Origin of the sequence: Lysinibacillus sp. NPDC056959, assembly GCF_042674095.1 — a bacterium.
GTDB classification, from domain to species: Bacteria; Bacillota; Bacilli; order Bacillales_A; family Planococcaceae; genus Lysinibacillus; species Lysinibacillus zambalensis.
In genome coordinates this window covers 173,015-268,959 of sequence record NZ_JBHURE010000005.1, presented here as the reverse complement: position 1 = coordinate 268,959, position 95,945 = coordinate 173,015, and the positions used below count along the sequence as shown (strand labels likewise).

The following is a 95,945-nucleotide window of genomic DNA, read 5'->3' as shown; positions in this document are numbered from 1 at the left end:
CGCTGTTCGTCAGACTTCATGGAACCGCCGTATACGGATCCGTAAGTACGGTGGTGTGAGAGGTCGGGAGTTAACCACTCCCTCCTACTCGATTTTGCTTAGTTAGTTCGTCTTAAGTAAATCGAAATCAGTCCTGTTTTTTTGATCAACAAAGTTAATAAGCAACTCTTCACCTGCAAGTTCCGTTAATATACATTTAATCAAATGCATATAGTGATTCTCAAGCCAGTCTCGAGCAAACGAATTTGGCGCAGAAATCGTCACAGTTGAGTCACTACTATTGTAGGACAGTAATTTTGTAGACTTTATCCACGTTTCGAAGCTTGGTTTAGAAATTTCTTGTCCAACCCGAATCAGGACATCTTTCCAAAATTCTTCTAAATGTTCTAAGCTGCCAGTCTCTTGTACGGAGTTCTTTAAGATTTCATCTGGCATTTGTCCATTTAATTCAAGTTTTTGCTTTGCAGAATTCGAACGGTGTGGGGGTGTACAGCATGTTACCGATCGGTTTAAACTTCTTACGGAGCGGAAGCAAGAGAGTTACCATGAGAGAGAGCTTGCCAAAAAGAGGATTGATTGGATATTATGTAAACTAATTGGAGGAATAATTAAAACCAAAAACCCCCTTTAGAAATTTACTTCAATAATCGACATGTTGATGCACTTATTGCAAAACTTTGTAAATTAATAGTGCATGTTGTTATTATCTTGTGAATATAATAGACCAAATGCCACGTGAAATTAAGCTTTTAATTGATTTATTAAGGAATTAGGATGAAACGAAGGAGTGTAAAATTGTCGATTTCAAATCCTCAATACGCATTTTTAGAGGTTGATTTTCTTAATCCTAATTTAACTCAAGCAGAACTGAAGGTTGAGAATATTTCTGAAGGGGTACGAAAAAATAATGAACTCGTAGGAAATACAAAAATATCATTGAAAATAATACCACCTAATGTATATATAAAATTAAACTGGATGATAGGATGGCTCTTATGGATACCAGTAGACATTTATTGTGCAGCGTCTTTGGTAGTAGATAAATTCATATCATAAAAAAGGTGAAACTACCATTCTATTGAAAGGAATTGTCAAGTAGAATAAAATCTCATACTTAGTTAGAAAGATTAACTCCTTTTTGATCAATCTCTAGTTCCAAAATGGAGTTTTTGCATTTGCTGATAAATAAAGGTTGACGGAAATATTTAAATCAATCTTTATTCTAAAGCCACAGCACAAGCTGCGAATATACCCAATCAATTAAAAAAAACTTCGTAACAGGCATAACATTGGGGACCAAAAGAACATATTGATTTTTTTCAAAAAAGCGTATAAAAAATAATAATTAATCTATACTATTAAAGATTTTCACTTCAACCAATATGACTGGGAGGGTTAACCCGATGAGTACGATTGATCGTTTACTCTGAATAACCATCAACTGAAAGCTAAAGCACGGTTGTCTTAGGTTATTCTTAAGATCGAATGCGAAAAGCGAGACAGTGTGTGTCATGGAGGAAAAGTAAGTGGTAATTAGCCCGGAATTATTTCCGGGTTTTTTTATTTTAAGAAATCGAAAGAGATGGATCAAAGTCGATGTTTACAGAAAAAAAGCCCCAATACACACCTTTTTCTAAGGTGAATATTGGGAGTTGAAATTTATTAACGTTTATTTTCATTTTGAATACTACTGAAATCTACTTCTTCAGCGAACTCTTCTCTGTTTTCATTTTTACGTTCTCTGTTAGCATTTTGATTTTGATTCTGCTGTTTTTTGTTGTCTTGAGTTTTATTATTCTTATGTTTATTATTACCCATGATCATCTCACCTCCACTATTAGTGTGAGAGAAAGATGATTTTTTATCCGCATAACTTACAATTAAATAATGAAATATATGTGATGAAACAAAAGGTATGGATATAGTAACATTTTCATCTCCACTTTCTGAGAACGCAGCCGGTAATGTTAATTCACTAAACCTTTATATATCAAGGTTTATGGGCTTTCTCCGGTTATTGAGACAACGATAGAAAACGATAAGAATTGAATTCATTTTACTCCTTCGTATAATAATCCTTTCAAAATTCAATTTCTACTAATCAGTAAGGCTTCACAATGTTCAAGGCATTGCAAATGCCATTTAGTGCAATTTTGGAAATTACGCTTGTCCGCCACTTTACGCTTGATAGCCAATAGATATAAAACTATCCCTACAAGAAAAAGTATTTTCCTATTTAGGAGTATTTTTCTAAAGCACTTCTCTATGGGTTTATTGCTAACGTTACATTATTCTATGGAAAGGAATTGCTAAGAGCTGTTAATGCACTAGAATGGGCTATCATTGCAGTTTCAGCAATAGAAGGAACAGGGAACTATATTAATTATGTAAAAGAATCAAAAAGGAGAAAACTAGAAAAAAGAAAGACTAGAGGTAATCAAACTTAGATACATAATGGAAAATAATTCTTCAACTTACTAGAGTCGCTTATCAAAAAGGGATTGCCTATTAGAGAAGGTGGTTGTGCTGCTGCTGCGACCTTTTATTACTGTTTAATATCATGATGTTTTAAGTAGTAGCGTAGAAGGAAATGTATATGCTCAATAAAACTGAATATAATTTTAGAGGTGCCTTACTTATAGCTGGTAATATAAGTAGGGCATTTTTTGTGTATTAATAGACTACTTAATTAGAAGTTTGTTTTTCTGAGAAGTTTTTTACTATGTGTTAGATGATTTTTTTCTATAGGACAAAAATTTTTAAAAAAATTGCGTGTGGGTATCCCTCCTTCTTCGAACAATTGTTTACGGCGTTAGTCGCCCCCGGGATCATGAATCCACTATGATTTGGGTAACGCTAAATACGGTAGCTCAAAATATCCTAAAGGGGGGGATGCCGTGCAAACTCAGCGAAAAAATCAAAATTATCGCTGGGGTAATTTATGAATTATATTGTGAATCGTGAACGTTAAGAAGGGAACGGTTTATAGGTGATGAAAAATCAAGAGGTGAATAATTAAATGCTTATACAATTGTTGATGTATTGTTGTATTTATTGTAAATAGTTATTGTTTAAAGTGTTTTGAATGTCATTTTTTTGTGGTTGAGCGCAATAAATCTTATAAAATATAGTAGATTTTTAAGTTGACATATAAAAAACGCAATAATATAATTATTTCAAATAATCAAATAATTCACACTTTTCTAATAATGGTGTAGAGGCGCGGCGGTTAACAGTACCTAATGGAGTCCGAGAAGATGAAGAAGTTTGGTAGAAGGAAGTGTCGCCGAAGCATGTGATGAGTTCTCGCCATCATATACTGGGGCTGTAGCGAATAGTTGCAGGACTGCCTTCGTAAACATACGTGTTTATGAAGTTGTGCTATCTCTGTTTAGACAAACAGTGGGAATTTTAAATGGTCGATTCATTTTAAGTTTCTAGAAATGAGTAGGTCATTTTTGTGTTAGACAGATTCTTTTGCACAAAGAGTCTATATTTTATTTGTCTATACATTTTAGAATTAGAGGTATTTTGGGGGGATTTTATGGATAATACATCAACATTATACTATGAATTTTTACCGACTGACGGTCAAAAAATAAACGTGAACCCTGATAAAACAGCATTACTAATAGTAGACATGCAACATCAGTTTATTAGCCGAGACGGATTAGACGCGCAGGTTGCAAGAGAAAAGGGCATGTTTGATCAGTGGGAATACTTTTTTGATCGTATCGACAATTTAACGATCCCGAACAATAAAAAGCTTTTAGATTTTTTCCGTACTAATAAATTAGAAGTAACATTTGGTCGCATTGCTTGCCATCATAAAGATGGAAGAGATCGTTCTCCTGTACAACGCCGGACAGGATGGAACAATATTTTATTGCCAATCGGTGACCCAGGAGCGGAGATGGTGGATGAATTAAAGCCTCTTGATGACGAAATTGTTGTAAATAAAACGACAGATAGCGTATTAAGTGGTACGAATTATGAATTTTTACTGCGTAATATGGGCATTGAAACAGTAGTTTGTACAGGTGTTGTAACAGATCAATGTGTTGCTTCAACAGTTCGAAGTTTAGCTGACGCAGGATTTGAAGTTATTTTAGTTGAAGATGCATGTGCAGCTGCAACGCAACAGCTTCATGATGCAGAAATTATGATTATGAATCAAATTTATTGCCAAGTGATGAGTACAGATGAAGTAATTGATTTAGTAACGGAAGAACTATCAAAACACGAACCAATGAATCTGTGAGAGGAAATGGACTATGAGTCAAACACCAAATGATCATACACCACAGTTAAAGCGTGTTTTAACATTAAAAGATTTAGTCATTTATGGTATTGCTTTTATGACACCGATTGCGCCAGCTTATATTTATGGCTTTGCAGCAGAGTCTACAGGTGGGATGTTGCCATTAGCCTACTTGATTGCGATGGTTGCAATGATGTTTTCTGCATATAGTTACGGTCGCATGGCTGCTGTTTTTCCGAATGGAGGGTCAACTTACACATATACCCAGCGTGCAATTAATCCACATTTAGGTTTTTTTGCGGGTTGGGCAATGTTTATGGATTATGTCTTAGTGCCACTCATTGTATTCATGGTAGGTGCTTCATATGCGAATGCATTAATACCATCTGTTCCGTATTGGGTATGGGTGTTATTAATTGCAGGTATTATAACTACAGTCAATATTCTAGGTATTGGCATCGCAGCAAAAACAAATCAAATCCTCGTTATGTTTATGGGAATTGTAGTCGTTATTTTTGTGATTTTTTGTGTAAAGACAATTGTCGGTGCGCAAAGTGATACGTCGCTCTTTACTGTTGTCCCGTTTTTCAACGATGAAAAATTCGTTATGTCTGCAATTATTTCTGGTGCAGCAATGGCCTGCTTCTCATTTTTAGGGTTCGATTCGATTACAACACTATCTGAAGAGGCAGTCAATCCAAAAGAGGATATTTGGAAGGCAGCTATTTTAGCTTGTTTAATCGGAGGACTTATTTTTATTGTGCAAGCATATGTAGCTCAGCTCGTATGGCCTGATGTTACAAACTTTAGTTCAGCTGATACGGCTTTATTTGATGTAGCGGAAAAAGCAGGTGGTGCAGTTCTTGCAACTCTTTATACAGTTGCGATTATTGTATCAACAGTGACAGCTGGTTTAACAGGACAAGCAAGTGCATCCCGTTTAATGTTTAGTATGGGGCGTGATGAGGTACTTTCGAAAAAGTTTTTCACACATTTACATCCAAAATATCAAACACCGGTATACAATATTTTATTGATGTGTGTGATTAGTGTTTTAGGAGCGCTGTTTTTATCAGCAAATTTTGTAGCAGAATTAATGAACTTTGGAGGCCTGACAGGATTTATGTTTGTCAATTTGTCAGTGATCGTGTATTACTTCTTCCGTAAAAAAGAAATGAAAATAATTCGATACTTATTAATTCCAGGGCTAGGATTTGGTATTTGTTTCTACTTATTTATTAATTTATCACCGATGACATTGAAGGTAGGTTTTATCTGGCTTGCAATCGGTTTTATCTATGCTTTCATTACGACGAAAGGCTTCAAAAAGAAACCACCAACATTTACGGATTTATAAAATACCGAAAGAGCTTAGGGTAAATTTCTAAGATAAGTCAGTTGTCTAGTATTGGTAATGTTTATCGATGTTAGGTAGCTGATTTATTTTTATACAGGAATATCTTATACGAAAGTAAAATACTCGCAGTATAAAATATCTTTACTTACTGGTATAGGTGTATTACTTGAATTTTTAGCTTGTTGTTTCTATATGTAGCTAAATAGTACCGAGGAGCTCAATTCATGGCAATTTAAAACTTTAACATATAAATGTAGGTGTGTTATGCATAAAAGTAATAAAATTAAAACTGGCCTTGAGGAATTCCTTATAAATATTCAGAATAATATAGCTAGTACTGTATATCAAAGGATTTGAGGCGGATGAGATAGCTAACAGGTTATCTAAAGATATAATAAAAACATTTGGGTTCGACAAGGTCGTTAGCTGAAGTAAAAAATTGTTTGAAGATAAATAAAAAGGCTAGGTTCTACTATGGTAGTACCTAGCCAATTACTTAAACCCACCAGCATCCATGTTTTGCCACATACACTCCACACATGTAGGGTGTGTATCGCAACTCATATTAAAAGAAGGCAACTAACCATAGTTAGTTGCCTTGCTATAAAGTGTTTCGATTTACCACAAACCTCCCTTAACAATCCCCCACGTCCTTCTTCGATGAGCTGTGTTTAGAGAATCAACTCCACAATTCATAAGCCAGTTTGCTGCATTATCTCTCTGAGCTTTTGTTAGGTACTCCACAGCATTCAGATAGACGATCAACAAGGAGATATGCTGTAAGAGGAGAACAAAAAAATCACCCATGTCATGAAGAGTGATTTTTGAAAATCTATTAAAGGTATAGGTTCATAACAATTTGCTCGCCAATACGTCCCATTCTTCTTTCCAGGTTATCGACAAAGCCAGCTTTTAAATACAAATTTTGAGCCGGAATATTTTTATGATTAACGACTAAAATGACTTCATTACAATCTTTAAATTTTCTTTTAATAAATTCAGGTAGTGCAAGCATCCCTTTTTTGGCATAGCCTTTTCCTTGTTGTTTATGGTCAATAGATAATGCAGTAAGCAGCATAGCTTTTGGATTAGTAGAGTATTCTTTTACTCTATCAGTTGCATGCAAGACAAAAAATCCTACAGGTACATTGTCACTCAAAATAACAATCGGATACTGACCAACCATTTCTATAGAAATCTCTTTTGGAAGGGCAGTAAATTGACTTTGTTCGTCCGGAAGCTCAAAGTCATTCAAACTATCCACATATTCTTCAGAGAAATGTACTAATTCGATGGTGTTCGTTTTTTGCATAAAATTTCCTCCTTCTTTATCATTTCAATACAAGAGCAAATGTTCGTTAATGGGCTTGATTTATAAATGGCGTATAATCATCTTTAATTTGATGATTAAATATAGTTAATCAACACTAAAAGAATTAAAAAATTAGGGGGGGATGGAAAATGGTTTTACTTAAGTATGATGTAGAGGAAACTGAGCTAACAATGTTTAAAGAAGTTTATCAATCTGTAGGATGGATAAAACATGATGAACGTATAATAAAAAAAGTTTTCAATGCAAGTACACATCAAGTTTTCGCAGTAAAAGATAAAAAAATTATAGGTTTCGCAAGAGCTCTTTCAGATGGTTTAACTTCTTTCAGCAAAAATCCCCCAATTCTGTAGGGTTAGATGAAAGAGGATTGAAGTTATTTTTCAGAGGATGTCCAAACATCAGCTGAAAGAAGTTAAAGCCTCCGGCGGATGTCATAGAATCGGTGAGGAGTTCTTTGTGCAAGCACAAAGCCGATTGTAGACGCAATTATGCCGAGGCATAATTGATTTGCTGCAGCTATTTATGATGTTGTCGTACATAGAGATTATCAAGGAAGAGGGATTGCCAGAACTCTTATAGATGACATCATTCAGCAATTAGGGGATGTTTCTTGTATTCAGTTAATTGCAACAACAGGAAATGAATCTTTTTATGAAAAGGTTGGCTTTAAAAAGTTGAAAACTGGTATGGCTATATACAAAAATCCTCAACTAGCCGAGGAGTATTTGGAAACAAATAAACCTTGAGGAGGAGAATAATTTTAGTGAGTCTTTATTCATGACAAAAAAGCTGTAGCGTACGGCATCGCTACAGCTTAATATTGTCTTGCTTAGGTTAGTCAGTAAATGAATTATATCATACAATACGGAAAACTAAAAATAACAACAGCTATTTATTACATATAAATTATTTAATGAATTTGTCCTTGAATCTCTAGTAGCGTCACCTTTTATGATGAATTTAGTTACTCAATTCAAAAGGTAACAATCAAAAAAGCTATTGGAGGAACGGCACAATGAAAAAAGAGAGTTTATTAAATAGAGGATTGGCAAGTTTAATGCACCTGTTCTCACTATTATTAACCTTTATTTTACCAATTTTGGTATACTTAGTATCGAGGGATAAGAATAAATATTTTGCTGACCATGCAAAAGAAGGGATGAACCTTCACTTTACTTTCTTCCCGATTTTTTTGTTATTAACTTTTATTTCTAAAAAATGGAGCGCGGTTTCAATGATTTCTTTTGCACTTATTATTCTTGAAACAATACTAATAGTAGTTGCTGCAATTTATACTTTAAATGGAAAAAAGTTTTCTTATCCCGTTATACGATACTTTAAAGTCAATCATTAAGGAGAGAATAATTTGTGGGGAAAGGTATATTTACGATAGGTGAGCTTGTGCAAAAGTCTGGTGTTAGTATTAGAACACTACGCTATTATGACAGTATAGACCTACTGAAACCAAGTGATTACACAGAGGGGGGACATAGACTATATTCGACAGAGGACCTATCTACTTTACAAAACATTAAGTCATTACAGTTTCTAGGCTTGCCGCTAAAGGAAATTAAAGATATGCTGCAAAAAAACAAGATTAAAGGTGAAAGTATCTTAAAATCTTTAAACGATCAAAAACAGTTGTTTGAAGCTGAAAAACTTGAAATCATAAATATATTATCCGATTTAAACCATCTTATTGAAACAGTGAAAGACGAAGAAATTATCAATATCGAGATATTTTGTTCTATGCTACAAAAATTAATGTTTGCTGAAAACACCGAAACATGGTTTAAAGAACACTTTTCAAAAGATATAACTGATGAATTATTTAGTATAAATAAATCTGAGGAAATCGATTTAGATAGAAAATGGACTAAAGTTTTATCAGAAATTAAACATTTAACGTTTACAGACGCTATACCTTCTTCAAAAGAAGCTCAAGAAACTGTTAGAACACTTCTACAGCTTATGAATGTAACCTTGAAAGGGAATTTAGATTTAGTTGAAAAAAAGCTACCATTTACAGAAACATTCAAATTTCCAAATCCTTTTACAGAACAGGAGCAGCTATTTTTAAAAGAAGCAATAAGTATATATCAAAATAATTGTCAGGAAACGGTGAAGAATTAAAGTATAATCAAGCATGAAAACGCAAATTGAAAAAATAGATAGCATGGAAATTATGCCCCACTTGTGACTAACAATTGGGGTACAGACCATTATTAGTTATCTGCTTCACTCCTTCTTTAGTTATCTAATAAACAATTAGCTCTCAAACTTTCATCACACCCTTCTACAATCACATTTCCTCTCGTACATACATATACCCAAGTACTCAGTGACACACATAAGAATACGATTCAAAACATATAAATAAAGGTGGTTTAAAAAACTCTAAAAGCATTTACGAAAAATTAAGAAAATATTCAGTTTTTACTAAGAAAAAATATAGTATCATAATATATACTTATAAAAACAGGAAATTAATGAAACCGATTGAATATTTAAAACGTATTGGTAGTAGGAAAGAATATTGAAGTAGGTGAGAAAATGGCACACACCATTTACATAGTATTAACAAAAACAGGTACATTATTATCAAAAGCTATAGGTATGTATACTGGAAAAGAGATGAATCATGCATCCATTGCTTTTGATGAGGAGCTCTTTGAAATGTATAGCTTTGGACGTCGACAATTAAACAATCCTTTAAGTGGGGGGTTTTTACGAGAAGATGCAGTCAGAGGGCTATTTGAAACAGCTGATTGTGTCATTTATCGTTGTAAAATATCCCATTTTCAATACTTAGAGATGATGAAGATCGTACATTATATGTATTGGAATCGCGATCGTTATAAATATAATTTTATTGGGCTCTTTGGCGTTATGATGCAAAGGGAGGTTCGAAGAGAGCGCGCCTATTTTTGTTCGCAATTTGTGGCGATGCTTTTAAAGGTTGGAGGGCTGAATGTTTATCAAAACCCAGCATTAATGACCCCTCATTGCATTTCACAATTACCTTATTTAGAAAAAGTATACGCAGGGAAGCTTGCAGACTATTTACAAAGTGTGCGTTCACCTGCAATGTTATACGGTTAAGGACAAACCTCGAATCATTTTAATTATTTTTTACCTTCGCTATTGATAACGCCTCGGCATATTTAGATATCGTCGAGGCTTCACTTGATGGTCACTCTAGGCCAAGGTCGATACAGATTGTCATTGGATATAATTCTTAAGTCCCGATAATTTACTCGACATCCTTCGTCGATTAATGAACATAAAACTATTCTGTTATAAAATTAAAGGTAAACAAGTTGGGTATTATTCTCTTTGGAGTATATTATATACTTTAAAGTAGAATCTGAAGTGATTATATTAGTAACGAAAGTGAAACGTCAGTTTTAGAAGTCTTCCATCTCAATAGTTGGGAGATGAATAGAGTTTAAGTTACTTTTCAGCGGGTGTCCAAACATCCACTAAAAGGAAGTTGAAAAATACATAAAGGGGCGTTATGGATGAGTGAAGAATTAAATACATCTGGCTGGGATGCAATTGATGAGGAATTATTAAAAATTTATGGGGAGCAAGAGCCGAAGCATTATGGAACCGTTATTCCCTATTTATTAGGGGGCGAAGATCCGCTTGAAGGAATCAGTGCCTATAAGAGTGATACACCAGTTCCACACTGGCATTTTGTCACTTATGGATTTTCCGAGTTATATGAGAAAGAATCAGAAAATGCTGGATACAGCGGATATGGATTTGAGTTAACATTTCGTCTTGACCGAAAAGAAGATGAGGTGGAGCCACCAGCATGGGCGTTGAATTTGCTACAAAACATGGGAAGATATGTGTTTAACAGTGGCAATGTTTTCAGATCAGGTGATTACTTGGATGCTAATGGTCCAATCTGCCAAGGGGCAGACACGCTTTTAACGGCACTTGCCTTTACGATAGATCCCGAGTTGCCTGCTATTGATACACCGAATGGACAAGTAGAGTTTATTCAAATGGTCGGTATTACAGGTGATGAGCTTGAGGCGATGCAAACGTGGAATACAATGGGTGTGCTAAATGCAGGTCTTGAGTATATCCCGAGCTATGTTACTGATTTATCTCGTGCATCTCTTTTACAGATTCTATCCATTGCAGGAGCGGTAGAAAAAGGAATGGAGGAAGATGGCTCTAGTACCGGCTTTTTATTCGTAGACCAACTAGCTTGGGAACAGGGCAAAAAGGGATTGTTCAGCAAACAAGCTAATAAGTTAACGCTAGGGGCAAAGCAAGCGGGAATAATCGGCAAGCTATTACGCGGACGGATTTTAAAAGAGAAAAGCCTAACCTTAGTTAGTCAAGAATTCCGTGTTGTATTTGAGCCGGGTGAAAAATGTGGGTATAACGTGGAGGAAACGGATGTTACCATTACTTTAAATGACAAGGCAGTTATGGAACTCCATCAAAGCTTGATGCCGCAAGAACAAGAGTTTGAAGTATCCTCTATACCGGGGCTTTCCATCCAAATTGCAAAAACATATATTAAAGATCAGCAAGGAAACGTTGTGGAAACAATCGGATGATAAAAAATAGTCTCCCACTAAAACGAACTGAAATCCAAATGATGTGCTTTGGATTCGTAGTGGGAGACTTTTGTCTATGTTTCTAGTTTCTCTCATAGTTATTAGCGGCGCGAAGGATAAGAAATTTGTAGGGATTGTTATATTTAAAATATGAAGGAGTTTTAATATAGGAGCATGGGGATATAAGCCATTAGAAAGCGATGAAGGCTTGGATGTAGTTGATTTTTTAGAGGACTATATCCAAAATAATGCAGAATCAAATCATATAGAGCTATCAGAGGTTATCAATGCGATGAAACTAGAGGGTTTTTTGGGGAAAAGCTTCGATGAAATTGATTTCCTTTTCGATATAAGTGCGATGGCGCTTGCAGAGCTTTATGTAATGTATCTTGATACAGGGAAATTATATGATGCAGAAGACGAATTTGAAAAAATACACTCAATAAATGTGGATGAGGAATCATTGAAGTTTATATTAAGATATTTAAATGATAGTAGAGCAGAAGTTCCAGATGCTGATGGTATTAGGGAAATCGTTGTATTATGGCGTGAATCAGAATGCTGGATTGAATGGAAATCTAACTTAGAATTTTTATACAATAGAGTTGAAAAGGAAATTATCCATTCTCTAAAATAACATTGGTATAGGGTACTTGGCGTTTAGAGCTAATTTTCCCTCCCTTGAAATCATGTAGTTATCAAGGGGGAAGCTCTTTACTTTTAGGAAATGGGAACAGAACTGAGCAATAGCATATTTAACATTCATTGTAAAAGGAGAGATTCATTTTGAAATATGAATTTTGGATAATGGCATCCATTGGAGAATTAGTTTATTATCCTGACGAATGGAAAGATGAATACATACCTCACCCGAACTTCCAAGCGATTATAAATGCTATTGGTATTCGTGCACCAATCGAGGATATTTACGAACGTTATTATAAACAGCCTGTACATACCGGTCATGTACTAGTGTTTTCCAATAAACAAAAACTAGATATGTGTATTGTTTTTGACACGTATCGAGACGCAATGGATCAGAGCGATATGATTAGATTCGGATGGAGAATCAGTGGAAAAGAAACTATAGAATCAGTAAAACAATTATCACGGCAACTTTATGATGAATGCGAGGATCCCACCGTATTTTACAAGGAAGGCCAATCTGTTCTCTACGAGGTACTAAAAGAACAAAGCTATCCACGTAAAATTTATGATAAAAAGGTATTTAAGCAGCAAATCAAAAGATACATAGTTTGAGATAACTCTGTCCTATTATCGCAAACCACACTACATGCATGTGTATACCCATTTCTTTATTTACCGGTAATCCAAATTCCGAAAACCTTTTTCTGCTATAATTAATGACAGTTGAGATAGGTGATAAAGATGCAGATCGTTAAATTACAATTGAAGGCGTTCCATATGAGTGGTTGAAGCGATTACAGGAATCATGCACATGTATTTATTGGAGCGAATTTACCATTAGAAAAACTTGAAAGTAAAGAAGGGCTCATTAGTTTAGTAGCAGTAGAAAATGAGAATATCATAGGCTTTAAACTAGGCTACACACATCCGGATGGAGTTTTTATAGCTGGTTGGTGTCCATGAAAAGAAACGTGGTCAAGGAATTGTCAATTAATGAGGCTGCAACATGGACACTTACAGGCACTTGATTTTAACTTCTTTCAGCAGAACTCTCCCATCTCTATAGGTGGTGAGATGAATGCGGATTTAAGCTGCTTTTCAGTGGATATCAAAACGCTCGCTGAAATAGAGGAACTTAGTCTAAGAGCGCCACGTCCTGTGGCATTACCGAAATGACCGACATCGTGTCGGCCCTCGTGCAGGCCTAAGCACAAAGCCGATTCCGGACGCAATTATGCCTCGGCATAATTGATAAAAGTTCGTACATATGGTAGAAATGAGCGAAAAGCAATGCTCATCACAAATATTAAACACGGATTTGATATTGTCTCAACTTTTGTGGATAAAAAAGATCAACATAAAATAGTGTTTGAAAAAATATTGGAATAGGAGTTTTAACATGAAGGCATACTTAGCAAATGGATTATTTTCTTTAGGAGATCGTTTAGTTAACGAACAGCTCGCTGCGGCAATTAGAGAGGCAGTACCCGGTATTGAATTATATGTACCACAGGAAAATGATGCGATAAACGATAAAACGGCCTATGCGGATAGTTTGGCGATTGCACAAGCAGATTTAGAAATGCTGCAAAATAGCGATGTATTAGTAGCTGTTTTAGATGGTGTTGAGATTGATTCAGGTGTAGCAGCAGAAATAGGTGCATTTGCGATGCTGGATCGTCCAATCGTAGGTGTCTTTACAGATGTTCGTCAACAAGGTCGGGACAATATGATGAAAATAGAGGCACTTGTGCGGGACGGAATTGAAAATCAGTTTGTTTATCGTAATTTATTTGTTATTGGTTTAATTAAGCGCACGGGAGTAATTACGACTTCCATCGCAGAAGCTGTTCAAGCTGTTCAAAAATATAAAAAATAGAAGGAGACCTGTATGCTATTATCAACAACAGATACTTTGGCGGGGAAAGAAATTGTAGAAACGATAGGTTTAGTAAAAGGTAATTCAGTACAATCAAGAAATGTTGGTCGTGATATGATAGCTGGACTTCGCAATATTGTCGGAGGAGAGATGAAGGAGTATGCAGAAATGCTCGTTCGATCCAGAGAAATTGCCACGCAAGCTATGGAGGAAGAAGCAAGACGACTAGGGGCAAATGCCATTGTTGGCGTAAGATTTTCCACATCATCTGTGATGGATGGCACATCAGAGGTATTAGCATACGGAACAGCAGTAAGAGTAAAAGAATAACGGGTAAGGGCTTCAATCAACGAGGTTGAAGCTCTTTTTTATTTGCCACTACGGAATTAGTTGGTAAAAATAAAGTTAATTATAACAAAAGTATAGTATGTTTAGTCTGTATAATGGTTATTGTTTCTAATTAGTATACACCAATTATACCAAAGTTATAGAAAAAACATAGTTAAAAGGACTAATAGTGTCCAACTAATTTTGTATAATAGAGTTGTAACTATGAAGAAAGAGTGGGATATACGGTGGATTCACAACAAAACAAAGGCTATCGTGTCATTTCGATGTTTGACAGATTGATAGATGGTCAAGGAATTAACAAAAAACAAGAAGCATTTACACATAATGTTGGGGAAAAAACAATACAACGGGATTTGAATGAAATTCGAGCGTATTTGGAAAAAGCTAAATTGGATAGTCATTTAGAATATGTTCGGACCGAAAATGTGTACAGGCTGACAAATACAGGGGAAAGTAATTTATCGAAGGAGCAAGTTTTAGCGATTGTAAAAATTCTGATCGAATCAAGAGCGCTGCTAAAATCAGAAATGAGCGATATTATAGATAAGCTTATTTCGATTGTTGCAGCCGATAAGCAGGAGTTTATTCGCAATATTATTTTAAATGAAAAGCATTTGTATGTAGATTTACATCATAAAAAGTCTCTATTGTGTTTAATTTGGGCTCTGTCAGAGGCAATTCAAAAAAAGAAAATCATTAAAATTGATTATTTACGTGAAGGTGAAGCAATTCCGACAGAAAAGATTTTAAAACCACTCGCCGTTATTTTCTCAGAATACTACTTTTATTTAATTGCTTACGATAATAAGGTCGAAAAGGATTTGCCCATTGTCTATAGAGTCGACCGTATACAACATTTACAAGAACTCGAACAAAAATTTCAAATACCCTATACCGAACGTTTTCAAGAAGGAGAGTTCCGTAAGCGTATTCAGTTTATGCATGCTGGCGAGCTGTTACGTATGAAATTTATCTTTAAAGGAACATCCCCGCAAGCGGTTTTAGATCGCTTACCAACAGCAAACATAGTATCTAAAAAAGATGAGCATTATTTATTTGAAGCAGAAGTTTTTGGACATGGTATTAAAATGTGGCTGCTGAGCCAAGGGGCAAACATTGAAGTGCTAGAGCCAATTGAGCTTAGAGAAGAGATCATTGAAACGATTCAATCGATGCAGGAAAACTACCGCTATATATAATAAACAAAAGCAATCCACAAATAAACGATAAAAATCCGCGTAGAATCTAACCGAAGCGGATTTTTACCGTTTAAGAATGAAAATATCTAAAAAAGATCCTCAAAAAAGGTCATATTAAATTGATCTAAAAGCTTGTAATCTTTCATATAGTTTTCCTCATACAAATAAACGAATAAATGCTTTGAGTTATCTAATCGTATGCCTATTTCTAGGTTATCACTATTACGTAATGTTAGCCAATAAGCCTCGTCATAATCTGAATTGGAAAAATAGACTTTTCGAAGTGACTGATCTTCAAATTGCTGCATTATTTGATTGATTGTAGCTACATCTGTAATAGTGATTGTTTTGTTATCAGAGGAACGGATCAATTCAATTTCATTAATTTGTTCAATATCAAATCGTTCAATTACCTCCTTATCAAATGTTGAATCGCGCGTTAAAAATATGGTTGAAGCATATAAGATGAGAAGAGGTAATAGGATGCCGATTAATATTTTGTATCGTTTTTTCATGTTAAACTCCTTAAATTCTGAAAATTTGTATATATGTATTCTTTCCCACGCTATAATTGAGCATATACTGAATGGATAAAGGATGGCAACCAAATGACGCATAATCATGAAGAAAAAGAGATATTGTATCCAGATGGTACATTAATGTATCGTGGCGGTGTGAAGAAAAATGACTTTGGTCATGACATTTATGATGGAAAGGGTACGCTATTTGACCAAGAAGGTGAGCTTTTATTCGAGGGAGAATTCATCAACCATATGAAGCAAGGTAACGGCATCATGTATTTAAAAGGCCAAATAATATACCAGGGCGAATTTATTCAAAATAAAAAACAAGGTAATGGTATTTTATATAAGAGCGGTCACGTATATTACGAGGGGCAATTTCGTAATGATTTAATGGAAGGTTATGGGGTTTTATATTATGAGGAAGATGGTATTGCCCCATTTAAAGAGCTTCGTGAACTGTATCCGCATTTAAATCAACCACAATATGAGGGTGATTTTGTTCATGGCATGAAGAAAGGCAAGGGAAAGCAATACTATCCAAGTGGTTTTTTACAATATGAAGGTGATTTCATATGGAATCATATGCAAGGGGCAGGAAAGCTGTATTATGCACCAGAATCGCCAAGTGCTGAGGAGCTTGCAAAGGGTGTAACATCCCTTCTGTACGATGGCTATTTCTTTGAGGATATGAAGCATGGAAAAGGTAAGAACTATTCCAGACAAGGTGTACTTGAATCGGAGGGCCAATTTAAAGAGGATGCTATGACAGGACAGGGTACTCTTTATTATGCTAATGGACAGGCTACTTATATTGGGGAACTTGTAAATGGAACAAAGCACGGCCGAGGAGATTATTTTAATAAAGAAGGAAAAATTATTTATAGTGGTGAATTCATTAACGATGAACGTTTACGAATAACGCCAGAAATAGAACGAGAGATTGAAAAATTACAGAAGCAGCTTGATGGGCTTGTAGGACTTCCTAATGCTAAGAAGGAGTTACATAATTTAATCAATTTCATAAAAATTCAAAGCTTGCGTGTCGACCATGGTTTAACAAGCTTCCCAATCACCTATCATCTTGTGTTCTCCGGAAATCCAGGTACAGGAAAAACAACAGTGGCGCGCATTATAGGCCAAATATATAAGCATCTTGGTGTACTCTCTAGCGGTCATTTTGTGGAAACGGATCGTGCCGGCTTAGTAGCAGGGTATGTTGGTCAGACGGCTTTGAAGGTCCAGGAAGTTGTGAATAAAGCAAAGGGCGGCGTGCTCTTTATAGATGAAGCTTATTCACTAATTCATGATAAACAGGACGCATTTGGTAAAGAAGCAATTGATAGCCTATTAAAGGCAATGGAGGATTTACGTGATGATTTAGTTGTGATCGTTGCTGGTTATACAGAGCTCATGGAGGAATTTTTGCTCGCTAATCCAGGATTTAAGTCGCGCTTTAATCACTTTGTGCAGTTTGATAACTTTAGCACAAATGAGCTTTATGATATTTTTGCCATGCTATGTAAAAATAATGATTACCAGTATCGGGACGTATTTGCGCACCATATGAAGGAGCAATTACATCAAATTCCAGTCGAATCCATTCCAAACTTTTCGAACGGTCGTTACATACGAAACTTATTTGAAAAGCTCGTGACTATTCAGTCAAACCGCTTAATTCAAAAGAAAGAAATTACAAGAGAAGAATTAATGGAATTTACAGAGCAAGATATTTTGCTTGGTATAGCAGAAAATCTATTTGCTAACACATTTTAACTTATTTCAGCGGGTGTCCAAACGCTCGCTGAAATAAAGGAACTCAGGCTAAGTGGCATCTACTGAGTGATCAACGTCGTGTTGTTGCTGACGCTTCGCTTTCGCACAGACAAAACGTGTTGCTGACGCTTCGCTTTCGCACAGACAAAACGTGTTGCTGACGCTTCGCTTTCGCACAGACAAAACGTGTTGCTGACGCTTCGCTTTCGCACAGACAAAACCTGTTGCTGCCGCTGCGTTAGCACTACGCTTTCGCACAAAAAACATCTGTTGGCCCAAGCCTCCGGCGAATGTCACGGAGAATCGGAAAGGAGTTCTTTGCAAGCATAAAGCCGATTCTGGACGCATTTTGCCGAGGCATGATTCATAAGTTATCGTTGAGGCCAGGAATAAATTAAAATTTAGCCTCAGCTATTTACAAAAGAATAAATATGATCAATAAAATGAAAAAAGGAGAGAAAGATGAAAAAACTTTTAGCTTTTATATTAATATGCGCTTGTATTTTACCAAGGGTTATGAACATAAATATTACGATCAACAATAACATTAAAGTACATAAACAGAATGAATAATTGACAAAAAATGAAAGTAGTAGTAATCTAACTAAAAAACATACGCAACCGTATCTTATTGGAGAGATAACATGCAATTAACGAGGGAAGATTGGATAAAAGCAGGATTACAACAATTAGCTGATGAAGGAATTCATAAAGTTCGCATAGAAGCACTTGCTCGATTGCTAAAAATAAGTAAAGGGAGCTTTTATCACTATTTTCGTGACCACCAAGAGCTGTTAGATTCTATGCTCGACTATTGGGAAGTGCATGCAACAAAGCTCATTGTTCAAAGTATGGAGCAACCGGATGCCTCATTAGAACAGCTATTACAAATTAGTTTTAATCGAGATAAAAAGATGGAGATTGGCATTTATACTTGGGCAAAATATGATCCTGGTGTTGCAGAACGCTTAGTTAATATTGAAGAACAAAGAATTTCGTGTGTTGCGAAATTGTATCAAAAAATAGGCTTAGAAGAAACTGAATCAATGAATCGAGCGAGACTTGCCTATTTAACGTATGTAGGATGGATGACAAGGTTTGAAGAAAATCCTAATTTTGATATTGATAAAATGGTTGAACTTTTAACTTCTTTCAGCGGTTGACAAAATATCTGTTTTTGCTGTCACTACGCTTTTGCACAAAATTTCATGACCGAATCCGGCCGCAATTATGCCGGGAATAATTGAATACACGATTTTAAATGTCCCTAATATAGTTATAGAACTTGAAGGGACAAATTTAACCGCATAACATACGATGGCGTATGTTATGGAGTAACGACATTGGAGGCAACTATATGCAATCAATTTTACCGTTAATAGCTGTGGGGTTTCTGTGGTTTATCAGTTTTTTGCATGTGTATTGGGCTTTTGGAGGGCGATGGGGTTCTGGTGCTGTAATCCCAGTAAGAAAGGGAGAGCATAAACCTGCATTTACTCCGAGAAAATGGGGCACATTATTCGTAGCCATTTTTATTCTATTTGCTAGTATCATTATCGTTGTGCAAGGTGATTATTTACTGGGCTTCAAAGCAAATAGCCTTTCAAAAATCGGAAGTATTGTCTGTGCTATCGTTTTTACTATTCGGGCGATTGGTGATTTTAATTACGTTGGATTTTTCAAAAAAATAAAACATTCACAGTTTGCTAAATACGATACTTGGATCTACAGTCCATTATGTTTGTTCTTTGGAATTGTCTATATCTTACTAGTATTTTAAAATGAGAGACAGATAGGGAGAATTTATAGGGGGAAACAATATTGAATCAAACGATTTACTTACTCCGTCATGGGGAAACGGAATTTAATACACAAGGACGATACCAAGGAGAGCTCGATACTTCATTAACAGAAATGGGTGTACAACAAGTACAACAGAACGCACAAATGCTGAAAAGTTTAATTGGAAATCCTGATGAATGGAAAATTGTGTCGAGTCCATTAGGAAGAGCGATGCAAAGTACTGAAATCATTTGTGAAACAATAGGATATGATGTGAAAAAGGTTGAAAAAGATGAACGATTAACTGAGGTTGCTGTGGGACAATGGGCAGGGTTAACAACGAAAGAAATTGAAAGTTCTTGGCCAAACCTTTTACAAAATACAGATGTGTATAACTGGTATTTTAATGCGCCTAATGGAGAAGCTTATGACTCGGTAGTGAGCAGACTAAGTACTTGGTTAAAAGACATTCAACATGTACCAAATGTGATTGCTATTTCCCATGGTCTAACAAGTCGTATTTTACGAGGAATTTATGCAGATTTAAAAAAGGAAGACGCACTGAAGCTAGAAGTGTCTCAAGATGTATTTTTTAAATTAACGGATAACACGATCACTAGAATATGCTCAGATTTTGATGATGTTTATCTTCATTTATAATGTTTTTTCACGAAAGAGTAGCGACAGGTACAGAAGACTCCTGCCTTTGAAGGTGGAGATGAATGAAGATAAAGTCTCCTGACGCAATTACACCAAGGCGAAATTAATTAAAAAACCTTAAGAATTTCTTCATAAATTTCCTACAGGAATAATCATAAATGCCTCCTATTATAATGAGTGGGGGGCGTTTTTTTATGAAGAAATTTGTCGTATTTTGTTTTATATGTGCGGTTGCATTCTTTTTTTATTATACAAATAACTCAACGGAACAAACCGAAATAGAGCTACCTTCGTTGCATAGTAAAAATGCGTTGTTGCTGAATGCAAAAGGAGATATATTATTCGAAAAAAATGCAGATGCCATTATTTATCCTGCATCATTAACGAAAATTATGACAGCGATTGTTGCCATTGAAATGACTACTGATCTGCAGAAGCAAACAATCGTTGAACCACAAACGATTTCTAAATTTACTGCTCAAAATGCGTCCATGGCAGGCTTTAAGGCAGGAGATTTTGTGACGATAGAGGATTTATTATATGGTACATTGCTTGCTTCTGGGGCAGATGCTACAGGAACACTTGCGGATGCGGTTGCAGGAAGTGAAGAATCATTTGTGACATTAATGAATAATAAAGCACATGAATTAGGGTTGAATGATACTCATTTTGTGAATACCAGCGGATTACATGATCCTGCTCATGTCTCAAGTGTACGAGATATTAGCAAGCTGTTTCGTTATGCTATCGAGAATCCTATCTTTTATCAAATTTTGACTTCAAAAAGCTATAGTACTCATGTGCCTAATGCATTAACGATAACAAGCTCACTTTTGACGAAAATACCAGGCGGAGAAGGTGCAATATTGGGAGGGAAAACGGGCTATACACCTGAAGCGGGTCTTTGCTTAGCGTCAATAATCGAAAAAGATGATAAACGATATATATTCGTGACGACGAATGCGGATGGGCAGGCCTGGACACCACCATTCCATATTGAAGATGCTCTGACAGCGTACGATTCGCTGTAGGGAAAAATATGAAAAAATAACAACTTTTTAATCGTTTCAACCGTCTTCTTAATAGGGAGCACACATAAACACTTGAAAAAAGGCGTCTTGGGAGCCTTTTTTCGAAATATATGGGATAGCTATCACGGTAGTAAGCTAGGGAATACAATCGATCAGTTTTTGATGTAAGAGGGGAGGTGTTATGTGATCATTGAAATTTTTTTAGAAAAAAATAAGCAAACAATTCAACAATATGCCGTATGTATTACTTGATTGGAGTAGATTGGGCGACTCTAGGAAAGCGCCCAGCCCGAAACGGAAATCAATCCTACGTTATAGTGTGTTCCATTTTTATTCACAATAACTAGTTAATTCCTACTATTTCCTGGTACAATCTATTAATCTATAATTAGAGTCGAATTCTATACTTTAATAGAAAAAGCACATGAGAAAAGACATCTGTGATGAAAAGGGCGGTGTAGAACAATGAAAAAACTTTTACCCTTTGCAATTATTTTGACATTTTTAATTAGTTTTGTGTTTGTAGATAATGAAGCTGCAAATGCTGGGGGTACATCTGTTATTCAATCAGTAGCTAAAGACACAGTAATTTATGAAGAACCTTCCGTAGAAAGTACCGAAATTGGTCAAATAACGAAAGGTAGTTATGTAACAGCTACACCTGTAAGTAAGAAATGGACTCAAATTAAAGTGCAACAGCTAGAGGGATATGTTGAAACGGCAGAATTAGTAAGCACTACACCTGAAATTTATTTAGTGACGCAAAAAGGCGGAACATCTTTATTTACATATCCTAGTCCCAATGCACAAAAAACGGGACTGCTTAATGAAAACAGTATTATCTTTGTATATGGATCAGCACCTGGAGGTTGGTCATTTGTTCAATATGGCCATCAAACAGGCTATGTTGCAACAAATTCTTTAAAGAAACCTGTTGCGACAACAAAACGAGTAAATGCTGCTAATGGCGCTGTGCTTCGTTTAACTGCTAGCCCAAATGGCGAGATTCTTGGTACGATTGCTAATAAAACAGTCGTTCAACAGTACACAACGCTAGTTGGTTGGGCCTATGTAGAAGCAGGTGAACAAAAGGGCTATGTGAAAGCTTCAGAGCTGGCAAATATCCAAATACCTGGTAATAAAATATATAACAAAGGTGTACCAGTAGCGAAAGGGGAAAAGAAACGTGTGGCTTTAACATTCGATGATGGGCCAGATGCAAAAGTTACCCCACAAATTTTAGCGACTTTAAATAAATATAATGCAAAAGCAACATTTTTTATGGTTGGGCCAAACGCCTCTAAAAACTCAGCAATCGTAAAGAAAGTTTATGAGGCAGGTCATGAAATAGGTAATCATACATGGAACCATCCAAAGTTAACAGGCTTATCGCCAGCAAATGTTAAACAAGAGGTTGATCGAACTAGCAATGCTATTTATGCATCCATCGGTCAATATCCAACGGTTTTCCGTCCACCATATGGTGCAGTGAATGATAAAGTTCGTTCTGTCATTACAATGCCTTCTATTCTATGGTCAATCGATACATTAGATTGGAAGCATCGCAATGCTGATAAAATATTAGCGTCTGTGAAAGCATCAGTGAAAGATGGCAGCATTGTTTTAATGCATGATATTCATCAAACGACAGCAAATGGTTTGGAAAATGTAATTCTTTACTTGCAAAAGCAAGGCTATGAATTTGTAACTGTTAGTGAAATATTACAATAATCTATAGGCAATAAAATAAGGCCGTGTAACTGTCTAACTAAGACAATTGCACGGCCTTATTGATTATTTAAATAGATTAATAGTCGTAATAATAATTGGAATACCGAATACGTCGATTAAAAACGCTCCTACAATTGGTACGACAAGAAATGCTTTTTTCGATGGACCGAAGCGTTGGACAACTGCTGACATATTAGCCATCGCATTTGGCGTTGCCCCCAAGCCGTGTCCGGCAAAACCGGCAACCATAACTGCAGCATCGTAGTTTTTACCAAGAATCTTAAATAATACAAAGATACTAAATACGACAATGAAGAATACTTGTGCGAAAACAATAATGAATAATGGAAGTGCTAAATCAGCAATTTCCCATAATTTAATACTCATTAGTGCCATAGAAAGGAAGATCCCTAATGTTACATCGCCGATTAAAGAAATGCTTTTCATGTTAATCGCTTCAGGGTTAATTTTATCCATAATATTGCGCACTAGGACAGCTACAAACATTGCACCAACATAGCCCGGTAGTACGAAGCCAGTAGCTTCTGAGAATAATGTTCCAACATATGTACCTATTGCCATACAGAACGTGATGAATAATACTTGTGTAAAGAATGAATCAGATGTAATTTGTTCATTTTTATTTTCAAAATCAACTTCTTCAGTTTCTTGTTCATCTGGCGTTAAATTGTATTTACCAACTAAGTACTTAACAATAGGACCACCGATTAAGCCACCAGCTACTAAACCACATGTAGCTGCCGCCGCACCGATTGTCATGGCTGAAGAAATACCTAAGTCTTCTAATGTTTGTCCGAATGCTGCAGCGGCACCATGACCGCCTTCCATAGAAACAGCGCCAGCCATCATACCGATTAATGGATGAATCCCCATTAGTGAAGCAAGTGACACACCAATAACATTTTGCATTAAAGCTAAGAAACCACAAGCTAACCAATAAATAACTAATAATTTTCCACCAAGCTTCACAAGTTTAAAGCTAGCCCCTAAACCAATTGTTGTGAAGAAAGTAATCATAAATAAGCTTTGTAACGACGTATCAAGCGAAATTTCTATGACGTCTGTTGTCTTTAGAATAGTTGCTAATGCGGCGAATAGTAAGCCACCAACAACAGGCGCTGGTATACAAAACCTTTTTAAAAAACCGATTTTATTAATAAGCCAGCTGCCCAATGCGAATAGGGCAACCGCTAGAAATACTGTTGTAATTTGATTAAATTCGATCATGAACCATGTCTCCTAAGTAAGTGATTTAGTGCTTCATAAACAAAATAAGCACCTAATTTAACTGTGTGTCCGTTCTCATCCAGTGAAGGATTTACCTCACAAATATCAAAAGAATGTGTATTTGGGTGCGAAGTTACTGTTTGAAGTATTGTGCGAACAGTTTTTGGATCAAGTCCAAACGGTGATGGAGCACTGACTCCTGGTGCAAATGCAGCGTTTAGCACATCCATACATAACGTTAAAAGGATATAATCATGATTATCCATAAATTGCTGAAGATCATGTAAGATTTGCGCCATATTTTCTGACGTCAGGTTATCTTCTAACACATAATTTACATTCAACTCATCTGCTTTATCAAATAGCTCTTTTGTATTACCGTAACGTTGTATGCCTAGGACAAAGTAATCGGCATGTGGATCCTGCTCTAAAATCTGACGGAACATTGTGCCAGACGATGGTTGTTCATCATATGGTCGTAAATCGAAATGAGCGTCGATATTGACGATCCCAATTTCAGCATCTTTAGGTAACGCTGAGCGAACACCTAAGTAATGTCCGTATAGTGTTTCGTGTCCTCCGCCAAGCACGACACATTGTAATTTTTTACTTAGCAATGTTTTGACAATTTCACCGAGCTCACGCTGTGCTTCTTCTAATGCATGATTTAGACAAATAACGTTACCGACATCTATAATTTGCTGTTCATCATCAAATGTCCAAGGTAGGCTAGATAATGCCTCTCGCAGAGCATTAGGTGCACTTGCTGCGCCTATACGTCCTTGATTACGACGTACACCTTCATCACAAATAAAGCCAATAATCCCGGCATGGTGATTATCTGAGGCACTGACATCATTAATAGGAATTCTTTTTACTTTTTGATGTAAACGAAAACTACTCGTATTAGTAATTGAATCTATACGACCTTTCCATTGTTTTTGATCTGTCACTGTATACATATCAGTATCAACTCCGTTTCCAATATTATTGTAGTGAAAATATTGTTATGAATAAATTATATATTCGCATAATTATAATATCTAATATATAATTATTATTAATCTATAGCTTTAAACTATAAATGGGGAGGGGTGTTGTTGTGGATATTAAACAATTGCAATATTTTATAGCAGTTGCGGGGCAAATGAATTTCTCGAAGGCTGCTGAAAAACTGCATATTTCTCAGCCTTCTCTAAGTAATGCTATCAAAAAATTAGAGCAAGAAATTGGTTCACCTTTACTTGAAAGGAATACTAGAAACCTTCAATTAACAGAAGCAGGCGAGCTTTTATATGAACGAGCAAAAGTTATATTGAAAAACATGGAAGTTTTAAAAATAGAAATGGATGAGGTCATCGTACGTGGCACGAGCGAAATAACGATCGGCATTATGGAGTCGATTAAGCATTGGCTCCCAAAAGTCATTACAGAGTATAAAAAAGAGTATCCCCAAATGATGATTCATCTAGTAGATATTTTAGGAAGTAAACGTGTGGAAAAATCGCTTAAAAGCTATAAAACACATTTAATTATTACAAATCAAATCATGGAAGATGAGGATCTCGAAGTTAAATGCTTATATGAAGAGCGACTTGTAGCCGTTTTACCATTAAATCACCCTTTAGCAGAAAAGGGAAGGTTGACGATCGCCGATTTAAGTGAGGAGCCATTTATTATAAGTACAGAGGGCTTTCAAACGAGACAAGATATTTTAGATGCATTCGCAAGGGCTGACAAAAACATTAATATACAATTTGAAATTGAACGTTTTGAAACGGCTGTATCTCTAGTACGTGAAAATTTAGGGATTACCATTCTACCTGAAAATTATTTAAAAGGTCCTACAGCTAAAACGATTGTACAAAAAGAAATAGATTGTCCTAATTTGCGACGAAATGTGTATGTAGTGTATTTAAAAAACCGTCATCTACCTTTAGCTATTCGTCAATTGCTTACTGATGTTATGACAGTAGGCAAAACGCTTTAAAATGTTAAAGACAGATATAATTGAAGAGTAACTTCTTTGAATGAGAAGTTACTCTTTTTATCTTACTTTTCGCTTACCAATTTTAAAAAGAAGAGGCTCACTGGACGACCTAGGAAAATCAACCCCACGCTATGGTAATGAGCCATACAAGGGAATTTCTTATAAGTTTTAGTCCTTCATCAGAAGTTTGAGATGTCATTTTGAAATGCATGTCATGTGAATATGTTGATTGTAGTGGAGGCTGGCGACTCCTTGGGGATCAGCAATAGAGGAACGAAGGCTAAAACCATCACGTCCTGTGATAACGCCTTCGTGACCAAAATCGTGCTGTTGCTGTCGCTGCGCTTTCGCACAAACAAAACCAAAACCTGCTGCTGCCGCTACGTTGCACTCACGCTTTCGCGCAAAAGACATCTGTTGGCCCGAGACCCTGCAGCGCAGCGGATGTTTTCTGTGCGAAAGCGTAGTGCTAACGTAGCGGCAGCAAATGTTTTAAATGTGCGAAAGCGAAGGAGCGACAGCAACACCAAAAGCGGCTCATCGGATGCCCCCAGGAAGCTCTGCTCTGCGCGAAAGCGAAGCGACAGCAACAAAGCGTTCAGCCGGAACGGAAATCAACCCCATGCTATGATGATGAGCTAAAGTAAAAAAAGCGACTATGAAAATACCAAATCATAAAATTTTTAATCAAAAGAAGCTATTTCGATTTTAATATACATATTATGTCAAAATAATTTTTGGCTTGAGTTTTATTATCATAATGTGATGCCTTATTTGGTTAAAATGTTGTCTTAAGTATGAATTTTCTCTATAATTCAAATTTTTGATTAATAGACATTGATTTACAAGAAATATAGCGGTAACATTTAATGTAAGAATAAAAATGAATATTCATTCATTTGTCATTTTGATGTTCAAACAAAGGGGGCTTTTTTATGAACTTTTCTTATACCGAAAAAGTAGTAGAACTGCAAGAGAAGCTGACAAATTTTATGGAGCAATACATTTATCCGAACGAGGCAGTGTTTGCTGCACAGGTAGAGGCAATGGAGGATCGTTGGGGAGCGATTCCACCAATTATGGAGGAATTAAAGCAAAAAGCAAAAGAAGCGGGCTTATGGAATTTATTTTTACCAGATAGCGAATATGGAGCAGGTTTGACGAATTTAGAATATGCACCTTTATGTGAAATAATGGGACGCTCTTTACTTGCACCAGAAGTTTTTAATTGTAATGCACCAGATACGGGAAATATGGAGGTACTTGTGCGTTACGGCTCAGAACAGCAGAAAAAACAATGGCTAGAGCCGTTATTACGTGGGGAAATACGTTCCTGCTTTGCAATGACTGAGCCAGCAGTTGCCTCTAGTGATGCAACAAATATCGAGGCAAGCATTGAACGTGATGGCGATTATTATATTTTAAATGGACATAAGTGGTGGACAACAGGAGCTGGGGATCCACGCTGTAAAATCGCCATTTTTATGGGGAAACATAAAGATACTACAGCACCTATCCATGAGCAACAGTCGATGATCTTAGTGCCGATGGATACTCCTGGAGTGAAAATTGAGCGTATGCTTACTGCATTTGGCTATGATCACGCACCAGAAGGACACGGTGAGGTGACGTTTACGAACGTTCGAGTGCCTGTTGAAAATATATTGTGGGGAGAAGGAAAAGGCTTTGCGATTGCACAAGGTCGTTTAGGGCCAGGTCGTATCCATCACTGTATGCGTCTTATTGGAGCCGCTGAACGTGCATTTGAGGAAATGTGTGTGCGTGTAAGTGAGCGACACGCTTTCCATCGAGCACTCGCAGACCAAGGTGTGATGCGCGAGCGTATTGCGGAGTCCCGTATTGATATTGAGCAGGCAAGGCTCTTAACGTTAAAAGCGGCGTATATGATGGACACAGTAGGGAATAAAGAGGCGAAAGCAGAAATTGCCATGATTAAAGTAGTGGCGCCAAATATGGCATTAAGAGTGATTGACCGAGCGATTCAAGCATTCGGTGCTGCTGGAGTAGGACCTGATACGACGCTTGCTGCACAATGGGCAAACTCCCGTACATTACGATTAGCAGATGGACCGGATGAAGTGCATCGTAACACAGTTGCTAAGCTGGAGCTAAAGAAGCATGTCAAAAAACAAGAGGAGCTGGTTAAATGACGGTACTAGATTTATTTAGCTTAAAAGGGAAAACGGCCATCGTAACAGGCGGAGGTCGTGGTCTTGGAGCTCAAATCGCACAAGGCTTTGCAGAAGCAGGTGCCAACGTTGTACTTTGCTCAAGAAAGGTTGAGGCATGCGAAGAGGTAGCGGCAGAATTAGCTGATTTAGGTGTACAAACATTAGCGCTTGCCTGTGATGTAACAAAGCCAGAAGATATAGCGAATGTAGTGTCAAAAACGCTTGAAACATTCGGTCAAATTGATATTTTAGTCAATAACAGTGGGGCGTCTTGGGGTACTCCTGCTGTTGAAATGCCATATGAAGCTTGGCAAAAAGTCTTCGCTGTTAACGTCAATGGTACATTTTTAATGAGCCAAGCTGTTGGCAAAATAATGCTAGAACAAAAGAGTGGAAAAATCATCAATATCGCTTCGGTTGCAGGGCTTGGTGGTACATTACCTGAATTCATGGATACAATTGGTTATAACGCAAGTAAAGGCGCGGTCATTACGCTAACGAAAGATTTAGCCGTAAAATGGGGACCATATGGCGTTAATGTAAATGCGATTGCTCCAGGATTTTTCCCAACAAAAATGTCAAAGGTTTTAATTGAGCGCGGACAAGATTATTTAATGGGCGTGACGCCGTTAAAACGATTAGGAACTGAAAATGACCTAAAAGGTGTTGCATTATTTTTAGCCGCAGCTGCCTCAGATTACATTACGGGGGATGTTTTAGTTGTGGATGGCGGTATGAGCTCAATCATTTAACTTCTTTCAGCAATTATTTTCTGTAGCGAAAGTGAAGCGACAGGTACAGAAGTCTCCCACCTCAATAGTGGTGAGATGAATGCAAATTTAAGTTGCTTTTCATCGGGTGTCCAAACACCGCTGAAATAAGTTAAAGCCTCCGGCGGATGTCACAGAATCGGTAAGGAGTTCTTTGTGCAAGCACAAAGCCAATTCTGGACGCAATTATGCCGAGGCATAATTGATAGGAGGGGTACAATGGATACGATACAAGTTAGGGCAAGTGAACGTATAGATGAAGTGAAATTATACTCATTTTTAAAGAGTCAATTTCCGGAATTACCAGAGGGGAAACTAGAAATTTCACAGTTTAGTGCTGGACATTCAAATTTGACTTATTGCCTAAAAGTAGGCGAATTTGAAGTGGTTCTTCGACGGCCTCCACATGGTCCAGTTGCCAAAAAAGCGCATGATATGAAACGTGAGTTTACGATTATATCGGCATTACATCCATTTTTATCTGCAGTACCTAAACCGTATGTGTACGTTGACGATCGAGATATAATCGGCAGTGATTTCTTTCTAATGGAACGCAAAAAGGGTATCGTACTAGATACTCATTTCCCATCTGGCACTGATAATACGGAGGAATTAGGACGTCTCGTTTCGGAAAAGATGGTTGATTCACTTGTAGCTCTTCATGCAATACCATATAAGGAAACGCAATTAAAAGATATGGTGAAGCCAGAAGGATTTATGGAACGGCAAGTACATGGGTGGATTGAGCGCTATGAAAAAGCGAAAACGGCAGAACATGCTGAAGTAGCAGCGTTGACTAATTGGTTAGAAGACCATGTACCTTCTAATGGTGAAGCTACTATTATTCATTATGATTACAAGCTTAATAACGCTATGTTTTCCGGCGATTACTCTGAAATGATTGGTCTTTTTGATTTGGAGATGACAACTGTAGGGGACCCATTAGCAGATTTAGGGGTAGCTATGAGCTATTGGATGCATGCCGATGATCCAAAAATGTTGCTATACGCATTTGGAGAACCACCAATAACGACTTTACCAGGGTTTTACACACGTCAGGAATTCATAAACCGCTATGCTGAGAAAAGCGGACGTGATGTTTCGACCATCGATTATTATATTACATTTGCCTACTTTAAATTAGCTGTAATTTGTCAGCAAATCTATTATCGATACGTCAACGGTCAAACAAAAGACGATCGTTTTGCACAAATGGATAAAATGGTAGCTGCTCTAATTCATCAGGCTTCCAAAGCACTATAAATATAAAGAATAACGGTTGCTTGTCCGAGCAGCCGTTTTATTTTTGTTAAAACAACAGATTATCCGACATTAGTTTTTATATTATTAAGATATATCCTCGCACCCAATTTATTATTATAACAAAATATTCCCGTGAAGAAAACCAAGGGAGTGGGAATATATGTTCTTATTTTATCATATTTCACTAATTTAACAAGCATTTTGGCTAAAAAGGGGAAGGATATGTAGTTACAATAATTATTTATTGTTTAACGATAAATAATTATTGACTTAGAATGAATGACAAGATAATATGTCATTAGCAAGTTATGAATCAAAGAAAAGTATCAAGATGGGTAAAATTGATAATTGTATTTTGTGCTTTAGTTGTATTATTGTTCTTTAATTATGTAGGGCCACAAACATGCAAGGATGTTTTACTAGACTTAGTAAGAAAAGCAAGATAATGATCTAACATTTGGGGTGTGTAAACGATGGTTATCATAGAAAATCTCGATGCCATGCTGGCCCAAAGAAAAATGGTGTGTTACAGAATTATTAGAAAAACTAGGCAATACAATAGCGAATGTTTCTATCTTGAAAAATGAAAGGCAAAAGCCGCTAAATTTTCTACATTAGAAAAAATTATGCGAAGTTTTAGACTGTTAACAAGGTGACATTTTGGAATATAGAAAAAATGAGGATAATGAATAATAGGAGAAGAACGATGAAAAAATATATACTTGCAACTTTACCGATTTTAATAGGAGTTTTATGTTTATTTACGAAGGGATTTATCGGGGATGAAATACTGCCAGATGGAACCCTCATAGAAAGAAACTTCTTTTTAATTCCTTTAAGTTATTTATTTTTCTTTAGCGGTATAATTTCAATATTATTTGTTGCAATTATTTCTACCGATAAAAAAACAAATATTGTGAAGTAATATGAAAAGATCAGGTTATCAAATAGGAGCCTGATCTTTTCTGCGTTTATTTGTTATTCCCACGTTTGATCAAGTTTATCACTGTAAAACTTTATAGCTTTACGATAGTCTTTTATACCTTCATTATTAGTAGTGTCGGCTACAGTATTTAATAAAATTTCCATTGCCTTTGAATGTTCGTTGAGATTATAGAGAGTCATAGCATAGAATACCTTTACATGTTCGGCTTCTGGAAACTCACTTAAAGCTTGTTCAAAAATACGTTTTGCCTGTTCATATTGCCCTAACGTACGATAAGTGCTTCCTAACCCTACATAAGCATCTAGTAAGATTTCTGGTTTGAGCCCTAGTTTTATCGCTTTTTCATAGTGGGGGATAGCATCATTTTCTTTTCCTAATGAATCATATGTCCATGCACATTGGAATTGGTAATATCCATTTTCAGGCTGTTCTTTAACTAGTGCTACCATTAATTGATTTGCTTCTTCCAATCGACCATTCTCCCGCAAGGTTATGATGTGTTGTAATTGTTTATCCATTTTCTTGTACCCTCTAACTTTCTATATTTTTCTAATATTTAATAATTTTAAACTGTTAAATTCATATTGTATACTTGGTTCATGTTTTAAAAATTTTACTTTTCTATATTATCAGGCATTTTGATAGGGGAAATATAATATATTATTGTTCAATAAAAGGCTTTTTAAATAACATACAAAATAATAATGAGAGGTGAGGTAGGATGCTGAAGCGTTCTATGGAGAAAACACGGGAACGTAAAATAGAAAGGGAGTGATAAAAAGAAGAGCATTAAATGATAGCTCTTCGATATAAAAAGAAAAGAGGACGATTATAATGAATAGTTATCAAAGCATTTTAAATGAAGGATTTGAATTAAAATATTATGTGAAGGGACAAGGTAAGCCGATATTGGTAGTGGGTAGCAGTGTATATTATCCACGCTTGTTCTCGGAAAATTTATATAAACAATTTCGATTTATCTTTTTGGATCATAGAGGGTTTGTGAAGCCACCACGTGCTTTAAAGAAAGAAGATTATACTTTGGATAAAATTATCGAGGATATCGAAGCAGCAAGACAATTATTAAAGCTTGAGGATTTTATCATTTTAGGACATTCTGGACATGCATTTATGGCCTTGGCGTATGCCGAAAAATATCCTCAATATGTTCAGAAGGTCATTTTATTAAATTCAGCACCAACAAACAGTCAGGAGAGACAGCAACAAAGTTTTTCATTTTTTAACGAGACGGCTAGTGTTGAAAGAACAAAACAATTTGAGCTAGATATTGCTTTGTTAGAGAATGATATTCACAATGATCCAGAGAGAAGATTTGTGCATATGTGTATTCGTATGGGAGCGCATAGTTTTTATGATTATACGTTCGATGCTGCTTATATGTGGGATGGCGTCTATACAAATATGGATGTTATTGATTATCTTTGGGGTGTAGCTTTTGCTGAACGAAATCTAATTCAATCTATGGCTCACTTAGATAAACCTATTTTTGTAGGGTTAGGAAGGTATGATTATTTAGTCGCTCCTGTTTCACTGTGGGATGTAATTGATGACACATTTGAACATGTGAAGAAGGTTATTTTTGAAAAAAGCGGTCATAACCCCATGTTTGAAGAACCGGATATTTTTGATAAAGAATTCATCAAATGGATTAATGAATAGATGATGACCATTCTTCATATTGGTTTGTAATAAAGATTGCTCATTTAAAATATGGTTCATTAATATAACCCTAAATATAAAATCGCTAGAGACTTAATATAATTCTCTAGCGATTTTCCATGTAACTTCGAAGCGTGAACTTAATTGCCGTCGTATCCAATACAATAGCAATTATGATTCCTGCTGTATATCGAACCAAATCCTCTACAAGAAAACCTTTGCCAAGTATCAAAGCCCCGAGCGTAGTCCCACGAATCTGATTAATCCAATCTTCCTGATATAACTGGCTGAATTCAATGCCGAAGCTAAACAAAAAACTAAGCAAGATAGCTGTGAGGGCGCTTTTTCGCACTAGCAACAATCGAAATCCGAAATAGACCATCATAGCCCATAGTATGTCCCCTGCGTTCTGCGCTACAAATGATGGGAGTAGGGTACTCCAATTTCTTGAAGCTAAGCCGAGTGAAATGGTGATAGCAATAGCTATCAAATAAATTATTCGCATTTTACCGTATTGCAAGTTGATAGGTTTATGCCCATTAGTCAATAGAATCACTCTTTTTCGCGGATTGATTTAGTATTCATCAATTTTCATTATATCTCATAAATGGTGTCAGCAAGAATTATATGTTTATAAGCCTTTGAGGAAATGATCGATTTGTACTATAAGGTGAAACTAGGGAAAGGCTTTAATGCAATGAGAAGGGAGAATAAGTCAAAAAGGCATCTTTAAAGATCAATTTGATATTACAGATAAATATATGAATTATACAGAAGTCGAGCTTCATGAGAAAATTACTTCTTATTGGGGTGTAACATACTCACGATATGAATGGTTATTAGAGATCCTAGCTCATGTTTATCATCACAGAGGGCAATTAAACTCTATGCTTGTTCATTGTTATGGGATAGAACCAAACGTTCCATTGTTTGAATAGAAATTAACTACTTAACAAACAGGGGGCTTTTAGCCAAAATTACTATCACAATAACCAGAAATATCTCTAAAGATCATTTCAAAAAATCCATCACCTGAAAAACTAAAGTTTTAAACCGTAGTAGAAAATATATCATCTTGTTCTCTCAAAGCATACATATATGGACCAAATAATAAACAGTCGATAAGTGCAAATGTAGCGGATTCCTCTTGTAGCTACAACTTTAGATTATATACTTATATGCCAAAGCTCCAAATTACAAGTAATACTTATGATAAATAAGGATAATTTAAGTAAATTGGAAAAATGTTGTTTCTGTCTTGTTTATTAACGTGGTGCGATTGTTCAATTAGTGCGATCGCTTCTTGTGCTAACGAAGCAGTTGAGTTGATCTAGAAGGAGTAGAAAGTTACTTTAAACAGAAATATCAAAATGAAACTGTAAATTTCATAACTATATTGAATGAATATCTGAAAGAAAATATGCAGTAATCAACGAATAAAAAAACTGACAACTAATGTTGTCAGTAAAAAGAATGAATTACCTACCTTTATGTTTATTTTTAGACTTTTGAACTTTGATATTCCTAATATATTCTTTATGTTCTTCTTTTAGTCGTTTGCAGGTAACAGATTTTTCTTTTTTTCTAAGTTCCAATTCTGCTTTAAGCGCTTCTTCAACCTTAGTAGAAATACAAGGATTTTTTAGTTCTTTCGCTACTTTCCTTTGAAGTCTTTTAGGATTGATTTTTTTTACTTTCTTCTGCTGGATAGGTATTCCGCTATGTTTATCATTATGTTTGATAAAATCCAACAAATTCGTATTTACAAAATCATAGACTTCTTGATCTTTAGGTTCTTTTCCAAAAATATACCGGTATGCTTTGTATTTGTTTTCGGAAATGTTTTCTATTAGCCCTATATAAAATTGTCCATCATAACAAATGGTTAGTTTCATAGTAGGTCCCTCCTTAAAATTAAACTCGAATGATGGACATCCCAAGGAGGGGAAGGTTATTGACATCAAAATTATGATGCATCCGGACTACCAACCGAATCGTAGTTTTTCATTCAAGTATGTATTATAAACGATATAGTGATTTTTGTAATAAAAAATTTGGATATTAATTATTAGTTAACTAGAAATTGATACAAAATAGAAAATCTCATAAAGTAGAAATTTAATTACTGAACAATATGAGTAAGTTAATAAATATGATGCAATCTGCTTTTTTGTAAATATGCAAAAAACAGTTAAACAAACGGAGGCTGTAGTAATAGTTCAATTCTCGAAATAACAAAACAAAAAATCATATTGATTAAATATATCTTTTAGTTTTAATAGTAACAATCTTTGGGTATCTAGCCGAAATTTAAGACTTAAACACAAGCTTTATGAACCTCACCCAATTATTTATCTATGATGTATTCTTCTTTAAGCAAACCGTATATTTCTAAATCTACAACACCTTTACCAGACCACACTTTGGCTTGTCTCAAAAGTCCTTCTTTTAGAAAACCATTTTTCTGGAGAACCTTTTTAGATGCTTCATTTAACGGCATTACTTCGGCCTGTATTCGATTTATATTAACTTCCTCAAATAAAAATTTGACAAGTATGTTAACCGCATCAGATGCAAGACCTTTACCCCAATAGTCCTCTGCTAAATAGTAACCAATCGTCACCATATTCACTTTTTGATTAAATTCCATTGCTTCTATAATACCTACTAATTGATCGCTATGAGATTTTTGAAAAATGCCCCATTTAACTATGGTTTCCTTCTTGTAATCTCTATCAAAATGACCAATCATTTTACTCACTGTTTGGATATTATGTTTAGGGATTATCCCGCAGTATTCAAATACTTTTTCATTATCATAAATCGCAAATAGTTCCTGTAAATGTGCATCTTCAATTTTTTTTAGTACTAGCTTTTCGGAGTTTAATAATGGGAACTCTGCAAACACTTTTTCTTTATTCATAGCATTCTCTCCTTATTTTTTAATGAGAACAAGAGCAGCAGTAAGGTTCTTCTGACCATTCTTCAGCTTATTTAGGAATTTAAAAACTATTTGTAAAATTTAGATTAATTATGTATAATTTTACTATATTCTTTACGAAAGTGAGTGATTAATTATGAAAGTCAGCTCTATTTTTTCATCAAACATAAATAAGGTGTGGAAGAACTAAGTATAATAGATTCTTCTGCAAAAAAATCGGAGGAATTACTTTGTATAGTTATTACGGTCCATTATGTACAGAACTTTATGATTTGACAAAACCAGTAGGATATTCTATTGGTGGGGATATTGAATATTATCTAGAACGACTAAAGGGAACAAAGGGGAAAGTGCTTGAAGCAGGGGTTGGTTCGGGACGCTTCTTAATTCCTTTACTTGAAAAGGGATATAATGTTGAGGGAATTGACTACTCACCTGACATGTTAGATTTATGCAGAAAACGTTGTGAAGAAAGAGGATTCATGCCAAATCTATATGAAGGTAACTTGAGCAATTTTTCAATAGACTCAAAATATGAAGCGATTGTTATGCCTACAGGTTCTTTATGCTTAATAGAGAATTCAAAAGATGCAATGGATGCATTAAAATGTATGTATAATCATTTGATCCCTGGAGGACGCTTAATTGTAGACTTGCTTTTACCTACAGACTGGCGAACAGGGGAAACTTCTTCATCTTACTATGAAATTTCGAAAGAGGAAGGAATTGCATTAGAAAGAAAAGCCGTTGAAATGAACTGGATCGATCAATATACTTTAACCGTTTTGAAATATGAAAAATGGAGAAATGGTAAATTAATAGATTCAGAATTGCAAAGATTTTCGTTGCGATGGTACGGAATAGAAGAATTCCAGCACATATTAACAAGCTTAGGTTTTTCTGATATTACTTGTTCAGCTGAATATATTTATGACAAAAAGCCTTCAAAAGAGCATTCATTAATTACATTTGAAGCTGTTCGTAAATAAGTAAACCTGCTAGATTTTAGCTAAGAAAGTAGCTAAATATCTAGCAGGTTTTTGTTTTAATTATCATTCATTTCTTTGTACTCTAAATAGAATACTCTCTTAGACCTTGTCCAATGTTAAGTTTTAGACTTTTTGTACCGCTGATCGATTAATACTAAATTCATTCCAAATCGAACCATCTACTTTTAGCAATTCTTTTCCACTCCAAATGATGTCGTAAATGTCACCCTCGTAAGCAATGGCACGACCAAATGCAAATGAAATAAAGTAGTCATTCCATGATTGGAAGAAATGGCTGCCGGCATCAGCTGCTCTTGCAATATAGCCCCATGCCTGTTCTTCGGATAAATAACCAACTATGTAGCTCCATCTTGCAATATTTACAGCTCGGTCAAAATCCCATGCGGCAATAGTGTCCACACGGTCATAGTCTGATTTTGCAAAGGAAAGCTGCTTCATCATTACTTCTTGCGCAGATTCATAGCATTTCTGCGATTTGCCCACTTCTTCCTCTGTAAAAGTCTGGCCAGCTTTCAACGCCATAAATAATTCGTCATATCTTGCACGATGTCCTTCCATAAGAAGCCATTCTAGGGTTGCTACAGCTTCTTCTGGATTACTAACGTCCCAGAATGAAGAAAGACCTTCTTTCAAAGTCTCGTGATCTACCTTCACCGGCAGTATCCGAGGCGACTCAGACCGGTAAAGAGCTATATTTGCACCGTAGGCAAGCAAATGCTGTTTCTCCTTCGGTAATGGGTTAGCCGCTTCCATTTCTAACTGTGATTTTTTTGCGTTTTTCACAATTCGTTTGCTCGCAATAATTAAACCAACAATAAGTAAAACCACAACAGCTATAATAATTCCTACAATCTTCAAACTACTACATTCCTTTCCGTGTTTTTATTTGGCGAAGTTTAAACAAGAATCATTTACTTCGATCAAAATACAGTAAAATTATACATTTATAGGTAGTAATATACAATGAAACTATTTTATTACTTATCGATGAAAGTGAGGATGATATTTGTAGGTGTAAGGACTATGGTACGAGTGATTGAAAGGCACTAAAGAAAGGGACATGAAGCGGAAGTTAGCTCTTGACGTTTTTTTAACAGGTGATATGGATGCAGATTCAAGCTACTTTTCAGCGATCAAGTACTCAAACACATGCTGAAAGAAATTAATGCTTTAGGAAAATATAAAACCCATTTTTTTCTTGCTATATCTTTACAGTATAAAGGAAAAATATGATTGTCTACAATTCAATGAGGAAGAAGGGATTTTCATGCATGAAAAAATGAACTATGGTAGCGACTTTAAATATATTCCCGCGACATCAATTTGGAGTGGTGATGGTGTAGAAGTTTTGCCTGATTTATACCAACATACGATTCAAATTGTTAATATTGTACTCTACGGTGAACCTCATAAGAGAGAGTTCGTATTAATTGATGCAGGCATGCCAAAAAGTGCAAAGGAAATTATTTCGATAGCCGAGGAGAGATTTGGATCAAATAGTCGACCTAAAGCGCTAATTTTGACGCACGGTCACTTTGATCATGTTGGGGCGATAATTGATTTAATTGAACACTGGGGTATGCCGGTTTATGCACATTCTTTAGAATTACCTTATTTAACGAATATAAAAAATTACCCAAAACCTGATCCTAGTGTAAATGGTGGCTTACTAGCAAAAGTTTCATCCATTTATCCGAATGAAGCGATTAACTTAGGAAACAGCATTGAGGCACTTCCTTCCGATGGTAGTATTCCATTTATGGATGGTTTTCGTTGGATTCATACACCGGGTCATACGCCAGGGCATATATCTTTATTTCGCGAAGAGGATCGAGCATTAATTGTTGGTGATGCATTTGTTACGGTTAAACAAGAATCACTCTACAAAGTATTGCTACAAAAAAAGGAAATTAGCGGGCCACCGCGATATTTCACGACGGATTGGCAGGCAGCTTGGGATTCTGTAAAAAAATTAGAGGTGCTAAAACCTTCAGTTGCTATTACAGGACATGGATTACCAATGAAGGGAGAAGAGCTTACTAGAAATTTGCATAAGCTAGCTACTGAATTCGAGCAGATTGCTTTACCTAATCACAGCAAATTTCTGAATTAACATAGTAAAAGGGTCACTTTTAATGATAGAAGAAAACATAAGGATTTCATGATGATGAAGAAATTTTCCATGAAAATGCTTTTCCTCTTTTCCTCATAAAAAAACTGCATCTCCAATAGTTAGATGTGTTTAACTTTGGAATGCAGCTTACATTAAGTTTGTGTGAAATTGAAACTTTCTATAAATGTTTACTTGTAAATTGTCGTATCTTTTTTGCTCACCTCAATGTTATTTTCGGGAATAATAAGCGTGAAAGCTATAATAACGACGAGTCCAGTAATTAAACCATAAATAATCGGAAGTGTAGAAGTAATGCCAAAAATAATAAATGAAATAAAGATAACTAGTGAACTAGCAATAATAGAATAGAAAGCAGCTTTACTTGTTACACGCTTCCAATAAAGACCGATGATGAGAGGTACAAAGATAGCACCTGATAAAATTGCATAGGCCATGTCCAATGCTACCAGTATATTTTGGATCCATACTGAAAAAATGATGGCTAATCCACCTAAGCCGAGTATGACGATTCGCGATGTATTGATGATGTCTCTATCAGTCATTTCTTTTTTTACGTATACTTTAATAATATCATTCGTAATTAGGGTTGCAGAGGCAAAAATAGCTCCTGAAGCATTTGACATAAGTGCAGAACAAACACTAGCAAGAACAAGTCCCAATAGTGTACACGCTATCAAAAGTGTGCGAGACCATATGGCAGATATCGCCATTATAGCGAATGAGTGTAATGATATCGATATTAGTAAAACTTTTTTAGAAGAGGAAAAGGCTTTTTTAGTTGCTTCTTCTGAAATTTGCAAAGAAAGAAGTTTTCATGAAATTTTAAGAGAAGCTACCTTTATCTCCTATGACTATCATTGTAGTTTCAGCAATATCATAGAACAATACTTCAAAAAAGCCGATTATCAACCTCAGTCCACTATTATGGTTGGTGGAAGTGATGAGATGATAAAGCGTGCCGTGCTGAACGGAACTGGCTATGCGATTTTAGGTCAAAATGCTATTGAGAATGAAATAAATGACGGTTCGATCACGATTCTCCAACATATTTCAGCATCAATAATAACATCAGCCATTAATTTAAAAGTACGTTCAGATGAACCGAATATACTAACGTTTCATGAATTTTTACAAAACGCCTGGCCAGCAAGCAATAATCTTAGTGAATCATTAGGTTAAATTGCAAAATGGGAATTAGATAATAGGTATAAAATATTGAAAAAAAAGAGCTGTAGCAAATAAATTTGCAACAGCTTGAATTGGTACATGCCCCTTTGATGGCGCAATATAAAGTATTTTATCATAAAATACTTTATTATAGAGAATTTAGATTTTTACAACATTTCAAAAATAATTATAAAGACAATTGACAAAAAAATCGAAAAACGGTATATTCAACTTATTCAACGTTGAATATAAAAAGGTGATTATTATGACAAGGCTATTAGTTCTTGCTATGTTGGGGCTAAAACCAATGACTGGCTATGATATTAAAGTAATGCTTGAATTAAATGACGCAGAACGATGGGGTGGTGTGCTAATCGGCTCGATCTATAATGCTTTAAAAAAGCTTGAAAAAGATGGCTATATAGAGGTAGCTAGTATAGAATCCACAGGTCATAGACAAAAAGCAATTTACCAAATTACTGAAAAGGGCAGGGAGCATGAGCAAGAATTAATTATTGAGGCGCTTGAAAAATCCTCGGTAGTTTATCCTACAACTTTGTATTCTGGTGTCTCCTTTGCATTCAAACTGCCAAAAGCTAAAGCTGTGGAAGCATTAGAAAAGCAGAAAAAAATTTTAGAGCAAGAAGAGCAGGCTATCAATGCTGGTTATGAGGCGAAATTGATTGCCATGCAAGGAGAACTACCGGAATTAACACAACTAGCATTTGATAATATGCTAGAAATTGTGAAAGTGCAGTCAAAATTTGTACATCAAGCTATTGATATTATGAAAAAAAATAACTCCCTGGAATGAGGGAGTTAAAAAATAGCCATATGTTCAACATTGAATATACAACGATAAATAAAGGGGAGAAAATATGAAAAAGTTAATTAACGCTAGTCAATTAATGAAAAGTTATAAAACTAGATGTGTCGTTGATCATATAGATGTTGAAATTAATGAGGGGGAGATAGTAGCTTTAGTGGGCACAAATGGTGCTGGTAAAACAACAACTATCGGTATGCTTCTTGGCATTATTCCTCAGGACAGTGGAACAATTAAATACTGGACATCTGATTACAAAAAGGAAATAGGTACGCAACTTCAAACAACACCTTTTTTCGAAGGCTATTCTGTAGAGGATAATCTGAAATTATTTGCTGCATTTTATGGAGTTTCGCTAACAAAAATGCTGATAGATGAAAAACTTGCAGCTTTTGATCTATTGCAGGTGAAAAAAATGTCTGCAATTAAACTGTCATTAGGACAGCAAAAGCGCCTGGCAATTATCGTGACAACTTTGCATAATCCTAAACTTGTGATTTTGGATGAACCTTCCGCAGGATTAGATCCAAGAGGACAGCGAGAAATTCAACAAATCATTAAACGTTTAAAAGATAGCGGGGTTGCCGTCTTATTTTCTTCCCACGATATGTTGGAGGTAATGAACGTGGCTGACAGAGTGTTGATGATGCATCATGGAAAAATAATTGCAAATGGTTCACCTGATAGTTTAATGGAGCACTACCAAACTCAAAATTTAGAAGAATTATTTTTTGAATTAACAATGTGAGGAGCGAGAAAATGAAGGCTGTTTTCGTATTAAATTTGAAATCGAGTATAAAAGATATGTATTTACTATTTTGGTCAATATTAATGCCATTTGCTGCGATAATTGCGCTAAGGTTATTTGTACCGAACTATGCAGCAAATTATGTAGAAGGAATCATTGCCGTGAGTGTATTTTTTTATTCGTTTATGACCACTGCTTTTATAGCGTTATCGCAAAGAAAAAGAGGTGTTTATAATTTACTTCACGCTACGCCTATGCCTTTATGGAAATATATCATTAGTATTTCAAGTTCGTGGGCAATAGTTGCCATTATCTTATCTTATATAGTGCTTTTATTTTCTATCGTTATCAATCGTCTAAATGTATCTTTTAATATCTTCTTATATATGACACCGATTATTCTAATAGCCTCATTAGGTTTTGTTTTTTTAAGCTTTTTAATATCAAGTCTCGTGAAAAACGAGGGACATTTAAGTATGACTGCCAATGTACTGATGATACCAATGTTACTTTGTAGCAATGCATTTTTTACAATGGAAAAGGCGCCAAGCTTTATAAAATATATTAGTCTGATAAATCCATTTGAATGGTTTTTAAATGGGATTAAAGCTGCATTTATAAATAATTTTAGTACATGGGGAGAATCTTTACTCCTTTTAATAGGATGCTTAGCATTGACACTTATTATTTCATTAAAAACTTTCAAGTATAGTGACCAATAATTGTTCAAAGCAAAGTATAGTTAAATGTAAAAAAAAGAAGGGCCAGAACTTGAGGTGGAGTCTGGTCCTTTTGGTAATTTGCTTAAGCATGCTCAACAACTTGGTGGTGAAAGTCCACTACAGGCAGGTTACTTCATTACGTTTTTTGCTTAATAGGGGCGCTCTTTTAAAAGTCAATTTTATTTACAATTTTTTCTGTAGCATGTTATTTGTTATATTTCTGAAGGAATGTCTTGAGCTTCTCGTACGTAATTTGGGTATTCAAACTACCTAGTACTCCATCATAAACATGTTCAGCTTTCGGAAGATAATAGATCTCATGATGAACATGATTCATGGAAAGTTCCTTGCCCAATATTTTAGCTTGTTCTGTTGGGACAAGACTGTCGCTCGTGCCTAAAAACATAATGGTAGGTGGTGTGTGCTCTCCAATATAATTGATAGGAGAAAGCTTTTGATAACGATCAGGAAATTGTGAAGGTGTGCCCCTTATATACTCTTTCATAACATTTTGCACATAGCCTGGACTAGGATTATTCTCATAAAATTTTGTCATATCTGACGGTCCATAAAAGTTTATCACAGTATTAATAGGTACTGATGGTACATTGGTGGACGGTGGTAAAGTTGTGTCTCCCATACTATAAGCAGCGAGCATAGCTAGATTTCCACCTGCTGAATCACCCATTAAGTTTATTTTTTTAGGATCAATTTTATAAGTATCCGCATGTTCTACTACCCACCCTATTGCTGATTTCACATCAGCTACCTCATCTTTCCATCCTGCTTGGGGAGGCATGCGATAGTCTATATCAAAAACAGTAAATCCTAATTCACTTATCCATTGATTTAAATATGGGGCACTCGCTTTACTGCCCTCAACCCATCCACCACCATGTACCTTTATAACAGCTGGGGTACGTGTGTTTTCCAATTTTTCATTAGCTGGCCACACATCAAGCTTTAACTCAACGCCATCTGTAGTTTTTCCAAATATAATATCTTTTGTAAACTTTGATGATATTTCTGTTTTGTAAAAAAAGTGAGAGTAAAGTGAAACGTGAACATTTTCTTTTTTAGCATAGTTCTTCATTTCTATAATTGGCTCCACAGTTAGAAATACATTTATTATCAATAGCGAAATTAACATGAATTGAGCGATTTTAGCTTTCTTCCATAAAGCAAGTATTAATAGTACTATGATAAAAAATGTTAATATTAATAAAAACCATGGAGTGTACAATGCAAGCGTTCCAAGGAAACCAATTACACTAAGAATATTAGTTGTATGAAAAATGGCATACGTTATCATGGCGGTAAGAAGTGTTAGTATTACTGAAATGCCTGTTAATAGCCACTGCAAAAAACCTTTAGGGCGCCATAAGGTTATTTTTTTTTGTTCCATATTTCAAAATTCCTCCAAAAGAATATATTTTATCTCCGACAGCACACATCTTTCTATGGATCAAATACACTTGGATATTAAAGTGCCTTATATAATTCTCTCTCTATATAATATATATAGAATCAATTTTTTATTTGTAAAGTTAATCTACAGAAGAGGGAATAATCATTCGAGTCAATGTATGGGGAGAATCTTTACTGTTTTTATTAGGTTCCCTAGCTTTGACACTTATCATTTCATAATGACCAGAACTCGAAATTGAGTCTGGCCGTTTTAGGCTGTAATCCAAATTTAGCATTTTGTGAGGACGAAATTGTAACAAGGGATATAAAGGCAGAGCATAAAATATTTTACTTGAGACATTGGAGAGGGTGAGTAGATGTGTGAAAAGTTAATTAGAATAGGAACTACATATATTCCAGTCAGCAATGTAGAACGATCATGTGAATGGTATGTAAGTAAATTGGGTGCAGAACGCTGTTACCAGGATAATGATAAGGCGATTGTTAATTTTGCCAATCAAAGTTTTTTTCTTGTTAAATCCATGAACAATCAAAGCTCTAATTTCATTGATGGCTATGGGGAAGAACATTTTTCAATAACCTTTGAGGTGGATGGATTAAGTGCATTGGAGACTATTCGAAAAGGTTTTATCGATAAAGGAATTAAAGTTGGAAAAGTTGAGAATAGGGGCCATATGGGAAGAAATTTTGTTTTTTATGATGTAGACGGAAATAAGTTTGATGTGTGGAGTGAACTGAGCCCTATTTTTAAAGAAAATTACAAGAAGGGAAAATATAAGTAAACCTATATTAAAAGGTGTAGAAGCGATATTTATTCCAATTAAGAACCCCGACCTATCTGCAAAATGGTATGAGGAGAAACTTGGGTTTTCACTTCTGTATTTAGAAGAAGGCGCTGCAGTAATGAAAATTGATGCAGAATCTCAAACTGTTGTTTGTTTAGTAAAAGCAAAAAATCATATACCACTAAATTTCCCAGATAATTATTTTGGGGTAGGGAAGTTCTTTAATTTTATTACGCATAACATTGAAGAAACATACCGATCATTAATTGAAAAGAATGTTAAAGTTAATGAAATAGATGGAGAAGGTGAGACGAAATTTTTTACCTTTTATGATCCAGACGGAAATCCATTGGGAGTTTATCAATAAACTATAGAGAAACACTATTAATAGAATAGTAAATTTATAGAGGGTCACCTATAATAATAAGTGACCCTTAGTAACAAAGCTTGGGAGGTGTAAGACTAAACCATCTTACATTACTAAAATATGATACGATGTTATTCTTGCATAGTTAATTGCCTGAGAAATATTCGGAAAATACCGATAATTACTTTTGTAGGCATAAACGCTGCGGGATTTAAGTGTTCAGATTCTATCACGATGCCAGTTAATCTTCTTTATGTCTTTGTTTCACGCCTTTCCCTCTTACCTTTAAGGATGGATTGCACAATATTGCACCGTTCATGTCTTACATATCGTTACCTTCTAAAATAAAAACAGCAAGGAAACCGCTGCCTGATGGTGCAATAACACTGTTTTCTTTAGAAAATCGATTAAATTGCATTTGATTCTTCCGAAATTTTACTTATTTTTTCACAGTGTGAATGTATTGAATTGTTTCAAAGGCTGTTAAATAATCTTCTCGATTGTTAAAATAAAGTTCATTAATTGTATTTGGAGATAAATGCTCATAAATTAGCAAACCTGAGTTTTCTAATATTTTTTCTATTTCTTTATAAGTAAAACATGATTTCATTGGTTCACCACTAGCTGCAGCCATTTTCACCATATTATCTACTCGATTTGAAATTCCTTTTTCAGTAAATAATTTTTCATCTGCATAATTAGCTTCCCATCTGTGATGATTTCAAGAGGGATAAAAGCCGGAGCTGAAGGATAGATTTTTAAATCAGTCTTTTGGGTGCTTTGAAATTCAGGCTTTTTCAAAATACTAAGCATGCCATTTGGTTCTAAAATAGCATAGTCAATTTCTGTAATAGAGAAAACTTGATACTGTCTAATCATCATCGTAAGGTCATCAATATTTATTTTTGTGCTTGCTAAAGCTGCTCTATCTATTTTTCCTTTTTTAATAACAATTGTCGGTTGTCCATCAAGTATTACTCTTGCTTTTCCGGATTTTAGAGCGATGTAACTAATTAAACTAGTAAGCGCGCACCAAACAATTAAGCTTACTAAAAATTTTGTGAATAGAATTGTTTTTAAAATTACCATATTTGCTGCAATAGAACCAATTGTAATACCAGTTACGTAGTTAAAGAAGGTTAAGTAACTTAGTTGTTTTTTACCTAAAAACCTCGTAAGTGTAAGCAGGACAAAAAAAGTAATAATCGTTTGAACAACTATTTGTAAATAACTTGAAAACAAATTTTCCCACCCCTTATCTAATCATTAGAATACCAATGAATTTTTAAATGATACTCCATATTGGCTCTTTACAAAACGTAGGGGTGATTTCCGTTTCGACAGCATGTTTTTCTATGGACGTCCAGTAGGAGCGAAGATCAAACGGGCAAAGTTTGAAAAAATTTCATCTCTGATAATCACTTTATTATCACTAATTGTAAATCAGGTAGTCGTTTTGGTAATATAAGTATTATTTGATGAAAAGGAGAGTTTTTATGGATTCTAGAATTCCTATTCCGGTTCAAACAGTTATAAATGAATATTTGACCCTATTTCAAAATAAAATGCCGAATATAATGGAAGGGTTCTATTTACAAGGTTCAATTGCTCTTAACGCTTACATAAACGGATCTAGTGATATCGATTTTATTACAGTTATAAACAGAACCTTAACTGAAGAAGATGCGAAAGTAATATCCGACCTTCACAAAGAATTAAATCGCAAATATAAGGAAATAGGGATGGATGGAAGTTATATTCTATTTGGGGATGTCGGAAAGAAACAGAGTGAGGTAAAAGGCTGTCTAAAGGTAAATGAAGGCAAAACAAATTGGACTAATGATGATATTAACCCAATTACTTGGTGGGTTTTAAAAAATAAAGGGATTACCGTTTTAGGGCCGGATATAGCAACCTATAACTTCAGTGTAGATGAAAGTGTGCTGGTTGATTATGTTTTGCAAAACATGAACAGTTATTGGGCGCATAGATTGGAAACGATGGAAAAATATAAAACTATGGCATTTATGATACCAAATAAATTAGTTGATGAAGAAGTAGAATGGTCCATTACTGGGATGTTACGACAATTTTACACATTAACAGAAAATGAAATTGTTTCAAAAGTAGAAGCTTGTAAATTTGCGATACATCATTTACCTGAAGAGTTTCATAAAATTATTAACGAAGCCATTAGTATTCGAGAAGGTTCAAATATACGTTATTATAATTCGAAAAAACAACGCATTGATGATACGGTTCAATGTATGACATACATACTTAATCATTGTAATAGTATGAAGATTTAGTGAGATGGGGCTCATGATCAAAGTTGAAGGATGACATATGTTAAAACTGAAATATCCAAAGTGGAAACATCCTTTTTGAATCAGATGAAACCGAGGAGCTTTTACAAACGAAAATTCACGATAAAATTAAAGATGATTTTGGGGTATCTAGCGTTGTTGTCATTAGGACAGCAGAGGAAATACAACAAATTATTAGTCAAACTCCTTTTTCAAATCAGGAGATTTCAGAAGCGAATCTCTCATGTAAAGGGAATCTTTGCATGTTGCATTGCTGCCGACAGCTCCTTCAAAAGTCAATAGTGACAAGTTTTTATCCTATGCAAACGAAAGAGAACTCAGTGTCATAAATGGAAGGGATATGTATCTCTTATTTTATGACAGCATTCGAAATTCCAAAGTAGGCAATAATCTAAAAAAGCTTGAGATTCAAGCAACTGTCCGTAATTGGAAAACGCTCATGAAGCTTTCGAGTATGGCCGAAGAAGTCAAACATATGAAGAGAAAATAAAAAAACCTCTTTAGTAAACATTCGTATATTAGGATTTATAAATTTGCATAAAATTAAAAAAGACTAGGTATTCAATTATTTTTTGAATTGACTCGAAAAGTTGGTTGTTGCATTCATCAAGTCTGTTCCTAGTAAAAAAATCGTCAATCTTACAAACCCTGGATTTACGTTTCCTAATCCTCAATCAAAAAATTATAATAAAGAATTATTAGATCAGTTTGACGATGGTCAAAAACATCTCATGTTTCCAAGGACTTTATAAATAATATCAATTTACAATTTGGGCTTTAGTACTTTTATCATTTGGATTAATGTATTATTCTGCGTTTACAGGAAACTCACAGATAGTTAGTATCGTTTGTATTGGTATATTATTGATGATATTCAGATTGGTTTTACAATTAGCACGCAACCAACCAACCTGAAAGAAAGTGGTGATGTTTAGGAAGTCGCCTTTTGGAATTACTTTGGTTACATATCATAAATTAAAAGATTCGACATTAATAAGAATAATATGGTAAACTAGTAATGTCATGGTTAACAAATGAACACGCATAAAGAAAGCTAGGTATTCACAATTTTTTTGTGAGCCTAGCTTTTTTGTGTTGATGAATTGTAACGATAAAAACCGATAAGCAACTGAATGACATTGTGAATCTCGATATTTATTAGAAAAGATTTTTGCAGGATTTTAACGACTCGTACATTTTGAATGATAAGATAAAATTATGTAATTGTATAAAAGAACATAATTTTCTTTTATGTACTATATTTGATAAAGTATAAGAAAGGGGGCGGTAAGATGAAAATTTTTGATGCACACTTTCACATTATTGATTTTGATTTTCCGATTACTGAAAATCAGGGGTATGTACCACCTAGTTATGTTGTAGGAGATTATCAAAAAGAAACAGCGACTTATCCTATTGTAGGTGGGGCAATTGTATCCGGTTCTTTTCAAGGTTTTGATCAAGCGTATTTAGTGAATGCTTTAGAGAAAATGGGATCTGCATTTTGTGGTGTTACACAGCTTCCATTTTCGGTGACAGATGATGAGATTATGGATTTACATAAAAAAGGTGTGCGCGCACTCCGATTCAATGTGAAACGTGGCGGCTCCGAAGATTTAACGAAGCTCGATTACTTTGCGAGACGTGTATATGATTTAGCTGGTTGGCATAGTGAATTATATATTGACGCAAAAAATTTGCCTGAAATTGCACCAACGATTGAAAAATTACCGGCGATTTCAATTGATCATTTAGGACTCTCTGAGGAAGGCTTACCTCATTTATTGCGACTTGTAGAAAAAGGTGTACGTGTAAAGGCGACAGGTTTTGGTCGTGTAGAGCTCGATGTGGAACATGCGTTGAAATCTATTTTTACTGTCAATCCCGAAGCGTTAATGTTCGGTACAGACTTGCCGTCCACACGAGCAAAAAGACCTTTTGCTTATGCAGATATTGAACTGATTCAAGAATTGTTTGATCCAATTTCAGCGGAAAAAATTCTTTATCTAAACGCGGTAAATTTTTATTTTAAGTGAGATATTTATATAGTAAACTGTTTTCTCTAGTCACTAGGATAGATTAAAAAGCGAATATTGGTTCTTTACAGATTTTTGTGAAACAAATGGATGCCTTTAATATATAATAAAAAAACTATGGGGGTGCACCACATGAAACTTTTAGAAAGTAATTTCTTTATTTTTATTTTGGCTTTTGTAGTTGCTATAGCGTTTGTTAACCCGCCTGTAATAAGTGATTTTAAAAGCATAATGTATGTTTCAACTTATTTTATTATTTTAGTTTCAGCGGGATTTGTGACAATAAAGCTTTTATTTAAAATGTATGATTTAGCTGTTTTGAAATTAAGTAAAAACTGAATAATCAACTAAAAAAGTCAACTCAACATTTTTTTAAGAGTTGACTTTTTGTTATGCTAAATCCATTTATTTGAACAAGATGATAAAGTAAACACGTCAGTTAGTTTACACTTTGAGCGTTCTTAGTTTCTATTAAAATACCTTCTTTCTTTACGTTAGCAATAAATACACCTATTAAAGTAATTAAGCCGCCTGTTATGGAAGAAAAATGTGGAACCTCGCCTAGCCAAATCCAAGCGATAAGAAATGCAAAAACGGAGGTTAAATAAAGTGTGCTTGTTGCTTCAGCTGCTCCTGTTCGTGATGTAACATAGGCTAGCATAAAATAGGGAATGATTGTTGGGAAAATGCCGAGATACAAAGTGACGAATGTTGCATTTAACGGGGCGTCCATAATGGCTTCACCTAGGCCAGGCGAGAATAGCAACATAAAGATAGTACCTGACCAAATTGCGTACATCGTGAATGGAAGAGACCCGTATTTTTTTACATAACGACGTTGAAAAACAAAGTATATACTTTCTGAAAGAGAGGCTACTAAAACTAGAATGATCCCCGTATTAAAAGCAAAGTCTCCGGTTGAACCTCCTACAGAAATAAATGCTACACCACAAAAACCAACAAGTGAACCAAGCCATCCCCATAACCCAAGCTTCTCACGAAAAAAGAATACAGCTAACAAGGCGGTGAATATAGGGGTTGTTGAAACAAGTAAACTTGCAACGCCAGCACTAATCGTTTGCTCCCCATAATTAAGTGCTACTTGATATACAGTGAATCCTAAAAAGCCAAGCAATAAAATAATTGGGATATCTTTTAGTGCAGGTAAAGGCGTTTTAGTAATAACTGCGATGATGATTAATACGAATGAGCCGACTAATAATCGTAATAGTGATATATGTTCGGGTGAATAAGCCGTCAATGCGACTCGGATTGCTGGAAAAGCTGATGCCCACAAAATGATTGTTATGAAATGAGCAGAAATAATCTTTAAATCTAATCTTTTTAACATGATTACACCTCGTTTTACTTTCTCAATCCAACCAATTAAATTCTTATTTTCAATATTAATAGGATTTTGGTAAAATTTCTCCAACAGGTTAAAATAAAAAAAACCAACCAGTTCAGATAAGGGAGTACATATGAAAAAGCCAAAATATCAATTGATTATTGATTTTATAAAAGAAAAAATTGCGAAAGGGGAGTGGCCGATTGGCAGTCCTATACCAAGTCAACGTAATCTGGCCAAACAGTTTGAAGTTAATCGGAGTACAGTTATAACAGCTTTAGAGGAACTAATGGCAGAAGGACTAATTGAAGGCAAAGCAGGGAAGGAAACGTTGGTCACCAATAATACTTGGACTTTGATGGGAGGGAAATTCTCGGCGAACTGGAATGAAAATGTCACTTTAGGAACGCATAAACCAAGCGTTTCCATGGTGCAGGAAATTAACGAAGCGGAATCGAATGCGAATCTTATTCAATTGAGTAAGGGGAGTTATCACCAGAGATGTTCCCTTTAGAAGAGATGAAAGCCGTTGTTCAAAAGGTTTCGAATCAATTGACCACTTTTGGCTATGAAGAGCCGAAAGGAAATATAAAGTTACGCCAAGCTATTAGTGATTATTTAAAAGTAAGAGGAATCGAAGCATCTCCGTCGTCCATCCTTGTCGTTTCTGGTGCGCTCCAAGCTTTACATCTAATTTCAATTGGACTCCTGAAAAGAGGTTCATCGGTATTGTTAGAAATGCCGTCCTACCTTTACTCATTGACTGTTTTTGAGTCTGCCGGGATGGAGTTGCAAGGCTTAACGAAGGACAATGAGGGGATTATTATAGATTCCATTTATCCGACTAATGAAAAAGGTAAGAATATTTTATATACGATTCCAACCTTCCACAATCCAACAGGCGCATTAATGAAAGAAGAGAGACGACAGAAATTAATGGCATATTGTGAAAGAGAGCAACTGCCAGTTATAGAAGATGATGTGTATCGTGATTTATGGATTGACAATCCACCACCTAAACCACTGAAAGCAATGGACCATTACGGGAATGTATTGTATGTTGGAAGTTTATCCAAAACCCTTAGTCCAGGATTACGGATTGGGTGGGTAGTCGGTTCGGAGTCAGTCATTAATCGATTAGCAGATTTAAAAATGCAATCCGATTATGGATCAAGTACTCTTTCCCAGCTCGTGGCAGCAGAGTGGCTATCAAGTAATTTATATGAGGATCATCTTGATAAAGTAAGAGAACAACTTAACATTCGTAGAAAAATTGCTTTAGATGCACTGGATAAATATTTGAGTCCTTACGCTACGTGGGACATCCCAAAAGGTGGATTGTTCATATGGGTTAAAATAAAACCAGAATATAAAGTAAAAAGGCTGTTTGAGAAGTCGTTATCCAACAATATTCTTCTAAATCCTGGTAGTATTTATGCCGAAAAATCAGGATTATTTATACGAATTTCCTACGGGTATGCTTCACTCGAAGACATTAAAGAAGGCATTTTCCAATTAAGTGAGATTATTAAAAATCAATAGATTGTAATGGAGGGGTAAAATGAAATTACTAAACAAATTACCGCAAAGTGACCCAAATTCACATGTAGAATTAATTGATAATGGCTGGATTCCTATGCAAGAACCTAAAAATTTAAGAAGTGCTATATTGTTATCGATCCCTTTAATGATGATCGCTTCAATGATTTCTATTGGGGTAATAAATATTTTCTCCAGTATTTCTTTGAATGATTTTGGATTTTCAGAGGGTGCAATAATTATAACAATTAACTTTAGTATTATTTTGTGGATAGTCTTACTAATGATTATTCATGAATTACTTCATTTGATGTTCATTCCTAATTTTATGAAATCCAAAAAAACTTTTGTGGGGCTTACTCTGTTTGGGGCTTTTGTTATTACGGAAGAAGAGATTTTAAAATCAAGATATATCTTCATTACAGTTGCTCCTTTTATAATACTGTCAATAATTTTGCCACTAATTTTAAGTGTAATTGGACTCTTGACAACGACATTAAAGTTCTTGGTCATACTAAACGCAATGGGATCGTCAGTTGATTTATTGAATCTTCTTCTTATAATGAAACAGGTACCGAATAACGCAACATTAACATGTAATGGACCAAATACTTATTGGAAAAAAGATCAGACTGAACAAATAGGGTAAAGATTTCGTAAGTCATCTTAATAGGAATAATACCGATATAGAATACATATGAAAGAGGAGGGTGCAATGAAATCAGCCCGAATGTTTAGTATTTTAAATTTATTAGTTCATCACGAGAAAATCACGGCACAACAATTGGCAGAAAAACTTGAAGTGTCGAAACGAACTATTTATCGGGATATTGAATCCAGTTTCGGCTATTTAAACTGAATCGTATTTTGTCTTATCAAATGTTGTGCTGCAATATGAGAAGGAAGATGAAGCTTTTTTAATGGATAAGATCGGGGTACAAAAATTTCAATTTTATTCAAACAGTTCAACAATAACATATAAAACATTTGATTTAGCATGGGTTATTGATTTTATCATTCAATTAAGAGACAAAGTGAAAGTGCTTGAACCTCCATTTCTTGTGGAGGATGTAAAAAACACAATTAAAAAAATAAGTAAGCTCTATGAAAGTTGACAGGTTTATGTCAACTTTCTTTTGTTAATCTTTTGGAAAAGGGGGATCATTTAAGATGACAAGAGAAATAACAGTATTTATATCCGATGGTTATGCAGACTGGGAATTAGGGTTTATTTGTCCAGAGTTAAATAGTTCAGAGGGGAATTTTAACATTGTTACGATAGCCTTAACGAAGGAAATAGTATGCTCAATGGGAGGGCTAAAAACTATTCCAGACTATTCCATCGAGGATTACCTAAAGAGAAAAAATAATAATCTTACTATGCTTTTATTATGTGGAGGGACGATATGGAAAGAGAATAACTATGAATTATTTGAAGTGAAAAAATTAGTTGATTACTGCCAACGTAATACTGTATTAATTTCAGCAATATGTGATGCAACTACATTTTTAGCTTACAATGGTTATATGAATAAAGTAGAGCATACTGGCAACTCTCATGACTTTATTGTAAACAGTTGTCCAAATTATAGTGGAAATAAATTTTATATAGAAAAGCAATGTGTCAACGCTGATCATTTCATAACAGCAAACGGGACTGCTACATTGGAATTTGCAAAAGAAATTATGAATCATTTGCAAGTACATTCAGAAGAGAAGATTCAAAAATGGTATGATTTCAATAAAAATGGTTTTTACGAAAAATAATTTATAGTTGTTCTTTTGACATACAGCTGACACACTTCATCGATATAGTGTAGATACAGCTTAGTTAAATCTAAGCTTAGGGACAAAAATCCCGTTACACTAATTCAAGGAGTGAATAAAAATGAAAATAAGAAGTAAGATTTCGATTTATGCTATGACAGGAGCTTTATCATTAGGAATATTTGGCGGTGCAACGATTCCAACTCTCGCAGCTACAACTCAAAAGGAAACAGTTAAAGTAGAAAAATTCACAAATTTAGATACTGAAACTCAACAAAAAGTTGATGAAATTTTAAACAACCTAAGGAATGAACTAGCTAACTTAGGGGTGTCATTACCTTCGAAACATTCTGAAAATGGCGATAAGTTCGCGAATTTAGATGATGAAACAAAAAAACAAGTGCAAGATATTATGAAACAGCTTAAAGACGGTTCCTTGACTCAGGAGGAAGCGAATACAAAATTGAAAGACCTTGGAGTATCAATTCCCTCTCATAATGAAAAAGGTGGTAAATTCGCGAAATTAGATGATGGAACGAAAACACAGGTACAAGAAATTATGAAACAAGTTAAAGAGGGTGCCTTAACTCAAGAGGAAGCGAACAAACAACTGAAAGACCTTGGTGTATCGATTCCGACCCATAATGGGAAAGGAGATAAATTCGCGAAATTAGATGATGAAACAAAAACAAAAGTACAAGAAATTATGAAACAAGTTAAAGAGGGTTCAATAACTCAAGAGGAAGCAAACAAACAACTGAAAGACCTTGGTGTATCAATTCCGACTCATAATGAAAAGGGCGGAAGATTCACGAATTTAGATGATGAAACAAAAGAAGAGGCTACCAAATTAATTGAGAAAGCAAAAAAACAAATGGCGGAACTAGGAGTTGAGTTCCCTACAGAAAAGTTTAATCAATTAATGGATTAACAATTTTTACGTGCAATAAAAAGGTCCTAAAACTTCTGTTTTACAGGGGTTTTAGGACACTTTTTTATTCCGATTTAGGCTAGACCTTTAATATATTTCGTAACATTTCCTAAACAACAACTTCCTTGAGGATTGTTTACCTCACAGCCACAACGATTCTCTTTTATATTTTCACGAATATGTTCTAACGGATTTGGAGTAAGTTTATTTTCGACATTGTGTTTAATTTTCTCTTTAGTCCAATCAAAACAATAACAAACCGGTGTACTTAATGAGTCATCCTTTTGATGCACAGATATCTTTATAGCAGAAAGAGTGTACTCCTTATTTCTCGTATCAAAATAAACGACATGACAATCTTTAGTAGAACAAAAATAGTGATTTTCCATCGCATTTATAAATTCTAATACAGATGGTTTAAGCATTGATTTAATTGTTATTAGCTGTATGTTTTTAGCTTTATTTTTGCAAGACGGACAAATAATAGTGTTTGCATTACTATTTTTTTTAGGGCTACTACAACAATTTCCCATCTTTGATTCACCTCGAACAGTTTATTTTCTACAGCTAATGTTTCAGTAGTAGAACATTGGTTTGGACTCATAATTCATCTTCTTTAAAGTATAAACCATGTACTTAGGAAAAGAAGGAAGGAATTGTTTCATTTTCAACAAGACAGTGAACATTCAAAAAAGATTAGGGCCAACAGCTTTTTTGAAAATTATTAATCATTATATTAAAATGGAACTAATACCAAAGAATACGAGAACTTTTTTAGGCACTCATAATTAAACTGCATCCCAATTGTAATTTCGTACTAACTGGGATGCAGTTCAAATTGTCGTTTTGGTCTTATGAAAGAAAATACTAAAAGGTGATAATTTTATGCTAGGATTTGAATGGTTCCCTAAAAGATGGGGGAAAAGAAAAGTTTCGGAACGTTTTCTTCAAGCGAAATTTACTGAAAAAGGTAAAGGGATTACGATTATTACATACGCTGTAGATTTATATGTACTATCTATTCCTTTAGAAGTGAAAAAATATAATTCATTGTAATTTATGAGTGTCAACAAATCTTGTTGACATTTTTTTATTTGAAATACACGTATTCAAATAGGTTGTTTTTGACTTAAAATGTGAAAATAAATAACATCCTAAAATAACAATCAATCCTCCAATCCCTTGAGTCCAAGAGATGCTTTCTCCTAAAAATAAAAACGCTAAAATTGCCGTGAAAATCGGATTGAAATTAAGGAAAACACCGGATGTTGTAGCCCCTAATTGTTGAATACCAATACTCCAAAGTACCATACAAACAACAGTGGAGATAAGACCTGTATATAAAAGAGAAAGAATAAAAGAATGATTTACATTGGAAATGGTAAAATCCTTAAGGTTAAACGGTAATAGGACAAGAAGTCCAAATATTCCTGAATACAAAGTGGACATTAGTGGCGAGGTAGTCTTCATTGCCCATTTACTACAGACGGAATAAATTCCCCATACACATACAGCTGCTACCATCCATAAATCACCCAAATTAAAATGAAAAGACAATAAAAAATCGATATTCCCCTTTGAAAGTACGAGAAGCACACCAAACAACGAAAATAACATCGAAAATGCTTGAAGTTTATTCATTTTTTCTTTTAGAAAAACAAATGAAAAAAACGCAATAGAAATTGTATTTAATGTTGAAATGAGACCTACATTCGTCGAAGTAGTTCTTTCTAATGCTAAAAATTGGAATATATTGAACAATACCACACCTGTAATGCCCATTAAAAATAAAGGGAGAAGGGCAGCTCGAGAGGGAAGCAGTTTTTTCTCTTTCCACCATACCATTGGAAGAAGGGCCACTATAGCAATGAGCCACCTTAAGCTCGTCAGTGTTAACGGAGAGGCATGGTCAACAAGAGATTTGGCCACTACAAAATTGCCACCCCAAAGTAAACTAGTTAAAAGCATTAATAAAACATAGACATTCTTCAAATCATTATCTCTCCTTTGAGTGTCTTATGTACAATCAAGTTACATTTAATAAAAGAATCATAACACTTTTGCTAATTTGGCAGTATAATATTTTGTAAGAATAATGAAAATCAAAACAATGGAAAGAAAAATAAAGTTTTACAGAATAAAATTAATAATAGCTGTCGAAAGTGACTATAATTTCGAATAAAAAAAGGAGAAAAAAATCATGAGAGATGTGGAAAGAAAATTACTAGATCGTATTGATACTCAAATACTAGATATTTTGCAGAGAGAGGTTCAGATAAGTAATGCTGAGATAGCGAGACGGGTGAATTTGTCTCCGCCGGCAACCCACACAAGGATAAAACGTTTAGAAAGTGAAGGATTTATTGACAAACAAGTTGCCATTTTAAATCCTGAGAAACTTGGATTCGATTTACTGTGCTATGTTTTCATGAGTACTAATATTCATCAAGCTAAGGAATTAGAAGCTTTGGAAAATACCTTAAAAACAATGACCGAAATATTAGAATGTCATTGTTTAACAGGAGAGTATGATTATCTTTTAAAAGTCATTGTTAGAGATCGAAAAGAATTAGATAGCTTTATTAGAAAATTAAATAGGATGGGCATATCCCGTATTCAAACTAACTTATCATTAAGAGAAATTAAATATTCTACAGTCTTACCGATATCAGAAGATTAACAGTAGAAGTTCTTCAGTGCAATATGGATTTTAGCTTCACACAAAAAGGGTTTAGGTCAAAACTAAATTTTAGGAGACATTATGAAAACAATCATATATATGGTGCGACATGGAGATTCACCAAAAGACGGAAATGAGAGAACGAGAGAATTGACTGAAAAGGGTAGGTTAGATGCTCAACGAATAACTGATATATTACAAAAAGAAGGCATTGATACTGTTATTTCAAGCCCGTATAGTCGTTCAATCCAAACTGTTCAGGAAGTAGCTAATCAAATAGAAAAAGAGGTAATTATATTTGAAGATCTAAAAGAGCAACTATTTATTGCTGGAGATAAGCGAATCGCTGACGAGGAATTATTCCCTTTTTTACAAAAGTCATTTTCTGACCCAACCTATGCTTTAGAGGGAGGCGAGTCAAATGCTGACTGCCAGAAACGTGCTATAAAAGTTTTGGGAAAAATAGTAAACACATATTCAGGTCAGAAAGTAGTAATTGGCACACATGGGGCTGTAATGACTTTAATGATGGGTTTTTATGATAGTAGATACGATTTGAACTTTTTATTACAGACAACGAAGCCAGACATTTACAGAATGGAATTCAATGGGCAAGAATTGGCCGATGTAAAAAGGTTATGGGAGATTTAGGGAGAGGTTTTTGAAGCAATTCACCTAATAGAGTTAGGAAATCAGTAGGTGTAGCTTTGGTATTTAGAGATAATGTTCATTACACTAAAAGAGAAGAATGATTAAATAACTGAAGACAAAACAATGTTTGTAGGGGTGAAAATTAAATGGAGGACAAACTAAATCAGAAGTATGAAATAAAAAATTATATGAATAAACAAATTAATAAAAATCGATATATTTTAGGTGTTGCAGCAGGTTCTGGAATGACAGCTAAATATGCAGAACAAGGTGGCGCTGATTTTATCCTTGCGCTAAATTCAGGACGGTTTAGATTAATGGGGGTAAGCTCATTAGCAGGCTTTTTACCGTATGCGAATAGTAATGATGTTGTTATGGGTTTTGCATGCAAAGAGATCATTCCTACGATTAAAAAAATTCCAGTTTGTTTTGGTTTATGTGCAACAGATCCAACAATTGAATTAGATAGCTATATCGATTTGATTCAGAAAAAGGGATTTGCAGGTATTAATAATTATCCAAGTATTGGCCTGATAGATGGGCTTTTTAGAGAAGCTCTAGAAGAACAAGGGATTACATATGAAAAAGAGATAGAAGCTATTCGTATCGCTAGTGAAAAAGGTTTGTTTACAGTAGCTTTTGTATTTAATGAGGAGCAAGCTATAAGTATGGTAGAAGCGGGTGCAGATATTATTTGTGTTCACTTAGGTTTAACGAATGGGGGATCACTAGGCGCTAAAAAGATTTTATCTTTACATGCTGCCAAAAGGATGGCTGTAACTATTTTTAATAGATGTAATGAACTGAATCCAAACATTATTAACATGATTTATGGTGGTCCGGTTAATAAACCTATAGATGTTCAGTATATGTACGATGATACTACTATTATGGGATACATCGGGGGTTCCGTTTTTGAAAGGATTCCAAATGAACAAGCACTTATACATATTACGAAATCATTTAAGCAGACGAACGATTTTCAGTTGGATGAATTAATCAGTAAAATTACTGATGGTTTAGAAAGTCAAGATGATTATATTAATTTTACAAAGAAGTATATCAGCCTACATTATATGGACGAAATTTCGTTGAATGAAGTCGCCGAAATATTAAGTTTGTCTCGCTCTTATTTAAGCACTTTATTTAAAAAAGAGATGGGTATTTCATTTACTGAATATCTTATTAATTTTCGGCTTAATCGCGCTATCGAAATACTGAAATTTGAAAAAATACCGCTAAATAATATCGCTGAAATGGTAGGTTATCCGGATTACACTCAATTTAGTAAAATATTCAAAAAATATAAAGGTGTGTCACCTAAAAACTATTTAACTTCTATCAGCAGGTGTTTGGACACCCACTGAAATAGAGGAACTCAGTCTAAGAACGCCACGAGCTGTGGCAACGCTTGATTGACCAACATCATGTTACTGCCGCTGCGCTTTCGCACAGACAAAACCAGTTGTTACTGCCGCTGCGCTTTCGCACAAAAAACATCTGCAGGCCTAAATACAAAGCCGTGTCCAGACGCAATAATGCCAAGGCATAATTGATAATATAACAAAGAGACAATTTTATAGAACAAAAACACATTAACTCTCCCAAAAGAAAACGTTATTATGGAATGGAGTAATAAATGTAATCGCTTTCTTGTATGATTATTTTGACGATTTTAAGATCTAGAAGGGAGAGAGATGATATGAAAACAATTGCTTTGGCTGGAACATTTGATTCAAAAGGAAAAGAATATTTGTATGTAAAAGAGTTGATTGAATCGTTAGGTTTCAATACTTTTACGATTCATACTGGTGTTTTTAATCCAGCATTTGAGCCTGACGTATCAAATGCTGAAGTAGCAGCTGCAGCTGGAGAAGATATACAGGACATTGCGACAAAGAGAGATCGAGCAAATGCAACCGCAGCTCTTGCAAAAGGGATGGAAGTCCTTTTGCCGAAACTGTATGAAGAAGGTAAATTTGACGGTGTACTTTCCTTTGGAGGTACTGGAGGGTCATCTATCGTAACAACTGGTATGAGAGCACTACCAATAGGTGTTCCAAAAGTGATGGTTTCTACAGTTGCTTCTGGTAATACGGAGCCATATGTAGGAACTAGTGACATCATTATGATTCCATCGGTAGTAGACGTTGCTGGTTTAAATGTAATTTCGACTAAAATATTTACGAATGCAGTATTTGCGATTGCAGGTATGCTGAACTTTGACAATATAACGATCGTAAAAAAGAAACCACTTATTGCTGCAACAATGTTCGGACTAACAACACCTTGTATTAATCAGGCTAAAGATTTTTTAGAAGCTAAAGGATATGAAGTATTAATATTCCATGCAACAGGTGTTGGTGGTCGTACAATGGAGAATTTAATAGCTAATGGATTTATAGATGGAGTCCTTGACATAACGACCACTGAATGGGCTGATGAGTTAATTGGCGGTGTCTTGAAAGCTGGACCGAATCGTTTAGAAGCAGCTTCTAGAAAACAAATTCCTCAAGTTGTATCGGTGGGTGCAATAGATATGGTTAACTTTGGTCCATTTAACTCTGTCCCTGATAAATTTAAAGGTCGAAAATTTTATAAGCATAATCCAACAGTTACTTTGATGCGTACATCCGTTGAAGAGAATAGACAAATAGGTGAAGTAATTGCAGAAAAATTAGCTTTAGCGACAGGGTACACAGCTTTATTTTTACCGTTAGAAGGGCTCTCTGGTCTAGATGTTGAAGGGCAACCTTTTTATGGTTTAGAAGAAGATAGAATGTTATTTGATACATTAAGAAAAAATGTTGACCAAAGCAAAGTGGAAATGATTGAAATCAATGCGGATATTAATAGTGAAGAGTTTGCACTAGCAGCAGCGAGAAAATTGATTGAATTAATAGAAAATAAAGAAAGGGATAGCAATCATGTTAAAGAGACAAGAAATATTGAATCGTTTTAAAGAAGAAATTAAGAAAGGTAATATTCTGTTAGGTGTTGGAGCTGGTACAGGAATTACAGCTAAAAGTAGTGAAGCCGGTGGAGCTGACATGTTAATTGTCTATAATTCTGGCCGTTATAGAATGGCTGGTCGTGGTTCCCTAGCTGGATTATTATCTTATGGTGATGCCAATCAAATTGTTGTAGAGATGGGTAATGAAGTATTACCAGTTGTAAAGGATACTCCAGTACTAGCTGGTGTTAATGGAACAGATCCTTTTAAAGTAATGGAAGTTTTCTTAAAGCAGTTGAAAGTACAAGGGTTTAGTGGGGTTCAAAACTTCCCTACAGTTGGTTTAATTGACGGTGTATTTCGTCAAAATCTAGAGGAAACAGGGATGGGCTATGATTTAGAAGTAGATATGATTAGAAAGGCAAATGAATTAGACCTACTAACTACACCTTATGTCTTCGATGAAGAGCAAGCAAAGAAAATGGCTGAAGCGGGTGCGGATATTTTAGTGGCCCATATGGGATTAACAACAAAAGGAACGATTGGTGCACAAACTGCATTAACTCTAGATGACTGTGTCGATCGAATTCAAAAAATTATTAATGCTGGTAAGTCTATAAATCCTGAAATATTAGCAATTTGCCATGGAGGTCCAATTGCAGAACCAGAAGATGCTGCTTATATTATTGAAAGAGTAGATGGGATTGTTGGATTCTTTGGTGCTTCTAGTATTGAGAGATTTGCTGCAGAAAAAGGAATCAAGGAGCAAACTGAAGCTTTCAAAGGTTTATAATTGAAAGTGTATTCTTATCAGAAGAAAATACAAAGTGCCGGTTGTAACATTGAATTAAAGTTAGATTTAAATAATCTAAATAAATAAGACGAATCCATTTGAAAAAAGATTGTTCAAATTGGATTCGTCTTTTGATCTCTTTTTATTTGAAATTTATTGTTTTTTTGTATCTTTGTTGCGCTTTAGCTTAGCTTAGTCTGCTTCAATTCGGATAGCTTGAATATCTTGACAGTCAACAATAATTGTTGAACCAGGTTCTGTCGTTGGATCATTGAAGAAAGCACAACAATTTTTTGGATCAAAGGTAATAAAAACAACGTCTTCTATAACCTGACCTCCTAATAAGAAGAGATCAACTTCAGTCTGAGTTTGTAAACGTCTTAATTGATCACAAACACAACCTTTACAGCGATGGCTGGAACCTTTTTCATGTTTTCCACAGGAATCAGAACTAGTTCTAATATTTATAATATCACCCATTATCAATCAATACCTCCATTTCAATTTTAGTAAGGTAACAATAACGTTACTTTATTAATATATGATTAGACAAAGAAATTTGAATGGCAATTTGTCTATTAAGTAATGACTTTGTTTTACAAAAATAGAAAATGGTTAATAGACCATTTTTAGATTTCCAAACAGTATATATGTCACAATGAAAATGTTTAGAGAAGAATAAAATTCATGAGCAATCGAAAAAACACAGCATAACTTCGTTTAGATGTAACGTTACTTGAAATAGAACGTACTGATAAACCGAATCGTTTTCGAGCATTAAAAGATACCTATTGAGAGGATTGGGGGTATGTGCGTAAAGGAGTGAATACAATGTTACTGGATACAGCCCTTTCCATGATGTAAGTGATGGACTGAGTTCTGATCAATCTGAAATTATTTAGTGATGAATCAATCGAAAGATAATGTACAGGTAGTGATTCATCATAAAAATGTAGACTCAAAGATATATGGTAAGCAAAATAAAGCACGTAGTAGCTCCACAATATCGGAAATACTACGTGATATTAGTAATCTGTATTAATTTTTAACTGTTTTGTCGCGATTAATAATTATTGTCAGTGTATTTAATAGAATTGTACTGATTAATAAGATGGATACAGCAAATACGGAACTACTAGTTATATCCATAAGAGCAGACCAATCTTCAACCTTAACAAGGTGGTTATTATAAAATAATTGGAAACTTATCGATATAGCACAAGCACTGAAACTTAAAGTGCAAAAGATTAATCTATAATTGTGGACTTTCTTTTTAGTACTCAAAAGACTACAAATTGGTAACAGTATTGCTATTACACCAAGTACTAGGCTTCCCAGGTTAAGAAAACCGATCATAGAACATCTCCCCCTTATTATTAAAGGACGAAAGTGATTGGAAATTGTTTCTTGTTTATGATGAATGAATTATAAAGTTTGTTAGATTGTTTTTTAATATTGAGCAATACGAAGAATAATCTTTTTGAAAGAAGGTCTGCAAAAGTCAGCATTCTAGATGTGACTCTTGCAGCAATGATTAATGTTCGCATTTTAATGTAATCCGTCTTTTAACACAAAGTCTATAACAGATTTTTGTTGAGAAAGTTTGTAATAAGCATCAAAAATTTCTGTAAGTGCTTTGGCTAAATTTTCATTTTTTACATCATGTTTCTCTAGTATTTGATTAATTAGAAATTCCATTGGTTCTAACATTAATACCACCTACCTTTCTAATAGTAGGGTAACATTTAGGTATAAACAATTTCTGAACAAAATAGAAAATGCCGCAGCGCCGTCACAAGTTACAGCTTAGAAATTAAGCCAAGGGATAATTGGTCGGTTTGCAATTAATACATTATTTCAAGCACCATACATATTGAGGCGAAAAATAAACTCGAGTGACCAGCAGATTTTTTTGAATATACTATTTGAGACTAAAACAATTAAGGAGATGGTGTAGTGAACGAAATAGATAAACGAAATAGATAAACGAAACAGATTAAGCGAAGAACCATTTGCTTATCAAATAACGAAAAAAGGAACGGTAGTAATAGAATACGAGGGTAAACAGATAAAAATTGTAAAGGATAGGGAGGCCGAGCGACTTATCGCAAAAATCAAAGAAGTTGAAGACAATCTAACAACAGTACAGCTATTGTTAGCTAAAATGACAGGTAATTTTAAACGTGGTAACGAGAAAATTGGAAAAAGTAAAAGAAAGTAGCCTAAGACTTCGTAGTTTCACATTTTCTCTTACCAGTTTCAACACCTACTTCATAAATAAAGAGGATCATAATAAAGAAAAGAATAATTTCTTGAGTAGAGCTAGCTGACCAAAAGCCTAAATAATACATGAACACAAGAAAGATAGCTAAAAGGGTTTTAATAATCTTTAGTGTCATCCTAGATACCTCCTAATAGTTGGATAGATGATCATATAGTCAGGAAGTCTTGCTGAATAATCCGTTAAATATGATGAATAATTATTTTACTAATCCAAACTGCAAAGATAACCCAAATGATAATGAAAAGAATACCAACAAACCAATTCTTTGGTTTTCCAGATTGTTTTAACTTTTCCGCAGCTTCTTTATGATCGTCAATCACATGTGGTGGAATTAATTTTAAAGCGAAGATTATTCCAAAAGGAACAATTATCAAATCATCAAGATACCCTAGAATAGGAATAAAATCTGGAATTAAATCTATTGGGCTAAAAGCATAAGCAACTATAAGCATAGCCACAAGTTTTGCATACCATGGGGTTCTTGGACTTTATAAGACAAGTATAGTACAAATAAATTTTGTTTTAATTTATTAGCAAAGGCTTTGAACTTTGATAGTAAATTTTTACTTATTGAAAAATCTTCCCCCATTCCTAGAAAGTATATATCATTAAAATACATCGGGGAAGAGAAATACTTACTGTACATCCAATGATAATATAGAGTTAGATTTTAGTATTTATATATTCCATTAGCAAAGCACTTTCATTATTAATTGTTTTAACTTTTGTAAACCCGCATTTTTCGTAACATCTAATAGCTCTTTCGTTAGAAACTTCAGGGTCTACTATTATAATTTCAGCGTCTGTAATTTTAATTATGAGTTCAATAAATTTACAAACCATAATTGTTCCATAGCCTTTATTAAATAGATTAGGATTACCGATAAATTGATCAATTCCAAAAACCACTTCATTATTTAAATAGCCTAATTCTTTTAATTCTTCCGCTTGAAGTTTATAGTATTGCATAAATCCTATTGGAGAACTGTCTAACTCAACAATGAAGGGGAGAACTAGAATTTCACCACGAACGCGTGGTTCATATTTTTTCCTTACTTGTTCTATTGAAAATGGTGAATTAATATCCCCGTAAAATTCTAAAACTTCTCTCGTACTCAACCATTTAGCCATTAAACCATAATCATTATCAGTCATTTTTCTGATTTGTATTTTGTTGATATCCAAAATATGTACCCCTTTCAAAAATACTGGTATTGAAAAAAATTATTCCCTACCTATTTTAACATCTTTCAGCGGGTGTCCAAACATCCGCTGAAAGGATTTTAAGCATCCTGCCGATTCCGGACCAATTATGTCGAGGCATAATTGATATTTAGAACAACCACTTTATCTGTGGTTGGGAAGTTTCTGGATGATATTAGACCGACGACAGACCTTCCCGGCCAAGATTTCTTTGTAGTACTCGTATTCGCATGAATTATTTACCAATAGTTAATAATGGATAAAATACGTATAATAAGGATGCTATTAATATCAATTAATAGAATAATAATGAAAGATTGGAATGAAGTATGGGTAAAATGAAAAGGTTAGTAGTTTGTTGTTTAATAGTAGTTATAGCAACATTCCATTTCGGTACAGGGAATAGTACTGTATATGCAAGTGTAACTGAAAATTACATTTATAATGGTAAAGTGGTAAACGGAAGACTTTACGCACCTATTCGAGCTGTAAGCGAAAAGATAAAGGCGCAAGTAAACTGGAATGGGGCAACGAAAACAGCCACTTTAATCAAAGACAAGAAAGTGATCAAAATGACACTTGGCTCCAAGATACTAAAAGTTAATAATGAGGAAATCCAAATGGATGTATCGTTACTTTTAGATAATGGAAGCATTTTTTTACCGATTAGATTTATCGGTGATGCATTAGAGTACAAAACTAATTGGAATAAAAATAACCGGATTGGCAGTTTATATTCAGAGCAGGAGCAGTCTAGTACCGCAGTTTTTGCTCAACCACTGTACTATGAGGATGGCTATAAGCTGCTTGATGAAGCCATTGCAAAAGTAAAAAATGTTTCAACTGTCGCTCAAAAAAGACAGTATTTAAAGCCCTACTTCACGGATGAAATGATTAATTTAATTATTATGAGAAACTTAACCTTTACGGATAAGTCCAAAGAAAGAGATTATTATTCGTATTCTTATCCAAAAGAAACGAATATGAGCATCAGACGCCAGGTTGTTCCTGTATCTGGAAAGTTTGGATATTCGGTGCAAATAGCTTTACTTACAAAGAGAAATAATCAATGGGTAGTAGGCTCTCTTGAAGAAATATTTGTTCCATACATGCCATAGAATTTTGTTTACAAACTAAGTTTTCAACTTAGGGCACTGACTGCGGTTTTTGAGACAGTAAGAAAATAACTTTTTACAGCCTGTTGTCGCTATTTAGCAGGCGACTGGTTGTTTAGTTTCGTTTGAAAACGGATAATTTGTTAGTGTTCGAGCAAATGATGAGGAAATTGAAAAGGGGCTTAATTGCCCCTTTTTATACATCGATGGTTTCGATATAAAACTCAGTTATCTCAGTTTTTTCAGCATTTGTTTTAGCTTCGCAAAAAAGTACTATTGGGCTTTCTTCATCGTCAAACCATAAGAACCTTATTTCTGTACCAAAACCACTATTATCATTATATTCGTATACATCTATGTCCATTTCTTCATCACTAGGCGGTAAAGTAAGAATACCTTGCATTTGAATAACTTCTTTTAAAAGCTCCTCAGTTTTATCGTTAATTTTATTCTCTTCTTTAAGTTTATTGTAACGAAGGTTTACTAGATCAACGAGTGTTTCTTTAGTTAATTCCACTATTTTTTCTTCTAACGTCATTGAAAATAGTCTCCTAAACTATGAAATATTTAACTAATCTCATTTTATCATTAATGATCTATATATTACTATAATTGCCATACTTTCAACATTAGGTGATATGGAAGTATGAGATATAAACTAATGAGGAAGTGCGGGTGAAAACGGACAACTCCATTTTTATAAGTGGAGATTTGGAAAAAAACCTGTTTTTGTTCAGTTAATATTCTATTAACATTGGGGAGGAGCTTGAGCAGATTAGTAAATTGCGTTGGTGGGAGAAGTGACGATTTGAAAGAAAAATGTGCAGTAATAGAATTAATTTTAATTAAGAAACAGTCCCTTCATATTTGAAAGGACTGTTCATTAGGGGGGGCATTGTTTTATTTTACAAGTTTAAAGGGGAGCTTTAGTTTGAAGCAGCTTTAACCCCATACAAATAAATATTATTCCTGTTATCTTATTCGAGACTAATCCTACCTTTTGGTTTCCTCTTAGTTTTTTAGTAACGTAAGAAGAGCAATGAGCAACAAATAAACACCACAGAAGTCCAGTTGCAGTAAAAGTAAGTCCTAATATTAAAAAAGGAATAGGTCCTGATGCTTTAACATCTATAAACTGCGGAAGAAAAGCAATGAAAAATAAGGAAACCTTGGGATTCGTTAGACTTGTTAAAAGTCTTTGTATATAAATTTTTCTTAAGTTTAATTTATTTGATGACGCTTCAAAAACTAAGTTTGATTTATCAAGTATCATTTTAATTCCTAGATAAACTAGATAAATAACACCAATAATTTTTATTGTATTAAATAATACAATAGACTTTGTAAGTATAATTGATAAGCCAAAAGAAACTAATAACGTATGAACCAAGGAGCCGGTAATAATACCGAATACAGAATAAACACCAGCTCTTTTACCTTGTGAAATACTTCTACCAACTATATACATAGTGTCGGCACCAGGGATTAGATTTAATAAAATCCCGGTTAATAAAAACATTTCATAATTAATAATACCGTACATTTTAGCACCTCTATCTCTTTTTGGGGTGCCCTTATCGATATTAAAGTAAATGAAAGAAAAATAAAAGATTTTTTTGATGATCAGCGCAAAAGAAAATTTCAAAGGAAGGTGAGTGCTCTACTTAAATGAATATCTATTAAATAATCGATTGACCGACACTTATCTATCTTGAGTGTCTTTTTTTTATAATCCAAAACAAATGATGAAGGTGGTGGTGTATGAAATATGGGTGGAGCAAGAGATCCAAATGTAACGAAGTCTACGAACTGAATAAAGTTGGAGATATTCAAAGAACCTCGTAGGAACTACTGAAACTAGACATAATACTTATAAATTACATGGGAATTATTCAATTCACCAATTCTTCTATGGAGTATCCGATTTGGGTCCACAAGGTGAGATCATTATTTTAGGTGATGGAAATGAGTTATTTAACAGTGGAGAATTAGAAAGTCAAGAGGATCCAATATATGCGGAAGTTGATGTTAAAGGTGTTAAACTTTAACGATTGAGTTTGTTAAGTATACAGGATTAGGCAATTCAACACTTTCTCCGAAATGATGATTTAGTTAAATATATAACTAAGATACAACAGATAAAACGGCTATAAAAAGAGCCCAGGTATTCTTTTAATTTTGAGCATGAGCTGTTATTGTTTATTCATCAAAACGGTATTGTATTTAGCCTGTATTTCTTTTGCTATTTCTTTTCTTGCTTCAACATCTTCACGTAAAAATAGCCTAACTCTTGGTAGTTCTTTGATAGGCGTTAATTTTCCACGTTTCACAAGTGAACTTAATGATTGCCTAGAAACTTTCAGTTCCTCCAACACTTCTGATGATGTTAAAATTTCTGATTGAACTAATTTAATAAAATCTTCTTTTGAGTTTTTTTTATATTTCACAGTATACTAACCTCTTTTTTAGAACAATATTTACTACTACAAAAATTAAAAGTTAATGTGTAAATTACATTCATGAAGTGATCAAAAACTTCGGTTAAAGCTATTACATAAATACTATGTTTATTTCCACTATATCCTCTAATCAATTATCTCGACACAAATATGAATCAATATTGGTAGAGAGCGGCTTGAAAGAGACACCTACGATAAGATTCATAATAAAGAACTTCATTTTTTTTTTGAACGTTAGTTAAATCAATAAATGGAACAACAATTGGTATTTCCTCCTTTTTCACTTTTTTCCGCATATGTTAATAACATATCATTTGCTATAACAGTTTCAAAATCAAGTTTTGTCATTAATTGAACAAAACTTGATAATATTCAAAAATACCTATCACCAAAAGTGAAAAATAGCGATCTGTTTCTAAACGTAAACGAAGGAATAAACGGTTTTAATTAGCCAAAACAACGTTCTTTTGATGAGGTGAATTTTACTATACGTGCAGTTTACTTGCTATGCTCAAACCTCTATACATTTTGAATGAAGTAATAGAACAATTAATAATAGCTTATAAAATGAAAGTCTAGTCATGAATGAATCATCGTTTTTTAGTGCTTTACTTGTAGATTCTTTCATTGATTGTGGAAATTGTGAATTTAAAACTGAATTAGATTCTATCAATAAAAATTTAACTATTAAAGTTCCATTAGTTCTTGAAGGTGAAGTTACATTTACAGATAATTTACTATCAGGTTGCGTTACAACGGGTATTCATTTAGGCTAAAGTGGAATTGGAAAATTATTTTGATTATTACTGCATGTTCTTAAAGTAACGAGTGCATTAGTTTGATAAAAGGACTGTCTATCGACAGTCTTTTTTCATTCCATAAAGTGTCATATCCTTTAATTTCGGTGAAACAGACACATATAAAGATTCAATGAATGTTACGCATCCTCACAAATAAGAGGAAATGGAACCTTGGAAGTAAAGATATCGCCTGAATTTAAGGAGATGTCAATAACGCCTAATTTTTGATTAAATTTTGTGAGTATTTCGCATGTAAATCTCCTCTTTAATTATTAGTGCCGTTAAGAATTGGTTGTATCAATATGTAGTTTTTGATGGTTATTATCATTACGGTAAGAGCACCTAGGTTATGGGGTATTGCATCAATGGACATTCAATGTCGTTGCCATACGATTTACATTGTGAATGGTAAACTGCCAGAGTATAGGCGAGGCAGAGACTACATGACGTACCAAAAAAAATTGGCTGTACGTATTGATGCCTATATGAAGATATGGGGCTGACATATAAACAAGCATTCGCCAAAGCGTACAAAGAGGTTAAGCCTCCAAGTATTGTAGTACCATTTGAGTTACGAAGAATGGAGACAACAATTTAGCGGTGGAGGGTAAGTGAGTTGAATTGGATATAAAATTTATTAAAAATTACCTAGCTAGTTTTTCCTTGTGGTAATTTGACCGTTGGATATTTATGTTAAAATTGATTTTGAAGATTAACTCTCAATAACCTAAAAATCGTAAAGACCTGGGAGAATGCAAAGCTCGAAGTAACAGAAACACAGTAAATATTAAGCATATTCTTTTTGAACAAGATGTAACCTTTTAGCTTAGGAATGGATGTGAGATATATGGATGAAAGAAACACAAAAATGGAAACATACTTTAATACAAAGGATATTGCCAAACGTAATGCATTATTAAAGCAATTAGTATTTGACTTGCCAGAGAACGGAAAGGACTTTTTTCTAAAAGTTTATAAAAAAGAGCGATATTTGGATATGCGGCTTACTGCCATTAGAGGGTATGCTGCATTTGCTAGCGAAGAAGAAGTTGCCATTTTAATGAGTAAGATGTTGGAAATCTTAAAAAAGCGTCCCGATAGTACACCATCTAATTATCATGAATATGAAATTTTAAGGTCATCTTTTCTGATACCTTACTTACTGGAAAAATATCCATATGACTGTTTCGAAAAATTTAATGAACAGTTAAATAAACAGTACGATGCCATGCCTGAAGTTTTCAAAGGAATTTTTACATGTGACGATAATGGTGAACATATCCAATTAATTCCCCCAGCAATAGTACGGAAAAAGATTGAGAATTTCCTGCATGGCTGAACGGCGGTACGTATTGGTATTGCGCCGAAATGATTTAGCTCCACTATCAATGATTTAGCCATTCATTTTGAATGGTTTTTTATTTTGTCATTACTCTCGCAGACGTTATAAAGAACGAGAAAAAATACACTTTCGAACAGTTTAGGAATTCTTACGGATAACTAAATTGGGCAAGGAGGAAAACATGAAATACAATCCATTCAATCTTAAAAACCTTTTTACCTTTAGATATTCACATGCTTGCAGTTAAGTGGGGTACAACGGGTGAAAACGAAAAGTAACATTTATCACCAAATGTTTTTCTTAATTGAACTTTTGAACTTTACTTAAAATAGATTTTTTACTTTTCCTAAATCAAAAATGCAAAAACCCCGCCAAATCAATATTTTTACGCTATAATGTAGGACGAGGTGAAGAAAATGTTTGTAAGTGAGAAACAAATTGAAATTCGATATGCTGAGACCGACCAAATGGGCGTGGTGTATCATGCGAACTATATCATTTGGATGGAAATAGGTCGTTCACAATTAGTCAATGATGCAGGCTTTGAGTATGCAGAGTTAGAAAAAGATGGTTATGTATCGCCAGTGATGGATTTATCCATTTCTTATAAGGCAGCAATGCATTATGGCCAAGTGGCAACGGTCCGTACATGGGTGGAAAAGCACGATCGTCTACGTACAACTTATGGCTATGAAATTTTACATGAAGATGGCAAGATTGCAGCGACTGCTCAGTCCGTACATATTCTAGCGCAAAAAGATACGTTACGTCCGGTGTCCTTAAGTAAAATTGATCCGGCATGGGATGCGAAATACAAAGAAATCGCACGCGAGAAGAAATAGGAGAAACATATATGGAGCTATTATTAGCGATAGGTGCAATTATGGCATGTCTGGGTGTCGTGTTAGGCGCTTTTGGAGCACATGCATTAAAAGATAAATTTGCGTCACCACACTACGCAGCCATTTGGGTAACTAAACTGTTACGATAAATTAATTCAGACAAACCTATACAAACCTGTATAGAAGCATAGATTTATAACAGAATACCCTTCGTATCAAGCGATTGGTGCGAACTCCACGTTAATTGCTTTTAACTCCTAAAGCCTTGTGACCAAAGCGGAGCTGGAAACGGCAGACGTAACGGTGCGAAAGCAGAAAAAACAACAAGGATGGCATAAGCTGAAAAAAATCACTCAGTGTCCGTAAAGGATCGTCGTGACAACGGAAAACGGTGGCGCTAAGTGCTTTGACAATGGATGTTTAGCAGCGAAACTCCTAAATCTTTCATGAGACAAGGAAGACGTTCAACGACTATCTCCTTGAGGGAGAGTAAAACCGCAAGCGAATGGCGGAAGAAAAATGTGGCTCTTATTAGAAGATAAGAAGAAGATATAGTCTGCGCTTATGTGAAAGCATAAGAGGTCTACTCGTGAGAGAAAGACTGCATGAAGGGTTGCGCCTTCGTGTGAACAAGAAAAATATATACAAATATAAAAATGTTAACAACCTCTCTAAATAGGGTAATGTGATTTTATCCTAGTGAAAGAGAGGTGATACGCATGGAATTAATGTCCATTGGGGAATTTGCTAAACATGTTGGCGTAAATGTTGTAACGCTAGCGACAAAGATAAAACTAAAGCCAACTAAAGAACAAGAGATTTTGTTTTGGAAGTCTGCGGGGACTGCGAGATGGGCTTACAATTATTTCTTGGCTGAAAGTGAACGTATTTATAACGACGAGAAGCGTACAGTCAAAGAGGGCGAAGTTCGTAAAAAAATCAATAACGAACTGAAACCAACAACGCATAAATGGCTAAAGGAAGTTGGAAGCAATGTGATGAAACAGGCGGTGAAAGATGCTGACATCGCTAGAAAGCGCTGGTTCGTAGGAATTGCTGAAAAGCCAAGGTTCAAAAGCAGACGAAGAAGTAAAGTTAGTTTTTTTGTAAATTACGAAAGTTTAAAACGAACAAATGAAGGTTTTAGAGGTGAAAAGATTGGCAGTGTAAAAACTTGCAATGCGCTTCCTAAGCTTGAAAAAGGTCATAAATATTCGAATCCACGCATTTCATTTGATGGACGAAATTGGTTCTTATCAATTGGATTGAGCAAGAATTTGAGCAATTTGATTTGACAGGCGAAAGTTTAGGAATTGATGTAGGGATTAATAAATTGGCGGTTTGTTCTGATGGCGAGTTCAAAAAGAACATCAACAAAACCAAAGAAGTCAAACGATTAGAGCGAAAGTTGAAACGAGAACAACGAAAACAAGCTCGTAAGCTTGAGGCCAACACGAAAGCGTATACTAAAAACCGAAAGCCAATCTATAAAATACCTTTAAAGAATATGAAAAATATTCAAAAACAAAACAGTGAAATCCGTAATTTATATAAGCGACTTAACGATATCCGAACAAATCATTTACATCAGTGTTCTAATGAGATTGTGAAAACCAAGCCATCTCGTATTGTAATGGAACATTTACATGTAAAAGGGTTGATGAAAAATAAACATCTGGCGAAGGCGGTAGCCGGGCAAAAGCTATATGAATTCAAACGGCAAATTCAATACAAATGTCAAAAATACGGAATTGAATTTGTTGAAGCCGACAGATGGTTTCCATCATCAAAAACTTGTTCTAGTTGTGGACAAATCAAATCTGATTTGAAACTGAAAGACAGATTATTTAGCTGCTCTTGCGGATTAAAGTTGGATAGAGATTTGAATGCAAGCATTAACTTAGCAAATTATTCAATCTAAGGAGCTTAACTAAAAACTAACCCTTAGGTGTGTACGCAACGATACTGCGGAATTTAAGCCTTTGGAGAGTCATACAAAATGGCAGTAGCTTTTTGCGAAACCAGACTCGGAGAATAAGGAAGACACAAAACGAAATTCGAAAGAAATAAGTTGTGTCACAGTAGAGATGTTTACATTTTTTAAGAAATGTATATGTTTTTCGTATCGGAAACTGCAGTGCAATATCATATGTACCATTCATTAGGTTTACTGGGGCTTGGTATTTTATCGAGTGATGCTCTTTTAGGAGCTTCTAGTATGCTTTCTTGGGCAGGTTATTTAATGTTTGCAGGTATAGTGTTTTTCTCGGGTAGTTTATATGTATTAGCGGTTACAGGTGTGAAAAAGCTTGGAGCGATTACCCCAATCGGTGGTCTGTTATTTATCATTGCCTGGGTGCTAGTGGCTATTTCCGCATTTTCTTAGAATATCCACTATTAATCGAGTGAGGTAGTTCCTATGGAGCTATCTCATTTTTTATAAAGAAGTAAAAAAATGAAACAAATTGGTCTATTTGTGCGTACTACATAATGATTAGATTATTTTAGCATTTTAGCTTATTTCAACGGTTGCTCAAACATCCTCTGAAATACAGGAATTCAGGTTAAGCACTTCATGTCTGAGAATATGCCTGAGTGACCAAGGTCGTGTGGGTATAAAGCCTGCAGACGCAATTGTTTCGAGATATATTTGATATGGTAAAATAAGTCTTAAGTATATAAATTGAAGGTGGGAATAAATATGGGTTTATTAAAAGCAGGAGTTGGCGCATTAGCAGGTGTTTTAGAAGATCAATGGCGTGAATATTTCTATTGTGAATCACTGTCCGCTGATGTTCTTGTGGCAAAAGGTTTTAAACGTACTTCTAAACGAGGGTCAAATAAAGGTAATGACAATATTATTAGTAATGGCTCTATTATTGCTATAAATGAAGGGCAATGTATGATGATTGTCGAGCAAGGGAAAGTAGTGGAGTTTTCTGCTGAGTCTGGGGAGTATGTTTATGATACATCAACAGAGCCTTCGATTATGTATGGCAGTGATTTGTCTGAAGGTATTATGGAAACATTCAAGCAGATTGGTAAACGGTTCACTTTTGGAGGAGAACCTGCAAAGGATCAGCGTGTGTACTATTTCAATAAAAAAGAAATCGTAGGTAATAAATATGGGACACCAGCACCGGTTCCTTTCCGCGTGATCGACCGTAATATCGGCCTAGATATTGATATTGCTATTCGATGTCATGGCGAATATTCATATAAAATTGTCGATCCATTATTATTCTATACAAATGTTTGTGGAAACGTAGAACGTGAATTTATAAGAGATGCCATCGATAGTCAATTAAAAACGGAGCTGATGACTGCGTTACAGCCGGCTTTCGCTCATATTTCAGCAAGCGGGGTTCGCTATAGCGAAATTCCGGCACATACTGTTGCTCTAGCAGATGCCCTAAACAAAGTGTTATCAGAGAAATGGCTAGCAACTCGTGGTTTAGCAGTTGTATCCTTTGGCATCAGTTCTTTAAAAGCATCTGAAGAAGATGAAGCAATGATTAAACAACTACAACGAAATGCAGTGATGCGTGATCCAGGTATGGCTGCGGCTCATTTAACTGGTGCTCAGGCGGAAGCAATGATTGCAGCATCCAAAAATGATGGTGGTGCAATGGCAGGATTTATGGGCATGAATATGGCAGCTCAAGCAGGCGGTGTTAATGCAGGACAGCTTTACCAAATGAATGAGCAAAATAAACAGGTGGCCCAGCAACAACAAACAGCACCGAATTCAGGTACATGGAAATGTGCATGTGGCAACGAAAACACTGGTAAATTCTGCTCGAATTGTGGGACACCAAAACCTCCAGAAGAAGGATGGACTTGTACTTGTGGTGCTGTTAACAAAGGCAAATTCTGTGGCGATTGTGGTGCTAAAAAACCTTCAGGAGCATTACAATACGTTTGTGATAAATGTGGATGGCAGCCAGAAGATCCTACGAACCCACCAAAGTTCTGTCCTGAGTGTGGCGATGTGTTTGATGAGAATGATGTTAAGTAAGGAGATGACTATTGATGCAAACGCAAGATGCTGAAAACTTTAAACAAGTAAAGCTTGATTTTGACGCTGAGTGTCCATCATGTAGTGCATCTATTGAATTTAACCCCGCAACTGGCAAACTTACGTGTCCATATTGTGGCTATGAGACTGAAATTGCAGCCCCAGAAAAGCAAGAGGAAAAAGTTGCCCAGGAAATGGATTTTGCAATGGCTGAAGAACGTGGGAATTTTAACTGGGGTGTTGAGAAAAAAACAGTCATTTGTAAATCCTGTGCGGCAGAAACAATTTATGATGCATTACAGGTAGCCGATAGTTGCCCGTATTGTGGTTCTAATCAAGTTATGGAGGCAAGTGCTAAAAATACACTAGCTCCGAACGGGGTATGTGCATTTGAAATAACAGATAAGCAAGCAGGAGAGAACTTTCAAAGTTGGATTAAGGGAAAATGGTTCACACCAAAAGCAGCAAAAGAAAGTGCAAAGCCTGATTCATTTAAAGGTGTTTATCTTCCATATTGGACTTTTGATACTAAAACAAGCTCAAGGTATTCTGCAAGTTACGGTAGACATCGAACAGTTACAGATAAAGAGGGGAATACCCGAACTGAAACAGATTGGTATTCCACAAGTGGTTTTTATCAGGAATTTATTGATGATCATTTAATTAGTGCAACAGCCCGTTATGATCGAAATATGATGAGAAAAATAGAACCTTTTAATTTACTCAACAATAAAGCCTATAAACCAGAATATGTATCAGGCTTTTTATCAGAACGCTACAGTATTGGTTTACAGGACGGATGGAGTCAAGCGAAGAGGGAAATTTCAGATCATCTGGAGGCACAAATTACTTCGAAAATACGTTGGGAACATAATGCGGACGTAGTATCTAGTTTACATTTCTCAACAACGCATGATGATATTACATATAAATATCTAATGTTACCAATTTGGCTTTCTTCATTCCGCTACAAAGAAAAGGTTTATCGATTTATGGTGAATGGACAGACAGGTCGAGTAGGTGGAGATGCCCCGATTTCACCACTTCGTGTAACAATTGCAGTAATCTTATCATTAATTACGATTGCGATTATTTGGTATTTCTTTATGTCAGAATAGTAAGGAGCAGTATTCCTGTGGGTTAATCCATACGTTGGAATGCTGCTTTTTATCTACTTTCTGGCAATAATTGATTTAGTAGTAAATGCGTCAGCACAAAAAATAAATGGGTGAACGGCTGAATCTTTGTGGAAATAGGATGAAAACTTCTAGTTATCACGGCTTTCACTTCAGATAGTTGCATAAATTATAATAGGAAGAAATTCTAAGGGGTTTTACACATTACTACATGAAAAGGCGAATCCATGTGTTCGTGTGGCGCTAAATAAAAATATTTGTACTTAAGCAACCTATTTTGTGGGAAAGTCGTTATGAAAGATGAAATGTCAGAAAAACGCACGATATAGAGTACGTCTGTGGTATGAAAAAGAAATTTTATTTCGTCAAAGTAATGGTATTTCTTATGACCTTTATTGTTAAGAAGTGATGAACATAAAGCGTGTGAAAAAAATGATTAGGCACTAATTCGTTTTATTAATACATCATCTTGGTAGGATCTTGTTAAACTTCAGGACAATTTATTCCATAAAATAATGTCATGTGAAGTTGCCAATTTACTTTAAACAAATTATTATACATTCAGAGAGCTTTTTTTCATGAAATGAGCTGTGAATGTAATGTTATTCTTGGATAACATCATGTATGGAGGTTTCGACAATGGATGCAATTGAAGTGTTAACAAATTTAGATCAAATACATGGGTATTTTCAACCTATATTTAGCGCAGATGCGCATACGGTGATTGCCTACGAAATTTCCGGACAGTTACAAATTGAAGGTCAACAAATTAATTTAAAAGACTTTGTGAATAACGAAGATATTCCAGAAGAATATCGTATCGATATGGAACATAAAATTTTACACGCTGCATTAGCAAAAGTAAATGAAATCGGACAGGATATTGATATTTATATTCCAAGTAACCCGAACTTACTGATGCAGGATTTCGGTGAAAGTAATTTTAATATTATTCAACAATACATCAGTGAAGAGGATTTACATCGTATTGTATTAGTTGTTTCTGAGCATCGTTTTTTAGGTGACATTAATAAGTTGCACCATGCAGTACGATACTTTACGACTTTTGGTGTCAAAATTGCTATTCAGGAAGTAGGAGCGGAGAGTCATCTAGAGCACATTGCTTTATTATCACCACAAATCTTAAAGGTCAATATTCGTGACCTAAATTATGATTCTTGGTCCGCACAGTCAGATATGATATCAGCAATAGGTAGCCTAGCTTATAAAATTGGTGCAAATCTTTTATTTGAAGGAATCGAAACAGTTTATCAATTACAATTTGCCTGGAAAAATGGAGGCCGATTTTATCAGGGCCGATACTTGGCAAATTCTGCATTAACATTCGTAGAGAAGGATATTTTAAAAGAGCGTTTTAAAGAAGAATGCCAACAATTTATTACCTCTGAAAAGAAAATTTTGGAGGCACAATATTTTGAGTTGAAAAAGTTGAGGGAGGAGCTAGAAGCGATCGTCCATCGTGTTAAGCCTTCTAGTGACAACATCACACATTTAGAGCATCTAGCGCAGTTGTTGGATAGTTATTCGTTCCGAGTATATATTTGCAATGAAGATGGTTTCCAACTATCCCCAAACGTCATGCGTATAGACGGTCAGTGGGAATTGCAGCCTAGGGCGATCAATAAAAACTGGAGTTGGCGACCATACTTCCTACAAACCATCATTAAAATGCGCAACGACCAAAGCGGAGAAATTTCAGAGCTTTATCGAGATATCGAGACAGGTGAAATTACAAGAACATTTTCGATTGCAATAAACGAGCATGAGTACTTGTTCGTCGATCTTTCGTATGATTATCTTTATGAGCATAACATCTTTAGATAGTGCTACAAATGCTTATATATCAAGGTTTCTGGGGTACAAGAATAACTTGTACCCCTAATTTGTGTAAAGATGATTACTTGAATTTTATTGGATAAAAGAATTGTTTTTTTGCAACGGCGTAACAGTAGCTTCAGCAAATCAATTTATGGGCAGGAAATCTTTTGATTGAATGCTTATTTTTTATGGTAAAAAACGCTGTAACTCTACCAATGCATTAAAAGCATTGCTGTTAAGAGACTTAGAAAAAAGCTAAATGTAGGGGAAATCAAAGGAAAGAGATGAAAATAGATATGGTAAATCTCCATCTGTTTATGTATATTTATGAAAAAGGTAGTTTAAACTATGAAAAAATTATTTTTAGTACCACTCACATTGTTACTAGTTATTTTGTTAGTAGCGTGTAACAAAGAAAGCGACAGTGGTAAGAAAACCGATAATGCTGATCAAACAGCAGAGGAAACACCATTAAAGTCGATAAAGGACTTTTAAACGTTGAAGTTACAATACCAGCTTCGTTTTTGGAAGGTCAGGACATCGAAACTGCGATTACTGCTGCGAAAGAAGAAGGGGTTAATGAAGTCATTAAAAATAGTGATGGCTCTTTAACATACAAAATGCCTAAATCAGTTCATAAAAAAATGTTGAAAGAGCTGGAAGAAAGTGTTTTAGAAACGGTAGAAGAAATTAAAACTAGTGATGATTTTACTTCTATTAAAGATGTAACTTATAATAAGTCCTTTACGGAGTTTACACTAACTGTAAATAAGGAACAGTTTGACAACGGATTTGATGGTATGTCATCTATGGGACTTGCTATAGTGGGTATGTATTATCAACTTTTTAATGGAATGGATCCGGAGAAGTTTAAAGTTACTGTTAACTTTAAAGATGAGGCAAATGGAGATGTATTTAACTCAGTTGTTTATCCTGATGATTTGAATGATAAATAAACTGGAGAACACTTAGTATGGAATGATCCTCTTTAAATTGGGCATATAAAAATGACTATATAATTCTAGTCAATTACATGTCCTTTTGAAGGGGATATTTTTATAAGGTACGCAATATTTGAGTGAAAAAAATTTTAGTAGCTAAATAAAAAGCCAAAAAGGTCAATCTATGTGGGAAAGCCACCGAAAAAGTCGATTAATACCAAAATTTTCGGTATTAATCGACTTTTAATACTTAATATAATTGAAAAACTTAATCAGTTATAATATCCAATTATTTAAATTGGATTGAGAAGGTTTGTGTTTTTATTGTTCTTTTCCCTGAATTTCTTCATTGAAAAAATGGATACCTGTATGTCCTCCACCTTCAGCAACCATTTCGTTTGATGCTATTTTTGTAGGAGATGTTCCAGCTCGTGTCGCTGCTTGAGCAGTTATCCGCTCTGATATGTTTTCGTCCATTTCCGCAGTAGTTAAATAGGATCCTAATTTAGTTTTTGCATTATTGAGCATACTTAATGCTTTATCACGGTTTTCTTTTTTACTTAAATAAGTTGCTATTAAAGCTAATCCTGTAATTACAACACCTGTTCTTCGTTTCGCCATTATTAACCCCTCCCAAAAATATTGTACCTGGTTCTATATTTTTTCTTTTCCCTATTTTAAGAGGACTAAACATAGTGAATAGAGTACAACAGCAAATCTCGCCGTGAATTTGAAACGAATCATTACAATTTTAGAAGAAAAAGATAGTAAAGGAGAATAAAGAAGACCAATTCTTGTTCAAGTTCATGAGCAAGAATTGGTCTTTTAGCATTAAAAACTGGATGTTTTTCAGTCCCTTGTAATATACAGACAGCCAGCATCTTTAAAAGACAATATTAAAAAGTTTTAAACATTATTGATATTGCGATTTAAGAACTGTGTTGTCATTACATTCTACCTGAATTAAATGAAGAATCCAAAAAGGATAATGATATTATGAAATTTATTAACGATGCACCAAAAGTAGTGATATGAGAATATCTCACTAACATCCCCTGAAAAGTCTAAGAACGCCACGTCCTGTGGCAATTTATTTGTGCGAAAGCGAAGCGTCAACAACAACAACAACAACAACAACAACAACACACGACTGAGTGGCCAACATCACGTTGATCCAAAGCCTCCGCGGAAGTCACAGAAATCGAAAGGGAGTTCGCAAATAATGTTAGCCTAAAATCATCGCATAATTGATGTAAATTATTTTAACGGAATTCCAAGTCCTAATGTAGAAGCGATCGAGACAATAGAGCTAATAACACCTAGTATACTAGTTAATTTCTCTAATGGTTTTTTAGCTTTCTCATTATCTCCATTTTCAATATGAGTTTTAAGGAGTTCAAGATGAGCTTCTGCAATTTCTCGTTGTTCATCTGCTAGGTGCTGAATGTCTTTTTGAAGCTGTTGTAAAGCATTGATAATGTCACTTGGTGGGCTAGCTATCCCTTGACTGAGTGTACCATTGTTTTCAATAGTTATATTACCTTTGTTTTCTCCAAAAGTTAGACCACCATATTTACTAGATTCACCCATATAACCATCTCCTAATATAATAGTAACTTTCCCAAGTTTTGATACTTTATCCAATACTTGATCAGAATTTTCTTTTGTTAAAATATCGATAATTTCTCTTAAACTCTCAGGTTTATTGTGTTTAGTTAACCCGACATTTTCCTTTTTATTAGTAATTTTTTTTTTGAAAAACTTTGTCTGAAATCCTCACTAAATTCAATGATTGGAATAGCGTTTAAAGGATCAAAACAGTTCTCTGTACCACAATATTTGCATGTAACGGAATCGATATTTTCAAGCTCGGATTTACTAGCAGTTAAAATACTTCTACTACATTCCTCACATTGAAATTCTAATTTTATAATGAGCGCTTCTTGTTTTTCTAATTCAGATAATTGATCAATAACTAATCCAAGAGGCAAGTTAGTTATTTTTGCAATATAACTATGGTAAAATTTATCAATTTTACTAATAGCGATTACCTCAAGTGCATTATCTATTTTTTGAGAAATTTCCCATGGCTTTAAATTGCTCAATACTTTTACCTCGCAGAATAAATTTGGTAAATCAATTTTTCTCTAATATAATCCAATACAGGTTCAGACGCAAATACATTGAACTTAAATGTCTTTGTATTTACACCGATTCGAACAGAATATTCTTGTTTAACCCCATCAACACTATGTTCAAATAGTATAGATCCTTTCTGTTTGGAAAGATAAGGCTCTAAATAATTGTATAAGGGTAAACCTCTTAGTTCTCTAATACTACCTAATCCGATCGTTTCAAGACCACTTAACAGTAACAAAGTAAAAGGTGTTGTTTCTAAAATACCGGTGATATGTTCGCAATTTAAATTTTGCTCTAGAACTGATAATTCACCATTAGTATAGTATTCATCAATTGCAGAAAGTATACTCACAATGGATTGACCCTGCGTTTCTTCAAATGTATTGACTAATCCTGCTGGTCTTCCTGTAGCATCAATCAGCCTTCCTTGAAGGGAATCCGCTAAAGTCGCAAGATTACCACCGTAATTATCCAATAAATCATACTGTTTGAATTCGTATTGTTCATCAACTACTTTAGTTAACCAGGCAATTATTTTTTTTGCAACGGCAGAACTTGCTCGTACTTCAATTATTCCCTTAACTTCATCAATGTAAACGGTTGTAATTTCGTGTTTAATGTATTCTCTACGGTTTGCTAAAAAGTAATCAACATTAACACCTGTTCTATGAATGAATCGTAAATAATATATTTGTGAACCTTCGATATCAGCACCAGCAATAATGGTAGGATCAATAGGGACATTTTCGCTATTTGGTGTAACTACTGTTTCGAAAGGATTAAATGGCATTTTATTAATAATACTTTGTTTAAAACCTGTTAAATCAGTTTTATTTGTCGCCTGGTACCAAGCTAAGGAAACCGCTCCAGAGAAAATATTATCGCTGATTATTTTAAGAACATCGCCATCAATATGCTCAAAAACATCCCAAACTCTGCTAGCTAATTCATTTACATTGCCATTGGTATCTAAAGTCATTTTATTACAAATCTCTTTAAGTAGAGTTTTGCTTAATCTATGCAAGTCTTGGGGGAAAATTAAAGATTTAATAGTGTTCATTTAACACCCTCCAGAATTATATTCTGTGTTCAATGAAAGTATGCATTTTACTTAATAAATATAATAGTATATGTATGGAAAACCCAAAAAATGACAAAATAATGTTGGTTGACAAGAAAAGATGGACATATATAGACCAAGGTAGATAAAATTAGGAACAAAAATGTTAAAAAGTGGATTTTTATATAAAACGTCAATTCAGTACTACACCCAAAATTAAAAAGTCACTCCTTAAAAAATGAGTGATTTTTCTTAATTATTCGGCAAAATAAAATTAGGGTACATAGGAGAAGCTGGTTCTCAAATGTACCCCACTTGATTTTCCTTTAAATACTTTAAACGATGAATGTTAGTAAAGTTTTGTTCCTACTATTAATGAATCTCTGTTAATTCTGAATTCAGAACCCTTTGAGCCGTAATAATAACACCCGAAGCTGTTCTACCATAAACGCTGTATAATCCGCCATTTTGATCAGGAACGATTTCAACTTCATATTGAGCCGAACCTATTACACTTCGAGTTATAAAAGTAGAAGCATTGGCATTTACAGCAAATGCAGTAGTTGATAGTAATCGTCTTGTACCGTTAAGTCTAAAAACTCTTACTACTCCAGTTAGTGTACCTCCAGTTAGGTTGAGAATTTTTATACGAACGCTAGCTGCATTAGCTGGTTGATTTCCTGTATTTTCAATTGGTCCAGTAGTTAAAGGCAATTTAAATTCACCTCCTTCTATAAAATAGATTTATAATCTGCAGATTACATTCTCATTGTATGCAGTATCTATAGTAATGCTCTAAACGTATTCATCAATTTTCTATAAAAATGTAGAAATTGATATGTAAATCTTTCTTCATTAGCTATCTATTGTGCTATGACTTTCTACCATTTTGAGGGTGTCACCTAATTCTTTCTTTTGCACGTATTGTGGATATTTGGCGTTATATGAATAACTCAGATGAGTAACAGTACATATTACGGCTTCACGCTAGGGCGGACTGTGGAAACAGTTCAACGTTCTTCCTATTGATAGGTGTTCCTATTCTGGTATAATTAATTGCGAGAGAGGATGATCAGTATGAGTAAAAATATCGTTGTTATAACAGGGGCAGGCAGTGGTTTAGGTGCAGCACTTGCTAAAAAGTATTCGACTTTAGGCTATCACATTTGTTTGCTTGGTAGAACAAAATCAAAGCTTGAGAACACGGCTAAAATGTTAACTAATGGCTATTCTATTTATGAGGTGGATGTTTCTTCAAAACAAACGGTTACTCAAATAATTCATTCTATACAGGATGAGTTTGGGTCCATTCCATTGCTAATTAATAATGCAGGTGTTGGCTATTTTGATATTGCTGAAAACTTGAATGAGGATTCAGTTCATCAAATGATTGATATTAACTTAAAAGGAACAATTTTTTGTTCACAAGCAGTATTAAAAGGTATGAAAGAACGTAATGAAGGAACAATCATCAATATTGTTTCAACAGCTGGTCTAGAAGGAAAAGTTACGGAATCTGTTTATTGTGCTAGTAAATTTGGTGTACGCGGATTTACCGAGAGTTTAGCATTAGAATTAAGCGAAACAGCGATTAATGTATGTGCTGTATACATGGGTGGTATGAGAACAGAGTTTTGGGACGGGATTTTCACTGAGGAAAAAACTAAAACATTAATGGATCCTAATGACATCGCGGATATTATTATGGATAATATAAAACCAAGAAAAGCGTTAGCTGTAACTGAGGTTGTAATTAAAAATCGACGATAACACAATGATCTGAAAAGAAAATGACCAGGCACTGCATTTAATGTTGTGCCTGGTCATTTTCTATTCCATTTAATATTTCATCAAATGTTTAGCATTCTAGCCGGCTATATGTCAAACATTATCTTTTTAGCCATGCCAATAAGGGGCGAGTAGCATCGCTTAAAGAATCTTTTTTTGTCATTGCAACTGCATCTTAGTATACTGGTAGCCCATTATTTTAAAAGCTTCAACGGCTGGCTGCTTTTATAACTTCATGAAAATGCCTTTGGTTTGCTAGTATTTGATGGAAAAAATACTCTGCTTTTGGATAACTATTTAACCCTAAAAAACCTTACTTAACTTGATAAACCATTAATCAATCATGTGAAAAACCGAAAATGCAATTCATATTTCGATGAAAATTGAAATATTTCTCTTGTACTATAAAAATTGAAAGTACGGATAGGAGGAGAAAAAATGACTCAAATTGCTAAAACAGAAATTATTCATCCAAAAATTTTATACTACGGGACACCTGTGATTTTATTAACTACACTGAATGAAGATGATACCGTAAATATTAGCCCTCTTTCGTCATCATGGGCGTTAGGGGATTGTATAATATTAGGGATTGGGCATGGAGGAAAAGCAATTGAAAATTTAGAACGACATCCAGAATGTGTAATTAATGTCCCAGGCCCTTCATTATGGGAGAACGTAGAAAAATTAGCTCCTTTTTCAGGGAAAAATCCCGTTCCTGAATTTAAGAGAGTGAATGGATTTTCATTTGAAAAAGAAAAATATGAAATTAGCAACTTAACACCAACCGAGTCTAAATCAGTAAAGCCTTCAAGAATTGCAGAGTGTCCAATTCAACTGGAGGCAAGGGTAAAACATATTCGAAGCCCTGAATATGCCTCTTTTTTTGCCGTTGTTGAGACACAAGTTTTACATGTCCATGCCCATAAGGAAATTATTGTTGAAGAAAATTATATTGATCCAAATAAATGGAGCCCACTAATTTATAATTTCCGACATTATTTTGGACTTGGTCATCAGTTAGGTAAAGCCTTTAGAGCAGAAATTTAACTATTATTAGATATCGTAGAAAAGATCAGCACTCATTTTTTATGAGCGACTGGTCTTTTAGTGACTTTTTTTAAAGGACAGTAAGTTACAAAACTGTCATATTGTGATTTCTTTAGTCATGTAAAACGATTGTTGTGGTCCGAAATGCTTGGTATAGTTAACGATGCTGTTATGATAATTTATAACCCTATACCCAGCATTGATTGCTTAAAGGAGAAATGAAAATGAAAGCACTATTAAAAATCTATTTGTCTATAATCGTTACGATTGTGTCCTTTTATAGTTTTACGCCTACAATCGTAAACGCAGATGCAAATGAAAAAACTCAAAAGATTGATCAATTTATTCAAGAGCAAAAGGCAATTAGTAAAATTCCAGGGATATCGCTAGTAATTGTTGAGAAGGGGAAAATGGTTTATGAAAAAGGTTTTGGATACGCCGATGTTCAGTCAAAAACACCAGTTACCTCCAATACATTATTTGAACTAGGATCTACATCGAAAGCCTTCACTGGATTTGCCATTTTAAAATTGGAAAAGGAAGGGTACCTAAATCGCTCTGATGATGTCCGAAAGTATATCCCGTGGTTGGAGTTGGAATATAATGGGGAACCTCAGGCGATTACTATTAATCAGTTACTGTATCATACAAGTGGTATAGCTACGAACACAATATCAAATATTCCTAAAAGTAACGAAGAGAACGCACTTGAATTGACTGTAAAAAAATTGCTTGGTCAGCCATTAAATAGACAGCCTGGTAGCTCATTTGAATACGCAACAATCAATTATGATGTTTTAGGACTCGTTATTGAAAAGGTTGCAAAACAACCTTTTGATATGTATATCAAACAGCAAATATTAGAGCCAATCAATATGAAAGATTCATTTGTTGGACTTCATCAAGTTAAATCTAATGAGATGGCGTCAGGATATAAAATAGGACTGATGAGAGAACAGGAATACACACCACCTATCTATCGTGGAAATATACCTGCTGGATATATTATTAGTAACACTAACGATATAGCAAACTGGTTAATGCTCCAGTTAGGAAATAGTCAAATTAATTCGTTTGAGAACAAAATTATTCAAGAATCGCATATCCCAGATCAATCTGTAAAGCCATTCGATAAGGATACATACTACGCAAGTGGGTGGGGAATTATAGGAAAAGAAGATAAACAATATATATTCCATGCTGGTGCAAACCCTACATTTTCATCTTATTTCATCATGCAGCCCGATGAACAAATAGGAGTAGCCGTATTATCCAATATGAACTCGAGCTATACAACTGAGATAGGGCAAGGTGTGATGGATTTATGGGAAGGGAAAACGGTAAATACTATTCATGCTGACAACTTTCAAAATTTGGATAAAACACTGTCACTTATATGCGTTATTGTTGTAGGCTTTGGGATGTTTTTAAGCGTTTTATTGCTACATTCCTTGAAAAAGGTTATTAAAAAACAACGAATTATAGTAGCTATAAATATGAAAAGGGCTATATTATTAGTTATTCATTCTTTAAGTGTTGCAATAATTATTGGACTAATCATAATGTTCCCGAAAGTATTACCTGGGGGATCAAATTGGGAATTTATCCAAGTATGGGGTCCGACATCAATTACTGTATTATTTTATAGTGTAATAGTGTCAAGTGTGATTTACTATTTAGTAGGTTTGGTGAAAATCTTTACGAAAAAGGAAAAGAATTAGAAATGTAGAGATTTGATTGTTCAAGAAAATTATGGTAATGTGAAAATGACTTTAGGTGAAGGGGGAGAATCCAAATGAAAAAAAGGTCAATACGTTTTTTATCTATGGGTATCGGATTCTCAACTGCTGTTTTTTTCTAAAATGGAGTTTTTAGGGACGAGTCTGCCCTTTTTTAGAAAAATAAAAACCTAAGGAGATTAACATGAATACTAAAATAACACGCAAAAATCCAATCCAAGTACCTAGCCCTGTTGGCAACTATAGCCACCTCACAATAATTCCTAAGGATTCAACAATGTATGCATTATCTGGACAGATTGGAGTAGGAGCTAGCGGTGAATTGCCATCGACACTAACAGAGCAGGTTAAAAATACATTAAAAAATATTCAATTAATATTAGAGGCAGAGGGACTTAACGCAGACAATGTGGTGAAGGCCAATATTTGGGCAACAGAAGAAATAGATTGGGATGACTTCTATCAACAATGGGAGACGATGTTTGGAAATCCTTATCCATCTATGACGATAGCTTATATTACTGCTTTAGGACTTCCTGACATTAAAATAGAAATTGATATTTGGGCTGCTAAATAAGCAAAGTACCGACAAAATCTTGAATGATTTTGTCGGTTTTTTTATCAAAAATAAATTTAGGGTAAATGATATGAAAAAAGGCCACTTTTCCTAAGCGGAAAGTGACCAAAGAAAGATTTAATAATAATGGGGGTGTGTTTCTTGCCCAAGGTATGAGCAAGTTGGAAGCAAATTAGGTACACTACCATTTTATGAAAAAGAAAAGATGGCTGTTAGGTCTTTGCCTAAATCAATTACTTTTTTTAGGTATGTTTTTAGAATTAGTAGAAGTTTTAAGCAAGGAAGGTACTGTCCAATACGTTCCCATGCGCCATAACCACTCAAATGGACCAAATGTAAAGTATTTTAACCAAATCTTACTGAATAGCAATTGGAAAATGTAAATGCCTATACAAATCCATAGAGATTGGATGAAACGAATATTGTCAATAAGGTGAAAAGCATTACCAATTATTATAATCAGCGCGGTTTGTCCTAAATAATTTGTTAATGCCATTCGACCATAGTCTTTTAAAGGTGAAAGCAAAACTTGACATAAAGGACGTTGCAGTAAAAGCATTAATAATCCTACATAAAATGCTGATACAAATGGGCTAAATTGAAGCCCGATAAGTGTAAACTTTTCAATGTTTGTCACATGTACCTTAAGCTCATCTTCTGTCATTTGATCAAAGTTCACCATTGCCTCTGGGACATAATGCCATTGATACAGCAATCCCCCTACGCTAATAAAGGACATAATAACTGTCAAGATAACTATTCTTTTACGATTGTCATGGATCTTTTCAAAAATTCGATACTGCCCAGCAGCTAATCCTAGTAAAATTAGAGGGAACGGCATAGCAATTTTGAAACCAAAATAAGCGGTTACCGCTAATAAAATAAGCCCTATAGTTAGGTTTATTTCTTTACGAACTTTGTAAAAAGGTAACGCTATTAGCCCGAATATTGCATAGATGGTTAATGCTTCTCCAGGTTGGAAATAAAAGTGTACAAGCCCGATTAACAATAAAATAATAATTCTTCTAACAAATAAAAAGTAGGCATTTTCATTTTTAGCCATTGCACGGGAAATGAAAATATAAAAGCCTACACCAAATAAAAATGAAAAAATGGTGAAAAACTTACCTTCCACAAAAAGTGTTAAAAACCTATTGTATGCAACATCTACAGATGTGTCTGGTAGATTAATCCACATTAATCCTGGAATATTGACTAAAATAATTCCTAATAAAGCAAAGCCCCTTAAATAATCTAGTGTATCAATTCGTTTGTTTAATTCAATTGGTTGCATGTTTCTCACTCCTCATTGACAAAGTATACGGAAGTTATCCATAAAGTAGTAACGATGAATGTTACGCCAATCTTACAAAATCGTCATAAAACTTTAATCATTTTCTAGATACATAGATAAAATGTCTTTTGCCTGCTGCCGTAAAATATCGACTAATTCTTTCGGTTCTACAATTTGTGCATGCATGCCAAGCCGATAGAAAAGGGGGCTAATAAAATTCAGCTCACCTTTGTCTATAATGGCATTAATATAACCGGTGCCATTTTCATTGATCACGACCAATTCTTCTAGGTTTGGTTCGCTTTTGCATTGTCTCACACCTTCTCTTGATAATAGAACATGTAAACGGATAGGTTGTTTATTTTCAAAATTGCTACTAAACCACTCCTTCAAATTTACAAATATCTCTTTGTTTTCTTCACTTTCTATAATGGAAACAATTCGGTCTACACGAAACAGTAATATTTTTTGTTTTGTGAAATCAAAGGCAGGCATATACCACAGCCCATCATGAGCATACACACCAATTGGATGAATACGTTTCGTCGTTGTACCTGATTTTGATTCATAGTGAATATGTAGATTTTTGTTTTCAATAGCTGCCTCTAAAACGTCTTTCAATAAAGGGGTTTCAATCGCCCGTTTAGGATTCCAAAACGCGATGTAAGATTGAAGTTGATCTACTTTCCGCTTTGCCTCTTCCTGAAGCGAGCTATAAAGCTTATGAGAAGCGGATTGTATTTCCGTATTAAAGGGTAAATCACGGTAATAATGAAGTGATTGGAACGCAAAGAAAATCGAAACTGCCTCATCTTCTGTAAATAAAATGGGTGGAAGAAGTCTGCTCGATAGGACAGTATAGCCACCGTTTCGTCCTTGTTCTGCGTAAATAGGTAAGCCCATATCACTTAAATCTAAAATATATCGATGGACCGTGCGAATCGATATATTGAACTCATCTGAAATTTCCTGCGCAGTAAATTTCTTTTTTGCACTTACAAACAGAAGGATATCTAATAGTCGTTTTGCTTTTGACATTTTCTCACCTTTTTTCATTTAATCATGTCAGTAGTTGTCATGTTTTTTGTTTAGTATAGATCTTGTTCAGGAGTTTTTCAAAAATTTAAAGGAGATGATGTTATGTCACGAGAAATTATTTTATATATTGCAACTAGTTTGGATGGATATATTGCGAAAGAGAATGATGATTTACGATGGCTAGAAGAAGCAGAGGGGGAAGGGGATGCTGGATATTCAGATATGTATCAATCCATTGATACTGTTATTATGGGTAAAAGAACGTATGATTGGGTTGTAGACCACATTGAGTCTTTTCCATATCCTGATAAGAAATGTTATGTATTCACAACTTCACTAAGTGGTCAAAACGAACATGTTGAGTTTGTAAACGAAGATATTGTAGCGTTTACTAAAAAGTTAAGGGAACAGGAAGGCTCTAAAATTTGGATGGTTGGTGGAGCGGGAATTCTCGATCCTTTTATAAAGGAACAGTTAATAGATGAAATAATTATTACGATTACACCTCATCTATTAGGTTCTGGCATTCCATTGTTTAAGGATAGTAATCCATTTCAAGACCTGGAGTTAGTAAATACACAACGCTTTGGGCAAATGGTGCAAATGCATTATAAGGTGAAGAAAAAGGTTAGATAATCTGCCTCAAAGGTTGATTTTCACTCCGAGTTGGCGCTTTTCCGCGGGCTTGGCTTCAATCTCCTCGTCACTACGTTCCTGCGGGGCTTTCCGCGCAAGCTCATCCCTCAGCAGTCGCCACTCTCCGCAGTTTCTCATCAGTTAAGCTGAAACCAAAATAATAGGGCTGATGATACTTTACCTGAAAAAAGAGGCTATTTGATAAGCCTCTTTTTAATAGGAGGAAAGCGAACGGTAGATTTCCCCCATGATTCCCTTCATTTGATGCATACCTGTGTCAGTATTGCTCATCATAACAATCGCTTGTTCAATATATGGATAGGTGACTAACATACATTGAAATCCAACACCCCAGCCAAGAGAGGTAAACTCGAGTTTGTCGTCCGTGCCATCTAGAAATACACCGAGACCTGTCCATTCTTTACATCCCTGTGTGCGGAATAGTTCTTTTACTTGTTTGGACGTAATGCCAATTTTACTTTGTCCTTTGACAGCATTCATAATATCCAATAATAATTTTGTTAAATCGCTTGGGGTAGTCCATATACCACAAGCTGCAATATAAGGATAAATAGAATATTTCCCTGGAATTACAGCTCCATTTTGATCATGGCCACATGCAAAATTATCTAAAGTCGATGTTGAAAGAGAGGTAGAACATGTACTGTTTGTCATGCTTAGTGGTTTAAATATAAAAGTGTCCATGAGATAAGAAAAAGGTTTTTGAGTTATATCTTCTAGTAATAGTTGAATAAGACAAAAGCCTGCATCAGAATAGTGAAATTCACTTTCAGGTTCATATGTCACTTCAATGGTAGTAGGGCAATAAGAGGTTGTACCATTCAATATTTCTACCATGGACGGTATTTCGTTGAAAGATTCTAGTTCCATAAAACTGCCCTCAGGGTCCACAATACCAGATTGATGACAAAGTAAGTTGCGTAATGTAACTTTTTTATGCTTCGTCAAAGGATTGTCAGGAACCTTCCATGAAACTAGTTTTTTATTAACATCTTCATCTAAATCTACAATTCCTTGTTCTACGAATTTCATTACTAAAATGCTTGTTAGAAACTTACTGATCGAACAAGCGTTGAAAATGGAGTGCTCATTAACTATTTTATCGGTACCTGCTTCTAGAACACCAAAATGCTCTTGCTTACTGATTTTTCCCTTTTCGATAGCTACAATACTTAAACCTGTTATATGGTAATGCTCCATGCGTCCACGAATGTTTATCATCTATTGAGCTCCTAGTTTTTTTTCATTATAACAGAAAGAGGGGAACTGGTGTTTGTGGAATGAGTATTTATTTTTTCAATTGTGCATGTACAATCATACAATTACTATCTTTTGTAAAGTCACTTTTGTTCCATGACCCAAATAGATGTAACAAGTCGAATCCATTTTGTTCTAATAGCCTCTTTAATTCCATTGGATACGTATAGCGAATTCGAATTAAATCTTCGAAAGTTGAATGTTCTAGCTTATTGATAGAACGACCAGTTAAGATCTGTGTGATAGGGTCATATTCTTCATGATGTTGAATGGTTAGTTTTTCTCCTTTGCTAGTAACCAAGCTTTCTTCGTATTCATCTACAATAGAAAGCTCGCTTAGAATTGGGTTTCGCGTATCGAATACAAATTCTCCTCCAGGATGTAAGTGTTGTTTAACGGATTGGAATAAAGCATTTTGACTATCATTACTTAAAAAATGTTGAAATGAATTACCTGTCATATAAATAAAATTGGATGTGATTGGTAAATGAAGTTGTGTGCAGTCTTGCACAGTGAAATGTACATCAACATTCTCTTTTTTCGCTTTTTCAATGGCTTGCTGAATCATCCCTTCATGAATATCAATTGCATAAACCTCATATCCTTGCTTGGCAAGGGGAATAGCTAATCGACCTGTCCCACAAGCTAATTCAATAATCGTATCGTTCTTTGTTTTTAGGTGATTTTCAATATAATGTAAATCTACTTTATAATTTTCATAGAGTGCATCATATTCAATTGGGTTATTATATTTCTCTAGATTTCCACTAAACTCATTTTGAAACATATAATTTGGCTCCTTCGACTTTTTCTTTAATTGTAAGAATATTGTATAATATATCCAATATTCATGCAAATTGGGTTTTTATTGAAATGTATAGTTGGTGCTTATAAACAAATGCCTTATATATAAGTTGATTGGAATGGAGGCTGGGCGACACCTTCGTGAACAACATCCTGTTGGCCCGAGACCCTGGAGCGAGCATCGCGAGTGAAGCGGCTCATCGGAAGCTCCCAGGAAGCTTTGCTCTGTGCGAAAGCGAAGCGTCAGCAACAAAGCGCCCAGCCGGAACGGAAATCAACCCCACGCTATGGTGGTGAGCCACAAATAATCAAATTGAAAAATGAATAGGAGTGTTCATTTGAGTACTAAATTTCCTCAAAAAATACATATCATTGGCTCTGTTGGGAGCGGGAAAACTACTTTAGCGAAAGAATTATCCGAGAAATTAAATAATCCTTATTATGAATTAGATAATGTTGTTTGGATCAGACAAAATTCAGGGGATATTAGAAGGGCCGATCGACAAAAAGTGAATTATTTGCAAAATATTATTCTTACAAAAGCTTGGATTATTGAGGGAGTTCATAATGAGGAGTGGGTAGCGCAAAGTTTTTCGAATGCCGACTTAATTATTTTCTTAAATACGAATTATTACATCAGAAGTTATCGAATAATAAAGAGATTTACGTTACAAAAACTCGGTTTGGAAAAGTCCAATTACAAACCGAGCTTCTCAATATTTATAAAAATGTTTAAATGGAATCGTCATTTTGAGGAGATTGGCAAGCCTAATTTTTATCACAAATATGGAATGTATAGAGACAAGCTAATTGTCGTATCAAGTAAAAGGGAGATTCTTTAAAAAAAGCATATCCAATAAATAAAGGATACGCTTCTTATATGTGTATTTTAAGCATTTTTCTTCGTTTTCGTTGTTCGTTTTCTTGTTGCGGGCTTTTTCGTTTTCTCTAAAGAGGCTTGGAGCGCTGTCATTAAGTCCGTGACATTATCTGGGACAGGGCGTTTATCGTTAGCTGAAATTGTACTCGTAGCTTTTTTCTCCTCTATAAGCTCCATTAATTCATTGCGGTAATCATCTGTATATTTTTCAGGATTAAATTCGGTCGTTAATTGATCAACGAGCATCAGTGCAGTTTCTAGCTCTTTTGGAACTATATTTTGTTCGCTTGGCACATTTGGAACATCACCAACACTTCTTACTTCATCAGGGTAATGAATCGTTTCCATCACTAAAGCGTTTTGATAAACGCGTACGATTGCTAATTGCTCTTTTGAACGGATAATAATTTTAGCAACGCCTATTTTTCCTGATTGCTCTAAAGTTTGACGTAGAAGGGAATAAGCCTTTCCGCCAGTCGAATCAGGGGACAAAAAATATGTGCGCTCAAAATAAATAGGGTCGATTTCTGTTAATTTCACAAAATCAATGATTTCAACGGCCTTATCTTCATTTTCCTTCCGCAAGCTCTCTAATTCTTCTTGATCTAATACGACAAACTTATTTTTGGCATATTCATACGCCTTTACGATATCCTCATCTTTTACTTCTTGGTTACAGCCTTCACAAACCTTTTTATAGCTAATAGGGGTATGACATTCTTTATGGAGCTGTCGTAATTTAATGTCTTTATTTTCAGTAGCGGCATGAAGTTTTACCGGTATATTGACAAGACCAAATGAGATACTGCCTTTCCAAACTGTATGCATTTGAATCACCTCGTTTTTCTTACTATGATATATTTTGCTTATTTTTATGTATCTTAAAGTGAAATCGTCAAAAACTGAAGGTAAAAAGAAAAGTAGGTATTCTTATGAAACCAATGCTTTTAACGGAAGTGCTTGAAACGCCTATTGGCGAAGAATGGATGTACGAAACAAAATATGATGGATTTAGATGTATGTTAGTGTGGGACGAACAGCCAATGTTAATAAGTAGAAATGGCAATAACTTAAATCACTTGTTTCCTGAGATACTCGATTTTTGTAAAAGTATATTTAATAAAGTTAAAAAGTATTTACCATTTACATTTGATGGTGAATTAGTTTGTTTAACGAATAACTTTAATAGTGATTTTTCGCTTGTCCAACAAAGAGGAAGGATGCAAAACAAAGATGTTATTGTTACACATGCTAAAACTTTCCCTTGTCACTATATAGCTTTTGATTTACTGAGCTTAAAAGGGGAGTCGCTAACAAGTAAGTATTTAA

At 34.7% G+C, this 95,945-nt stretch carries 102 protein-coding genes, 6 pseudogenes and 1 riboswitch (1 of these 109 cut by a window edge); of the genes and pseudogenes, 71 read left to right on the top strand and 37 right to left on the bottom strand.

All coding sequences use genetic code 11. The features are described 5' to 3' along the window. Positions 1–117 precede the first annotated feature (117 nt). Positions 118–435: pseudogene (locus tag ACFTQ7_RS09170) on the bottom strand (DnaA N-terminal domain-containing protein); the annotation flags it as partial. 360 nt (positions 436–795) lie between these two features. Here ACFTQ7_RS09170 and ACFTQ7_RS09165 point away from each other — a divergent pair. Beyond that, complete coding sequence (locus ACFTQ7_RS09165; protein WP_386828239.1) at positions 796–1,056, top strand: hypothetical protein; 261 nt, start codon at positions 796–798, stop codon at positions 1,054–1,056. A 606-nt stretch (positions 1,057–1,662) separates the two neighbouring features. Here the strand turns inward: ACFTQ7_RS09165 and ACFTQ7_RS09160 are convergent. After that, a complete protein-coding gene (locus ACFTQ7_RS09160; RefSeq protein ID WP_170938954.1) occupies positions 1,663–1,818 on the bottom strand; it encodes a hypothetical protein in 156 nt (51 codons plus the stop codon). A 1,389-nt stretch (positions 1,819–3,207) separates the two neighbouring features. After that, positions 3,208–3,392, top strand: a riboswitch (Lysine riboswitch). 152 nt (positions 3,393–3,544) lie between these two features. On the opposite strand from ACFTQ7_RS09160, the gene ACFTQ7_RS09155 reads away from it, so the two are divergent. Beyond that, entirely contained in the window at positions 3,545–4,261 is a 717-nt protein-coding gene (locus ACFTQ7_RS09155; RefSeq protein ID WP_386828238.1) for a cysteine hydrolase family protein, read from the top strand. Positions 4,262–4,274: 13 nt separating this feature from the next. Beyond that, positions 4,275–5,618, top strand: coding sequence for an APC family permease (locus ACFTQ7_RS09150; RefSeq protein ID WP_386828237.1), 1,344 nt, complete (start codon positions 4,275–4,277; stop codon positions 5,616–5,618). A gap of 835 nt (positions 5,619–6,453) precedes the next feature. Here ACFTQ7_RS09150 and ACFTQ7_RS09145 read toward each other — a convergent pair. Continuing rightward, positions 6,454–6,930: a GNAT family N-acetyltransferase gene (locus ACFTQ7_RS09145; protein ID WP_386828236.1), complete on the bottom strand. Its 477-nt coding sequence runs from the start codon at positions 6,928–6,930 to the stop codon at positions 6,454–6,456. Between the two features lie 149 nt (positions 6,931–7,079). On the opposite strand from ACFTQ7_RS09145, the gene ACFTQ7_RS09140 reads away from it, so the two are divergent. The 12 genes from ACFTQ7_RS09140 (at position 7,080) to ACFTQ7_RS09085 (ending at position 15,611) form a co-directional block, all read left to right on the top strand. Then, on the top strand, positions 7,080–7,301 hold the full coding sequence (locus ACFTQ7_RS09140; protein WP_386828235.1) for a hypothetical protein: 222 nt from the start codon (positions 7,080–7,082) through the stop codon (positions 7,299–7,301). Between the two features lie 168 nt (positions 7,302–7,469). Beyond that, complete coding sequence (locus ACFTQ7_RS09135; RefSeq protein ID WP_386828252.1) at positions 7,470–7,697, top strand: GNAT family N-acetyltransferase; 228 nt, start codon at positions 7,470–7,472, stop codon at positions 7,695–7,697. 269 nt (positions 7,698–7,966) lie between these two features. After that, the gene (locus tag ACFTQ7_RS09130; protein WP_349658200.1) at positions 7,967–8,305 is read left to right on the top strand and encodes a magnetosome magnetite crystal formation protein family; all 339 of its coding nucleotides are present in this window, start codon (positions 7,967–7,969) and stop codon (positions 8,303–8,305) included. Positions 8,306–8,319: 14 nt separating this feature from the next. After that, entirely contained in the window at positions 8,320–9,084 is a 765-nt protein-coding gene (locus ACFTQ7_RS09125; RefSeq protein ID WP_386828234.1) for a MerR family transcriptional regulator, read from the top strand. A 420-nt stretch (positions 9,085–9,504) separates the two neighbouring features. Next, a complete protein-coding gene (locus ACFTQ7_RS09120) occupies positions 9,505–10,053 on the top strand; it encodes a hypothetical protein (protein WP_386828233.1) in 549 nt (182 codons plus the stop codon). 419 nt (positions 10,054–10,472) lie between these two features. Further along, a complete protein-coding gene (locus tag ACFTQ7_RS09115; RefSeq protein WP_386828232.1) occupies positions 10,473–11,534 on the top strand; it encodes a suppressor of fused domain protein in 1,062 nt (353 codons plus the stop codon). Positions 11,535–11,700: 166 nt separating this feature from the next. Then, positions 11,701–12,171, top strand: a complete 471-nt coding sequence (locus tag ACFTQ7_RS09110) for a DUF4259 domain-containing protein (RefSeq protein WP_386828251.1) — start codon at positions 11,701–11,703, stop codon at positions 12,169–12,171. Between the two features lie 149 nt (positions 12,172–12,320). After that, the gene (locus ACFTQ7_RS09105; protein ID WP_386828231.1) at positions 12,321–12,794 is read left to right on the top strand and encodes a hypothetical protein; all 474 of its coding nucleotides are present in this window, start codon (positions 12,321–12,323) and stop codon (positions 12,792–12,794) included. A gap of 381 nt (positions 12,795–13,175) precedes the next feature. Beyond that, a complete protein-coding gene (locus ACFTQ7_RS09100; protein ID WP_386828230.1) occupies positions 13,176–13,358 on the top strand; it encodes a hypothetical protein in 183 nt (60 codons plus the stop codon). Positions 13,359–13,581: 223 nt separating this feature from the next. Continuing rightward, a complete protein-coding gene (locus tag ACFTQ7_RS09095; protein WP_323645644.1) occupies positions 13,582–14,061 on the top strand; it encodes a nucleoside 2-deoxyribosyltransferase in 480 nt (159 codons plus the stop codon). 12 nt (positions 14,062–14,073) lie between these two features. Then, entirely contained in the window at positions 14,074–14,391 is a 318-nt protein-coding gene (locus ACFTQ7_RS09090; protein WP_386828229.1) for a YbjQ family protein, read from the top strand. 245 nt (positions 14,392–14,636) lie between these two features. Beyond that, positions 14,637–15,611 carry a helix-turn-helix transcriptional regulator gene (locus ACFTQ7_RS09085; protein ID WP_386828228.1) on the top strand — a complete coding sequence of 325 codons (975 nt, stop codon included), beginning with the start codon at positions 14,637–14,639 and terminating at the stop codon, positions 15,609–15,611. A gap of 86 nt (positions 15,612–15,697) precedes the next feature. Here ACFTQ7_RS09085 and ACFTQ7_RS09080 read toward each other — a convergent pair whose 3' ends face one another. Continuing rightward, positions 15,698–16,126, bottom strand: a complete 429-nt coding sequence (locus ACFTQ7_RS09080; RefSeq protein ID WP_349658189.1) for a hypothetical protein — start codon at positions 16,124–16,126, stop codon at positions 15,698–15,700. A gap of 93 nt (positions 16,127–16,219) precedes the next feature. On the opposite strand from ACFTQ7_RS09080, the gene ACFTQ7_RS09075 reads away from it, so the two are divergent. Beyond that, complete coding sequence (locus ACFTQ7_RS09075; RefSeq protein WP_386828227.1) at positions 16,220–17,908, top strand: AAA family ATPase; 1,689 nt, start codon at positions 16,220–16,222, stop codon at positions 17,906–17,908. 48 nt (positions 17,909–17,956) lie between these two features. On the opposite strand, the gene ACFTQ7_RS09070 is transcribed toward ACFTQ7_RS09075, so the two are convergent. Continuing rightward, positions 17,957–18,166, bottom strand: coding sequence for a hypothetical protein (locus ACFTQ7_RS09070; protein WP_386828226.1), 210 nt, complete (start codon positions 18,164–18,166; stop codon positions 17,957–17,959). A gap of 386 nt (positions 18,167–18,552) precedes the next feature. On the opposite strand from ACFTQ7_RS09070, the gene ACFTQ7_RS09065 reads away from it, so the two are divergent. The 5 genes from ACFTQ7_RS09065 (at position 18,553) to ACFTQ7_RS09045 (ending at position 23,112) form a co-directional block, all read left to right on the top strand. After that, positions 18,553–19,071: a TetR/AcrR family transcriptional regulator gene (locus ACFTQ7_RS09065; RefSeq protein ID WP_386828225.1), complete on the top strand. Its 519-nt coding sequence runs from the start codon at positions 18,553–18,555 to the stop codon at positions 19,069–19,071. A gap of 194 nt (positions 19,072–19,265) precedes the next feature. Next, positions 19,266–19,688, top strand: a complete 423-nt coding sequence (locus ACFTQ7_RS09060; protein ID WP_386828224.1) for a DUF3995 domain-containing protein — start codon at positions 19,266–19,268, stop codon at positions 19,686–19,688. A 41-nt stretch (positions 19,689–19,729) separates the two neighbouring features. After that, entirely contained in the window at positions 19,730–20,350 is a 621-nt protein-coding gene (locus tag ACFTQ7_RS09055; RefSeq protein WP_386828223.1) for a histidine phosphatase family protein, read from the top strand. Between the two features lie 194 nt (positions 20,351–20,544). Continuing rightward, entirely contained in the window at positions 20,545–21,381 is an 837-nt protein-coding gene (locus tag ACFTQ7_RS09050) for a D-alanyl-D-alanine carboxypeptidase family protein (RefSeq protein WP_386828222.1), read from the top strand. Between the two features lie 465 nt (positions 21,382–21,846). Then, entirely contained in the window at positions 21,847–23,112 is a 1,266-nt protein-coding gene (locus ACFTQ7_RS09045) for a polysaccharide deacetylase family protein (protein ID WP_386828221.1), read from the top strand. A gap of 63 nt (positions 23,113–23,175) precedes the next feature. On the opposite strand, the gene gltS is transcribed toward ACFTQ7_RS09045, so the two are convergent. Both gltS and hutG read right to left on the bottom strand, forming a co-directional pair. Next, the gene (gene gltS, locus ACFTQ7_RS09040; RefSeq protein ID WP_349658182.1) at positions 23,176–24,360 is read right to left on the bottom strand and encodes a sodium/glutamate symporter; all 1,185 of its coding nucleotides are present in this window, start codon (positions 24,358–24,360) and stop codon (positions 23,176–23,178) included. Beyond that, positions 24,357–25,322 (bottom strand): formimidoylglutamase, encoded by a 966-nt coding sequence (gene hutG / locus ACFTQ7_RS09035; RefSeq protein WP_386828220.1) that lies wholly within the window; start codon positions 25,320–25,322, stop codon positions 24,357–24,359. The genes gltS and hutG overlap by 4 nt, the downstream gene beginning before the upstream one ends. Before the next feature lie 140 nt (positions 25,323–25,462). Here hutG and ACFTQ7_RS09030 point away from each other — a divergent pair, with 140 nt between their 5' ends. From ACFTQ7_RS09030 to ACFTQ7_RS09010, 5 genes are all read left to right on the top strand, one after another. Next, positions 25,463–26,350, top strand: a complete 888-nt coding sequence (locus tag ACFTQ7_RS09030) for a LysR family transcriptional regulator (RefSeq protein WP_386828219.1) — start codon at positions 25,463–25,465, stop codon at positions 26,348–26,350. A 935-nt stretch (positions 26,351–27,285) separates the two neighbouring features. Beyond that, the gene (locus ACFTQ7_RS09025) at positions 27,286–28,521 is read left to right on the top strand and encodes an acyl-CoA dehydrogenase family protein (RefSeq protein WP_386828218.1); all 1,236 of its coding nucleotides are present in this window, start codon (positions 27,286–27,288) and stop codon (positions 28,519–28,521) included. Further along, positions 28,518–29,294 (top strand): SDR family oxidoreductase, encoded by a 777-nt coding sequence (locus ACFTQ7_RS09020; protein ID WP_386828217.1) that lies wholly within the window; start codon positions 28,518–28,520, stop codon positions 29,292–29,294. The genes ACFTQ7_RS09025 and ACFTQ7_RS09020 overlap by 4 nt, the downstream gene beginning before the upstream one ends. 237 nt (positions 29,295–29,531) lie before the next feature. Then, positions 29,532–30,575 (top strand): phosphotransferase family protein, encoded by a 1,044-nt coding sequence (locus ACFTQ7_RS09015; protein ID WP_386828216.1) that lies wholly within the window; start codon positions 29,532–29,534, stop codon positions 30,573–30,575. 706 nt (positions 30,576–31,281) lie between these two features. After that, positions 31,282–31,500, top strand: a complete 219-nt coding sequence (locus ACFTQ7_RS09010; RefSeq protein WP_386828215.1) for a DUF3955 domain-containing protein — start codon at positions 31,282–31,284, stop codon at positions 31,498–31,500. 53 nt (positions 31,501–31,553) lie between these two features. Here ACFTQ7_RS09010 and ACFTQ7_RS09005 read toward each other — a convergent pair whose 3' ends face one another. Then, on the bottom strand, positions 31,554–32,039 hold the full coding sequence (locus ACFTQ7_RS09005) for a tetratricopeptide repeat protein (RefSeq protein ID WP_386828214.1): 486 nt from the start codon (positions 32,037–32,039) through the stop codon (positions 31,554–31,556). A gap of 316 nt (positions 32,040–32,355) precedes the next feature. Between ACFTQ7_RS09005 and ACFTQ7_RS09000 the strand changes: the two genes are divergently transcribed. Further along, the gene (locus ACFTQ7_RS09000; protein ID WP_386828213.1) at positions 32,356–33,201 is read left to right on the top strand and encodes an alpha/beta hydrolase; all 846 of its coding nucleotides are present in this window, start codon (positions 32,356–32,358) and stop codon (positions 33,199–33,201) included. A gap of 106 nt (positions 33,202–33,307) precedes the next feature. Here ACFTQ7_RS09000 and ACFTQ7_RS08995 read toward each other — a convergent pair whose 3' ends face one another. The 3 genes from ACFTQ7_RS08995 to ACFTQ7_RS08985 all read right to left on the bottom strand — a co-directional run bounded on the left by ACFTQ7_RS08995 (position 33,308) and on the right by ACFTQ7_RS08985 (position 36,124). After that, positions 33,308–33,757, bottom strand: a complete 450-nt coding sequence (locus tag ACFTQ7_RS08995) for a ribosomal maturation YjgA family protein (protein ID WP_386828212.1) — start codon at positions 33,755–33,757, stop codon at positions 33,308–33,310. A gap of 922 nt (positions 33,758–34,679) precedes the next feature. Then, a complete protein-coding gene (locus tag ACFTQ7_RS08990; protein WP_386828211.1) occupies positions 34,680–35,096 on the bottom strand; it encodes a YjdF family protein in 417 nt (138 codons plus the stop codon). A gap of 452 nt (positions 35,097–35,548) precedes the next feature. Beyond that, positions 35,549–36,124, bottom strand: coding sequence for a GNAT family N-acetyltransferase (locus tag ACFTQ7_RS08985; protein WP_386828210.1), 576 nt, complete (start codon positions 36,122–36,124; stop codon positions 35,549–35,551). A gap of 248 nt (positions 36,125–36,372) precedes the next feature. Here ACFTQ7_RS08985 and ACFTQ7_RS08980 point away from each other — a divergent pair, with 248 nt between their 5' ends. Continuing rightward, positions 36,373–37,131: a class I SAM-dependent methyltransferase gene (locus ACFTQ7_RS08980; RefSeq protein ID WP_386828209.1), complete on the top strand. Its 759-nt coding sequence runs from the start codon at positions 36,373–36,375 to the stop codon at positions 37,129–37,131. 123 nt (positions 37,132–37,254) lie between these two features. Here the strand turns inward: ACFTQ7_RS08980 and ACFTQ7_RS08975 are convergent, their stop codons facing one another. Then, positions 37,255–38,010: a DUF1266 domain-containing protein gene (locus ACFTQ7_RS08975; RefSeq protein ID WP_386828208.1), complete on the bottom strand. Its 756-nt coding sequence runs from the start codon at positions 38,008–38,010 to the stop codon at positions 37,255–37,257. A 409-nt stretch (positions 38,011–38,419) separates the two neighbouring features. Between ACFTQ7_RS08975 and ACFTQ7_RS08970 the strand changes: the two genes are divergently transcribed. Continuing rightward, positions 38,420–39,265 carry an MBL fold metallo-hydrolase gene (locus ACFTQ7_RS08970; protein ID WP_386828207.1) on the top strand — a complete coding sequence of 282 codons (846 nt, stop codon included), beginning with the start codon at positions 38,420–38,422 and terminating at the stop codon, positions 39,263–39,265. Between the two features lie 188 nt (positions 39,266–39,453). Here ACFTQ7_RS08970 and ACFTQ7_RS08965 read toward each other — a convergent pair whose 3' ends face one another. Then, a complete protein-coding gene (locus tag ACFTQ7_RS08965) occupies positions 39,454–39,996 on the bottom strand; it encodes a sodium:solute symporter family transporter (protein ID WP_386828206.1) in 543 nt (180 codons plus the stop codon). Here ACFTQ7_RS08965 and ACFTQ7_RS08960 point away from each other — a divergent pair. The 4 genes from ACFTQ7_RS08960 to ACFTQ7_RS08945 all read left to right on the top strand — a co-directional run bounded on the left by ACFTQ7_RS08960 (position 39,887) and on the right by ACFTQ7_RS08945 (position 42,749). Then, the gene (locus tag ACFTQ7_RS08960) at positions 39,887–40,465 is read left to right on the top strand and encodes a substrate-binding domain-containing protein (RefSeq protein WP_386828250.1); all 579 of its coding nucleotides are present in this window, start codon (positions 39,887–39,889) and stop codon (positions 40,463–40,465) included. The genes ACFTQ7_RS08965 and ACFTQ7_RS08960 overlap by 110 nt on opposite strands. Positions 40,466–40,718: 253 nt before the next feature. Beyond that, positions 40,719–41,267 carry a PadR family transcriptional regulator gene (locus ACFTQ7_RS08955; RefSeq protein ID WP_386828205.1) on the top strand — a complete coding sequence of 183 codons (549 nt, stop codon included), beginning with the start codon at positions 40,719–40,721 and terminating at the stop codon, positions 41,265–41,267. Positions 41,268–41,331: 64 nt separating this feature from the next. Next, entirely contained in the window at positions 41,332–42,027 is a 696-nt protein-coding gene (locus ACFTQ7_RS08950; protein WP_386828204.1) for an ABC transporter ATP-binding protein, read from the top strand. An 11-nt stretch (positions 42,028–42,038) separates the two neighbouring features. Beyond that, complete coding sequence (locus ACFTQ7_RS08945; RefSeq protein WP_386828203.1) at positions 42,039–42,749, top strand: ABC transporter permease; 711 nt, start codon at positions 42,039–42,041, stop codon at positions 42,747–42,749. A gap of 205 nt (positions 42,750–42,954) precedes the next feature. On the opposite strand, the gene ACFTQ7_RS08940 is transcribed toward ACFTQ7_RS08945, so the two are convergent. Then, positions 42,955–44,154, bottom strand: coding sequence for an alpha/beta hydrolase fold domain-containing protein (locus tag ACFTQ7_RS08940; RefSeq protein ID WP_386828202.1), 1,200 nt, complete (start codon positions 44,152–44,154; stop codon positions 42,955–42,957). A 379-nt stretch (positions 44,155–44,533) separates the two neighbouring features. Here ACFTQ7_RS08940 and ACFTQ7_RS08935 point away from each other — a divergent pair, with 379 nt between their 5' ends. Further along, positions 44,534–44,959: a VOC family protein gene (locus ACFTQ7_RS08935; RefSeq protein WP_386828201.1), complete on the top strand. Its 426-nt coding sequence runs from the start codon at positions 44,534–44,536 to the stop codon at positions 44,957–44,959. Further along, complete coding sequence (locus ACFTQ7_RS08930; RefSeq protein WP_386828249.1) at positions 44,952–45,329, top strand: VOC family protein; 378 nt, start codon at positions 44,952–44,954, stop codon at positions 45,327–45,329. The genes ACFTQ7_RS08935 and ACFTQ7_RS08930 overlap by 8 nt, the downstream gene beginning before the upstream one ends. A 439-nt stretch (positions 45,330–45,768) precedes the next feature. Here the strand turns inward: ACFTQ7_RS08930 and ACFTQ7_RS08925 are convergent. Then, a pseudogene (locus ACFTQ7_RS08925) lies at positions 45,769–46,029 on the bottom strand (class I SAM-dependent methyltransferase); the annotation flags it as partial. After that, the gene (locus ACFTQ7_RS08920) at positions 45,978–46,571 is read right to left on the bottom strand and encodes a DUF421 domain-containing protein (protein ID WP_386828200.1); all 594 of its coding nucleotides are present in this window, start codon (positions 46,569–46,571) and stop codon (positions 45,978–45,980) included. The pseudogene ACFTQ7_RS08925 and the gene ACFTQ7_RS08920, both read right to left, overlap by 52 nt. A gap of 254 nt (positions 46,572–46,825) precedes the next feature. Between ACFTQ7_RS08920 and ACFTQ7_RS08915 the strand changes: the two genes are divergently transcribed. From ACFTQ7_RS08915 to ACFTQ7_RS08900, 4 genes are all read left to right on the top strand, one after another. Continuing rightward, the gene (locus ACFTQ7_RS08915; protein ID WP_386828199.1) at positions 46,826–47,638 is read left to right on the top strand and encodes an aminoglycoside adenylyltransferase domain-containing protein; all 813 of its coding nucleotides are present in this window, start codon (positions 46,826–46,828) and stop codon (positions 47,636–47,638) included. Positions 47,639–47,691: 53 nt separating this feature from the next. Further along, positions 47,692–47,985 (top strand): DUF1697 domain-containing protein, encoded by a 294-nt coding sequence (locus tag ACFTQ7_RS08910; RefSeq protein WP_386828248.1) that lies wholly within the window; start codon positions 47,692–47,694, stop codon positions 47,983–47,985. A 963-nt stretch (positions 47,986–48,948) separates the two neighbouring features. Beyond that, on the top strand, positions 48,949–49,692 hold the full coding sequence (locus ACFTQ7_RS08905) for an amidohydrolase family protein (RefSeq protein ID WP_386828198.1): 744 nt from the start codon (positions 48,949–48,951) through the stop codon (positions 49,690–49,692). A gap of 132 nt (positions 49,693–49,824) precedes the next feature. After that, complete coding sequence (locus ACFTQ7_RS08900; protein ID WP_386828197.1) at positions 49,825–50,031, top strand: hypothetical protein; 207 nt, start codon at positions 49,825–49,827, stop codon at positions 50,029–50,031. Positions 50,032–50,131: 100 nt separating this feature from the next. Here ACFTQ7_RS08900 and ACFTQ7_RS08895 read toward each other — a convergent pair whose 3' ends face one another. Next, on the bottom strand, positions 50,132–51,043 hold the full coding sequence (locus ACFTQ7_RS08895) for a DMT family transporter (RefSeq protein WP_386828196.1): 912 nt from the start codon (positions 51,041–51,043) through the stop codon (positions 50,132–50,134). Positions 51,044–51,173: 130 nt separating this feature from the next. Between ACFTQ7_RS08895 and ACFTQ7_RS08890 the strand changes: the two are divergent. The 6 genes and pseudogenes from ACFTQ7_RS08890 to ACFTQ7_RS08865 all read left to right on the top strand — a co-directional run bounded on the left by ACFTQ7_RS08890 (position 51,174) and on the right by ACFTQ7_RS08865 (position 55,277). Then, positions 51,174–52,582: pseudogene (locus ACFTQ7_RS08890) on the top strand (aminotransferase-like domain-containing protein). 19 nt (positions 52,583–52,601) lie between these two features. Continuing rightward, positions 52,602–53,228: a DUF3267 domain-containing protein gene (locus tag ACFTQ7_RS08885; RefSeq protein ID WP_386828195.1), complete on the top strand. Its 627-nt coding sequence runs from the start codon at positions 52,602–52,604 to the stop codon at positions 53,226–53,228. Between the two features lie 66 nt (positions 53,229–53,294). After that, a complete protein-coding gene (locus ACFTQ7_RS08880) occupies positions 53,295–53,438 on the top strand; it encodes a helix-turn-helix transcriptional regulator (protein ID WP_386828194.1) in 144 nt (47 codons plus the stop codon). Positions 53,439–53,499: 61 nt separating this feature from the next. Beyond that, positions 53,500–53,694, top strand: a complete 195-nt coding sequence (locus ACFTQ7_RS08875; protein WP_386828193.1) for a WCX domain-containing protein — start codon at positions 53,500–53,502, stop codon at positions 53,692–53,694. Between the two features lie 55 nt (positions 53,695–53,749). Further along, entirely contained in the window at positions 53,750–54,346 is a 597-nt protein-coding gene (locus ACFTQ7_RS08870; protein WP_386828192.1) for a DJ-1/PfpI family protein, read from the top strand. A 121-nt stretch (positions 54,347–54,467) separates the two neighbouring features. After that, complete coding sequence (locus ACFTQ7_RS08865) at positions 54,468–55,277, top strand: hypothetical protein (protein ID WP_386828191.1); 810 nt, start codon at positions 54,468–54,470, stop codon at positions 55,275–55,277. Between the two features lie 74 nt (positions 55,278–55,351). On the opposite strand, the gene ACFTQ7_RS08860 is transcribed toward ACFTQ7_RS08865, so the two are convergent. Continuing rightward, positions 55,352–55,810 carry a putative iron-sulfur cluster-binding metallochaperone gene (locus ACFTQ7_RS08860; RefSeq protein WP_386828190.1) on the bottom strand — a complete coding sequence of 153 codons (459 nt, stop codon included), beginning with the start codon at positions 55,808–55,810 and terminating at the stop codon, positions 55,352–55,354. A gap of 352 nt (positions 55,811–56,162) precedes the next feature. Between ACFTQ7_RS08860 and ACFTQ7_RS08855 the strand changes: the two genes are divergently transcribed. Continuing rightward, positions 56,163–56,333, top strand: a complete 171-nt coding sequence (locus ACFTQ7_RS08855) for a hypothetical protein (protein WP_386828189.1) — start codon at positions 56,163–56,165, stop codon at positions 56,331–56,333. On the opposite strand, the gene ACFTQ7_RS08850 is transcribed toward ACFTQ7_RS08855, so the two are convergent. After that, positions 56,325–57,245, bottom strand: a complete 921-nt coding sequence (locus tag ACFTQ7_RS08850) for a DMT family transporter (RefSeq protein WP_386828247.1) — start codon at positions 57,243–57,245, stop codon at positions 56,325–56,327. The two genes, ACFTQ7_RS08855 and ACFTQ7_RS08850, sit on opposite strands and share 9 nt — an antisense overlap. Before the next feature lie 232 nt (positions 57,246–57,477). On the opposite strand from ACFTQ7_RS08850, the gene ACFTQ7_RS08845 reads away from it, so the two are divergent. From ACFTQ7_RS08845 to ACFTQ7_RS08825, 5 genes are all read left to right on the top strand, one after another. Beyond that, a complete protein-coding gene (locus ACFTQ7_RS08845) occupies positions 57,478–57,957 on the top strand; it encodes an Lrp/AsnC family transcriptional regulator (protein ID WP_386828188.1) in 480 nt (159 codons plus the stop codon). 81 nt (positions 57,958–58,038) lie between these two features. After that, on the top strand, positions 58,039–58,608 hold the full coding sequence (locus tag ACFTQ7_RS08840) for a histidine phosphatase family protein (RefSeq protein WP_386828187.1): 570 nt from the start codon (positions 58,039–58,041) through the stop codon (positions 58,606–58,608). Positions 58,609–58,754: 146 nt separating this feature from the next. Further along, entirely contained in the window at positions 58,755–59,975 is a 1,221-nt protein-coding gene (locus tag ACFTQ7_RS08835) for a phosphoenolpyruvate hydrolase family protein (RefSeq protein ID WP_386828186.1), read from the top strand. A 335-nt stretch (positions 59,976–60,310) separates the two neighbouring features. After that, positions 60,311–61,570, top strand: coding sequence for a Tm-1-like ATP-binding domain-containing protein (locus tag ACFTQ7_RS08830; RefSeq protein WP_386828185.1), 1,260 nt, complete (start codon positions 60,311–60,313; stop codon positions 61,568–61,570). Then, positions 61,536–62,354 (top strand): phosphoenolpyruvate hydrolase family protein, encoded by an 819-nt coding sequence (locus ACFTQ7_RS08825; protein ID WP_386828184.1) that lies wholly within the window; start codon positions 61,536–61,538, stop codon positions 62,352–62,354. Before ACFTQ7_RS08830 ends, ACFTQ7_RS08825 begins: the two co-directional genes overlap by 35 nt. A 192-nt stretch (positions 62,355–62,546) precedes the next feature. Here the strand turns inward: ACFTQ7_RS08825 and ACFTQ7_RS08820 are convergent, their stop codons facing one another. From ACFTQ7_RS08820 to ACFTQ7_RS08800, 5 genes are all read right to left on the bottom strand, one after another. Further along, positions 62,547–62,834 carry a hydrolase gene (locus ACFTQ7_RS08820; protein ID WP_386828183.1) on the bottom strand — a complete coding sequence of 96 codons (288 nt, stop codon included), beginning with the start codon at positions 62,832–62,834 and terminating at the stop codon, positions 62,547–62,549. A 1,068-nt stretch (positions 62,835–63,902) separates the two neighbouring features. Next, the gene (locus ACFTQ7_RS08815) at positions 63,903–64,064 is read right to left on the bottom strand and encodes a hypothetical protein (RefSeq protein WP_349658136.1); all 162 of its coding nucleotides are present in this window, start codon (positions 64,062–64,064) and stop codon (positions 63,903–63,905) included. 512 nt (positions 64,065–64,576) lie between these two features. After that, positions 64,577–64,753, bottom strand: coding sequence for a hypothetical protein (locus tag ACFTQ7_RS08810; protein WP_386828182.1), 177 nt, complete (start codon positions 64,751–64,753; stop codon positions 64,577–64,579). 64 nt (positions 64,754–64,817) lie between these two features. Continuing rightward, the gene (locus tag ACFTQ7_RS08805; RefSeq protein ID WP_386828246.1) at positions 64,818–65,090 is read right to left on the bottom strand and encodes a YkvA family protein; all 273 of its coding nucleotides are present in this window, start codon (positions 65,088–65,090) and stop codon (positions 64,818–64,820) included. Between the two features lie 211 nt (positions 65,091–65,301). Further along, entirely contained in the window at positions 65,302–65,823 is a 522-nt protein-coding gene (locus tag ACFTQ7_RS08800; RefSeq protein WP_386828181.1) for a GNAT family N-acetyltransferase, read from the bottom strand. 356 nt (positions 65,824–66,179) lie between these two features. On the opposite strand from ACFTQ7_RS08800, the gene ACFTQ7_RS08795 reads away from it, so the two are divergent. Continuing rightward, a complete protein-coding gene (locus tag ACFTQ7_RS08795; protein WP_386828180.1) occupies positions 66,180–66,959 on the top strand; it encodes a copper amine oxidase N-terminal domain-containing protein in 780 nt (259 codons plus the stop codon). A 193-nt stretch (positions 66,960–67,152) separates the two neighbouring features. On the opposite strand, the gene ACFTQ7_RS08790 is transcribed toward ACFTQ7_RS08795, so the two are convergent. Both ACFTQ7_RS08790 and ACFTQ7_RS08785 read right to left on the bottom strand, forming a co-directional pair. Beyond that, a complete protein-coding gene (locus ACFTQ7_RS08790; protein ID WP_386828179.1) occupies positions 67,153–67,494 on the bottom strand; it encodes a DUF7668 domain-containing protein in 342 nt (113 codons plus the stop codon). Between the two features lie 375 nt (positions 67,495–67,869). Next, positions 67,870–68,499, bottom strand: a complete 630-nt coding sequence (locus ACFTQ7_RS08785) for a LysE family translocator (RefSeq protein WP_386828178.1) — start codon at positions 68,497–68,499, stop codon at positions 67,870–67,872. A 319-nt stretch (positions 68,500–68,818) separates the two neighbouring features. Here ACFTQ7_RS08785 and ACFTQ7_RS08780 point away from each other — a divergent pair. Continuing rightward, a pseudogene (locus ACFTQ7_RS08780) lies at positions 68,819–69,004 on the top strand (NPCBM/NEW2 domain-containing protein); the annotation flags it as partial. Between the two features lie 144 nt (positions 69,005–69,148). Here ACFTQ7_RS08780 and ACFTQ7_RS08775 read toward each other — a convergent pair. Next, positions 69,149–69,403, bottom strand: a complete 255-nt coding sequence (locus ACFTQ7_RS08775) for a helix-turn-helix transcriptional regulator (RefSeq protein WP_386828177.1) — start codon at positions 69,401–69,403, stop codon at positions 69,149–69,151. A 593-nt stretch (positions 69,404–69,996) separates the two neighbouring features. On the opposite strand from ACFTQ7_RS08775, the gene ACFTQ7_RS08770 reads away from it, so the two are divergent. The 11 genes and pseudogenes from ACFTQ7_RS08770 (at position 69,997) to ACFTQ7_RS08720 (ending at position 80,348) form a co-directional block, all read left to right on the top strand. Next, on the top strand, positions 69,997–70,191 hold the full coding sequence (locus ACFTQ7_RS08770; protein ID WP_386828176.1) for a hypothetical protein: 195 nt from the start codon (positions 69,997–69,999) through the stop codon (positions 70,189–70,191). An 871-nt stretch (positions 70,192–71,062) separates the two neighbouring features. Next, positions 71,063–71,554 (top strand): hypothetical protein, encoded by a 492-nt coding sequence (locus ACFTQ7_RS08765; protein WP_386828175.1) that lies wholly within the window; start codon positions 71,063–71,065, stop codon positions 71,552–71,554. A 419-nt stretch (positions 71,555–71,973) separates the two neighbouring features. After that, positions 71,974–72,399: an acyl-CoA thioesterase gene (locus tag ACFTQ7_RS08760; protein ID WP_386828174.1), complete on the top strand. Its 426-nt coding sequence runs from the start codon at positions 71,974–71,976 to the stop codon at positions 72,397–72,399. 11 nt (positions 72,400–72,410) lie between these two features. Continuing rightward, the gene (locus tag ACFTQ7_RS08755; protein ID WP_386828173.1) at positions 72,411–72,548 is read left to right on the top strand and encodes a DUF423 domain-containing protein; all 138 of its coding nucleotides are present in this window, start codon (positions 72,411–72,413) and stop codon (positions 72,546–72,548) included. Positions 72,549–73,127: 579 nt separating this feature from the next. Further along, positions 73,128–74,320: pseudogene (locus ACFTQ7_RS08750) on the top strand (RNA-guided endonuclease InsQ/TnpB family protein). Between the two features lie 207 nt (positions 74,321–74,527). Beyond that, positions 74,528–74,785: pseudogene (locus tag ACFTQ7_RS08745) on the top strand (DUF423 domain-containing protein); the annotation flags it as partial. 315 nt (positions 74,786–75,100) lie between these two features. Beyond that, the gene (locus tag ACFTQ7_RS08740) at positions 75,101–76,417 is read left to right on the top strand and encodes an SPFH domain-containing protein (RefSeq protein WP_386828172.1); all 1,317 of its coding nucleotides are present in this window, start codon (positions 75,101–75,103) and stop codon (positions 76,415–76,417) included. A gap of 14 nt (positions 76,418–76,431) precedes the next feature. Then, on the top strand, positions 76,432–77,535 hold the full coding sequence (locus ACFTQ7_RS08735) for a TFIIB-type zinc ribbon-containing protein (protein WP_386828171.1): 1,104 nt from the start codon (positions 76,432–76,434) through the stop codon (positions 77,533–77,535). Between the two features lie 657 nt (positions 77,536–78,192). Next, the gene (locus ACFTQ7_RS08730) at positions 78,193–79,398 is read left to right on the top strand and encodes an EAL domain-containing protein (RefSeq protein WP_386828170.1); all 1,206 of its coding nucleotides are present in this window, start codon (positions 78,193–78,195) and stop codon (positions 79,396–79,398) included. Between the two features lie 342 nt (positions 79,399–79,740). Continuing rightward, positions 79,741–79,887, top strand: a complete 147-nt coding sequence (locus tag ACFTQ7_RS08725) for a hypothetical protein (protein WP_386828169.1) — start codon at positions 79,741–79,743, stop codon at positions 79,885–79,887. 29 nt (positions 79,888–79,916) lie between these two features. Continuing rightward, positions 79,917–80,348, top strand: a complete 432-nt coding sequence (locus ACFTQ7_RS08720; RefSeq protein WP_386828168.1) for a hypothetical protein — start codon at positions 79,917–79,919, stop codon at positions 80,346–80,348. A gap of 306 nt (positions 80,349–80,654) precedes the next feature. Here the strand turns inward: ACFTQ7_RS08720 and ACFTQ7_RS08715 are convergent, their stop codons facing one another. From ACFTQ7_RS08715 to ACFTQ7_RS08695, 5 genes are all read right to left on the bottom strand, one after another. Next, the gene (locus ACFTQ7_RS08715; protein WP_386828167.1) at positions 80,655–80,954 is read right to left on the bottom strand and encodes a hypothetical protein; all 300 of its coding nucleotides are present in this window, start codon (positions 80,952–80,954) and stop codon (positions 80,655–80,657) included. 636 nt (positions 80,955–81,590) lie between these two features. After that, a complete protein-coding gene (locus ACFTQ7_RS08710) occupies positions 81,591–81,923 on the bottom strand; it encodes a hypothetical protein (RefSeq protein WP_386828166.1) in 333 nt (110 codons plus the stop codon). Positions 81,924–82,048: 125 nt separating this feature from the next. Next, positions 82,049–82,438, bottom strand: a complete 390-nt coding sequence (locus ACFTQ7_RS08705) for a hypothetical protein (protein WP_386828165.1) — start codon at positions 82,436–82,438, stop codon at positions 82,049–82,051. A gap of 5 nt (positions 82,439–82,443) precedes the next feature. Further along, positions 82,444–83,532, bottom strand: coding sequence for a hypothetical protein (locus tag ACFTQ7_RS08700; RefSeq protein ID WP_386828164.1), 1,089 nt, complete (start codon positions 83,530–83,532; stop codon positions 82,444–82,446). A gap of 372 nt (positions 83,533–83,904) precedes the next feature. Continuing rightward, the gene (locus ACFTQ7_RS08695; protein ID WP_349658121.1) at positions 83,905–84,246 is read right to left on the bottom strand and encodes an ATPase; all 342 of its coding nucleotides are present in this window, start codon (positions 84,244–84,246) and stop codon (positions 83,905–83,907) included. A gap of 363 nt (positions 84,247–84,609) precedes the next feature. Here ACFTQ7_RS08695 and ACFTQ7_RS08690 point away from each other — a divergent pair, with 363 nt between their 5' ends. From ACFTQ7_RS08690 to ACFTQ7_RS08675, 4 genes are all read left to right on the top strand, one after another. Then, complete coding sequence (locus tag ACFTQ7_RS08690) at positions 84,610–85,302, top strand: SDR family oxidoreductase (protein ID WP_386828163.1); 693 nt, start codon at positions 84,610–84,612, stop codon at positions 85,300–85,302. A 456-nt stretch (positions 85,303–85,758) separates the two neighbouring features. Continuing rightward, positions 85,759–86,370 (top strand): flavin reductase family protein, encoded by a 612-nt coding sequence (locus tag ACFTQ7_RS08685; RefSeq protein ID WP_386828162.1) that lies wholly within the window; start codon positions 85,759–85,761, stop codon positions 86,368–86,370. Positions 86,371–86,588: 218 nt separating this feature from the next. Further along, on the top strand, positions 86,589–88,091 hold the full coding sequence (locus ACFTQ7_RS08680) for a serine hydrolase domain-containing protein (protein WP_386828161.1): 1,503 nt from the start codon (positions 86,589–86,591) through the stop codon (positions 88,089–88,091). Positions 88,092–88,293: 202 nt separating this feature from the next. Beyond that, positions 88,294–88,686, top strand: coding sequence for a RidA family protein (locus ACFTQ7_RS08675; protein WP_386828160.1), 393 nt, complete (start codon positions 88,294–88,296; stop codon positions 88,684–88,686). A 229-nt stretch (positions 88,687–88,915) separates the two neighbouring features. Here the strand turns inward: ACFTQ7_RS08675 and ACFTQ7_RS08670 are convergent, their stop codons facing one another. Further along, positions 88,916–89,980 carry a DUF418 domain-containing protein gene (locus tag ACFTQ7_RS08670; RefSeq protein WP_386828159.1) on the bottom strand — a complete coding sequence of 355 codons (1,065 nt, stop codon included), beginning with the start codon at positions 89,978–89,980 and terminating at the stop codon, positions 88,916–88,918. Between the two features lie 93 nt (positions 89,981–90,073). Then, positions 90,074–91,018: a helix-turn-helix transcriptional regulator gene (locus tag ACFTQ7_RS08665; RefSeq protein WP_386828158.1), complete on the bottom strand. Its 945-nt coding sequence runs from the start codon at positions 91,016–91,018 to the stop codon at positions 90,074–90,076. Positions 91,019–91,120: 102 nt separating this feature from the next. On the opposite strand from ACFTQ7_RS08665, the gene ACFTQ7_RS08660 reads away from it, so the two are divergent. Next, entirely contained in the window at positions 91,121–91,654 is a 534-nt protein-coding gene (locus ACFTQ7_RS08660) for a dihydrofolate reductase family protein (protein ID WP_386828157.1), read from the top strand. Between the two features lie 213 nt (positions 91,655–91,867). On the opposite strand, the gene ACFTQ7_RS08655 is transcribed toward ACFTQ7_RS08660, so the two are convergent. Both ACFTQ7_RS08655 and ACFTQ7_RS08650 read right to left on the bottom strand, forming a co-directional pair. After that, positions 91,868–92,896, bottom strand: coding sequence for a serine hydrolase domain-containing protein (locus ACFTQ7_RS08655; RefSeq protein ID WP_386828156.1), 1,029 nt, complete (start codon positions 92,894–92,896; stop codon positions 91,868–91,870). 67 nt (positions 92,897–92,963) lie between these two features. Next, positions 92,964–93,719, bottom strand: coding sequence for a methyltransferase domain-containing protein (locus ACFTQ7_RS08650; RefSeq protein ID WP_386828155.1), 756 nt, complete (start codon positions 93,717–93,719; stop codon positions 92,964–92,966). 355 nt (positions 93,720–94,074) lie between these two features. On the opposite strand from ACFTQ7_RS08650, the gene ACFTQ7_RS08645 reads away from it, so the two are divergent. Next, positions 94,075–94,578 (top strand): AAA family ATPase, encoded by a 504-nt coding sequence (locus ACFTQ7_RS08645; protein WP_386828154.1) that lies wholly within the window; start codon positions 94,075–94,077, stop codon positions 94,576–94,578. A 47-nt stretch (positions 94,579–94,625) separates the two neighbouring features. On the opposite strand, the gene ku is transcribed toward ACFTQ7_RS08645, so the two are convergent. Further along, complete coding sequence (ku, locus tag ACFTQ7_RS08640; RefSeq protein ID WP_386828153.1) at positions 94,626–95,444, bottom strand: non-homologous end joining protein Ku; 819 nt, start codon at positions 95,442–95,444, stop codon at positions 94,626–94,628. A 104-nt stretch (positions 95,445–95,548) separates the two neighbouring features. Here ku and ACFTQ7_RS08635 point away from each other — a divergent pair, with 104 nt between their 5' ends. Then, positions 95,549–95,945: the start of a DNA ligase D gene (locus tag ACFTQ7_RS08635; RefSeq protein WP_386828152.1), read on the top strand. It continues 1,427 nt past the right edge of the window; only the first 397 of its 1,824 coding nucleotides appear in the window; it begins with the start codon at positions 95,549–95,551; its stop codon lies off the right edge, out of view.

Coding starts and splice junctions, on each gene's coding strand:
- ACFTQ7_RS09160 (WP_170938954.1), bottom strand. CDS start 1,818: ATGGGTAATAATAAACATAAGAATAATAAAACTCAAGACAACAAAAAA.
- ACFTQ7_RS09155 (WP_386828238.1), top strand. CDS start 3,545: ATGGATAATACATCAACATTATACTATGAATTTTTACCGACTGACGGT.
- ACFTQ7_RS09150 (WP_386828237.1), top strand. CDS start 4,275: ATGAGTCAAACACCAAATGATCATACACCACAGTTAAAGCGTGTTTTA.
- ACFTQ7_RS09145 (WP_386828236.1), bottom strand. CDS start 6,930: ATGCAAAAAACGAACACCATCGAATTAGTACATTTCTCTGAAGAATAT.
- ACFTQ7_RS09140 (WP_386828235.1), top strand. CDS start 7,080: ATGGTTTTACTTAAGTATGATGTAGAGGAAACTGAGCTAACAATGTTT.
- ACFTQ7_RS09130 (WP_349658200.1), top strand. CDS start 7,967: ATGAAAAAAGAGAGTTTATTAAATAGAGGATTGGCAAGTTTAATGCAC.
- ACFTQ7_RS09120 (WP_386828233.1), top strand. CDS start 9,505: ATGGCACACACCATTTACATAGTATTAACAAAAACAGGTACATTATTA.
- ACFTQ7_RS09115 (WP_386828232.1), top strand. CDS start 10,473: ATGAGTGAAGAATTAAATACATCTGGCTGGGATGCAATTGATGAGGAA.
- ACFTQ7_RS09100 (WP_386828230.1), top strand. CDS start 13,176: ATGAGGCTGCAACATGGACACTTACAGGCACTTGATTTTAACTTCTTT.
- ACFTQ7_RS09095 (WP_323645644.1), top strand. CDS start 13,582: ATGAAGGCATACTTAGCAAATGGATTATTTTCTTTAGGAGATCGTTTA.
- ACFTQ7_RS09090 (WP_386828229.1), top strand. CDS start 14,074: ATGCTATTATCAACAACAGATACTTTGGCGGGGAAAGAAATTGTAGAA.
- ACFTQ7_RS09080 (WP_349658189.1), bottom strand. CDS start 16,126: ATGAAAAAACGATACAAAATATTAATCGGCATCCTATTACCTCTTCTC.
- ACFTQ7_RS09075 (WP_386828227.1), top strand. CDS start 16,220: ATGACGCATAATCATGAAGAAAAAGAGATATTGTATCCAGATGGTACA.
- ACFTQ7_RS09065 (WP_386828225.1), top strand. CDS start 18,553: ATGCAATTAACGAGGGAAGATTGGATAAAAGCAGGATTACAACAATTA.
- ACFTQ7_RS09060 (WP_386828224.1), top strand. CDS start 19,266: ATGCAATCAATTTTACCGTTAATAGCTGTGGGGTTTCTGTGGTTTATC.
- ACFTQ7_RS09050 (WP_386828222.1), top strand. CDS start 20,545: ATGAAGAAATTTGTCGTATTTTGTTTTATATGTGCGGTTGCATTCTTT.
- ACFTQ7_RS09045 (WP_386828221.1), top strand. CDS start 21,847: ATGAAAAAACTTTTACCCTTTGCAATTATTTTGACATTTTTAATTAGT.
- gltS (WP_349658182.1), bottom strand. CDS start 24,360: ATGATCGAATTTAATCAAATTACAACAGTATTTCTAGCGGTTGCCCTA.
- hutG (WP_386828220.1), bottom strand. CDS start 25,322: ATGTATACAGTGACAGATCAAAAACAATGGAAAGGTCGTATAGATTCA.
- ACFTQ7_RS09025 (WP_386828218.1), top strand. CDS start 27,286: ATGAACTTTTCTTATACCGAAAAAGTAGTAGAACTGCAAGAGAAGCTG.
- ACFTQ7_RS09020 (WP_386828217.1), top strand. CDS start 28,518: ATGACGGTACTAGATTTATTTAGCTTAAAAGGGAAAACGGCCATCGTA.
- ACFTQ7_RS09015 (WP_386828216.1), top strand. CDS start 29,532: ATGGATACGATACAAGTTAGGGCAAGTGAACGTATAGATGAAGTGAAA.
- ACFTQ7_RS09010 (WP_386828215.1), top strand. CDS start 31,282: ATGAAAAAATATATACTTGCAACTTTACCGATTTTAATAGGAGTTTTA.
- ACFTQ7_RS09005 (WP_386828214.1), bottom strand. CDS start 32,039: ATGGATAAACAATTACAACACATCATAACCTTGCGGGAGAATGGTCGA.
- ACFTQ7_RS09000 (WP_386828213.1), top strand. CDS start 32,356: ATGAATAGTTATCAAAGCATTTTAAATGAAGGATTTGAATTAAAATAT.
- ACFTQ7_RS08990 (WP_386828211.1), bottom strand. CDS start 35,096: ATGAAACTAACCATTTGTTATGATGGACAATTTTATATAGGGCTAATA.
- ACFTQ7_RS08985 (WP_386828210.1), bottom strand. CDS start 36,124: ATGAATAAAGAAAAAGTGTTTGCAGAGTTCCCATTATTAAACTCCGAA.
- ACFTQ7_RS08970 (WP_386828207.1), top strand. CDS start 38,420: ATGCATGAAAAAATGAACTATGGTAGCGACTTTAAATATATTCCCGCG.
- ACFTQ7_RS08965 (WP_386828206.1), bottom strand. CDS start 39,996: ATGGCGATATCTGCCATATGGTCTCGCACACTTTTGATAGCGTGTACA.
- ACFTQ7_RS08955 (WP_386828205.1), top strand. CDS start 40,719: ATGACAAGGCTATTAGTTCTTGCTATGTTGGGGCTAAAACCAATGACT.
- ACFTQ7_RS08950 (WP_386828204.1), top strand. CDS start 41,332: ATGAAAAAGTTAATTAACGCTAGTCAATTAATGAAAAGTTATAAAACT.
- ACFTQ7_RS08945 (WP_386828203.1), top strand. CDS start 42,039: ATGAAGGCTGTTTTCGTATTAAATTTGAAATCGAGTATAAAAGATATG.
- ACFTQ7_RS08940 (WP_386828202.1), bottom strand. CDS start 44,154: ATGGAACAAAAAAAAATAACCTTATGGCGCCCTAAAGGTTTTTTGCAG.
- ACFTQ7_RS08935 (WP_386828201.1), top strand. CDS start 44,534: ATGTGTGAAAAGTTAATTAGAATAGGAACTACATATATTCCAGTCAGC.
- ACFTQ7_RS08915 (WP_386828199.1), top strand. CDS start 46,826: ATGGATTCTAGAATTCCTATTCCGGTTCAAACAGTTATAAATGAATAT.
- ACFTQ7_RS08905 (WP_386828198.1), top strand. CDS start 48,949: ATGAAAATTTTTGATGCACACTTTCACATTATTGATTTTGATTTTCCG.
- ACFTQ7_RS08900 (WP_386828197.1), top strand. CDS start 49,825: ATGAAACTTTTAGAAAGTAATTTCTTTATTTTTATTTTGGCTTTTGTA.
- ACFTQ7_RS08895 (WP_386828196.1), bottom strand. CDS start 51,043: ATGTTAAAAAGATTAGATTTAAAGATTATTTCTGCTCATTTCATAACA.
- ACFTQ7_RS08885 (WP_386828195.1), top strand. CDS start 52,602: ATGAAATTACTAAACAAATTACCGCAAAGTGACCCAAATTCACATGTA.
- ACFTQ7_RS08880 (WP_386828194.1), top strand. CDS start 53,295: ATGAAATCAGCCCGAATGTTTAGTATTTTAAATTTATTAGTTCATCAC.
- ACFTQ7_RS08875 (WP_386828193.1), top strand. CDS start 53,500: ATGGATAAGATCGGGGTACAAAAATTTCAATTTTATTCAAACAGTTCA.
- ACFTQ7_RS08870 (WP_386828192.1), top strand. CDS start 53,750: ATGACAAGAGAAATAACAGTATTTATATCCGATGGTTATGCAGACTGG.
- ACFTQ7_RS08865 (WP_386828191.1), top strand. CDS start 54,468: ATGAAAATAAGAAGTAAGATTTCGATTTATGCTATGACAGGAGCTTTA.
- ACFTQ7_RS08860 (WP_386828190.1), bottom strand. CDS start 55,810: ATGGGAAATTGTTGTAGTAGCCCTAAAAAAAATAGTAATGCAAACACT.
- ACFTQ7_RS08855 (WP_386828189.1), top strand. CDS start 56,163: ATGCTAGGATTTGAATGGTTCCCTAAAAGATGGGGGAAAAGAAAAGTT.
- ACFTQ7_RS08850 (WP_386828247.1), bottom strand. CDS start 57,245: ATGCTTTTAACTAGTTTACTTTGGGGTGGCAATTTTGTAGTGGCCAAA.
- ACFTQ7_RS08845 (WP_386828188.1), top strand. CDS start 57,478: ATGAGAGATGTGGAAAGAAAATTACTAGATCGTATTGATACTCAAATA.
- ACFTQ7_RS08840 (WP_386828187.1), top strand. CDS start 58,039: ATGAAAACAATCATATATATGGTGCGACATGGAGATTCACCAAAAGAC.
- ACFTQ7_RS08835 (WP_386828186.1), top strand. CDS start 58,755: ATGGAGGACAAACTAAATCAGAAGTATGAAATAAAAAATTATATGAAT.
- ACFTQ7_RS08830 (WP_386828185.1), top strand. CDS start 60,311: ATGAAAACAATTGCTTTGGCTGGAACATTTGATTCAAAAGGAAAAGAA.
- ACFTQ7_RS08825 (WP_386828184.1), top strand. CDS start 61,536: ATGTTAAAGAGACAAGAAATATTGAATCGTTTTAAAGAAGAAATTAAG.
- ACFTQ7_RS08820 (WP_386828183.1), bottom strand. CDS start 62,834: ATGGGTGATATTATAAATATTAGAACTAGTTCTGATTCCTGTGGAAAA.
- ACFTQ7_RS08815 (WP_349658136.1), bottom strand. CDS start 64,064: ATGTTAGAACCAATGGAATTTCTAATTAATCAAATACTAGAGAAACAT.
- ACFTQ7_RS08810 (WP_386828182.1), bottom strand. CDS start 64,753: ATGACACTAAAGATTATTAAAACCCTTTTAGCTATCTTTCTTGTGTTC.
- ACFTQ7_RS08805 (WP_386828246.1), bottom strand. CDS start 65,090: ATGCTTATAGTTGCTTATGCTTTTAGCCCAATAGATTTAATTCCAGAT.
- ACFTQ7_RS08795 (WP_386828180.1), top strand. CDS start 66,180: ATGAAAAGGTTAGTAGTTTGTTGTTTAATAGTAGTTATAGCAACATTC.
- ACFTQ7_RS08790 (WP_386828179.1), bottom strand. CDS start 67,494: ATGACGTTAGAAGAAAAAATAGTGGAATTAACTAAAGAAACACTCGTT.
- ACFTQ7_RS08785 (WP_386828178.1), bottom strand. CDS start 68,499: ATGTACGGTATTATTAATTATGAAATGTTTTTATTAACCGGGATTTTA.
- ACFTQ7_RS08770 (WP_386828176.1), top strand. CDS start 69,997: ATGAATGAATCATCGTTTTTTAGTGCTTTACTTGTAGATTCTTTCATT.
- ACFTQ7_RS08765 (WP_386828175.1), top strand. CDS start 71,063: ATGGATGAAAGAAACACAAAAATGGAAACATACTTTAATACAAAGGAT.
- ACFTQ7_RS08760 (WP_386828174.1), top strand. CDS start 71,974: ATGTTTGTAAGTGAGAAACAAATTGAAATTCGATATGCTGAGACCGAC.
- ACFTQ7_RS08755 (WP_386828173.1), top strand. CDS start 72,411: ATGGAGCTATTATTAGCGATAGGTGCAATTATGGCATGTCTGGGTGTC.
- ACFTQ7_RS08740 (WP_386828172.1), top strand. CDS start 75,101: ATGGGTTTATTAAAAGCAGGAGTTGGCGCATTAGCAGGTGTTTTAGAA.
- ACFTQ7_RS08735 (WP_386828171.1), top strand. CDS start 76,432: ATGCAAACGCAAGATGCTGAAAACTTTAAACAAGTAAAGCTTGATTTT.
- ACFTQ7_RS08730 (WP_386828170.1), top strand. CDS start 78,193: ATGGATGCAATTGAAGTGTTAACAAATTTAGATCAAATACATGGGTAT.
- ACFTQ7_RS08725 (WP_386828169.1), top strand. CDS start 79,741: ATGAAAAAATTATTTTTAGTACCACTCACATTGTTACTAGTTATTTTG.
- ACFTQ7_RS08715 (WP_386828167.1), bottom strand. CDS start 80,954: ATGGCGAAACGAAGAACAGGTGTTGTAATTACAGGATTAGCTTTAATA.
- ACFTQ7_RS08710 (WP_386828166.1), bottom strand. CDS start 81,923: ATGGGTGAATCTAGTAAATATGGTGGTCTAACTTTTGGAGAAAACAAA.
- ACFTQ7_RS08700 (WP_386828164.1), bottom strand. CDS start 83,532: ATGAACACTATTAAATCTTTAATTTTCCCCCAAGACTTGCATAGATTA.
- ACFTQ7_RS08690 (WP_386828163.1), top strand. CDS start 84,610: ATGAGTAAAAATATCGTTGTTATAACAGGGGCAGGCAGTGGTTTAGGT.
- ACFTQ7_RS08685 (WP_386828162.1), top strand. CDS start 85,759: ATGACTCAAATTGCTAAAACAGAAATTATTCATCCAAAAATTTTATAC.
- ACFTQ7_RS08680 (WP_386828161.1), top strand. CDS start 86,589: ATGAAAATGAAAGCACTATTAAAAATCTATTTGTCTATAATCGTTACG.
- ACFTQ7_RS08675 (WP_386828160.1), top strand. CDS start 88,294: ATGAATACTAAAATAACACGCAAAAATCCAATCCAAGTACCTAGCCCT.
- ACFTQ7_RS08670 (WP_386828159.1), bottom strand. CDS start 89,980: ATGCAACCAATTGAATTAAACAAACGAATTGATACACTAGATTATTTA.
- ACFTQ7_RS08665 (WP_386828158.1), bottom strand. CDS start 91,018: ATGTCAAAAGCAAAACGACTATTAGATATCCTTCTGTTTGTAAGTGCA.
- ACFTQ7_RS08660 (WP_386828157.1), top strand. CDS start 91,121: ATGTCACGAGAAATTATTTTATATATTGCAACTAGTTTGGATGGATAT.
- ACFTQ7_RS08655 (WP_386828156.1), bottom strand. CDS start 92,896: ATGATAAACATTCGTGGACGCATGGAGCATTACCATATAACAGGTTTA.
- ACFTQ7_RS08650 (WP_386828155.1), bottom strand. CDS start 93,719: ATGTTTCAAAATGAGTTTAGTGGAAATCTAGAGAAATATAATAACCCA.
- ku (WP_386828153.1), bottom strand. CDS start 95,444: ATGCATACAGTTTGGAAAGGCAGTATCTCATTTGGTCTTGTCAATATA.